Below are 110253 nucleotides of genomic sequence, written 5' to 3' on the forward strand. Positions count from 1 at the left end.
TCACGGTCCCGTCCGGGTGCGTCCCGGCCGAGACGCTGGCGCAGATCACCGCGCTCGGCGCCCGCCAGGTCACCCTCCTGGGTGGCACGGGCTCCCTCAGCGAGGCCGTGGAGAACCTCACCCCCTGCACCGCAGGCTGAGACCCGTCCGGCCTAGGCAGGACGGCATGACGAAGGCCCGCTTTCCGGTACCCCACACCGGAGGGCGGGCCTTCCCCGTTCGCGGGGAGGCGCGCCTGGCGGTACTCCTCCTCCGCAGACTCCCAGACGCCGAGAGGCCCCGGCGCTACGCTGACGCCATGTCCACGCGCCAGCAGCAGAAGGCGGAGACCCGCTCCGCCATCCTCCACGCCGCCGCGACCGAGTTCGCGACGCAGGGCTTCGCCGCCGCCACCTTCTCCAGCATCGCGGCGCGGATGGGCCGGCCGAAGTCGGCGCTCAGCTACTACCAGTTCCGGTCGAAGGACGAGATGGCCGCGACGATCGTCGAGGAGCAGTTCACCGTCTGGGAGGGGTTCCACGCCGCCGCCCGGGAGCGCACCCCGGCCGGACTCCCCCGCCTGCTGAGCCTCGTGCTGACCGCCGCCCTCGACACCCGCTCCGGCCCGTACGGCGGCGCGACCGTGCGACTGCTGCTGGAGCGGACACGCCGGGGCATCGACCTGCCGGCCGCGCCCGTCGACTGGGCCGCATTCATCCGTCTCGAGGTCGAGGAGTCGATCGGCTCGGGCCAGCTGCCCGCCTCCTCGTCGGCCGAGGAGGTCGCCGACCTGATCGTCAGCACGAGTTTCGGCGTCTACGAGGCCGACCGCCAGGGCCTCCGCCCCGTCGACCTGGGGATCGAGCTGCCCCGGATGTGGCGGAAGCTGCTGACCGGGCTCGGCGCCCGCGACGCCGACGGACTGATCGACCGCGTCGTCGACCTCCGGACGGAGCCGTCCTGATCGCCCCGGCCCGCCTCCGCCTCCTGGCCACGGTGCTGCTCGGGATCTACGCCGCCGCCGTGCTCGTGATCGTCGCCTGGCCGACGCCCGTGGACGCCGGCAGCCAGGGCGAGTGGCTCAAGCACGTGCTGAAGGCCCTGCACGACCGGCGGCTGCTCGTCTTCCTCGGCTACCCCCAGGTGGAGTTCCTCGCCAACGTCGTGATGTTCGCGCCGCTGGGCCTGCTCGGCGGCATCCTGCTCGGGCGCGGCCGGTGGGGCTGGATCATCCTGGCCGGCTTCGCCGCGTCGAGCCTGATCGAGACCCTGCAGTTCTTCTTCATCGCCGGGCGGTACGGCACGATCGACGACGTCATCGCGAACACGCTCGGCACCCTGGTGGGCGCACTTCTGGCCCGCCGAGTCGTTAACATCTCGAAATCATCACGGAACGGCCTTTCAGCGAGTTCTTAGCCGAGTCGGGCTACGGTGGTGAAGTGCGTTCAGTATTCCGAGTGGTGACAGCGAACCCTTCGCTGATCAGATTCCTGATCATCGGCGGGGCCTCCTTCGTCATCACGATGGCGATCAACTACGGGTTGAAGATCTTCGTGATCCCCGACCAGCCCGTCACGGCTCTCGCCATCGGCACGATCGTCGCGACGATCTTCTCGTACTGGATGAACAAGAAGTGGTCCTTCGACGACCGGGGCGAGCTGCGCACCTGGCACGAGATGCTGCTGTTCGCCGCGGTGAGCCTGATCGGCATCGGCCTCAACTCCGCGCCGCTGTACGTCTCGCGCTACTTCTTCGGCCTCGCGACGCCCCACGTCTCGCTCCTGACCCAGGAGATCGCCGACTTCGCCAGCGGCGCCATCCTCGGCACCCTGATCGCCATGGCCTTCCGCTACTGGGCGATGAACCGCTTCGTCTTCCCCAAGGCCCGGGTCACCACCCCCGCCGCCGCTGCGGCCGTGGCCGCCGCGAAGGGCCTCGCGGCCGTATCGACCGCGACCGCCAGCACGGCCGTCCAGGCCTCCCGCCCCGCCGCGGACTGAGCTCGAACGAGCGGTTGAGACATGGGAGTTGGAGTCTCAACGCTTTTTGGCTAGCCTCACTTCATGCCGTGCACGGCCCCGCCTGTTTCGGGTTCAGGCCGGGCCGTGCACCGCTTCCGGTCAGTTCCTTGTTAAGAGCATGTGAATTGTGAATCAATTCGCTATGAATGCCTGTAGATGAACCGATAGGCATAGGGCATGCCTTCATCGAAGAACAGCACCCAGTCCGATTCCCATCCACGGAGGAGGCGATTCGGTCGCCTCGGCGGAGCGGTCCTCGCGGCCGCCGCACTCTCCCTTTCCCCCGTCTTCGCTCCCGCCGCCTTCGCGGCCCCGGGCGTCGACGAGATCAGCATCGTCGACGGCGAGACCGCCCCGGTCTTCGGCTACGACGACGCGGTGCGCGAGCACGTCTTCATCCCCGTCGCCGGGGTCGACCAGGACGGTGACGGCGTCGACGACGTCACCTCCATCGAGATCATCCGTCCGGCCGCCTCGGAGGCCGGGCTCAAGGTGCCGGCCATCATCGACGCCAGCCCCTATTACACGACCGTGGGGCGCGGCAACGAGTCGCAGCTGATCGAGGACACCGACGGCGACGGCATCAACGACGTCTGGCCGCTGTTCTACGACAACTACTTCGTGCCCCGCGGCTACGCCGTGATCCTCGCCGAGATGGACGGCACGGGCTACTCCACCGGCTGCCCGCTGCAGGGCGGCCCCGGCGACATCGCCAGCATGAAGGTCGTCGTCGACTGGCTGCAGGGCCGGGTCGCCGGCTACGACGGCGCCGGCGCCGCGGTCACCGCGGACTGGCACAACGGCAAGGCCGGCATGATCGGCAAGTCGTACGACGGCACCCTGGCGAACGGCGTCGCCGCGACGGGGGTCGAGGGTCTGACGACCATCGTCCCGATCTCGGCCATCTCGAACTGGTACGGCTACTCGCGCACCGGCGGCATCCGCCACAACACCCACTACCCGGCGAGCCTGTCGAACACCGTCACGAACCCCGACCGGCGGGCGCTGTGCGCCCCGACCCGGGATGCGATGAGCCTGGTCGACGGCGACGCGACCGGTGACATCAACGACTTCTGGGCCGCCCGCGACTACCGCACCGACATCGGCGACGTGAAGGCCTCGGTCTTCGCGGTGCACGGTCTGAACGACGACAACGTGCGGATGAGCCAGCTGGGCGACTACTGGACCGAGCTCGGCGAGCAGAACGTGCCGCGCAAGATCTGGCTGGCCCGTCTCGGCCACGTCGACCCGTTCGACTACAACCGCGCCGAGTGGGTGCAGACGCTGCACCACTGGTTCGACTACTGGCTGCAGGGCGTGCCCAACGGCATCATGGACGAGCCGATGGCCACCGTGGAGACCATGGAGCCGGGCGTCTACGAGGACTACGCCAGCTGGCCCCTCCCCGGAACGGAGGACGTCGAGCTGAAGCTCGCCGCGACCACCGCGGGCGCGGCCGGCACCCTGCAGCTGCAGGACAGCACGGGACTCCCGAGCGTCAGCTTCACCGGTCCGGCGAACTCGCCGAACGAGACCTCGCTGATGACGGCTCCCGAGGGGCAGCAGGCCTCCCGCCTCTCCTTCCTCTCGCAGCCGCTCACGGCTCCGCTGCACCTCTCCGGCAAGGCGATCGTCGACCTCACCGCCTCGCTCAGCCAGGAGCAGTCGAACCTCGGCGCGCTGCTGGTCGACTACGGCACCGCAACGCGTATCCCGCGCAGCCCCGGTGACGGCGTCGTGAACACCGCGGTGCGGTCGTGCTGGGGTGAGCAGAGCGCGAGCGACAACGCCTGCTACCTCGAGGTCGAACGCCGCTCCTCCAGCGTCGAGCAGTGGCGCGTCGCCCGCGGCGCCCTCGACTCGTCGAACCGCGACTCGCTGATCGAGGGCCAGGCCACCCCCGTGGTGCCCGGCCAGCCGTACGCCTTCAGCTGGCCGCTCGAGCCGTACGACCACGTCTTCGAGGCGGGTCACCGGATCGGTCTGGTGCTGACCACGAACCTGTCGGGCTTCGTGGCCGGGTCGCCGAGCGCGACCGTGTCGCTGGACACCACCGTCAGCTCGATCACCCTCCCGGTGGTCGGCGGTACGGCGGCAGCCGTCGCCGCGGGCGGCCTCGGCGTGCCCGACCCCTCGACGGTCGCCTTCGACCTCGGCGGCCACGGCACGGCGATCGCCCCCCAGACGGTGGCCTACGACGCGACCGCGACGGAGCCGACCGAACCGGCCGAGGCCGGCTGGGTGTTCCAGGGCTGGTTCGCCGACGAAGCCCGCACGGTCCCGTTCGACTTCGCCACCCCGATCACCGCGGACACCACGGTGTACGCGCTCTGGTCGACGGTGCCGGATGCGGTGCGGAGCCTTCAGCTGACGGCCAGCGCGCCGAGCGTCGACCAGGGCGGCTCGATCACCCTGACCGCCATCGGCTTCGACGCCGACGGCGAGTCGCTGGGTGACGTGACCCCCGCGGTGACGTTCTCGAGCTCGGTCGCGACCGACGTGATCGAGGGCGCCACCGTGCGCTTCCCGCACGCCAGCCCGCACGTCATCACCGGCACGCTCCGCGACGTGACCGCGAGCGTGACGATCGAGGTCGTGCCGGCCGCCGTGCCGACGCCCACCGCCACCCCGTCGCCGACGGGAACGCCGAGCCCGAGCGCGACCTCCGCGCCGGCCGGCACCGGAACGGGATCAAGCACCGGGGACCTTGCGTCGACCGGTGCCACGGTGATGATCCCGCTGGCGATCGTGGTCGCGTTGCTCGTGCTGGGCGGCGGAGCGGTGCTGATCACGCGTCGTCGTCGCCAGGCGACCGACGCGGGAGCGAGCGGCTCCGAGGAGTGACCCTCCCGGGGCTCTCCGCCTGACGGTCCGGTGGCCGGGTGTCGCGTCGTCCGACGCGGTACCCGGCCATCGGCCGTTCCCGGCTCCGGATGCGCGGGGTGCTAGCCGCGCACGCCCAGCTGGCCGAGGTGCTCGGCGAGCTCGTCCAGGGCGCTGTCCCAGCCGTCGAAGACGTTCCCGTCGCCGCTGACCCCGTCGACCCCGACGATCTCGAAGGTGAGCCGGGTGAGTTCGCCCAGGTCGGCGATCGTGAGGGTGACGAGGGCGGCGTCGTCCGGCGCATCCTCCGGGTCGCCCCAGGTGAAGGCCAATCGGGTGACAGGCTCGACCTCGGTGTAGACCCCGCCGGTCGGGTAGGAGTTGCCGCTGGTCTCGTCGACCATCGTGTAGCGGTAGACCCCGCCAACCCGCTCGTCGATGGTGACGCTGTCCCTCGGGGTGACGAGGCCGCGCGGGTGCAGCCAGGCGGCCGCCTCGTCGGGGTCGGTCCAGGCCGACCAGATCGCCTCGGGGGTGGCGTCGAGTTCACGGGTCAGGGTGAAGCCCTGGGATTCGTCTCGCATCGTGGTGCTCCTTCGGTTCGGGGACGGGGGTCGGTTGTCTGTGGTCGGCGGTCTGCGGCCGGCGGTCTGTGGCCGCCGGTCGGGCCCGGTCGCCAGGGCGTGGAGCGCTCAGGGCGCCGGGTAGACTGGTGTGCATGGGGAAACGGCCGTCGCGCGTGGAGCGCGACCGTCGGATCGCGATCCTCCGCACGGTGGCCAAGGCATTGATGTGCCTGGCCGGAGCCTGTGCCTTCGCGGGGATCGCCGTCGCCCGGATCCCGGGTGTCCCGGCCTGGATCTTCGGTGTCGGGATGCTGTGGGCCGCCGTGATCGCCGGCATACTCTGGGCGATCAGCCACGCCCGCGAGCGGCACCGCTAGCGCCGGCGCGGGTCAGCCGGAGGGGTTCTCGACCGGGGAGCCGTCGGGCTCGGTGCCCGTCTCGGGGTCGACCGTTTCCGGATCGGGGGTCTGGGGGTCGGTCTGGGGCTCTGGCTTGGGGTCGCTCATGGCGGTCTCCGTTTCTGCTGACAGGGGTGTTTTCGTCAGTCAACGCCGATCACCGGCATCCCGCACCCATTGCCGAGAATCCCGGAAAGGAGAACGGTTTTGGTCATGGAACGCATTCATTACGCGAACGACTCACTGCTCACCGGCAGCGCCATCGCGAAGGCCGTCGTCGATTACGCCGAGGCGCTCGCGAAGAACAACACGTCCGGATCGATGGAGATCCCGGTGCGGTACGCCGACGGGTCCCTGGGCCGGGCGAACCTGCTGCTCGGTCCCGCGAGCCAGGTGGTCACCGAGACGGAGGAGTCCGACCTCGAAGACGTCGTCGATGACCAGCTGGTGGCCCGCTTGCGCGCCCGGATCGGCGACCTCGCGCCGGCACGGCCCCAGGTCGAGACCGAAGCCGAACAGGTCGACACGCGGGACTACGACGACCTCTGAGCCAGCGGCGGCCTGACGACGGCGGATGCGGTGGGCGAACGGTGAGGGCGGACGCACCTCCGGATGACGACAGCCCCCGCGACCTCGTCACGGGACGGGGACCACGGGGGCTGCCTGGATTCATCTGAACCATCTCGTCACTGATGATTACTTCTACGACTGTAGGCGCGGTTCCGACCCTTCCCCAGGGGCTTTCCGACCGGCGGATGTGCGAGTAGGGTCCGGGGCGGGACGCGGCAGGCCGAGCAATGTCGCGACGACGTCGGTGAGCGGAGCCGCGAGCCGATCGGTTGTCGCGGAGCTGAGCGGCTCGAGCCCGGATGAGCGCCGGAACAGGGCGACGCCGATCCCGGCCGCCAGCACGAGCTGGGCGCGGAGCTGGGCGTCGTCGCCCGTACCCCCGGCCCTCGCGGCCGCTCCCGCCAGCATCCCGGCGAAATCGTGCAGGGCCTGCCGTCGGATGACGTCGGCGCGCTCGTCGCCCGAGGAGCGGAGCAGCAGGAGCAGCTGGAGCGACTGCTCACCCTCCGCCGCTTCGCTGAGAGTGCGAACGATGGCGTCGATCAGGCCCTGGGGCGTGCCGTCGGACGCGGGCGTGCGCCCGGCGTCCTCCGCGACCCGGGCGAGGCACGCTTCGAACAACCCCTCCTTCGAGGTGAAGTACCGGTTGATCAGGGCCACGTTGACCCCGGCGTCGGCCGCGATGTCGCGCACGGTCGTCTGCACGTAGCCGTCCCGGGCGAACCGCTCGCGTGCGGCGTGCAGCAGGCGGCGCCGGGTGTCCTCGGCGTCGCGGGCGCGAGGCGGGGTCGTCGTCATCGGGGTTCCTCTCTCGCAGACTCCGTGAGCCGGTCGCGACGCGGGGTCCTTCCGAGAGTAGGACACCGCACCGGCGTTGTAAACAACAGTTGACATCACCACGGACGCGAGGGACACTGGTGTAAACCCGCGTTTACACGCCCACTCGACCTCAGGAGAACGATGTCCCTCACGAGCGAGGAGTCCTCGACCGGCTCCATCCCCCTCGCCTCCGGCGAGCGTCGGCCCAATACCGTGCTCGTGGTGCTCTACCTCTCACTCGGCGGCCTCTCGTTCGCCGTGCTGCAGTCGTTGGTGGCGCCCGCACTCGCGACCATCGGGCAGGATCTCGGGGTGGCCACGAGCGATGCCTCCTGGGTGCTGACCGCCTACCTGCTGTCGGCCGCGGTGCTCACCCCCGTGCTCGGCCGGCTCGGCGACATGGTCGGCAAGCGCCGGGTGCTCATCGTCGTGCTCTCGCTTCTCCTCGTCGGAACCGTCCTCGCGGCGATCGCGCCGAACCTCGGAGTGCTGATCGTGGCCAGGGCCCTCCAGGGCGCCGCCGGCGCGATCATGCCCCTGTCGATCGGCGTGGTGCGCGACGAACTCCCCAAGGAGCGCGTCAGCGTCACGATCGGCCTGCTCTCGGCGATCTTCGGCATCGGCGCCGGGGTCGGCATCGTGGCTGCGGGCCCGATCGTCGAGAACCTCTCGTGGCACTGGCTGTTCTGGTTGCCCGCCGTGCTCATCGTGGTCGCCCTGCTGGGCGTGATCTTCGGGATGCCCGAGTCGCCGGTGCGCGCGCCGGGCCGTCTCGACCTCCTCGGCGCCGGGATCCTCGGCGTCTCCGTGGTGTCGATCCTCCTCGCGATCAGCGAGGGCGAGCGCTGGGGCTGGGGATCCTTCGCCACGATCGGTCTCCTCGTCCTCGGCGCCGTGACGGCGGTGGTCTTCGTGCTCGTCGAGCTGCGGGTCGCGGAGCCGCTGATCGACATGCGGTTGATCCGCATCCGGGGCGTCTGGACCGCCCACCTGGTGGCCCTCGTCTTCGGCTTCGCCATGTTCGGCACCTTCGTGCTCGTGCCGACGCTGCTGCAGCTGCCCAGCGCGACCGGTTACGGCTTCGGCGAGACCGTCTCGCAGGCCGGGTTGTTCCTCCTGCCGACCGTCGTGATGATGGTGATCTTCGGGCCGCTCGCCGGCATCCTGGTGCGGAAGGTCGGACCAAAGCCGCCGCTCGTGCTCGGCGGGGTGTTCGCGACCGCGGCCTTCGTGCTCCCGGCGATCGCCCATGGCGAGCTGTGGCAGGTCGTCGTCTCGGGGCTGCTCACGGGAGCCGGGATCGGGCTCGCACTGGCCGCGACCTCCAACGCCATCATCGAGAGCGTGCCGGCCACGCACACCGGCGAGGCGATCAGCGTCAACACGATCGCCCGCACCATCGGCAGCAGTGTCGGCACCGCGGTCATCGCCGCGATCATCTCGTCGCACAGCACGCCGCAGGGGCTGCCGACCGACGAGGCGTTCACGATCGGCTTCTGGGCCTGCGCGGCCGTCGCGGTGCTCGCGGTCATCGCGGCCGCCCTGGCTCCCTCTCTCGCCCGCCGACGTGCGCAGGCCGCTCTGATCGGCCTCGAGGACGCCGGGCGCTGAGCCGGAGCTCCGCCCCGTTCGGGGGCCTATCCCGGCCACCGCGCACGCCATAGCCTGGCGGTGCAGCCGCCGCACGTCCCACCCGCTCGCGTCGGCTCCGCACGCTGGGCCGGAGACATCGCTCGTCTTCCCCCTCCGGTCCGGCGGACCGAGGAGGAGGCTTCCGTGCCCGACAGCGTCACCCGGTACGGCGCGCAGAAGTTCGGCTCCGCGTCGGCCCGCCCGAAGATCGTGAGCGTCTACCGCGGGGCCGGGGGCTGGACCCCGCCGCCGGCGGGCATCCGGCTCACCCGCGGCACGGCCGAGGAGCTGCGCGAGCTCGGGTACACGATGGTGCGGGTGCGCCATCGCTTCCGCACCCACGAGGTGTTCATCCGGCGCTACCTCGACGCCTGAAGCCCCTGCTCTTCGGCCGAGGGCGACGTCTCGACGCCTGTCGCAGGACAGGAGCGGTCGACCGGAGTAGAAAAGACCGCACGAGCAAAGGAGCGACCATGGAACAGGATGACGTGGACACCTACCACCAGGACGGATCCTGGTACAACCGGAACGCGGGCGAATCCCGCGACGTGAGCGGCCCCTTCCGCACCAAGGAGGAGGCGATCGAGGCCGGGCGCCGTTACGGCGGCCGCCGCCGCCCCGAGCACCACGAGCACCACGGGCACAAGCCGGACGAGGAGTAGCCCGCGGACCGGCCGGCGCGCTCCGCCCTGCTGCGCCCGGCCGGGCGCGGTCGGTGCGCCGTCCGTCCCGCCGCGGTCAGTCGGCCGCCCGGGCCGCCGCGGTCAGTCCTGGGCTGCCCGGCTGGCCGCCCAGGCCGACGCCACCATCTCGCGGAGGTCGTGGCGCATCCGCCAGTCGAGGTCGCGGGCCGCGAGCTCGCCCGAGGCCACGATGCGGGCGGGGTCGCCCGGGCGGCGCGGAGCGACCTCCGGCACGAAGGCGATGCCGGTGACCTCGGCCACCGTGTCCATGATCTGCCGCACCGAGACGCCGTCGCCGCTGCCGAGGTTGTAGGCCGGGAGCAGCTCCTCCCCCGCCGCGAGACGCTCGGCCGCCGTGACGTGGGCGAGCGCCAGGTCGGCGACGTGGATGTAGTCGCGCACGCAGGTGCCGTCCGGCGTCGGGTAGTCGTCGCCGTTGATCCGCGGCACCCGGCCGGCGGCCAGCGCGTCGAAGACGAGCGGGAACAGGTTGTGCGGGCTCGAGTCGTACAACCGGGGCGACCCCGAGCCGACGACGTTGAAGTACCGCAGGGCCGTCGCGCGGAGGCCGGCGGCGGTCGCCTGATCACGCAGCAGCCACTCGCCGATCAGCTTGGACTCGCCGTACGGCGACTCCGGCGCTTTGGGGGTCTCCTCGGTCACGAGCGGGGTGTCGGGGGTGCCGTAGACGGCGGCGCTCGAGGAGAAGACCAGGCGGTCGACGCCCGCCGCCTGCATCCGCTCGAGCAGTACCGCGGTGCCCGTGACGTTCTGCTCGTAGGTGTGCAGCGGGCGGGTCACCGAGACCCCGGCGTACTTGTAGCCGGCGACGTGGATGACCCCGGTCACCTCGTGCTCGTCGAGCGTGCGGGCGACCAGCTCGCCGTCGAGGATGCTGCCGCGCACGAAGGGCACCGAGTCCGGCACGAAGCCCGCGTGGCCGCTCGACAGGTCGTCGAGCACGACGGAGTCGAGCCCCGCCTCGCCGAGGGCCTGCACCACGTGGGCCCCGATGTAGCCGGCTCCGCCGGTCACCAACCAGGTCATCGTGCCCCCTCCATCCCCGGCAGGTCGATCCCGGGCGACGCGATCCGCTCGGCCCCCTGCGACGGTGTCACCTCGAACACTACCGGCGCGCGGTAGCCGGCCCGCTCGAAGGCCTCGAGCTGGGCGGCGCGGAGGGCCGGGACGGCGCTGCGGCGGATCAGGGCGATCGAGGAGCCGCCGAAGCCGCCCCCGGTCATCCGAGACCCGACCGCACCGGCGGCCCGCGCGGTCTCGACCGCGAGGTCGAGCTCGGGCACCGAGATCTCGAAGTCGTCGCGCATCGAGGTGTGCGAGGCGTCGAGGATGCCGCCGACGTCACCGGGCCCCTCGTCGCGCAGCCGGGCCACGAGCTCGAGCACCCGGGCGTTCTCGGTCACGATGTGCCGCACCCGGCGGAAGGTCTCGTCGTCCAGCAGCTCCTCGGCGCGGCCGAGGTCGCCGACCTCGACGTCGCGGAGCGACGAGACACCGAGGAGTCGCGCCCCGAGTTCGCAGGAGGCACGGCGGGCCGCGTAGCCCCCCGTGGCGTGGGCGTGCGAGACGCGGGTGTCGGTGACCACGATCGTGAGGTCTTGGTCGTCGAGCCCGAGGGGCACCGCCTCGGTCGCGAGCGAGCGGCAGTCGAGGAGGACCGCGGAGCCGAGCTCGCCGAGCAGCACGGCCGACTGGTCCATGATGCCGGTGGGGGCGCCGACCGCCTCGTTCTCGGCCTGCCGCCCGATGGTGGCCAGCGTGCCGCGGTCGAAGCCGAGGCCCCAGAGCTCGTCGATCGCGAGCGCGACCACCGACTCGATGGCCGCCGAGGAGGACAGGCCGGCGCCGATCGGGATGTCCGACACCAGGTAGAGGTCGAGACCGTGCACGGCCGCGAGGTCGGCGCCGTGCCGGCCGGCCGCCCAGACGACGCCGAGCGGGTAGGCCGACCAGCCGTCGAGGGTGTCGGGCGCGAGGTCGTCGAAGGCGAGCTCGACGACGTCGAGGGATGCCGGGGGCGCGGTCGCGGCGTCGCCGGTGGCGGCGTCGGTGGCGGCGTCGCCGGTGGCGGCGTCGGTGGCGGCGGTGGTGCTGGCGTCCCCGGTCGCGGCGGCACGGGGCGACGCGGCACTGGCGATGCGGATGCGGCGGTCGGTGCGCGGGGCCGCCGCCATCACCGTGTGCCGGTCGATCGCGAAGGGGAGCACGAAGCCGTCGTTGTAGTCGGTGTGCTCGCCGATCAGGTTGACGCGGCCGGGCGCGGCCCACAGCGATTCGGGCGCGCGGCCGTAGAGGGCGGCGAAGCCCTCGGCCGCCTCGCGGGCGAGGGCGCTCACGGCGTCGGTCGCGGTCATGCTCGGGTCTCCTGGGTGGTCGTGGTGGTGGTGCCGATGACGGGGGTGGCGGTCGTGCCGGTTTCGGTCGTGCCGGTTTCGGTCGGGGTGGTGGCGGCCGTGGCTAAGCCGGGGTCTGCATCCGTCGCCGCATCCGCCCGCGCGAGCGCCTCGCGCAGCAGCCCCGCCGAGACCTCCGGCGGCACGTCGCCGATGAAGGCGCCCATGGCCGACTCGGAGCCGGCGAGGAACTTCATCCGATCGGCAGCCCGGCGCGGCGAGGTGATCTGGAGCATGAGCCGGATGTCGTCGCGGTGCACGTGCACGGGGGCCTGGTGCCAGGCGGCGATGTAGGGCGTGGGGGTGTCGTAGAGCGCGTCGAGGCCGCGCAGGAGCCGGCGGTAGATCACCGCGAGCTCGTCGCGCTCCTCGGGGGTGGTGCCCGCGAAGTCGGCGACCTGGCGGTGCGGCAGCAGGTGCACCTCGATCGGCCAGCGCGCCGCGAACGGCACGAAGGCCGTGAAGTGGCGACCGGCGATCAGCACGCGGTCCGACGAGCGCTCGGCGTCGAGGATGTCGGCGAACAGCGTCGGCCCGTAGCGCTCGATCGACGAGATCAGCTTCTCGGTGCGCGGGGTGACGTAGGGGTAGGCGTAGATCTGGCCGTGCGGATGGTGCAGGGTCACGCCGATCGCCTCGCCGCGGTTCTCGAACGGGAAGACCTGCTCGACCCCGGGCAGCGCCGAGAGGGCGGCCGTGCGGTCGGCCCAGGCCTCGATCACGGTGCGCACCCGCCCGACCGGGAGCCCGGCGAGCGATCCCTCGGTGGCCGGGCTGAAGCAGACGACCTCGCAGCGGCCGACCGAGGGAGTGACCCGGCCGAGCCCCACGCGGCGCAGCTCGCCCAGCCGGGCGAGCGGGTCCTGGTCCGGGGCAGCCAGGTCAGGACCGAACGAGGGCGACTTGTTCTCGAACACCGCGACGTCGTAGTCGCTCGGCACCTCGGTGAGGTTGCCCGGGGTCGAGGGCGCCAGCGGGTCGAGGTGCTTCGGCGGCAGCATGACACGGTTCTGACGCGCGGCGGCGATCGAGATCCACTCGCCGGTCAGCGCATCCTGGCGCATCTCGGCGACGGGCGGGCGCGGAGCGGGGGGCCGGGCGTCGGCGGCCCGCTCGGGCGGCAGGAGCGTGTCGGCGTCGTCGTAGTAGAAGAGCTCGCGGCCGTCGGACAGGATGCTCTCCCGACGGACGATCGAGGAGGTGAGAAGGGTCACCCCTCGATTAGTCCACTTTCGGTTTCGAAAGTCAAGTGCGCCAATCGCTTACGGTTCTGTAAGCTGAGGGCATGCCGGAGGAGAACGATCTCGTCACTCGGCGCCGGAAGGCGGTCGAGCTGATCGATGCGGCCGGGTTCGTGCGCGTGGCCGACCTCAGCCGCGACCTCGGTGTCTCGGAGGTGACCGTGCGGTCGGACCTGGCGGCGCTCGAGCGCGAGGGGGCGATCGACCGGGTGCACGGCGGAGCCGTGGTGCGCGGCCCCTCGCCCCGCCGCGAGACGCCGTTCGAGCTGGCCCGCAGCACCTCGGCCGAGGAGAAGCGGCGCATCGGCCGTGCCGGTGCCGCGCTGGTGGGCAGCGGCACCAGCGTGCTGATCGACGTGGGCACGACGACCGCGGCCATCGCCGACGCCCTGCTCGAGCGCGACGACCTGCACGACGTGGTGGTCATCACCAACGGGCTCTCGATCGCGCTGGCCCTCGAACCCGCCATCCCCCGGTTCACCGTCGTGGTCACCGGCGGCACGCTTCGGCCGCTGCAGCACTCGCTCGTCGCGCCGTACGCGGGGATGCTGCTCGCCGGCATCCGCGCCGACCTCGCCTTCATCGGCTGCACGGGGGTCGACGCCGACGCCGGGGTGACCAACCTGAACCTCCCCGAGACCGAGCTGAAGCAGGCCATGCTGGCCGCGAGCGATCGGGCGATCGTGGTCGCCGACCACTCGAAGCTCGGCCGCACCAGCCTCGGCGTGATCGGGCCGCTCGACCGGTTCGACGCCCTGCTGACGGCCGCGCCGGAGGGCGACGAGGAGGGTCACCGGATCGCGCTCGAGCGGCTGCGCGCCGCGGGGCTCGACTGCACCTCGGTGCCGCTGGACGGCCCCACCGTCGGCCCGGGCGCCGCCCCCGCCTCCGCCTCCGGCCTCCGCGGCGCCCCCGCCGCACCCGCTGCGCCCAGGGCCTGAACCGAGAGTGTGAGCCGATGACGATCCCGTTCCTGCCCGACCCCGACCGGTACGAGCGGATGCCCTACCGGCGCGCGGGGCGGAGCGGCCTGCTGCTCGCGGCGCTCTCGCTCGGCCTCTGGCACAACTTCGGCGACGACCGGCCGATCGACGGGCAGCGCGCGATCGTGCGGCGCGCCTTCGACCTGGGCATCACCCACTTCGACCTGGCGAACAACTACGGCCCGCCCGCCGGCGCGGCCGAGGCCAACTTCGGGCGCATCCTCGCCGAGGATCTCGCGGCGCATCGCGACGAGCTCGTCATCTCGTCGAAGGCCGGGTACCTGATGTGGCCGGGGCCGTACGGCGAGTGGGGGTCGCGCAAGCACCTGCTCGCCTCGCTGGATCTGAGCCTCGGCCGGCTCGGGATCGACCACGTGGACGTCTTCTACTCGCACCGCTTCGATCCCGAGACCCCGCTGGAGGAGACGATGGGGGCGCTGGCGACCGCGGTCACCTCGGGGAAGGCGCTCTCGGTCGGCGTCTCGAACTACGGACCGGACGAGACCCGGGCCGCCGCCCGCATCCTGGCCGGTCACGGCATCCCGCTCACGCTGCACCAGCCGCGGTACTCGATGTTCTCCCGCCAGGTCGAGGAGGGGCTCCTGCCGGTGCTCGACGAGGTGGGCGCCGGGAGCGTCGTGTTCTCGCCGCTGGCGCAGGGCCTGCTGACCGACCGCTACCTCGACGGCTCGGTGCCCGAGGACTCCCGGGCCGCGCGCTCGCGGTTCCTCTCGGCCTCGGGGATCGACGACGTCTACCTCGAGCGGGCGCGGGCGCTGGACGCCATCGCGCGCGGTCGCGGCCAGACCCTCGCGCAGCTCGCGTTGACCTGGGTGCTGCGGCATCCGCAGGTCACGAGCGCGCTCGTGGGCGCGTCGAGCGTGGCGCAGCTGGAGCAGAACGTCGAGGCGCTGCGGGCGCCGTCGCTGAGCCCCGATGAGCTCGCGGCGATCGAGCCCTACGCCGTGCACGGCACCGGTCGCCCCTGAGAGCTCGGGGCGTCGCCACGGCGGCGCGGGCGGACCTCGCCCGGGTCATCGTGGGCGGGCCTCGCCCGGGTCCTCGCGGCGGACTTTCCCCAGGTCGGCGCGGTCGGGCATGATGGGGGCCATGGGGATTCGACACGCGGGGGCGTTCTCGGCCTCCGTCGCTCTGCTGTCCGTGCTCGTGCTGGGCTCCGCCGCCGGAACGGCCGCGGCCGGTCCGCTCCCGGCCTCCGCAGTGGGCGCGTCCGCGCCCACCGTGCGCCCGGACGACCGCGTGATCGTCTACTACCAGAAGCAGTTCGCCGACGGCACCGGCGCCTACATCTCCCCGCTGCCCCTCGTCACCGAGAACACCCGGGTCGACGTGGTGAACCTCGCCGCCGTGCACATGAACTCCGACGTGCTGAACCTCAACGACCTGCCGCCGGACAGCCCCGAGTACACCCGGATGTGGAGCGACCTCGCGGCCGTCCAGGCGAGCGGCGTCGCCGTGATAGGGATGATCGGGGGCGCGCAGAACGAGACCTGGACCAACCTCGAGTCCGACTACGACACCCAGTACCCGCGGCTGCGCGCCTTCGTGCAGCAGTACGGCCTGGACGGCATCGACCTCGACGTCGAGACGCCGACCGACCTCGACGTGGCGATCGCCGTCATCCGTGACCTGACGACGGATTTCGGCGACGACTTCCTGATCACCCTGTCTCCGGTGACCGCCGGCATCCTCGGCGAACCCAACCTCTCGGGCTTCGACTACGACGAGCTCTACGCCGCGGAGGGCGACCGGATCGACTGGTTCAACACGCAGTTCTACTGCGGCTGGGGCGACCCGACGGCCGAGAACTACGACGCGCTCGCCTCGTACCAGGCCACGACGGGCGCGGGCATCCCGGCGTCGAAGATCGTGATGGCGGTGCTCACCAACCCCGCGAACTGCGACGACGGCTGGGTGCCGTTGGACGAGCTGACCGCGACGCTGCAGGAGGTGCGCGCAGCGCATCCCGACTTCGGCGGCGTGGCCGGGTGGGAGTACTTCAACTCGCTGCCCGGCGGCCCGGAGGCGCCCTGGCGCTGGGCCTCGGTAATGAGGGCGACGCTCGACGCGCCGCTCCCGACGCCCACCCCCACCGTCTCCCCCGACCCCGGGCCCACGGGCACGCCCGCACCGGCGACCCCGGCCGCCTCGGGTGGCGCGGGCGCCGACCCCGCCCTGGCGGCGACGGGCGCCGAGCCGCTCCCGATGCTGCCGGTCGTCGCGGTGATGCTGCTCGGGGGATCCGCACTCGTCCTGACCCGCATCCGACGGCGGCGAGCGCGCGGAACGGCGCAGTGCGCTGAGCGGCACACGCGCTGAATGGCGGCGCGGCAGCCGATCCCTACCAGGCGTAGGCCTCGGGAGCCTGACCTCCGGGGCCCGGCCAGATCGCGTCGAGCGCGCTGAGCTGAGCCTCGTCGAGCGAGATCTCGAGCGCGGCGAGCGCTCCGGTCAGCTGCGCGGTCGTGCGCGGCCCGACGATCGGCGCCGTCACCACCGGCTGGTGCAGCAACCAGGCCAGGCCGAGCTCGGCGGGGTCGAGCCCGCTGCGGTCGGCGTAGGCCTCGTACTCCTCGATGCGGGAGCGGCGGGCGCCCAGGCCGTCGAGGTCCTTCGACCGCGACCGGTCGGTCTTGCGGAGCACCCCGGCCAGCTGTCCGCCGGCCAGCGGCGACCACGGCAGAAGCCCGAGACCGTAGTGCTCGGCGGCCGGGATCACCTCGAGCTCCACCGTGCGCTCGGCGAGGCTGTAGACCGACTGCTCGGTCACCAGCCCGAGCTGCCGGTGGGCGCGAGCGTGCTCGGAGTACTGCGCGAGGTTCCAGCCCGCGAAGTTCGACGAGCCGAGGTAGATGATCTTGCCCTGGTCGCGCAGCACGGTGAACGCGTCGAGGATCTCGTCCAGCGGCACCGACCGTTCGATGTGGTGCATCTGGAACAGGTCGATCCGGTCGGTGCCGAGGCGACGGAGCGAGGCGTCGACGGCCGACCGGATGTGCACGGCCGAGAGCCCCCGGTCGTTGCGCCCGTCGCCCATCGGCCCCTGGGCCTTCGTGGCGAGCACCAGCGAATCGCGGAGCCCGCGCAGCCGCAGCCAGTCGCCGAGCAGCTCCTCCGACTGCCCGGGCCGGTCGCCCCAGGGCGCTCCGCCGTAGACGTCGGCCGTGTCGACGAAGGTGATGCCGTTCTCCACCGCCAGGTCGAGGATCTCGAACGATGCGTCGCGGCCGATCACCGGACCGAAGTTCATGGTGCCGAGGGCGATGCGGCTGACCTCCGCACCGGAGGCCCCGAGTCGGGTGTACTTCATGGTCGTGTTCCTCCGGTCGTGATGATCTCTGCGGTGAGCTCCTGCTGCCAGGCGACGCTCCCCCAGAGCGGATGATGGGGTGCCGCGTTCGAGCAGAGCACGACCCCCCAGACCCCGTGGGCCAGGGCGGTGCGGATGCCGTGGACGGCGAGCGCCCGGCCGACCGGGCCCTCCTCGAAGTCGCCCTCGAGCGGGGTGTAGCCGATCCAGCCCTCGCCGATCACCGCGGGAACGCCCTTCCACGCGGCCCACTCGGCGATCGCGACGACCCGCGACTCGATCTCGCGCATCATCACCTCGTGATACCGCCCGTAGTGCTGCAGCAGCCAGGTGTCCCACGCGTCCGTGTCGATCCAGTCGTAGCCGTAGATCATCTGCTGCGTCACGACCGTGGCCCGCGACTTCCACCCGACCGGTCGGCCGTACTCCTCGACACCCGGGGCGTCCGGCCTCAGCAGCCCCGTCAGCATCGGGTTCGGAAAGCCCTCGCTGCCCTCGGACCGGATGTCGATCAGCGCCTGCAGCGCGTCGAGCACGCCGTAGCTGTAGACGTGGAACTGCGCCGCCCCGAGCCCGTCGGCGACCCGGTGCATCGCGAGGTGGGGCGGCTTGCCGTAGCTCGCGGTCACGAGCAGATCGGGATGCTCCTCCCGCAACCACGCGACGGCCTCGGTTCCGCCCTGCTCGAGCGGTGGGAGGAGCGAGAAGTCGACCTCGTTGTGCAGTTCGACGAGGGCGATCGTCCGGCGGTGACCCAGGTCGGTGAGACGACGGATGAGGCGATCCCAGGCCGCGCCGAGCGCCGAGTACCGGTGCTCGGGCGCCACGGCGTCGATGGACTCGAACCACGCCGACGACCTCGCGAAGGCGGTCGACTGCTGGTACTCCCAGCTGGAGAGGATGAGCACGAGCCCGTGCCGCTCGGCCGCTTCGAACAGCTCGACGAGTCGGGTCTCCACGTCGATCCGGTAGCCGCCGGGCACGTCGTACCACCGGGTGCGTCGCCCGAAGGTGCCGCCGTCGGGCGCGCGGCCGAGCCCCTCGATCTCGAGGTCGCGGCCGAGCGGGCCGTCGAGCAGCAGCGGTGCGGCGCAGATCCGGATGGCGTTGTAGCCGCGCTCGGCGGCCTCGGCGCACGCGCGATCGAGGTCGTCGAAGGGCCCGCCCGGCTCGGCCCGGGTGTACCAGGAGAAGTCCCAGAGCGTGATCGCCAGCCGCGCCGGCAGGTGGCCCGGCACCGGACCGGTCGGCGCGGGCCCGGTCAGAGCAACCCCGGCCGGAGCAGCCCCGGCCGGAGCGGACCGATCCCCCTCGGTCACGCCCGCGCCACGGAGCCCGCGAGCACCCGCCCCTGCAGGGCGCACTCCCGGAGCCTCCGCGCGAGGTCGAGGCGGGCCCCCTCGGTCTCGGTGTCGAACAGCAGCAGCTCGGGGAGGGAGGTGGCGAAGTAGTCGACGGCGTCCTTCTGCCGCTCCACCGCATCCGCCCGCTCGTCGAGCGCCACCCAGACGCGCTCGGCCTCGGCACTCTCACCCAGGCGCAGGTGCGCGACGCCGACCCAGTAGTCGGCGAGCTCGGCGGGTCGGGGCGCCACCGCGAGGGCACCCGCGCCCGAACGAGCCCGCTGCCAGGCCTCGACCGCGCGATCGACGGCTCCGGCCCGGTCGTGGGCATCGCCCAGCACCACGAACCGCTCGGCCATGCTCCCGGCGGGATGCCGCCCCTCACCGAGGTTGGCCGGCACCGCGATGCCGGCCTCGAGGAGGGCCGCCGCCTCGGCCGCGGCCCCGGAGTCGATCAGGCGGCGGGCGACCTCGATCGATGCCGAGTCGAACACGGCGATCACCTGGCCCTCGCCCCCTTCGAAGGGTTGGAACGCGCGGCTCCGGAGGATTCGCAGCGCCTCCTCGGCCCGCCCGGCGGCCACGAGGAGTTCGAGGTAGTGCACGGTCAGGTCGTCCCGCGCGAGCACGACCGGCCCGCACGCTTCCAGGGCCTCGAGCCGCTCGCGGTCGCCGACCCCGCGCACCCGCGCGAGCACGTCGCGCTCGAACGCCAGCCGGGCATCCCCCGGGCTCAGCTCGAGCGCCCGGGCGAGGTACTCGTCGGCGGTGTCGGCGTCGCCCCCGGTGTTCACCGTGGCGATGGCCGCGTTGCGCCAGGCCACCGGATCGGAGCTGCCGTTCGCCAGCGCCTGACGCAGCCGTGCGAGCGCGTCGGCGGTGCGCCCGGCGTCCAGCAGCCAGGCGCCGAGGAGCGCGGGCGCGACGGCGTCGCCCGCATCCGCCTCGATCGCCGCCACGAGGGCGTCGTGCTCGTCGAGGCCGAAGGGGAAGGCGTAGCGCGGATCGGCGGCACGGGCGGCCGAGCGCTCCTCGGCCGCGGCCACCGGGTCGCCGAGCTGCTCCCACCACGTCGCCCGCAGATAGTGCGCGATCGGCACGGGGTTGCCGAAGGCCTTGTTCTGCGACGAGACCGTGCCGCGCGCTGCGACGACGGATGCCGAGACGGCGAGCGCGTCGCGCCACTGACCGCGGCGGGCCAGATCGACCGCGACCGTGAGCAGGGTCTTCGGATCGGCGAAGTCCACCGCTCCACCGGACCGCAGGGCCGCGAGGGAGGCCGAGATGGCGTCGAGCGGATCGGTCGCGAGCCGCCCGGTCAGCTCCGCGTCCGCGTCGGCGGTGCGGCCGAGCGCGCGGAGGGCGAGAACCCGGAGGTGCGAGGCGTCCGGGTTCCGTTCGTCGTGGAGTGCCGCGGCCTCCGCGTGGGCGAGGGCGTCGGCGGCGCGCCCGTCGCGGAGCGCGAGCCGCGCCTGGGCCAGCTCGGCGGGCAGCGCCCACGCCGCATCCCAGGCCGCCTTGCCGAAGTGGGCGGCGGCCTCGTCGCGCTCGCCCAGGCGCTCGAGCACCAGTCCGAGCCGATAGCTCGCCTCGCCGCTGGCCGGGTTGAGGTTGCGGCGGTGCAGCCGCTGCAGCGCCCGTTCGAAGTGCGCCCGCGCCGAGGCGTAGTCGGCGCGGAGGTAGTCGATCGCGCCGAGCGCGACCGAGGCCCGCGAGTCGGAGGGGTCGCGCCGCAGCACCTCGTCGAAGTAGGGCAGCGGCGACCGGGTGGGGTGACGGTACTGCTGCAGGTGCACGCCGGTGAGGTAGAGCTCGTCGATGCTCGTGATCTCGTCGGGCCGGGGCGGCTCGGTCGCCACCCAGGGCTCAGGCGCATCGAAGGTTTCGGGGGTCCGGGTGACGGAGATGAGCTCTGCCCCGTGCCGCAGCACGCGCAGGGTCAGCGATCCGTCGACCCCGGCCACCGGCACGGTCGCCACGAACGGGTCACCGGGCTCGAGGGCAGCCGGCCACTCGGCGAGGGCCTGTTCCGACCCGTCGGCGCGGGCGAGCCCCAGCACGACGAGCGCGTCGTCGATGCGCGCCGCGCTCGAGACGCCGATCCGCACGGCCGCGGGCTCGCCGTCGGAGGCCCCCGTCTCGGAGACGTCGAGGCGCACCGCGAGCTCTCTGCTCGCCTGATGGGCCGGGCCGATCCCCTGGATGGGGTACCAGTACTGGCTGAAGGAGCGCGTCTCACCGGGGGCGAGGTAGCTGAAGTCCGGCTGGTTGTCGGTGTAGACCCCCGCCATCAGCTCGACGTAGGGCCCGTCGGTGTCGGTGAGCTGGGCATCCCAGGCCCGGCCGATCGGGCCGTCGCCCCAGGTCCACTGCTTCTTGCCGGGCGAGATCGAGTGGTCGGCCCAGTGCACGAAGCCCGCACCCCGCTGATGGTCGTAGCCGCCGAAGAAGCTGTCCCGGGTGTCGGTGATCATGTACGAGGTGGGCACCGGGATGTTGCCGTAGAAGTCGAGCCGGTCGGCATCCGGATGCTCCGCATCCGCCAGCGCCGGATAGTCGACCCCGTAGTACGGCCGGTCGGCACGGGGGAAGGCGGTGATCGCGCGGCGGGCGTGGTCGGCGACGTACCGCACGTCGGTCGGGAAGAACGACTGGTAGTCGTCGTGCGACCGGGCGGCGACGTTGGCCCACCAGAGGAAGGTCTGCGGCAGGTCGGTGCGGTTGTGCAGTCGGGCGGCGACCTCGATCACCGAGCTGTCGCCGCGCAACCGCACGCCGTGGTCGCCCCGCATCCGCTGCAGCGGGTCGAGGTCGCTGTGCCAGACGGTGACGTCGCCGTCGTCGGCGCGCTCGATGCTCGTCTCGACCGGCAGGAAGGTGGCGGGGCGGTGGTGCTGCGGCCAGTTGAACTCGACGCCGCCGGAGATCCACGGGCCGGCGAGGCCGACCAGCGCGGGCTTGATCACGTTGTTGCGGTAGAAGAAGTCGTAGTCGCGGGTCTTGTCGTAGCCGATGTGGATGCGGCCGCCGATCTCGGGCAGCAGCATCAGCCGCACCCAGCGGTTCTCGAGATGGATCGCCTGCCACGAGCGGGCGACCTTCTCCTGCGCGATGCGGTCGACGAACGGGATCGGGTACACCTTGCCGCTCGAGCCCTGGTAGACCCGGCGGTCCAGGAAAAGCGGGTAGCGGTCGGGCTCACCCGGTTCGTAGCTGTCGATCTCGACGGGCTGGCTCCAGCAGGCGACCCCTCCGGCATCGAGGATGGCCTGCTGGTCGGGCGGTGCATCGGGCAAGCTGATGCGACTCTGGGCGTCGTCGTCGTTCGTCACAGCGTCGAGGTTAGGGACGACCTGCCACCCCGGGCCATAGCGGGTCTGCCGGTATGCCTGGACAAATCGCTGATCACCTCGACCTAGACTGGCATGGTGCTGATTCGCGACGGCTTCCCCGGACAACGACTGCGGGTCCTCCCGCGGCCCCGAGTCGCCGAGGCGCTCTCGTCACCGATCACCGAGCGGTTGCTGGTCACCGACGCCGGGCACTTCCCCCACGCCGCCGCGCACGGGCGCGTCCGGCCCCGGGGCGCCGACGAGGTGGTCGTGATCCTGTGCACCGGCGGCATCGGCTACGTCGAGGTGCGCGGCGACGAGCACACGATGGCGCCGGGCGAGGTGGCCGTCATCCCGAGCGGCGAGCCGCACCGCTACCGGGCCGATCCGCTCGACCCATGGACGATCTGGTGGATGCATGTCACCGGCGCCGACGCCGACGAGCTCGCGCGGGCGATCACCCAGCCCTTCGGCGAGTTCTCCGCCGTGATCCAGGCGCACGACCCCTATGCGGCCCGGGCCGCCCTCGAGCACACCCTGGTCTCGCTGGAACGCGACGAGACCGTCGCCAGCCTGATGGCGGCCTCCGGCGCCGCGTGGGGGCTGCTGGCCCAGCTGGCGGCCGACCGGGCCCGCGGCACGACCGAGGCCGGCGACCCCATCCTCGCCGCGCAAGACTATCTGCGCGAACACCTCGAGGCGTCGACCAGCGTCGCCGAGCTGGCCAAGATCGCGGGGCTCAGCATCTCGCACTTCTCGGCCCGGTTCCGGCTCGCCTCGGGGATGGGCGTGGTGGAGTACCACAAGCGTCTCCGGAGCGCCCGGGCGAGGGAGCTGCTGATCACGACGGAGGCGTCGGTGGCCGACATCGCCCGCACCGTCGGCTACGACGACCCCTTCTACTTCTCGCGCCAGTTCCGCGCGATCAACGGCACCAGTCCCACCGATTACCGGTTGTCGTTCCACGATCGTTCCGAGCCGGGCGATTGAGGTGATCCGTCCAGGCTATTCCGGGGATCGGGCTGGGGGCTGTCGCCAATACCGCACGCCGGCCTGACCCCGGGTCGGTGATTTGTCCAGGCGGATCATCCGTTCTGTCTATCGTGACGCGCCGTCGCGCATCCGTAGTATCGCTCGTTGTAGCCCTCGGGCTATCCGACCCAAGGGAGTGTTCATCTCATGGCTGCCATTGTCGCCAGCGGATCACAGCACCCGGTGCGTCCGCGCCGGAAGGGCCCGCTGATCTCCAGCGGGTGGGGCTTCGTGATCCCGTTCCTGGTGTTCTTCGTCGTCGCGATCCTCGCTCCGGTCGTCTACGCCATCTACCTCAGCCTGTTCCGCGACCAGCTCGTGGGAGGGTCGAGCTTCGTCGGCCTCGCCAACTACGGCCAGGCGCTCACCGACCCCGATTTCTGGGGCGGGGTGCTGCGGGTCATCGCCTTCATGATCATCCAGGTGCCGATCATGCTGATCTTCTCGCTGGTCGCAGCTCTCGCGATCGACAGCGGCCGGCTGCGCGCACCCGGGTTCTACCGCATCCTCCTCTTCCTCCCCTACGCGGTGCCCGGCGTCGTCGCGGTGCTGATCTGGGGCTTCATCTACGGCCCGCGGTTCGGGCTGGTCGGCTCGATCAACACCTTCCTCGGCGCGCAGATCTTCACGCCGCTGACGCCGGACTGGGTGCTCAGCTCGATCGCGAACATCGCGGTCTGGGAGTTCGCGGGCTACAACATGGTGATCTTCTACGCGGCGCTGCGGACGGTGCCCACCGAGCTCTACGAGGCGGCCTCGCTCGACGGCGCCGGGGCGTTCCGCACCATCCTGTCGATCAAGCTTCCCGCCCTCCGCGGGGCCCTGGTGATCACGACGATCTTCTCGATCATCGGCAGCTTCCAGCTGTTCAACGAACCGAACCTGCTGAAACCGATCGCCCCGAATGCCATCACCAGCACCTTCACCCCCAACCTCTACGCCTACAACCTCGCGTTCACCGGCCAGCAGTACAACTACTCGGCGACGATCGCGATCGTGATGGGGCTGATCACCGCGGTGATCGCCTACGTGGTGCAGCTGCGGGGAACCCGAAAGGAACTCCGATGACCGCCGCCCCCATCGAGCGCCGGCGCTCCCGGCTCGCTCCCCGCTCGTCGATCAGCCTCACCATCGTCATGGTGGTGCTGGTGCTCTACACGCTGGTGCCGCTGGCCTACCTGGTGATCAACGCCACGAAGTCGCAGGACGACTTCTTCACCTCGTTCGGGCTCTCGTTCGGCTCGAGCTTCAACCTCTTCCAGAACATCGGCGACGTCTTCACCTACAACGGCGGCATCTACTCCCGCTGGTTCCTCAACACGATCCTCTATGTGGTCGTCTCGGCCGGCGGTGCGACGATCCTGTCGGCCCTCGCCGGCTACGGCATCGCCAAATTCCGCTTCCGGGGCCGCAACGCGGTGTTCGCGGTGGTGCTCGGCGCCGTCGCCATCCCGGGGACCGCCCTGGCCCTGCCGACCTTCCTTCTCTTCAGCTCGGTCGGTCTGGTGAACACGCCCTGGGCGATCATCATCCCGTCGCTGGTCAGCCCGTTCGGGCTGTACCTGATGTGGACCTACGCGACCGACGCCGTCCCGAGCGAGATCCTCGAGGCCGCGCGGATCGACGGGGCGGGCGAGTTCCGCACCTTCTTCACCGTCTCGCTGCGCCTGCTCGCGCCGGGACTCGTGACCGTGCTGCTGTTCTCGATCGTGACGACCTGGAACAACTACTTCCTGCCCCTGATCATGCTGAGCGACCCGCAGTGGTACCCGCTGACCCTGGGCCTGGCCCAGTGGAACGCGCAGTCGACGGGCACGAACGCCGACCCGATCCAGAACCTGATCATCACGGGATCGCTGATCGCGATCATCCCGCTGGTGGCCGTGTTCCTCCTGCTCCAGCGCTACTGGCAGTCCGGCCTCGCCGCCGGAAGCGTCAAGTCGTAGCCCCTTCCGCTCTCCCGACCCGAACCCGCAACCACACCAGACACAAGGAAGTGATACCTGTGAAACGCAGCACCAAGATCGCAGCGGTCGCACTGACCACCGCACTCATCGGCGCCGGCCTCGCGGCCTGCTCGCCCGGAGGTGCTGGCACGGGCGCCGCCGCCGGCTCGGCCGCCGACATCGACTCCGCACTCGAGAAGGGCGGCGAGATCACCTACTGGGCCTGGGCCCCCGCCTCCGAGGCGAAGGCGAAGGCCTTCGAGGCCAAGTACCCGAACGTGACGGTCAACTACGTCAACGCCGGCAGCGGCGTCGACGAGTACACCAAGATCACGAACGCGATCAAGGCCGGCACCGGGGCTCCGGACGTCGCTCAGATCGAGTACACGGCGATGCCGCAGTTCTACCTGGCCGACAACCTGGTCGACCTCTCGGGCTACGGCTTCGGCGACCTGAAGGACGACTACATCCCGGGTTCGTGGAGCGCCGTCGCGAGCGGGGACAAGGTCTACGGGCTCCCCGAGGACTCGGGCCCCATGGCCATGTTCTACAACAAGCGCGTCTTCGACCAGTACGGCATCAGCGTGCCGACGACCTGGGACGAGTTCGCCACGGCCGCCGCCACCCTGCACGCGGCCGACCCGAACCAGTACCTCACCTCCGACGGCGGCGACGGCTACTTCACCAGCAGCATGATCTGGCAGGCCGGCGGCCACCCCTACCAGGTCGACGGCACGAACGTGACGATCGACCTGCAGGACGAGGGCACCCTCAAGTGGACCAAGGTCTGGAACGACCTGGTCGAGAAGAAGCTGCTCTCCCCCACGCCCTCGTACACCGACGACTGGTACAAGCAGCTCGGCAACGGGCAGATCGCGGCGCTGATCAGCGGCGCCTGGATGCCGAGCCTGCTCGAGTCGGCCGCCCCGGAGGGTTCGGGCGACTGGCAGGCCGCACCGATGCCGACCTATGACGGCACCGCCGCCTCGGCGAACTTCGGCGGCAGCGCCCAGGGCGTCATCAAGCAGTCGAAGAACCCGGCCCTCGCCGCAGCCTTCGTGAAGTGGATGAACGACACCCCCGAGGGCGTCACGATCCTCCAGGACTCCGGCAGCTTCCCGTCGACCGTCGCCGCGCTGAGCGCCCCCGAGTTCGCCGATGCGACCTCGGACTACTTCGGCGGCCAGAAGGTCAACAAGGTGCTCCTGGATGCGGCGGCCACGGTTCCGGACGGCTGGCAGTACCTGCCCTTCCAGACCTACGCGCAGACCATCTTCGCCGACTCGGTCGGTCAGGCCTACGCGAGCGGCTCCGACCTGAATCCGGGCCTGCAGCAGTGGCAGAAGTCGCTGGTCGACTACGGCAACGAGCAGGGGTTCACCGTCACCGGCAAGTAGGGGCGGCACCGTCGAAGGGCCCGGCTCCGTGGAGCCGGGCCCTTCGTCGTGCGGTTCGTGGTGGGCGTCGTCGGATGCGCGGTGCGCTCAGCCGGTCACGCGGACGAGGCGGCTGCGGTGCACCCGGGCCCCGTGCACGGCCAGTCGCTCGCGGTCGGCGCGGGGCCGCACCTGGGCGTCGAGATGCACGGCGCTCTCCGGGCTCCACGGGAGCAGCGCGAGCTCGAGCTCGCCGGTCAGCCCGGTCACGTCCAGCTCCCAGGTGCGGCCGGTCCAGAACTGGTCGGACACGAGCATCCCGTCATGGAAGGCCCGCCCCACGTCGCCGACCCAGTCGAGCTCCAGCACCACCCGATCGCCCGGCTGCGCGCCGGCGGCCGGGCGGGGAAGGCGGATGCGATAGCGGGCGGCGAGGTCGAAGTCGCCGTCGAGCGGGGCCGAGAGCCGGTCGGCGCTGCCGCCGTGGCGGATGGGGGCGGTGCCGCGGGCGGCGCGCTCCTCGACGATCTCGACCGCGGTGCCGCCGGCTCCGTCGGTCGCGTCGGACACCGGATCGAGCAGGTAGGTCGTGAAGAGCCCGTCGGCGGAGCCCGTCGACCGCACCCCGGCGCCGACCCGGGGCAGTGCCGGCAGCGTCGAGAACTGCACCCGGTCATCGCCGGCGCGCACGGTCAGCCCGTCGTAGAAGGCGACGTCGGCCGAGCTGAGCACGAGGTACTCCTCCCCGTCGATCCGCCCCTGCCAGAGGATCTCGGCCGTGTCCGCGTCCACGACCAGGAGCCGGGCACCGCCGAGATCGACGACGTCGTCGACGGAGGGGGCCACGATCCGGCGCTCGGTCCCCCCGGCGATGGTCTCGTGGAGGATCTCCACCGGCAGCCCCGCGGTCGGGAACAGCACCACGGTCGGCACGCCGTCGAGCTCGACCTCGGTCACCAGCTGGGCCGTCGCCGAGAAGCGGCTCCCGTCGGGCAGGGCCCGCCGCACCGGCCAGACGAAGGAGGCGCCGGACGGCACCGACACCGGTTCCGTGGGCAGCACGACCTCGTGATCGCCCATCGTCAGTTCGAGCTGCAGCACCGCCCCGGGCAACGGGGCGACGGCGGGCTGGTAGGTCGACACGAACGCGAACCCCTGCTCGCCGTCGGCGCGGAAGGCCACCCGCAGCTCGCCGTCGGCGAAGGTCGGAGCCAGGGGGGCGAGCTCGCGCGCGGTCGTCTGCAGGAACAGGTGCTGCAGTCGCAGCAGATCCGCGTGCCGGCGGCGCTGACCGAACGAGCCGAACGGCGCCGCGAAGTCGTAGTCGCGCACGGGCAGGTCGTTGGGGTAGCCGGTGGCCTGGGACTCCTGGGTCGTCGACCGCTCGCCGAGAACCTGCACTCCCCCGTGGTACATGTAGTAGCCCTGGAAGACCGAGCCTCCGGCGATCTTGGCCAGTGCGACGGCGGCGACGTCGTCGGGTTCGACGAGCGGCCTGCGGTGGTACGCGGCCGGCATGCCGCCGCCGAGCTCGCAGGTGGCGTAGGGCACGAGCCCGGCATCCGCCGTCTTGCTGCCGTCGGTACCGGCGCCGTCGATGTCGGTGCCGTCGATGTCGACGCCGGCGGTGACTGAGCCGGCGGCACCGGAACCGGCGGCGCGCACGTCGGCGCCCACGCCCAGGTCGTCGCGCTCGGCGGTGAAGCGGAAGTGCATCGCGTAGTTCGCCGGCCAGCCGGCGTCGGCGTCCTCCCAGAAGCCGTCGACGTAGCCGGCGTAGACGGGGAGGAACTCGTCCGCGGGCAGCTCGGCTCCGCCCCAGCCCGTCGCCGTCCACAGCGGGGCGCTCATGCCGGCGTCCTCCGCCATCCGGCGCAGGGTGGTCAGGTGCCCGGGCTGGTCGTAGAGCTCGTTCTCCACCTGGATGGCCACGATCGGGGCGGCCGGATCGCGGTCGCTGCGGAACAGCCCGTGGAGTTCGTCGGCGATCGCGCCGATCCACGGTCGCACCAGGTCGAGGTAGCCGGGGTCGTCGGTGCGGTGCATGACGTCGGCCTGCTGCACCCAGTCCGGGAAGCCGCCGTTGCGGGCCTCGGCGTGCACCCAGGGTCCGATCCGCAGCACGACCTCGAGACCGACGTCCCTGGCCTCCTCGACGAAGCGCCGGAGGTCGAGCGCGCCCTGCCAGCTCACCTCGCCGGGCAGCTCCTGGTGCAGGATCCAGATCACGTAGGTGGAGACCAGGGTGATGCCGTTGCTGCGGAGCGCGGCGAGATCGTCGTGCCAGCGGTCCGGATCGGTGCGGGCGAAGTGGTACTCGCCGGCCACGGGGAACCAGGGGCGGCCACCTCGTTCGAGATGGCTCTCGCGCACGCGGATCGCGTCGCCGGGGGCGTCGTCGCCCATCCGGAGGGAGGAGATCCGGGAGCGGGCAGGGGTGTCGGAGAGCCGGAGGCGCTGCGGTGCGCCGGGCGTGCTGAAGTGGTCCACCACACAATCGTGGCCCTCGCGGGCGGCCACCGGAATGTCGTGCAGCCCGAAGCCCCTGGACGAATCGACGCCCGGACCCGCCTGGCCCACCCGCCCGGGCCGACCTGCGAGGCCATCAGCGGATCGTCCAGGCGTTCCGCCGGATCCGCTATGGAGGCACCCGCCCTCGGCCCGAGACCCTGGAGTACCCCCGTTCGGGGACCGGCTACGACGAGGTAGAGGAGAAGCGACGATGACCGCACGAACACCCTGGAGGACGAGCCGACTCGCCTCCACTCTCACGGCGCTGGCCGTCACCGGCGCGCTGCTGGTCGCGATGCCGGCCCTGTCCGCATCCGCCGCACCGGCTGAGGCAGCGACACCCGCACCGGCGGACGCAGCGGCACCGGCATCGGCACCCGCAGAGGCCGCGGCACCGGCGGCCGACGACGCCGGGGGCCTCGGCGCCCTGGTCGACGACTACCTCACCCGGGTTCCCGGCGACTATACCCCCGCATCCTGGGCCCCGTTCGCCGCTGCCGTGAGCAGCGCCCAGAGCGTGCGCGGCGACACCGGCGCCACCGGGCAGCAGATCGTCGCGGCGAAGAACGCGCTGCTCGAGGCGGCGGGCGCCCTCGAGACACTCTCGGCGGGCAGCTTCGAGTCGATCACCAACGACAGCTTCTGGACCGACACCGACGGAAACCCCATCTCGTCGCAGGGCGGCGGCATCTTCCGCTTCGGCGACACCTACTACTGGTACGGCGTGCACTACCAGGAGGCCGATCCGTACCGGCAGAGCCCGTCGCAGCTCTACAAGAACGCGACCTTCAGCTCGATCCCGGTCTACTCCTCCAAGGACCTCGTGAACTGGACCTTCGAGAACGACGTCGCCACCCGCGACACGGCCCTGTCCATCCCGGAATCGGCCGGCACCTACTTCTCGCGCCTGAAGACCCTCGGCGACGCCGCCTGGGTGGGCCGGCTCGGCGTCTCGTACAACGAGAACACCGGCAAGTTCGTGATCGTCTCCCAGATGAACGACAGCGACCCGAACGCCGCCAACGTCTACAGCGTGCTGTTCCTGCAGGCCGACACCCCGACCGGCGACTTCGCCTACGCCAACCTGCAGACCCAGATCGCCGGGTCGCCCACCCGGGGCACCGGCGATCAGACCGTGTTCACCGACGACGACGGCTCCGACTACCTGGTCTTCTCGAACTCGCGCGGCCGCGCCGGCGGCTACGTCAGCCGCATCGCACCCTCGGACTCGCTCTCGATCGAGCCGGCCACCCGCATCAGCAGCAACCCCGCCGGCCGCGAGGGCAACGCGATGTTCCGGCTCGGCGACACCTACTACATGGCCGCGTCGGACCTGCACGGCTGGAACACCTCGGTGAACTACGTCGTCGAATCGACCGGTAGCGACATCCAGGGCTCCTACGGAGCCGAGTACGTGCTGCCCGGCACCGAGAAGGACTACAGCCACGTCACCCAGACCGGCTTCTTCGTCACCGTGCACGGCACGAAGCAGGACACCGTGCTCTACGCCGGCGACCGCTGGGCCGAGTTCGCCTGGAACGGCACGGGCTACAACCAGTGGCTGCCGATCACGGCCTCCGCCGACGGAGACCTGCAGTTCCACTCCCTGAGCAACTGGGAGCTGAACGCGGTGACCGGCGAATGGCGCCCTGGGCCTCAGAACAACGCCGTGCTCAACCCCGACTTCGCCGCCGACCGGGTGACCACGAGCACGATCACCGGTTGGACGACCGTTCCGGATGCCGGCAACCAGGCCGCGACCTTCGTGAGCAACGTCTCGCCCGGTGCCGACCAGTCGCGCTTCGCCCTGCGCCTGGGCGCGGCCGGCGCGTTCTCCGGCTCGGTGCAGCAGCAGAACGAGGTCGCGGCAGGCACCTACCGCTTCGCGGCGAAGGTCACCTCGACCGCCGGGCTCGACCACGCCCGGGTGGTGATCACCGGCGCGGCCGGCGAGCACTACAGCCTCGACCTGCCCGCGGCCACCACCGGGTGGACCGACGTCTCGCTCGGCGACATCGCCCTCTCCGCCGGCACCGCCACGATCTCGATCGAGGCGGGAAGCACGGCAGCCGGCCAGTCCCTGACGATCGACTCCCTCTCCCTCGTCGCGCAGCCCGCGCCGACCGACCCGCCGGCGCCCGCCTGGAACCCGGACACCGTGTACGACCAGGCCACCGCCGTCTCCTACGACGGGTCGGAGTGGCTCTCGGCCTGGTGGACGCAGGGCCAGACGCCCGGAGACCCGAACGGGCCGTGGCAGCAGGTCGAGGAGGCCGACGGGCTGACGGTCTGGACCCCGTCGCGGATCTTCGTCGCCGGCGACGTGGTCGTCCACGACGGCACGGAGTACACCGCCGCCTGGTGGACGCGCAACCAGCAGCCGGGTGATCCGAACGGGCCGTGGCAGGTCGTGACCGGATGACGGGAGCCGCTCTCGAACGGCTGAGCGCGCGGCACGCCGGGAGACGCATCGACGCGGTCGTCTCCCGGCGGGCCGCGGCCCTCCGGCTGCTCAGGGTCGACGACGTCGACCTCGTGGAGCCGACTGCGTCGACCCACCCGGCCCCCGGCGCGGCCGGCGCCATCCTGGCCCCCTGGCCGAACCGGGTCGAGGGGGCGCGCTGGACCCACGACGGCGTCGAGCGGATGCTGCCGCTCACCGACCCCGCGAACGGCCACTCGAACCACGGGCTGCTGCTCGAGCGGGACTGGGACGTGACGGCTCGGAGCGACGACTCGGTCACGCTGCAGACGGAGCTCAGGCCGGGTGACGAATACCCGTTCCACCTGGAGCTGACCACGCGGTACGTGCTCGACGCGGGAGGGGTGACCGTGACGCACGAGGTACGGAACCGCTCGGCGGGCCCGGCGCCGTTCGCGCTCGGTGCGCATCCGTATCTCTGCGTGGGCGAGAACCCGGTGGAGTCGCTGGTGCTGACGATCGAGGCCGACCGCGCGCTCGTGCTCGACGCGGGCTGGATCCCGCGGGGCGAGCGCCCGGTCGACGGCACCCGCTGGGACCTGCGGAGCGGTCGGGTCGTGGCCGAGATCGATCCGCACTCGGGCTACACGGCGCTCCAGGAGCGGAACGGCCGGGTCGTGCACCGCCTCACGGCTCCGGACGGTTCCGGGGTGCGGATGTGGGCGGATCGGCGGTTCGGCTGGGTGCAGGTGTATCTGGCGACGGACTTCGTCGGCGACCGGGGCGCCCGGCCCGCCCTGGCGATCGAGCCGATGTCGGCACCGCCGAACGCCCTCCGCACCGGGGAGGGCCTCGCCTGGATCGAGCCGGGCGGCCGCTGGACGGCGGAGTGGGGTGTCGGCGTCTAGCGCTGGCCGCGGAACAGCCGCAGCACCACGATCACCGACACCCAGACGATGCCGATGGAGGCCAGGCCGAGCAGCCCCAGGTAGAGCAGCTCGAGGCCGAAGTACGGGTGATCGGTCATGGGGTGTCTCCTCGTCGAGGCGGTGGGTGTTCGGGGGCGGTGGTCGGTGCGGGGCTGTGGTCGGTGCAGGGCTGTCGGCGAGGCCGTTGGGCCGTGGGGCTCCTGATGCACCTGATGGATGCGCCCGATGCTAGTCCGGCTCGCGCCGCGCGGCACGGGGTTGCGCCGGGGATGTGCCGTGCGGAAACGAGGATGAGGCCGCCCGGGCGGACGGCCTCATCGAGGGGGCGGCGCGCGACGGTCGGCCGGCGCGCGCCGCAGGTGATCAGATCAGACCGTGGCGCGACGGCGGATGAGGGCCACGGCGAGACCGCCCAGGACCAGACCGCCGGCCAGCATCCCGAGGGGTGCGGCCTCGACACCCGTGGCCGCCAGACGCGCGCCGCCGGCGCCCGTCGTGGTGGTGCCGGTGCCCGGGTTCACCGGAGCCACCGGGGTGACCGGCGTCGCCGGATCGGCGACGACCGTGAACACGGCGGTCACGGTGCGGCCGCTGCGGTCGCCCGAGACGGTGAGCGAGTAGTCGCCGACGAGGATGTCGCCTGACAGGGTCAGGGGGCCGGCGAAGCTGCCGTCCTCGTCGTCGGCGAACAGGCCGCTCGCGTCGAGTTCGACCGCCTGGCCGTCGGGGCCGGTGAGCGCGAAGGTCAGGCCCTCGTTGGGGCTGAAGCCGGTCGCGGAGACGGTGACGCCCTCCTCGGGGTTCGTGACATCGGACAGCGTCAGCGAGGAGGGGTCGATCGTGAGCGTGACCGGGATGAGCGCGACGGGAGCCTCGGCGAAGTAGAACAGAACCGAGAGGGGTCCGAAACCGGGAACCGGCTCGCCGTTCAGCGTCTGGGTGAAGGTGGCTCCGACTCCGCCGGTGGCCTCCGTGCCCGCACCGGGCTCGAGGCGGCTGAAGTCGGTGTCGATCGAGAACGTGCCGTCAGCGCCGACGATGCCCCGGCCCGCCTCAGCGGTGGTCAGGCTGCGGGCGCCGTAGGTGATGACGATCTCGGCCCCGGGCTCACCGGTGCCGGTGAAGGTCGGGGTGGTCGAGTCGACCGTCTCGGTGACTCCGGGGTAGGTGACCTCGAACGGGTTCGCCGGGTTCGGGGCGACCTGAAGGGAGAAGGTCAGGGGACGCGACTGCAGGACGGTGCCGTCGGCAGCGACCTCCTGCACGGTGCTCACGACCTGTGTCTGGCCGACGCCGAGGAGGTCGAAGTTCGCGGTCGCGGTCCAGCTGCCGTCGGCGTTGCGCAGGTTGCCGCCGTAGATGGCGGTGTGCTGCGTGCCGGCGCCGGTGAGGTACTGCACGTCGACGTGGTTGCCGTCGGAGAGTCCGACGCCCGCGAACTGCGCGGTGTTCGGCAGGTACTCGGGGACGTTGAGCTGCCCCTGCGACGGCGTGGTCACGTCGAAACCCGCGTCGGCGCTGGCGGCGGTAGTGGTGATCAGGACGGGGGCGACGACGATGACGGCGGCGGTGCCGATCATCGCAAGGCGGGACGCGACAGAGCGTCTCGCGGAGGGCAGGAGTTTCACAGAGGTTCCTTCACCGGTGTAGGGATGGGCGTGCGTGCGCGAACGCGCGCTCTCACCGTATGCGGAGAAACCTCCCACCCCAATGGGGTTCCACGGGGGCCGCACAGGTGTAGATTCCGCGACCCCCGATCCGGAACCCCGTCAGTCGCGCCCGTCCGCCGCGCCCGTCGCGACTCGTCGGCGGCGCAGGAGGAGGCCGCCCAGGAGGGTGGCCGCTGCCAGCGCCCCGAGCACGAGCTCGCCGGCGAACGGCGCCCCCGTGTCGGCCAGGCGCGTCGAGTTGCCCGCCGGAACCACGGGCGTCGGGGCGGCGGGCAGCGCCGCGAGCACGGCGTAGGCGTCGATCATGCCGGCGCCCTGCCAGTTCTCGGTGCTGCGACCGTAGTCCCAGGCCTGGGCCGGGACCGGCGTGGCCGTGCGCACGAACGCCGAGCGGACCTCGTCGCCCGAGCTCTGCGGCGAGCGCTGCAGAGCGACGGCCGCGACACCGGCCGCGTTGGGGGCCGCGGCGGAGGTGCCTCCGAAGTAGTAGGCCCCGGTGGTCGTCTCCTGGTTGAAGAACGTCGTCTGCGGGTTGTCGACCGAGGTGATGTCGGGCTTGGGGTGCGGACGGGGATCGACGAGGGGCTCGGCGCGGACGCCGTCGGCACGCACGGGACCGAAACGGTACTGCACCGGACCGATTCCCGAGTACGGTTCCATCACTGTGGGCGCGAGCGCCGATGTGGCAGCCACGGTGAAGACCGACGGGTCAGACGGGTGACCGAAGATCGTCGCCCCGATGCTCACGCCAGTGGGCGCAGTCGGCCGATCGAGCTCGAGCACTCCGTCGTCGTCGAACTGGTAGATCATCGTGAAGCGCGGAGTCTCCGTCTGAGACGGACCCCCGTCGGAGAGCACCCGGGCGAGCACGATCCGCGCTGCACCCTGCACGGGCTGATCGAACGTGAGCACCGCATCCATGGCCGGCAAGGACGCGTCGACCTCTTCGAGCGAGGAGATGACCTTCCACGTTCCTGGACCGGTCGGCTGGCCATCCGGCCCCACCGGCGCAGGCACCTCGGCCAGGACGAATGGCAGGTACCTGGTCTGCACACCGTCGACCGGTTCGGCCCACTGCACCGAAACGGGGAAGGACCCCTTATCGACGAAGATCGACAGGCCGAGTTCGGCGCGACTCGCCCCCGAGGTGCTCCCGCCTCCGAAGTCGTTGCAGTCGACGGCGAAACCCGCCTGCGCATTCTGAAGCCAGGTGGTGACGGCAGCTGGGCAGGTCGTGGGCGAGTAGGCATCCGCCTCCCAGGAGCCGATGGGCCGATTCTCCCAGGCGCCGGCGCGGCCGATGCTGGTCTCGTTCTGAGCCGCCGAGAAGTACAGCACTCCCTGCGCCCGGAGCGCCTCGATCTTCTGCGCGACCACGCCCTGCTGGAACCACGGCTCGGAACCCAGCACGTCGTCGTCGACGATCACGCGGGCGCCGTTGTCGGCGAGCAGCTGGATGCGGTCGGCGTACTCGGCCTCGGTGTAGCCGGCCGCCGCGAAGAGCAGTTGGGCGCCCGGCGCGATGCCGTGCACGGTCTGAGCCATCGCCCGGCCTTCGTCGTCGGCGGGGGTGTCGTCGGCCAGCACCGTCACGGGGGTGGTGTAGCCGCAGGGGTTGCCGGGGCCCGGAAGGGATCCGAGGGCGATGTCCTGGGCTTCATCGGTGACCGCGCTGTTCTGCGGACCGAGTGCGTTGAACGAGTTCGAGAGGATGCCGACGGTCACGCCGGTGCCGTCGACCCCGAAGGCGGCGCGCGCGATGTCGGCGCGGAGCGGGGCAGCCGAGTTGACCGGGATGGTGCGGCAGGTTGCGGGTGCGGCGGCTGTCGTGGCGGCACTGCCGACGGCGGGCGCAGACGCGGTGGCGGCGAGTGCGGCGGACTCGGCGGAGGCGGACTCGGCGGAGGCGGAGTGACGCGGCCGGGTGACCGCGGCGACCGAGACGACGCCGTCGAGCGCGGCGGCGGCGTCGAAGGATGCGGTCGGCAGGTACGCGACCACGGTCGGGATGCTGGTGGTCACCGAGCGGATCGAGCCGAGCGCCTGCAGCGTGGGCACCGCGGCCTGCTGCGCGGCGGCCGAGGAGAACCGCACCGACACGGCGACGCGGCCCTGGTCGTCGGTCGGCACCGAGCCCGGGCCCGAGGCGGTGAAGCCCGCCGCTTGTTCGGCAGCCTCGGTCGACGTGGCTCCGGAAGCCTCGGCGAGCGCGAGGAGCGACGGGGCGATGACGCCGCCCCGGCCCAGCAGATCGGCGATCCCGGCGCTGTCGGTGCCGTTCGAGGCGTCGACGGCGGCGGAGAGAGCGGTGGCTTCCGTGTCTCCAGGGGCGCCCGGGGCGTCGGGGCCGACGGCGGCGGCGGCCGCAGCGGCAGCAGCCGGTGCATCACTCACGACGACGGCTCCGGCCGGCGCCACCGCCCCGATCGGAAGCGCGATGGCCCCGACGATCGCCCCGGCTACGAGAGCCAGCCGGCCCATGGTCGTTCTCGGCATCTGTGCGTTCCCCCCGCATCCGGACGACCGCCGGCGTGAACGCTGCAGCGGGTCGTCGAGTCCTGATTCCCCCCAAGCGTATAGTCCGAGCGAACACTCCGTCCGCCCACAAACACCCCCAGAACGCGTCACGCGCCCACTCCACCCGCCGCCCCCGCTGTGCCCCGCCGCCCGGATACGCTCGGAGGATGACCGACCCCCAGCAGCCGGCACCCACCCCGCCCTCGCCGTCCGCGTCCGCGCATCTCGAGAGCCTGCTCGTCGCGGCCGCGAACGATCCGGCAGCGGCACCGGCCTTCCTCGACGCCCTCCTCGACGCCACCGTGCTGGTGCCGGGCACCGCGACCGACGACGGTCGGGCGAATCTGGCGAACCTGCTCGGGCAGGACGGCGCATCCGTGCTGCCCTTCTACACGTCCGAAGACCGGCTGCGCGAGACGCTCACGGCGGTGCCGACGTTCGAGCGAGCCTTCCTCGGGATGCCGTGCCGCGTCTTCTGGGACATGACCCGCGGCGCCACCCTCGTGCTCAACCCGCACTCCCCCTACGGCAAGACCTTCCTGCCCGGGGAGATCGGGCAGCTGCTCGACGGTGCCGCGACACTGACTCCCCGGGTCGTGACGGAGTCGACGCGGATCCTGGTCGGCCGGCCCGCGCACGTCCCCCCGGGGATGCTCGACGCGCTCTCGGACCTCTTCGGGCGGCATCCCGAGGTCGACGAGGCCGTGCTGGGCTGGAAGGTCACCCCCGAGGCCGACGGGTCGGCCGAGGGGAAGCCGGACGCGAGCTACTACCTCGTCGTCGTCGGCGACGTGGGCGCCCGGGACGCCCTGAACCCGGAGCTCGCCCGGGCCCTGGTGACCTATTCGATGAGCGCCCCCGTCGACGTGCAGTTCGTCGAGGCCCGCGCCGGGCACGCGCTGAAGGACATCCCGCCGTTCTATCGGCGGAAGCGCGGGTGGTTCAGGCGCTGATCCTCGCGGCTCCCGCACGACACGAGAGCTGGGCCCGCTCGGGCTCTAGCCCCGCTCGGCTCGCGCGCGGGCGAGGATGCCCGTGACCACCGCCGTCTTGGCGTCGGCGTACTCGTTCATGTCGGCCCAGTCGCGCGCGATGAGCGATCGCTTGGTCGACTCGTAGAGGGCGCGATCCTCCGCATCCGACCGCAGCCGGTCGCGGAAGAGGAGGTAGTCCTCCACCGCCGCGTCGCCCGCGGGCCGGACGTGGAGGTGCACGTCCCGCTCGGGCGTGCGGAGCATCCGATGACCGGGCTCGCGCACCCGCAGCTCGTAGCCGGCGGCGATCAGCGCATCCAGATAGCCGCCCTCGGCGGCTGTGTCGTCGACCGTGACGAGCAGGTCGATGATGGGCTTCGCGGCGAGCCCGGGCACCGAGGTCGAGCCGATGTGCTCGACGAGGCGGGCGGTGTCGCCGACGGCACGGCGGATGCGGCGACGATGCTCGTCGGCGGCGGTCGCCCAGGCCGGGTCGTACTCCTCGAGCACGAGCTCGCGCTTCTCGCGGCCGCCGACGAGCTGCAGCTCGCCGATGCGCGCGCTGAGCGAGGCCTGCGGTCGCTCGCCGGTCGTGCGGCGCACCTGCGACTCGACGACCTCGAACCCGGCGCGGGTGAGCCGCTCGGCGAGCTCGTCGACCGGCCACCGGTAGGCGGGGAGCACGGCGTGCGGGAACTCCTCGAGCACCGGCCACTCGAAGAAGCCGACGAGCAGATGGCCGCCGGGCCCGAGCGCGCGGCCGAACTCGCGCAGGGCCGCGTCGATCGTGTCGGGGTGATGGTGGATGAGCGAGTACCAGGCGAGCACCCCGTCGAGCGAGCCGGCGGCGACCGGGAGCGCCTCGAGGGGGCCGAGGTCGAAGCGCAGGCCGGGGTACTCGGCGCGGGCGCGGTCGACGAACTCGGGCACGCGGTCGATGCCGCGGGCGTCGAGCCCTCGTGAGGCGAGGAAGGAGGTCCACTGGCCCGGGCCGCTGCCGGCGTCCACGACTGCGGGGCGGCGGGAGCCCGCGGCGGTGGTCGCCGCGATCGCGTCGGCCCAGCCGCCGACGATCGCCCGGTCGTGCGGATGCACCGCATCCATCGACCCGAATCGGGCCGTGTACTCGGCCGCGCGCGCGGAATAGGCCAAGGTCACGTCATCGCTCATCCGGTCGAGTCTAGACACGGTGCGCTCGCATGATCGGGGAGTAGTTTCGCAGTATGAAGTTTCGACACCTCGGCAACAGCGGACTCAAGATCTCCGAGATCATCTACGGCAACTGGCTCACCCACGGCTCCCAGGTCGAGAACGACATCGCCACGCAGTGCGTGCGCGCGGCGCTCGACGCGGGCATCTCGACCTTCGACACGGCCGACGCCTACGCGAACACCGTCGCCGAGCAGGTGCTGGGCGACGCGCTGAAGGGCGAGCGGCGCGAGTCGCTCGAGATCTTCACGAAGGTCTACTGGCCCACCGGGCCCAAAGGCCACAACGACACCGGACTCTCGCGCAAGCACATCCTCGAGTCGATCGACGGATCGCTCGGCCGGCTCGGCACCGACTACGTCGACCTGTACCAGGCCCACCGCTACGACTACGAGACGCCGCTCGAGGAGACGATGCAGGCCTTCGCCGATGTCGTGCGCCAGGGCAAGGCGCTGTACATCGGCGTCAGCGAGTGGAACGCCGAGCAGCTGCGGGCCGGGCACGATCTCGCCCGCTCGCTCGGGTTCCAGCTGGTGTCGAACCAGCCGCAGTACTCGATGCTCTGGCGTGTGATCGAGGAGCAGGTCGTGCCCACCTCGAAGGAGCTCGGCATCTCGCAGATCGTCTGGTCGCCGGTGGCGCAGGGCGTGCTGACCGGCAAGTACAAGCCGGGCCAGCCGCTGCCCGAGGGCTCGCGGGCCACCGACGAGAAGGGCGGGGCCGACACGGTCAAGGCGTTCCTGACCGACGACATCCTGCAGCGGGTGCAGCAGTTCGAGCCGATCGCGTCGTCGCTCGACCTGACGCTCGCGCAGCTCGCCGTGGCCTGGGTGCTCTCGAACGAGAACGTCGCCGGCGCCATCATCGGCGCCTCGCGGCCCGAGCAGGTCGCGTCGAACGCGCAGGCCTCGGGCGTGACGCTCGACGCCGACGTGCTCGCGCGGATCGACGAGATCATCGGCTCGGTCGCCGAGCGCGACCCCGCGAAGACGGTCTCGCCGGCGCAGCGCGTGGTCTGAGGCGGCCGGTCGCGTCCGCTCCCGTCCGTTCGGAATGAGAGAAGGGGGGTGCGAGTGCACTGTGCACTCGACACCCCCCTTTTTCATTCCGTTCGGAAGCGCCTCCCCCTAGAGGGCCGGCAGCACGATCACCTTCCCGCGCAGAGTGCCGGCCGCCGAGCGCTCGTGCACGGCCCGGAGCCCCTCGAGCGAGACCCGCTCGGCCACCTCGACCCGCAGCACCCCGTTGTCGACAAGCGACACCAGGTGCGCGAGCTGGGCAGCGTCGCTGCGCACGAAGACGACGGTGCTGCGGATGTCGCGCGAGGCGTCGTCCGGTGCCGCCATCCACGCCGTCGTGCTCACCACGACACCGCCGTCGCGCACGTGGCCGACGAGGGCCTCGAACTCGGCCGGGTCGATCGGCGCGAGGTTGAGAAGCACGTCGACCGGCTCGGTCAGGGCGTCGCCGAGCGCCGTCGTCGTGTGGTCGATGACCTGGTCGGCTCCCGCCGCGGCGACGGCCGCGCGGCTGCGCGGGCTCGCCGTGGCGATCACCACGGCGCCGGCGTCGTGGGCGAGCTGCACCGCGTGGAGTCCGACGGTGCCACCGGCCCCGACGATCAGCACGCGCTGGCCGGCCCGGAGCCCCCCGTCGTCGAAGAGCGCCTGCCAGGCGGTCAGCGCGACCGAGGGCAGCGCCGCCGCGTCTTCGAGCGGGATGCTCGTGGGTGCGGCGACGAGCACGTCGACCGGGGCGATGACGTACTCGGCGGCACCGCCGTCGCCCGTCATCGGGAGGAAGCCGATCACCGCGTCGCCGACCGCGAGGGGCGATTCGGCACCGTCGCCGACGGGCGCGCCGACCGGGCCGCCGACCGACGGGCCGACCGGGCCGCCGACCGAGGGGCCGACGAGGTCGACCGTGCCCGAGACGTCGTAGCCGGGGGTGTGCGGGAGGGAGATCGGGATGGGCAGGGTGCCCGCCCGCATCCCGTTGTCGGCCGGGTTGAACGCCGAGGCCGCGACGCGCAGTCGCACCTCGCCCGCTCCGGGGACGGGTAGTTCGACCTCTTCGACCGTGAGGACCTCGGGTGCGCCGACTTCGTGGAACCGTACTGCCTTCATGGCGTTCGCCTTCTTCTGAGCTGGTGGTGCCGGTTCGGGTCGCCCCTTCGACGATCCGAATGCTTCGATGTCGAAGCAATAATGAGACCATATCAGTGCTTCGATGTCGAAGCAAGTAGGATGGGGAAATGCCAGACGACACGACACCGCCCTCCCTCGACCCGGCCCAGCTCAGCGCGTACTTCTCGCTGATCGAGGTGAGCAGCCTGATCCGGCACGCCGTCGAGGGGCAATTGCGCGAGGCCGGCGGGCTGAGCTACGTGCAGTTCCAGTTGCTGGCGACCCTCGGCGACTCCCCCGCGGGCAGTCGGCGGATGACCGACCTCGCCGACGGGGTCGTCTACAGCCGCAGCGGGCTCACCCACCAGGCCGGTCTGCTCGAGACCGCCGGACTCGTGACCCGCGCCCCCTCGGTCGACGACGAGCGCAGCGTCACCGTGACGATCACCGAGGCCGGGCGGGCCGTGCTGGCCAGGGTCTTCCCGGGGCACATCGAACTGCTGCAGCAGATGTTCTTCGCGCCGCTGGGAGCGGCCGACGTGGATGCGCTGGGCGAGTCGCTGGGGCGGGTGCGCGACCACCTGCGGGCGACCCCGCCCCGGTCGGCGGCCCCCCGTCGCCGGCCGCCCAAGCCCGTCGACCGCTGACCGGCGGGGCTGGCGGGCGCGCCCTCGCCTGCGCCGGCGCGTGGGCGCAAGGCAGGCATCCCCGCCGCCGCATCCGACGCACCGCCGGGGACGACCGGGCGAGCGGGTGAATTGACGGGTGAAGGGGGCGGCGCCCGAGCCGATCCCCGCCGGCGGTCTGCCTACGATGACTGTCGGCCGCCGTTCTGATCCCCATCCTGACGGCGGCCGACCCGATGCTCGGCAACGGGGCGGCCTCGGGCGGTCACCGCTCGGGGCCGCGCATCCCTCCCGACGATCGCCCTCCTAGCGGCGCTCGTAGAGCGGATGCGGCACCGCCCGGTTAGCGGCGCTCGTAGAGCGGATGCGGCACCGCCCGGTAGGCCGAGATGCAGGTGGCCGCGAGCCACCCCCAGCCCACCAGCACGGCGAGCCACAGCAGCGCGACGCCCGCCGGCCCGGCCGAGAGCGCGCCTCCGGCGACGAACGCCACGAGGGTCACGATCCCGGCGACGAGCGACCACGGCGCACCCGCCGAACCCCGTCGGCGGAACCACGCGGAGGCCATGATGGCGGCGACCGACAGGGCCACGAAGCCGAGGCCGCCGAAGGCGAGATGCAGGATGCCGGCCACGGTGCCCGCCCCGCTCCCCGGCCGGTCGGGCGCGGCGAAGGCGCTGAGCACGAGCCCCAGGCCGTAGACGCCGACGAGCACCGCGGCGACGGTCGACCAGCCGGGCGTGCGCGCCAACCCGATCGCCGCGACGATCGTCATCAGGCCGGCCAGCACGAGGTTGAGCCCCTGCAGCCACCCGGCATCACCGAGCAAAAGGATGCTCAGCGCATCCCGGGAGAGATCGAAATCCGGTCGGGCGGCGGCGAGGATGCCCCCGAACACCAGGTAGAACGGCCCGGCGACCACTCCCCAGCCGAGCATCGACCGGGTCACCGCCGCGCCGCGGTCGAGCCCGCTCGCCGCCTCGACACGTTCCGTCACGACGGTCTCCTTCCGATTCGGAGCACCCTGAGGGTCGGCAGAGTTTCTGCACTGGTGAGTGCATAATGTCAGGATGAACGCGTCCAGGGCAAGGGCTTCCGCGCCGGTAGATCGACTCCCGAAGCGCGTCGACCCCCGGCCCGCGCGGTCTCGCGACCTCGTGCTCGACGCGGCGCTCGAGCACTTCCTGGCCGGCGGCTTCCTCGCGTCGACCGTGGACGGGATCGCGACCGAGGCCGGGGTGGCCAAGCGCACGGTCTACAACCTCTTCGCGTCGAAGGAGGAGCTGTTCCGCGCGGTGGTGCGGCGCGCGACCGAGACCTCGGAGCGGTTCGTCGCGGAGCACGTCGGAGCGGTGGTCGGCGAGAGGGCCCTCCGGGACGAGATCGTGGCCTTCGCCCTGGCCCACGCCCGAACCGTCGTCGCCCCGCGGGTGATCGCGACGCGGCGCTTGCTGATCGGGGAGGCCGGTCGCTTCCCCGAGCTGGCGGCCGAGTACTTCGAGCGCGTTCCCGCGGCGGTCATGGAGGCGATCGCCGGTCGGCTCGAGCGCTACGGCGACCTGGGGCTGCTCCGTGTGCCGGATGCACGGACGGCGGCCGAGCATTTCGCCTACCTCGTTCTCGGGTCGACCCTCGACCGGGCCCTGTTCGATCCGGCCGGGCCCGACCCGCGGCTGATCGACCGGGCGGCGGTCTCGGGTGCCGAGGCGTTCCTGCGGGCGTACTCGGTGGCGTCCGAGTCCGGGCCGGGGTCCCACTCCGGCGCCCGCCGCGTCGCCGCCCGCTGACTGCACCCGCTGACGCCACCCGCTGACTGCACCCGGCAGGGCATGTCAGGGCGGCGCATCCGCTCGTAGCCTTCTCGTGAGGCCGCGCCCCGCGGCATCCCGAACCGAAGGAGGGCCCGGTGGCCGCTGAGCCGACGAAGACCCCTGACGTGCAGTACGGCCTGGCCGGCGAGGTGCCGCTGCTGCTCGACGTGTACGACTGCTCGGGCACCGCCGCCGATGACGCGGAGCGTGCGGCGATCATCCTCATCCACGGCGGCGGGTGGTTCCGCGGCGACAAGAGCAAGGAGCTCTCCCTCGCGTCGATGCTCACCTGCGCCGGCTACCTCGTCTTCGCGGTGAACTACCGCGAGGCTCCGGATGCGACGTTCCCGGCCAGCCGGGACGACGTGCTGACCGCCGCGACGTGGGCCCTGGCCTCGGACTGGGCGTTCGACCGCACCAAGCTCGCCTTCTTCGGCGGCTCGGCCGGAGGCAACCTCTCGGTCGAGGCGAGCATCGCCACGGGCCGCCCGGCCGTCAGCTGGTCGGGGATCTTCGACCTGCTCGGCCTGGTCGAGGCGACCGACTCGCTGCCCGCCACCCCGACCGGTCAGGACCTCGACGCGATGAAGAGCGCCGACATCAACCAGACCGGGCGGGACGACGCGTTCCTGCGCTGGACCATCCTCGGCGAGGTCGGCCAGGATCGCTCGCTGCTCGCCCAGGCCTCCACCAGCCGGCACGCCTCGGCGACGGGCGGGCCGGTGTTCCTCGCGAACTCGCTCGCCGAGTTCGTGCCGGTCACCGACGCGGCCGGGATGCAGGCGGCACTCGCGGCGGTCGGGGTGGCGAGCACGCTGCAGCTGATCCCGGGCACCCGTCACGCCGAGGGCTACACGGAGGCGGCGATCGGGCCGACCCTCGCGTTCCTCCGCTCGGTGTTCGAGGCGGACGAGCCGGAAGCGGCGGATGCGGCGGATGCGGATGCGGCGAATTCGTCGACTGAGGCGGGCACGCCGGCCCGAGCCGGCGCGGCCGGCACGGCGAGCACGGCGGTCGCGTCATGAGCGGCGTCTTCGGCGGGGTCGGCAACGTCTTCTACTTCGTCGACGACCTCGAGGCGGCGGTCGAGTGGTACTCGGACCGGCTCGAGCGGGAGCCGGTCCTGCGCGGCGGCGCCCTCGTGGCGTTCGACCTCGACGGCACCCGTCTGACGCTGCACCAGAGCGACGAGTTCAACTCCCCCGGCCCAGCCGGCACGAGCCCGTACTGGACGGTCGCCGACGTCGACGACGTGGTCGCCGACTGGACGGCCCACGGCGCCGTCACCCATCGCGGCCCGAAATCGGTCTTCACCGGAGAGCGGCTCTGCCAGCTCCTCGACCCGTTCGGCAACCTCTTCGCGATCCGCGAGGCCCCGAAGGATGTCTGATCTCGACCCGCGCGACGACGCTCTCGACGACGTGCGCCCGAGCGCGTCGCCGACGGGCCTCCCCGCCTCCGTCGCGGCGGCGCCGACCGGCGCCCCGGGCGACCCGCACCCCGCCACCCCGGCCGACACCGGTGCGGACACCCGCGCCGGCACGCCCGCCCTCCCCACCGCCGACGAGGCGATCGACGCCCTCTCCGACCGGGCTGGGGCCTTCTACAGCGCCCTGATGAACGAGCACTTCGTGCTCGAATCGGCCCGCGGCATCACCGTGAGCGAGTCGAGCAGCCGCGCCTCGCTCTACCTCACGACGCTCTCCAGCGCCCTGGTGGCGTTCGGCTTCCTGGCGCAGACCGCCTACGCGCTGGGGTTCCTGACGGTCGTCATCCCCGTGATCGTGCTGCTCGGCATCTTCACCTACGAGCGCTTGGTCGAGACCTCGCTCGAGGATGTGGCCGCGCTCGACTCGATCCAGCGCATCCGTGCCGTCTATTCCACGACGCTGCCCGGGGCCGCGAAGTACTTCCCCCGCCCGGTCGGGCCGCACGCACCGAACGAGATGCTGCCGATAGGTCGCCGCGCCTCGTGGATCGGTGTCTTCTTCACGACCTCGACGGCGATCGCGGTGGTCAACTCGATCGTGGCCGGGGCGGGGGTGGCGATCGTGCTGATGCAGGTCACCGCGCTCGGGAACACGTCCATCCTGATCGGCCTGGCGACCGCGGTGGTCATGGCGGTGCTGCACGGCATCTACCAGGAGCACCGCTACGCGGCCCTCCGCCGAGCCTTGCACGCCGCCCGCTGACCGAGCCCTAGAGCAGCCCTCTGCCTGTCGTGGCGATCGAGCCTTGGACCGGTACCGACTCGTCGCGCTGGCCGAGGGTCACGGCATGAACCGGACGACGTCGCCGGGCTGGAGGGTGGGGCCCCAGTTGAGGATGTTGCGGCCCTCGAAGTCGCCGGCGTCGTGGTAGATGTGGCGTGCATCCGTGCCGAAGCGCAAGCCGATCTCGTCGCCCCGGTCGCCGTCGGCGATGACCCGCGACCGCCCCGACCCCGCTTCTGCAAGTCCATTCGCATGCCGTTCCTCGACCATAGCCAGAGCGGCATGGGATTCGTCCTCCCATGCACGGCGTTCACCTCTGCCGTCTAGAATCGGGAGACCCCGACGCCAGGAGGAATCGCGTGAGCGACGACCGCACCACCCTCAAGCCCGCCGTGCTGTTCGTGTGTGTGCACAACGCGGGGCGGTCGCAGATGGCGGCCGGGTACCTGCGCGACCTCGCCGGCGACCGGATCGACGTGTTCTCGGCCGGAAGCGAACCCGGTGACGCCGTGAACCCGGCCGCGGTCGCCGTGATGGCCGAGGAGGGGATCGATCTGGCCTGCGCGACCCCGCGCATCCTCACCACCGATGCCGTGCGCCAGGCCGACGTCGTGATCACCATGGGGTGCGGCGACGCGTGCCCGATCTTTCCGGGCAAGCGGTACGAGGACTGGGAGCTCACCGACCCCGCCGGCCAGCCGATCGAGGTGGTGCGCACGGTGCGCGACGACATCAAGCGCCGGGTGCAGGCGCTCGTGGCTGAGCTGGTCTGAGTCGATCACACAGGATGGGCCGGCCGCGCTTGGTTCAGGGGCCGGCTCCGTCGGGCAAGCGCTGGGTCGCGGCGGTGAGGCGGGGCCGATGCGAACTCGGTTGGGAACAGTTCCCAGGGTTACAGGGGCGGCCCGCGCCGCTAGGCTGAGGGCCACGACGAGCAGGTCGGGACGCCGTGGGGGCGGAATGGGGGAAGACTCGTGCCGATGCTGAGCGCGGTGATGGCGAACGGGGCGACCGCGGGGGCGGAGACGAGCGCGGTGGCAGCGGCGAGCGACGCCACCACGAACAGCGCCACCGCCGGCGCGGCCGGCTGGGTCGTGCTCATCGCGATCGGGATCACCCTGCTCGGCCTGATCGTGGTGCACCTCGCGCCGACCGGGCTCGACCCGGTGCGTGACCCGGTCAGCCAGTACCACCTCACCCGCTTCCGCCCGTGGATCGCCGTCTCGACGATCTCGGCCGGTGTCGCGGGGATCGCCGCGATCGTCGAGCTGTCGGCGATGCTCGGCGGGGCGGCGCTCGTCACCGGCATCCTGCTCGGGGTGTTCGCGGCCGCGCGCATCCTCATCCCGTTCCTCAGAATGGATGCGCCGGGCACCGGCCCGACCCCGATCGGCCGCCTCCACAATGTGCTCGCGTTCGCCGCCTTCGGGCCCGTGACCGCCGCGGCCTTCGTCGCGGGTGGGGCGCTGCACGACGGCGGCTTTCCGGGGATCGCGACCTGGTCGAGCGTGTTTGGCGTGGTGGCCGCGGTGGGGTCGGTCGGGATCCTCGTCCTCGGCGTCCAGCGGCGGCGGGGCCCGTTCGGCCTGTTCGAGCGGATCATCTACCTCGGCTTCATCGCCTGGTTCGTACTCATCGGCGTCGCCGGAGTCGCCGGCCTCCACTGACCCCGTGGGCGGTCTGGGAACCCCTCCCTCCCCTCATCGAGAAGTCACGAACACGTCTTCCCGCGCTGGTTTAGACGTCAAGGTGACTTCTCGGCGCGGGCGGGCGGGCGGTCGGGCGCGACAGGGGCGCCGCGGTCAGAGGCGGATGACCAGTTTGCGGGCCGAGACTCCGGCGCGCAGGCGGTCGAGGGCGGGCTGGATCGCCTCGAGGCCCGTGCCCACGACCTCGGCCTCGGGCGCGCAGACGTAGCGGCCCGCCGCGAGCGCGCCCGGCAGGAAGTCGCGCCATAGCATCGGGCCGACCTCGTTGGTCATCAGCGAGCTTCCCCAGACGTACTTCGCGCGGATGCTGTGACGGCGCGCTCTCACCTGCAGCGCCACGTTCGCCGCGACGAGCTTCGCGATGGTGCGCACCGCCGCGAGACTTGGACCACCCCGCCGAGGCATGCCACTGAACGAGACAGACGGGCTGGCCAGCGCGACCCGCTTCGCCCCTGTGGCCGCGGCGATCGCGACCGAGGGCTCGGCGGATCCGGTGCCGATCGCCAGCACCCCCGCCACTTCGTGCCCGGAGAGCCCGGCCACCAGGTCGGCGACCGCCGTCGGACTGCGGTAGTCGACGACCAGGTCGGCGCCGAGCGCCCGCATCCGCTCGTGGTTGCGCGGCGAGGCGGTGGTCACGACGCGGTACCCCGAGGCGACCGCGAGCTGCACGGCGTTGCTGCCCACGCTCGTCGAACCGCCCCAGATCACCACGGTGCCGCCGGTCGTCGGCGGCACGGCACCCGGATGCGGTGACGCGGCGCCGTCGACCGCGGACGCGCCGGTGGTCGTCCCCGATACCTGGGCCGGGAACGAGGCCGATACGGAAGTGGGCACGGAGGCGGCGACGGGGTGCGCGAGACCGAGGTTGTCGGACTGGAAGAGCGCGGTGGCCGCCGTCGAGATGCCGAGCGGGAGCACGGCCGCATCCTCGAACGAGAGCGTGTCCGGAAGGGGCGCCGCCAGATCCTCCCGCACGACCGTGAAGAGCTGGAACCCGCCCTCGGCCCGGTGCCGGGTTCCGCGCTCCATGCCCACGGCGAGCGCCACGACTCGGTCACCGACCGCGAAGCGCGACACCCCGGCGCCGACCGCGACGACCTCGCCCGCGACATCCTCCCCCAGCACCGCCGGAGTGGGCAGCCAGCGGTACATCATCGGCCCGACCCACTGCTTGATCTCGTCGAGCGGATTCACCGCGACGGCCCGGTTGCGCACGAGCAGCTCGCCGCGGCCGGGCTCGTGCAGCTCGATCGGGCCCACGACCAGGTCGGAGCGCTCGGCGGGGAGCAACGCGGCGGAGTTGGTGCGTTCTGACAGCGGCATGCGGGTCTCCTCGACGACTAGGACTACGGCTACGCCACGATCACGATCACGATCACGATCACGATCACGATCACGATGACGGTCGATGACATGGCGTGTCATCACACTAGCACTCGATGTCACGACGTGTCATCGGCTATCCTGGCCCCATGGCACGATGGGCCCCCGACGCCGCACTCCGCCTCGAGCGCGCCGCGATGGAGCTCTTCGCCGAGAACGGCTTCGGCGCGACCACGGTCCCGGCGATCGCCGAGCGCGCCGGGCTCACGACCCGCACCTTCTTCCGGCACTTCGCCGACAAGCGGGACGTGCTCTTCCTGCGCGAGCGCGAGTTCCCCACGGTCGTCGCCGAGCTGCTGACGGATGCGCCGCCCGGCCTCGGCGCGATGGACCTCCTCCTGCACGGCCTCGACGCGGTCGCGGCCGGCGACCTCGAACGGTGGCGCGACGACATCGCGGCCCGCCGCGCGATCATCCGCGCCGAACCGCAGCTGCGCGAACGGGAGCTGCTGAAGTCGGCGGTGCTCGCCGACGCGATGCGCGATGCCCTGGTGACGAACGGCGTCGCCGCTCAGGATGCGGCGCTCGCGGCTTCGACCGCCGCCGCGCTCTTCGACCTCGCCCTCGAGACCTGGCTCGCGACGACGGACGGCACCCCCCTCACGACCGTGCTCCACGACCAGCGGCGACGCCTGACGCGACTCATCACCGAGCCCGCTCGCGCATCCACGCCGGAGCACGCACACGCATCCGCATCGCCGGCTCGGCCCGAGCCCGCCTAGACCCGAGCCCGTCTAGACCCGCGCCCGCCTGAGGGCTGCGCGACAGGAGCGCGTCAGCCTTCCGAGCCCTGCCCCCGCAGCGTGACCGCCACACGATCGAGCAGGTCGTCGACCTCGCTCTGGTCGTAACCGGTGCGGAACTTCGTCGGCCCGAACCGGGCCTTCGCCACGTCGTCGTAGGTCAGGGGATCCACCGGCGCCGGCCCGCCCTCGAGATGCTCGAGGTTCGCGACGCAGCGCGCCAGGAAGGCATCGACGTCGTCGGTGTCGTACCCCTGGCGGAAGGCCGTCGTGGTCAAGGTCGCGCCCGCCACCGCCGCAGCCGTGATCGTGGGCGTCTGCCGCCGGGCCCCACCGAATCCGAACAGTCCCATGCGTCGACCCTATCGGTCGCCCGCGACGGCCGAGCCCGGGCCGGCCGCAGCGCAGCCGAGTCGACGCGGGCCGGGCTCACGCGTCGACGCGGCCGGGCTCACGAGTCGAGGCGAGCCGGGCTCACACGTCATCGCCAGCCGGGCTCAGCCGAGCCGCTCGGGGTGGTACGCCCGGCGCCGGAGGTCGTGCAGCGCGACCGGATGCGCGACGACGAACGCGATCAGGTCGCCCCCGCGCACATCCGCCGGCAGGATGCAGCGCACGTCGCCGTACCGCCGACACGGACGCGCGACGAACTCCGCGTCCTCGGCCCGCGACTCCCGCCCGATCAGCCGGAACGTGCTCTCCAGCGGCACGCACCCGTCGAGCTCGGCGTCGAGCCAGAGGTCGAGGCTGGGGCCCCCGGGCACCCCGGTGACCACCTCGACCGTGCTCACGACCACCGCCTGGTACCGGTCGACGGAGGAGGACCGCCCATCTCGACCCTCCCCCGCGCCGGCCCCGCCCGCGCCCCCACCGGCGAGCGCCCCCGCGCCCAACCCGCCCGCACCCCCTGCGGCAGCGAGCGCCCCGGCGCCCACCCGGCCCGCGCCCCCACCGCCAGCGAGCGCCCCCGCGCCCGCAGGGCCCGCACCCCCACCGCCGGCGAGCGCCCCCGCGCCCACCTCCACGACCCGGGTGCAGGGCGTGCCGGCCGCCCGCGCCAGCGAGGTCATCGACTCGCCCGTGATCACCACGTCGTCACGGGTGACCGCGGTCGAGCGGGGCCAGAGCGCGAGATCCGGATGCCGCGCGTGGTGCCGCCGGTACCACCCGAGGGTGCGCACGAGACTCACGCGCTCACCGCCCCGGCGCGCAGCTGCCGGCAGCCCACCGCGCCGACGCAGGGCACGGCGATCAGGTCGCCGACCCGCGTGTCGGCCGGCAGCGACAGGATGCACGTCCCGACCACGAACGACCGCGACCGCCGGGTCGAGCTCCGCCCGATCAGTCGCGCTTCCTCCAGGTGCGCGGGCAGCGCGCTCAGATCGGCGTCGACCGTCAACACCGAGGCCCCCGAGCCGGCCGAGCCCGCGGCCGAACCCACCGCATCCGCCCCCGCCGCCCCCGCCGCGACCGAAGCCCCCGAAGCCACCGCCACCACCCGCACCACCACGACCGAGGCCTGCTCCCGGTCCGAGGGCCGCCCGTGCGTGCCCGGCACCACGGCCGCGGCGACGTGCACACACGGCGTCTCGCAGATGTCGACGAGCCGCAGCAGCGACACCCCCGAGACGATCACGTCGGTGGTGGTGGGATGCGTCCACTCCGGCCAGCGGTCGATGGCGAGCGGATCGGGGATGGTCGAGCGGAGCGAGGGAAGGATGCTGGTGAGAGTCACGAAGGAAGGTCTACGCCGCCCGCGCAGCGCCGTGGGGGTTCCTAACGGGATACGAGCGCGAAGCCCCCGAATCCTGACGCCGATCACCATCCCGGGCCCGGCCGAAGCGCCCCCGCGACAGGATCGCGTAAGGGTTTCGCCCCACCCGCGCCCCCGGGCGTCAGGAAACCGTTAGAACCGCCGGATGCGCCCGATCCGGCGAGCATGATCGTCATCCGTACCCGTGCGCCCACCCAGGGCGCCTTGTCGGATGGAGAAAACACCGTGCTCGACGTCGTTTACATCGTCGCGATCATCGCCGTCTTCGGCGTGGTCGCTCTGGTCGCCTGGGGGGTCGGGAAGCTGTGATCGTCCTCGAACTCGTCGCCGCGGCGCTGGGCGTGGCCGGAGTGGCCTACCTCGTCGTCGCCCTCGTGAAGCCGGAGAAGTTCTGACATGGAAGCATGGCTTCTCGTCGCCCAGCTGGCGACCCTCGCGATCATCCTCGCGGTGCTCTACCGCCCCCTGGGCGACTACATCGCCTGGACCTTCACCTCGGCCAAGGACCTCAAGGTCGAACGCGGCCTCTACCGGCTAGTCGGCGTCGACTCCGCGGGCGAGCAGACCTGGGGCGCCTACCTCCGCGGAGTGCTGGCCTTCTCGCTGATCGGCGTGCTCTTCGTCTACGCCCTGCAGCGCCTCCAGGCGGTCCTGCCCTACTCCCTCGGCCTGCCGGCCGTGCCTGAGGGGCTGTCGTTCAACACGGCCGCCTCCTTCGTGACCAACACGAACTGGCAGTCGTACTCGCCCGAGGTCACGATGGGCTACACCGTGCAGATCGCGGGCCTGGCGGTGCAGAACTTCGTCTCCGCCGGCGTCGGCCTCGCGGTCGCCGTCGCGCTGATCCGCGGGTTCTCACGCCGCAGCACCGGCACGATCGGCAACTTCTGGGTCGACCTGACCCGCGGCACCCTCCGCATCCTGCTGCCGCTCGCGGTGCTCGCCTCGATCGTGCTGATCGCCGGAGGCGTCATCCAGAACTTCAACGGCTTCACCGACGTGACCACCCTCACCGGGGGCAGCGCGACGATCCCGGGCGGCCCGGTGGCCTCGCAGGAGGCCATCAAGCTGCTGGGCAACAACGGCGGCGGGTTCTTCAACACGAACTCCGCGCATCCGTTCGAGAACCCCACGCCCTGGACGAGCATGTTCTCGGTCGTGCTGATGCTCGCCATCCCGTTCTCGCTGCCCCGCGCCTTCGGCACGATGGTCGGCGACAACCGCCAGGGCTACGCGATCCTCGCGGCGATGGGCGTGCTGTTCCTGGTCTCGGTCTCCGCACTGACGACCTTCGAGATCGCGGGCTCCGGCACCGGGCCCCAGCTCGCCGGCGGCGCGATGGAGGGCAAGGAGCAGAGGTTCGGCATCGCCGCCTCCACGCTGTTCGCCACCACCTCGACGATCACCTCGACCGGTGCCGTGAACTCGATGCACGACAGCTACACGTCGCTCGGCGGCATGATGACCCTGTTCAACATGATGCTCGGCGAGATCGCGCCGGGTGGCATCGGGGCCGGCCTCTACGGCATCCTGATCATCGCCATCATCACCGTGTTCATCGCGGGTCTGCTGGTCGGCCGCACCCCGGAGTACCTGGGCAAGAAGCTCGGCCCGCGCGAGATCAAGCTGGCGAGCCTGTACATCCTCGCCACGCCCACCCTCGTGCTGGTCGGCACCGCGCTCAGCTTCGCCATCCCGGCGATCCGCGACGACGTCACGACGACGTCGATCTGGAACCCCGGGCTGCACGGCTTCACCGAGGTGCTCTATGCCTTCACCAGCGCGGCCAACAACAACGGCTCCGCGTTCGCCGGCCTCACCGCCAACACCCCGTGGTTCAACACCGCGCTCGGCGTCGTGATGCTGCTCGGCCGGTTCATCCCGATCGTGCTCGTGCTCGCGTTGGCCGGTTCGCTGGCCTCGCAGGGCAAGGTGCCCGTGACGGCCGGAACCCTGCCCACCCACCGCCCGCAGTTCGTGGGCCTCCTCGTCGGCGTGATCCTGATCGTCGTCGCTCTCACCTACTTCCCCGTGCTCGCACTCGGACCTCTCGCCGAAGGGCTCCAGTAATGTCCACCATCACCCCGACCAGTTCACCCGAGCCGTCCACCCGGCCCGGGGGCGGCGCCTCCCCGACGCCCGCCGCGCGCACCTTCAGCCTCGCCCAGCTGGGCAAGGGTCTGCCGGGCGCGCTCCGTAAGCTCGACCCGCGCGAGATGTGGCACAACCCGGTCATGTTCCTCGTCGAGGTCGGCGCCGCGCTCACCACCGTGATCGCGATCGCGCAGCCCTTCCTCCCGGCCGAGACCGGGGCGCAGACCACCTCGCTCGCCTTCACCTGGGCGATCGCGGTCTGGCTCTGGCTGACCGTGCTCTTCGCAAACCTCGCGGAGTCGGTCGCCGAGGGCCGCGGCAAGGCGCAGGCGGCCACCCTCCGCGCCACCCGCACCAGCACGATGGCCGCGAAGGTGCTCGACTACGACCCGGCGGGGGACCCCGCCGCGCTCGCGGCCCGCACCACCCCGGTGGCGTCGGCCGACCTCACCCTCGGCGACGTGGTCGTCGTGGTCGCCGGGGAGCTCGTGCCCGGTGACGGCGACATCATCGAGGGCATCGCCTCGATCGACGAGTCGGCCATCACCGGCGAGTCGGCCCCGGTCGTGCGCGAGTCCGGCGGCGACCGAAGCGCGGTCACCGGCGGCACCCGGGTGCTCTCGGACCGGGTCGTGGTGAAGATCACCTCCAAGCCCGGCGAGACCTTCGTCGACCGCATGATCCGCCTCGTCGAGGGCGCGTCGCGCCAGAAGACCCCGAACGAGATCGCCCTCAACATCCTGCTGGCGAGCCTGTCGGTCATCTTCCTCGTCGTCGTGCTGACCCTCGGCCCGATCGCCGGGTACTCGGATGCGGCGCCCTCGATCGCGGTCATGGTCGCCCTCCTGGTGTGTCTGATCCCGACCACCATCGGCGCCCTGCTCTCGGCCATCGGCATCGCCGGCATGGACCGGCTGGTGCAGCGCAACGTGCTCGCCATGTCCGGCCGCGCGGTCGAGGCCGCCGGCGACGTGACCACGCTGCTGATGGACAAGACCGGAACGATCACCTACGGCAACCGCCGCGCCTCCGAGTTCCGCACCCTCGCGGGTGTCGACGCGGCCGCGCTGCGGAACGCCGCCGCGCTCTCGTCGCTGAGCGACCCCACCCCGGAAGGCAAGTCGATCGTCGATCTGGCTGCCGAGCAGGGCTTCCGTCGCCCGTCGACGGTGGACGGCGAGATCGTGCCCTTCACCGCCCAGACCCGGATGAGCGGCATCGACTTCGCGGACGGCCGCCAGATCCGCAAGGGCGCCGGCTCCGCCGTGACCGCCTGGGCCCGGGAGACCGGCACCACCGGCAGCTCGCTCTTCGACGAGCTGCAGCAGCAGACCGACGCGATCGCCGCGGTCGGCGGAACCCCGCTGGTCGTCGCCGTGCGCGAGCCCGGCGCGCCGGCCCGGCTCCTCGGTGTCGTCTACCTCAAGGACATCGTCAAGGAGGGCATGGCGTCCCGCTTCGCCGAGCTGCGCTCGATGGGCATCCGCACGGTGATGATCACCGGCGACAACCCGTTGACCGCGAAGGCGATCGCCGAGGAGGCGGGCGTGGACGACTACCTCGCCGAGGCCACCCCGGAGGACAAGCTCGCCCTGATCAAGAAGGAGCAGGAGGGCGGCCGCCTGGTCGCCATGACCGGCGACGGCACGAACGACGCCCCGGCACTCGCCCAGGCGGATGTCGGCGTCGCGATGAACACCGGCACGAGCGCCGCGAAGGAGGCCGGCAACATGGTCGACCTCGACTCGGACCCGACCAAGCTCATCGACATCGTCGCCATCGGCAAGCAGCTGCTGATCACCCGCGGGGCGCTCACCACGTTCTCGATTGCCAACGACGTCGCGAAGTACTTCGCGATCATCCCGGCGATGTTCGCGGCCGTCTTCCCCGGCCTGGGGCTGCTGAACATCATGCAGCTGCACTCGCCGTCCTCGGCGATCCTCTCGGCGGTGATCTTCAACGCCCTGGTGATCATCGTGCTCATCCCGCTGGCGCTGAAGGGCGTGAAGTACCGGCCGATGTCGGCCTCGCGCATCCTGAGCCGCAACATCCTCATCTACGGCCTGGGCGGAGTGATCGCGCCGTTCATCGGCATCAAGATCATCGACCTCGTCGTCAGCCTCCTGCCCGGCTTCTGAGCCCGGCACCGCGAAGACACCCCGAAAGAACGCAAAGGACATCATCATGGCCACCACACGCGGGTCCGCCCGCCCCTACTGGGTCGCACTGCGCTACATGATCGTCGCGACGATCGTGCTGGGCATCGCCTACCCCGTCGCCATCCTCGGCATCGGCCAGCTCGCGCTGCCGGCCCAGGCAAACGGCTCCGTCGTCTCGGTCGACGGGCAGCCGGTCGGCTCGTCCCTGATCGGCCAGTCGTTCGCCGACGACGACGGCGACGCCCGGCCCGAGTGGTTCCAGTCGCGGCCCTCCGCGGCCGGCTACGACGGCGGCGCCTCGGTCGCGTCGAACTACGGCCCCGAGAACCCGGACTTCATCGCCGAGATCGAGGCCCGCAAGGCCGCGATCTCCGAGAGCGACGGGGTCTCCCCCGACGCCATCCCGGTCGACGCCCTGACCAGCTCCGGCTCGGGCCTGGACCCGCACATCAGCCCCGACTACGCCTACGAGCAGGTCGACCGCGTCGCCCTGGCGCGCGGGCTGTCGACGGACGACGTGAGGGGCCTGGTCGACGCGTTCGTGCAGGGCCGCGACCTCGGCTACCTCGGTGAGCCCACGGTCAACGTGCTGCAGCTGAACGTCGCGCTCTCGCAGCTGGCCGGCTGAGGCGGGCCGACGCCGATGGTGGGCACGACCCGGATGGACGGGCGATGAAGCAGGGACGGCTCCGAGTGCTCCTCGGGGCCGCTCCCGGCGTGGGGAAGACCTACGCGATGCTGGAGGAGGGGCGCCGCCTGCGCTCCCAGGGCAAGGACGTGGTCGTGGCCGTCGTCGAGACGCACGGCCGCGCCGCCACCCAGTCGATGACGCTCGGCTTCGAGATCATCCCCCGCACCCGCATCTCGTACCGCGGCGTCGAGCTCGACGAGATGGACCTGGATGCGGTGCTCGCCCGGGCGCCGCAGATCGCGCTGGTCGACGAGCTGGCCCACACCAACGCCCCCGGTCTCGCCCACGAGAAGCGCTGGCGCGACGTCGAGACCCTGCTGGATGCGGGCATCGACGTGATCTCGACCGTCAACATCCAGCACATCGAGTCGCTCAACGACGTCGTGCAGCAGATCACCGGGGTGCCGCAGCGCGAGACGATCCCGGATGCGGTGCTCCGCGAGGCCGACCAGATCGAGGTCGTCGACCTGGCCCCGCAGGCGCTCCGCGACCGCCTCTCGGAGGGTGTCGTCTACCCTGCGGCCCGGATCGACGCGGCCCTGTCGAACTACTTCCGGCTCGGCAACCTCACGGCGCTCCGCGAACTGGCACTGCTCTGGCTGGCCGACGAGGTCGACTCCTCGCTGCAGAAGTACCGGGCCGAGCACGGGATCGGCCAGAAGTGGGAGGCCCGCGAACGGGTGGTCGTCGCCCTGACCGGTGGGCCGGAGGGCGAGACCCTGCTCCGCCGCGGATCGCGGATCGCCGCGCGCTCGGCGGGCGGCCAGCTGCTCGCCGTGCACGTCACCAGCCAGGACGGCCTGCGCCAGGCCGACCCCGGCGCCCTCGCCGCGCAGCGGTCGTTGGTCGAGAGCCTGGGCGGCAGCTTCCACCAGGTCGTCGGCAGCGACATCCCGGAGGCCCTGGTGCAGTTCGCCAAGGCCTCCAACGCCACGCAGCTCGTGATCGGGGTGAGCCGCCGCAGCCGGCTCGCGGCCGTGGTCACCGGGCCCGGCATCGGCGCCACCGTCATCCGCGAGTCCGGCGACATCGACGTGCACATCGTCAACCACGCCGCGGCCGGCGGCACCCGCTTCTCGCTGCCGCACCCGCACGGGTCGCTGACCGTGCGTCGGCGGGTCTACGGCTTCATCCTCGCCCTGGCCGGCGGGCCCCTGCTGACCTGGCTGCTCACCCAGTTCCGGAGCGACGACTCGATCACCTCGGACGTGCTGGGCTACCAGCTCCTGGTCGTCGTGGTCGCCCTGGTGGGCGGCATCTGGCCGGCGCTGTTCGCGGCCGTGCTTTCCGGCGTCACGCTGGACTTCTTCTTCGTCGACCCGCTCTACACCGTGACGGTCGACGAGCCCCTGCACCTGCTGGCGCTGCTGCTCTACATCGTGATCGCGGTGCTGGTGTCGATCGTCGTCGACCAGGCCGCGCGGCGGTCGCGCGCCGCCCGGCGCTCGGCGGCCGAGTCGGAGCTGATCGCCGGGGTGGCCGGCGAGGTGCTGCGCGGGCAGGACGCCTTCCAGGCCTTCGTCACCCGCACCCGGGAGGCCTTCGGGCTGACCGGGGTGCGGCTGCTGGTCGGCGACCGGGTGCTGGCGAGCGACGGGGAGCCGGTCGGTTCCGCGCCCGGGTCGGATGCCGGCGCCTCGCGCGCACCGGCCGTCGTCCGGGTTCCGGTCGACGACGAGGCCGTGCTCGAGCTGAGCGGCCCGGCCCTGCAGTCCGCCGACCGCCGGCTGCTCGCGGTCATCGTCACCCAGCTGGCCTCGGCCCTCGAGCACGCCGACCTCGAGGAGACCGCCCGGGTGATGGCCCCGCTCGCGGCGGCCGACCGGGTGCGGAGCGCCCTGCTCGCCGCGGTGGGGCACGACCTGCGCCGGCCGCTCGCCGGCGCGACCGCCGCCGTGACCGGGCTCCGCGCATCCGGTTCTCAGCTGTCGCCGGGCGACCGCCACGAGCTGCTCGACACCGCCGAGACCTCGCTCAAGCAGCTGACCGACCTGCTGACCAACCTGCTCGACGTCAGCCGCGTGCAGGCCGGCGCCCTCGCGGTGACCCTCGAGCCGGTGGAGCTCGTCGACCTCGTACCCACTGCGCTCGAGGAGCTCGGCGTCGGACCGGACGAGGTCGACCTCGACCTGCCGCCGGATCTGCCGGCCCTCGAGGCCGACCCGGGCCTGCTCGAGCGGGTGATCGTGAACCTGCTCTCGAACGCGCTGAAGTACTCCCCCGAGGGCGAGAAGGTCGTGGTCGCCGCCTCGGCGTTCCAGGACACGGTGCAGATCCGGGTCGTCGACCGCGGCCCCGGCGTGCCCGCCGACCGCCGGGAGGAGATGTTCGTGCCCTTCCAGCGCCTCGGCGACACCGACAACACGACCGGGCTGGGGCTCGGCCTCGCCCTGTCGAAGGGGTTCGTCGAGGGGATGGACGGAACGCTCGAGTTCGAGGAGACGCCGGGCGGCGGCTCGACGATGGTGGTCCAGCTGCAGGCGGTGCGCCAGTGAGGATCCTGATCGCCGACGACGACCCGCAGATGCTGCGCGCCCTGCGGGTGACGCTCGGCGCGCAGGGGCACGAGATCCTCACCGCCGCCGACGGGAGGCAGACCATCGCGGCGGCGTCGACGCATCCGCCCGACCTGCTGATCCTCGACCTCGGCATGCCGCAGCTTGACGGCATGGAGGTGATCCGCACGGTGCGCGGCTACTCGCAGCTGCCCATCCTGGTCGTGTCGGGGCGAACGGATGCGGCCGACAAGGTCGACGCGCTCGACGCCGGCGCCGACGACTACGTCACCAAGCCCTTCGCGATCGACGAGCTGCTCGCCCGGGTGCGCGCGCTGACCCGGCGGTCGCCGGTCGCGGTGAGCCGGCCGGTCGTGACGCTGAGCGGGGTGACCGTCGACCTGATCGCGCACGCCGTGACCCGGGAGGGGCAGCGGAACGCGATCCGGTTGACGCCGACGGAGTGGAAGATCCTCGAGCTGCTGGTGCGCAACCCGCACCGCCTGCTCACCCACGCCGACCTGTTCACCGAGATCTGGGGCACCGCGAACGTGCACGAGACCGGGTACCTGCGGCTGTACATCGGGCAGCTGCGGAAGAAGCTGGAGCCGGATCCCTCGCGGCCCCGGCACATCCTCACCGAGACCGGGCTGGGCTACCGCTTCGAGCCGGACGCCTGAGCCCGGATAAGGCTGTGCGCGTGCGCGAGGGGGCGGGTGGGGTGTTGAGTGGAAGGGAGTGAGAAAGGGAGCGTGCGTGACCGCCGAATCCGCAGACACCACCCCGGGCCAGGCCGTCTGGGCCGCCCTCAACGCCCTCCGCGACGCCGAGACGCAGCAGCGCAAGCAGGTCAACGCGATGACGGGCCTGAGCGACAACGATCAGGAGGCGCTGCGCCTCGTCGTCGATGCCGAACTCGGCGGGCGGCCGCTGTCTCCGAAGGATCTGGCCCGTGAGCTCGAGATCAGCAGCGCCTCGGTGACCGTGCTGATGGACCGGCTCGAGAAGCGCGGGCTCGCGAGGCGGTCGTCGAACGCGGCCGATCGGCGGACGCTGCTGGTCGTGCCGACCGACACCGGCATCGCGCTCTCGAAAGCCGTGAACGCGACCAGCGCAGGGCACACGGAGGTGCTCGGCACGGTGAGCGCCGACGAGGCCGCGGTGATCACCGGCTTCCTCGGTCGCCTGAGCGACGCGATCTACGACGCGCGCATATCGGAGGAGTGAGCCGGGGCTGCGGATCGCGGGACTGCGGGCCGCGGGGCTAGGACTGGACCGCGTCGGCGGACGGTATCGGGGCCTCGACGGCGCCCGTCGTCGCGCGCGCCTCGATCGGGCCACGCGAGCGGCCCTCGAGATAGGCCAGCAGCGCCGCCGCGAGCATCAGCTCTTCGGCGAGCCCGACGACCTGGGTCACGGAGGCGCGGTCGGGTGACTGGCGCGGCTCGAAGATGAGCTCCCAGCGCGGGTCGTACGGGCCGATCGGCTGGAGGTAGATCTCGGTCGAGGCGTACTTGAAGCGCATCACGATCAGCCCGGTGTCCTCGCCGGCACCGCCGTCGTGGCGGAGGACGTCGAGCTCGCCGAGCACCGTGTGGCCCTGCGCGAGGAACTCCTGCACCCAGAGCTCGAGTGTCTCTTTACTGCGGAACGGCACGGCGGCCCCCTCTTCTCCTCGACCCGGGTCTCGTCTTCCCGTACCCCAAGCATCCCACGAGATCAGGGCTCCCGGAGCGCACCGATCATGCTCTGCAGCAGACCGAAGCCCGCCCGCCGCTCCTGGGCGGTGAGCCCCGCGAGCATCCGGTCCTCGACCGACCGCACCGCGGCGCTCGCGGCGTCGCGCATCCGGAGCCCCCGCGCGGTCAGCCGGGTCGGGAGCACCTTGCCGACCCGGTCCTCCTCGGGGCGCACGACGAGCCCGTCGCGCTCGAAGCCCTGCAGCAGCACGTTCATCGACTGCCGCGTCACGAACGCGCCGCGGGCGAGCTCGGAGTTCGACAGCCCGGGGCGCTGCGCCAGGAGTTCGAGGCAGGAGTACTGGGTCACCGTCAGCCCGAGCGGCTTGAGCGACTCCTCCATCGCCAGCCGGAGCGCGGTCGAGGCCTCCTTCAGCAGGTAGCCGAGCGAGGTCTCGAGGTCGATTCCATCGTCGTCTTGACTCATGTCAGTATTCTGACATAGATTGAACTATGTCAGACAACTGACACGAAACTGAGGAGCACCCATGCCCGTCACCGGCCCCGACTTCATCTCCCTGCAGGTCCGCGACCTCGACGCCTCCCAGGCGTTCTACGAGACCTACCTCGGTCTCGTGCGTTCGCCCGCCGGCCCGCCCCACGCCGTCGTCTTCAGCACCACCCCGATCGCCTTCGCCCTGCGCGACATCGTGCCCGGCACCGATCTCGACTCCGTTCCGCAACCGGGCATCGGCGCGGCGATCTGGCTGCACGCGACCGACGTGCAGCAGATCCACGACGCGCTGGTCAGCGACGGCCGCACCATCACCTCCGCGCCGATCGACGGCCCGTTCGGGCGCACCTTCACCTTCGCCGACCCGGACGGGTACTTGATCACCCTGCACGACCGGGCCTGACGGGCGGCCGGGTCTGGGCCGGGGCGGGCGGGTGGCCCGGGCGGGCGGTCGCACCTGTCGGGCGGCCAGGCCGGGCCGGGGCGGGCGGCGGCACTCGCGGTAGACTGGTTCATGGTGCGCCGGGAAGTCTGGTCGGCGGGCGATCCACGGGGATCGTCCTTCCGCTTCGCCGACCCGCCGCCCACCGCGGCAGCTAGGACACCGCATGAGCTTCATCCGATCCGAGCGCGTCGCCGCGTTCCTCCTGCTCGCGGCCGCCGCACTGGGCCTCGTGCTCGCCAACACCGCGCTCGGGCCCGGGCTGATGGCGGTGCAAGATGCACACCTCGCCATCCCGGGAACCCCGCTCGACCTGTCGGTCGGCCACTGGATCAGCGACGGCCTGCTCGCGATCTTCTTCTTCATCGTGGCGGTAGAGCTGAAGAACGAGTTCGCGGTGGGTCAGCTCGACACGATCGGGAAGGCCGTGCGGCCCGCGATCGCGGCCCTCGGCGGCGTGATCGTGCCGGCGCTGATCTATCTCGCGATCACCGCCGGATCCGGGTACGAGGGCGGCTGGCCCATCCCTACGGCCACCGACATCGCGTTCGCGCTCGGGGTGCTCGCGGTGTTCGGCAAGGGCATCCCGTCGCGGCTGCGCATCTTCATCCTGGCGCTCGCGATCCTCGACGACATCGTCGCGATCCTGATCATCGCCGTGTTCTTCACCGCCGACCCGAACCTGCTGTTCATCGCGCTGGCCGCGGTCGGCGTGGTGGCGTTCGCGCTGTTGAGCAAGCTCCTCGGCAGCCGCTACCGGGTGCTGGTCGCGGTGCTGATGGTCGCCGTGGCCCTCGTGACCTGGTCGCTCACCTACCTCTCGGGCGTGCACGCCACGATCGCGGGGGTCGCGCTCGGTCTCGTCATGGTGCGGAAGCCGGCCATGCACCTGCGGCACCGGCTCGAGCCGGTGAGCAACGGGGTGATCCTGCCGCTGTTCGCGTTCTCGGCGGCGCTCGTGGCCATCCCCCAGGTGTCGCCGACGGAGCTCGCGGCGCCGTTCTGGGGCATCCTCATCGCGCTGCCCGTGGGCAAGCTGATCGGCATCTCGCTGGGTGGGTGGCTCTCGAGCTTCATCGGGCCGCGCGACCGGAGGCCCCACCTGACCCTGCACGGGCTGGTCGCCGCGGGGTCGCTCGGTGGCGTCGGCTTCACGGTCTCGCTGCTGATGAACGAACTGGCGTTCGCCTCGCAGCCCGAGGTCGCCGACGAGGGGACTCTCGCCGTGCTGCTCGGCTCGTGCATCTCGATCGTGGTCGCGGCGATCGTCGTGTCGCGGCTCGCGGCGTCGTACAAGCGGCTGCGCCTCCTCCGAGCCGAGGCCGAGCGGAGGGTCGGCCTCGCCTGACCCGCTGCTGTCCCTCCCTCTCTCCCCCCTTCTCCCTGGCTCGCCCCCACTTCGCCGAGAAGTCACCTTCACGTCCAAAACCCGACATTTGGACGTAAAGGTGACTTCTCGGCGAGGGAGGTGTGGGTGAGGGAGCGGGGGTGCGTCCGGCACCCTCCGCGTACGGGAGAATGGGGTGTGGACCTGCGCTGGCTGACCGCCCCCGAGACCGAGGTGGCCGCGGCCCTCGCCACCGCCCGCCGCGGCGCACGGCCGGGGTGGGTGCCCAACCGGCGGCGCATCCTGGTGCACGTGAACCAGTGCCTGCTGCTCTGGTACGTGAGCCTCACCCTGTTCACCTTCGGCGTGCAGGTCGACGAATACCAGGATGGCCGCGTCGAGGCTCAGAACGTGCTGCCGATGCTCGTGACGGGGGCGATCCTCGTGCTGTGGATCGCGGGCAGCCTGCTGCTGCGACGCTGGGCCGCCCGCCCGCCGAGCTCGCGGGCGCGGATCCGGCAGGGCCGCCAGGAGCTGACCGCCCTCGCGAACGGCTTCGAACCCGAGCCGAAGAGCTACGCGACCTTCCCGTCGCTGCTGTCGGCATCCGGTCGCGTCCGTGAGTACCCGCGGTTCGCGGCGCAGGGCGTCGAGTTCGGCACGATCCTCGCCGGCACCCGGCGGTCGCGCGAGTGGCGGTACCTCGCGGTGCGGCTCCCGGCGCCGCTGCCGCACCTGATCCTGGATGCGGCACCCCACGACGGCCTCGACGGCGACCTCCCCGAGGGCGTCGACCCGGGCCAGCGCTTCGATCTCGAGGGCGGGTTCGACCGGTGGTTCCGCGTCTACGCGCCGGCCGGCTACGGCAAGGACGCGCTCTACGTGCTGACCCCGGACGTGATGTCCGACCTCCTCGACCACGCGCGCGGGATGAACGTCGAGATCCTCGACGACACCCTCGTCTTCTTCACCCAGCCCGGCGCCGACTGGGCCCGGGCGGAGTCGTGGCAGCGCATCGAGGCGCTGCTGGCGACCGTCGTGCCGCGGATCGTGACCAGCGCCGCCCGCTACCTCGACGCCCGGGTGCCCGGCCAGGACAGCTCCCGGCTGCTCGACCGCCTCACCGCCGAGCGCGAGCGCCCCGGCGTGCCGTACGTCGCGCCGCCGCCGCGCATCGGCCCCGACGGCCGTCGGCTCGGGATGCGCGAGGGCCGCCGCGCGACCCGCTGGCTGATCGGGGCGGTCGGCTGGTTCCTGTTCTTGTTCCTGCTCTACTTCGTGCCCACGGTCTTCGCGTTCGCCGCCTTCATGTCCATCGTCGACGGCCGCTGAGCCGGCGCGTTCGCGCGCTAGCGCTCCGCTACTTGAACAGCGAGAACACGTCGAGCAGATCGAAGACCATGCCCACCTTCTCCCAGAAGGTGATCTTGCGACGGCCCCAGTCCAGACCCTTCATCGACCTGCGGCGGGCCCTCGCCTCCGCCCACCGTCCTCGCGCGCGCTCCGCGGCCCCGTCAGCCCGTTCCCCCGCACCGCTCATGGCTCCACTGTGGCCGACCCTGTCTGACCGCCTGCCGCGAACCCGCTGAACGCGGGCTGCGAACTGCCGGGGCACGGCCGGTGGAGCGGCCGATCAGGCCGGCCGCGCGGCACCCGTCACTCGGGGCGGAGCGCCGCCGCCAGGAAGGGCGCCGTCACGCTCGACGCGGCCGCAGCCACCTCGCGCGGCGTGCCCTCGGCCATCACCCGACCACCCGCATCCCCCGCGCCCGGCCCGAGATCGATCACCCAGTCGGCCTGCGCCACCACCCGCATGTCGTGCTCGACCATGATCACCGTGTTACCGCCGTCGACCAGCCGCTGCAGGTGCTCGAGCAGGCGATCGGTGTCGGCGGGATGCAGCCCCGACGTCGGCTCGTCGAGCAGGTAGAGCGTGTCGCCGCGCTGCACCCGGCGCAGCTCCGAGGCGAGCTTCACCCGCTGTGCCTCGCCGCCCGACAGCTCGGTCGCGGGCTGGCCGAGGGCGACGTAGCCGAGGCCGACGTCCAGCAGCGCATCCAGGTGCCGCACCGCCTCGGCGTCACCCTCGAACAGCTCGCGCGCCCGGGTGACGCTGAGGCCCAGCACCTCGGCGATGCTCAGGCCCTCGTACCGGATCTCGAGCGTCTCGTCGTTGTACCGCGCCCCGTGGCAGGTGCTGCACGGCGCGTGCACCGTCGGCAGGAACAGCAGCTCGACCTCCATCGTGCCCTCGCCCTTGCAGGTGGGGCAGCGGCCGCTCGGCAGGTTGAACGAGAAGCGGCTCGCGGCGTAGCGCCGCCGCTTCGCCTCGGGGGTCGCGGCGAACAGCGAGCGGATGCGGTCGAACAGCCCCGTGTAGGTCGCCACGTTCGACCGCGGCGTGCGCCCGATCGGCTTCTGGCTCACCTGCACGACCCGCTTGAGCCGCTCGGCCGGCCCCGAGGCGCGCCCCTGGGTGGCCTCGGTGAGGGGCGTGAGCAGGAGGGCGTCGGCAGGCGCATCCGTCGCTCGGGCACCGCCGGGCTCGGCTCCCGCATCCTCGTCCCGCCCGTCGACCTCGCTGGCCAGGCTGGCGCGAAGCAGCTCGGGGACCGCCTGGTTGACCAGCGTCGACTTCCCCGATCCCGAGACGCCGGTGACCGCGGTCAGGCAGCCAAGCGGGAACGACACCGACAGGCCGTCGAGGTTGTTGCGGGTGACGTCGTGCAGCTCGAGCCGCGCCTCGGCGACGCGGGGCGCGCCGGTGCGGGGTTCGGATGCCGCGGCCGCGGCCTCGGATGCCCGCGACCCGGATGGACGCGGCTGCGTCGTCCCCGTCGCTGCCGTCTCCCCCGGCTCCGCCCCCGCGAACAAGTACCGCCGCGTCACCGACTCCTCGACCCCGCGCAGCCCCTCGAGCTCGCCCGAGTACACCACCCTGCCCCCGGTCGCGCCGGGCCCCGGGCCGATGTCGACGATCCAGTCGGCCTCGCGGATGACGTCGAGCGAGTGCTCCACGAAGAACACCGTGTTGCCGCTGTCGCGCAGCCGGCGCAGGATGCCGAGCAACGCCGTCGTGTCGGCCGGATGCAGCCCCGCCGACGGCTCGTCGAGCACGAACACCACGCCGAACAGCTGCGACAGCACCTGGGTGGCCAGCCGCATCCGCTGCAGCTCGCCGGAGGAGAGCGTGATCGTCGTGCGGTCCAGCGACAGGTACCCGAGGCCGAGGTCGGTGATCGGCGAGAGCCGGGCCAGCAGCTCGGCCACGAGCCGTTGGGCGGCCAGCCGCTTCTCCGGCGCGAGGGTGCCCGCATCCCGCGGCTGCCAGTCCGGCGCGAGGGCCACGGTCATCAGCTCGGCCACCTCGTCGAGCGGCATCGAGGCCACGTCGGTGATGCTGCGCCCCTCGAAGGTCACGGCGAGCGCCTCGGGCTTGAGACGCCGGCCGTCGCAGGTCGGGCAGAGCACGCTGCGCATGAAGGAGGAGGCGCGATCGCGCATCCGGGCGCTCTTGGAGTTGGCGAAAGTGTCGAGCACGTAGCGCCGCACCCCGAGGAAGGTGCTCATGTACCGCGGCTCGCGGCCGGCGGCGACCGCCTTGCGCACCTCGGCCGGCGACCGGTCGGTGAAGATCGGCACCTGCGGCGACTCGTCGGTGAACAGGGCCCAGGTGCGCTGCTCCTCCGAGAGCTCGCGCCAGGGCACGTCGATGTCGTAGCCGAGCGAGATCAGGCTGTCGCGCAGCTGCTTGCCGTGCCAGGCGGTGGGCCAGGCGGCGAGCGCGCCGTCGCGGATGCTCAGCGAGTCGTCGGGCACCATCAGCTCGAGCGGCACGTCGAACACCCGGCCGATGCCGTGGCAGGTGGGGCAGGCGCCCTGCACGGTGTTGGCCGAGAAGTCTTCGGCGTAGAGCATCGGGGCGCCGGGCGGGTAGGTTCCGACCCGCGAGAAGAGCATGCGCACGACGCTGGAGATCGTGGTGGCGCTGCCCACGGTCGAGCGCGCGCTGCCGCCGGTGCGCTGCTGCGGCAGGGCCACCGCCGGGGGCAGCCCCTCGATCGAGTCGACGTCGGCCACCCCGACCTGGTCGATCAGCCGGCGCGCATAGGGGGCGACCGACTCGAAGTACCGGCGCTGCGCCTCGGCGTAGAGCGTGCCGAACGCGAGCGAGCTCTTGCCCGAGCCCGATACCCCCGTGAAGGCGACCAGGGCGTCGCGGGGCAGGTCGACGTCGACGTTCTGCAGGTTGTGCTCGCGGGCGCCCCGAACCCGCACGAGGTCGAGGGGGGTTCGGGATGCAGGGGGTGCGTCAGGAGAGATCATTCCTTCCAGTCTGGCCCCGGCGCGTCGGGCACCGCCCTCGATGACCCATTTCGACCATTGTCGAGAAAATCGCACGGATGTCCCTCATCCGAGGGACACGGCGGCCCCGCAGGACTACCGTGTGGCTCACGACGACGAGATGGGGATCCGTGATGACGAACAGACGTGCCTTCTGGGGCCGAGGAATGACCGCCGCGATCGTGGCGGCCGTGGTGGCCGTGACGCCGCTCGCGGGGGTGAGCGCGTCGGCGACACCGGCATCCGCATCGCCCGCATCGCCCGCATCGGCGACCAGCGCATCCACGCAGGCCGCACCCGCCGCCTCGGGCCCCGCGACGATCGTCGGCACCGCCTCGAACCGGTGCCTCGACGTGATCGGCAACGTCGACACCGCCGGCACCGGTGTCAACATCTACGACTGCGTCGGGCAGCCGAACCAGTCGTGGAGCTTCACGACCGCCGGTGAGCTCACCGTCTTCGGCGGCACCCGCTGCCTCGACGTCGACAAGCAGTCCACCGTGTCGCCGGCCCGCCTGCAGATCTACGCCTGCAACGGCGGCGCGAACCAGAAGTTCACGATCAACGCCGACGGAACGATCCGCGGGGTGCAGTCGAAGCTCTGCCTCGACGTCAAGGGCGCGAGCACCGCGAACAGCGCCCTGGTGCAGCTCTACACCTGCAACGGCGGCGCCAACCAGAAGTGGACGACCACACTCGGCGCTCCTGCCGACACGCAGGCTCCCAGCATCCCGGGCGACCCGCGGGTCAGCGACCTCACCTGCGACAGCGTGACCTTCGCCTGGAACGCCTCGACCGACAACGCGGGCGTCGCCTTCTACGACGTCTACCACGACGGCCAGCTGATGAAGTCGGTCGGCGGAAGCACGCTCAGCACCCAGCTCGCCGTCGTGGGCGGGGTCAAGTGGGGGCTGTACGTGAACGCGCGGGATGCCGCCGGCAACGTCTCGCAGGCGAGCACGACCGTGCCGATCGCCCCGCCGAACTGCACGCCCGACACCGTGGCGCCCACCGCGCCGAGCGGGCTGAAGGCCGCCGTCTCGGGCACCACCGTCACCCTGACCTGGACCGCGTCGACCGACGACGTGGGCGTGCGCGCCTACGACGTCTACCGCGACGGCACGAAGGTCGGCTCGATCACGGGCACCGCGACGGTTGCGCCCGCCACGACCTTCGTCGACAGCGCGCTGGCCTCCACCACGACCTACTCGTACTACGTCGTCGCCCGCGACGGCCAGTCGAACACCTCCCCACGCAGCAGCACGGTCACGGCGACGACGGGGTCGGGATGCGCGCAGTCGGTCTGCGCGGTGACCCAGGTCGGCACCGACACCGACATCCCCTGGGGTCTGGTGACGCTCCCCGACGGCACCCTGCTCTACACGCGCCGCGACGCGCACGACATCGTGCACCTGAACCCCGCCACCGGGGCCAAGACCACGGTCGGCACCGTGCCGAACGTCGAGAGCACCGACGGCGAGGGCGGCCTGACCGGGCTCGCGATCGCCTCCGACTTCGCCAGCACCCACTGGCTGTACATCATGCACACCTCGCCGATCGACAACCGGATCGTGCGGATCACGCTCGAGAACGACGCGCTCGTGCTGAGCAGCGAGCAGGTGCTGCTTAGCGGCATCCTGCGCAACAAGTTCCACGACGGAGGGCGGCTGCGCTTCGGCCCCGACGGCAAGCTCTACGCGAGCACCGGGGATGCGCAGTTCGGCGACAACGCCCAGAACCTCTCGTCGCTGAACGGCAAGATCCTGCGCCTGAACCCCGACGGCTCGGTGCCGGCCGACAACCCCTTCGGCAACTACGTCTGGAGCTACGGCCACCGCAACCCGCAGGGCCTCGCCTTCGACTCGAAGGGTCAGCTCTGGGAGCAGGAGTTCGGCAACAGCGTGATGGACGAGACCAACCTCATCCAGAAGGGTGGCAACTACGGCTGGCCCGCCTGCGAGGGCACGACCGGCACCTGTGGCACCGCGGGCTACATCGCGCCGAAGCAGACCTACCTCACCTCGGACGGCTCGTGCTCGGGCATCGCCGTCGTGCGCGATGTACTCTACGTGGCGTGCGAGCGCGGGCAGCGCCTGTACCGCGAGGTGATCTCGGGCACGTCGCTGACCAACGTGCAGATCTTCTTCAACGGCACCTACGGGCGTCTGCGCACGGTCGAGCCGGCGCCGGATGGCGGGCTCTGGCTCACCACCAGCAACGAGGGCGACAAGGACAGCATCCCGAACAACAGCAACGAGAAGCTGCTGCACGTGACCCTGGGTCGCTAGCGGGCGGCTGGCCGGCTGCCTGCCCGCCCCGCGCGTCACTCGGCAGGCGGCTCGGCGGCCCTCACCGCGGCGGCCGCGACCGCGAGCGCGTCGCGGGGCGGGCGGCCGAGCAGGGTCGACAGCTCCGGGGCGGTGCCGGCGAGGAATCCGTAGGCGACCGCGCTGTGGATCGACATGAGCATCGCGGGCTGGAACGGTTTCAGGCCGGCGGCGTCCAGGTCGCGTCGGCGCTCCGCGAGGGAGACCTCGACCAGCGGGGCGCCGACCCGGGCCGCCACCGCCCGAGCGGTGATCGGGGTGCCGACGAGTTCGTGGACCCGCCGGGCGTGGCTGTCGGGCGACTCGGCGACCACCGCAGCGGCCTCTGCGAGATCGTCGCGGTCGACGGCGGCGAGCGCCCCGTCGCCGAACGCCGACGTCACGTGGGCCCCCGACCACGGCAGCAGCGAGCCGAACAGGTCGGCGTAGAGCCCGTTGCGCAGGATCGTCCACGGGGTCGGGCCCCGCCGGAGCCGGCGCTCCGTCCACCGGTGGGCGAGGGCGAACGCGAGGTGGTCGCCCTCGCCCACGACACTCGTGTAGACGATGTGCCCGACCCCGGCGTCCTCGGCAGCGGTGATCGCCGCCTCGTGCCGGGCGATCACGACGTCGTCCTCCGCCTCCCCGGCCGAGACGAGCACGAGGGTGTCCACTCCGTCGAGCAGGATGGTCTCGGGGTGGTCGAAGTCGATGGCGCGGGTTCCTTCCGCGCCGCTCCGGCTGCTGCCGACGACGCTCGCTCCCCGCTGGGTGAGATGGGTCAGGATGGCGCGGCCGAGGCGCCCGGTGGTGCCGGTGACGAGGATCAACAGGAGGCCTTTCGGGGGGGGTGTCAGCGGTCGTCCGCTGTGGTTCGCGGTAGCTAGGCTGATTCTGTTCCGGCACCGCGAACGGTCACAAGAAGGCACTTCCATGACACTCACGCACACCGCAGTAACCGCCGATCTGGAGCCCTGCGGTCGCGACGATCACCCCGACTGCGGCATCCGCGACGTGCTCGACCGCATCGGCGATACCTGGTCGGTGCTGGTCGTCGTCGAGCTCGCCTCCGGCACCCGACGGTTCGGCGAGCTCCAGCGCGCCATCGACGGCATCTCGCAGCGGATGCTCACGCTCACGCTGCGCAGGCTCGAGCGCGACGGCCTCGTCAGCCGCGCGGTCAACCCGACCATCCCACCCCAGGTCTCGTACACGCTGACCGAGGACGGCGCGAGCCTGACGCACCTGATCAAGGCACTCGCGGACTGGTCGCTCGACCACCGCGCCCGTATCGCCACCGCCCGCACGGCCTACGATGCCGCGCACCCGGGCACCGACATCCGCTGACCCCGCTCACGTCGACGCCTGTCGATCGCTGGGGTACGGTGTGGGGACGACCGGGGCCCGAGCGACAGGGGCGGGCGCAGGATGACCCGAGCCACGACGACGAGAGTGGGCACGCAATGACCGAGACCGGCACTCGGGTCCCGGCCGAGCCGACCCGCGGCGGAGGTGCCGGCGCGCGGCATCTCGCCTGGATCCTGCCGATCGTGGCCGTCCCGTTCCTGTTCTTCGGCTTCCTCTTCGTCACCGGCACGATGATCAACACCGGTGACCCGATCCTGACGGCGGTCTCGATCGTGCCCTACGTCGCCGCTCTCGTCTCGCCGGTCGCCGCCCTCGTCGTCGCGGTCGTCGTGATCGTGCGCATCCGGAGGCAGGCGGCCCGGCGCGGCCCCGGTCCGATCGAGCGGCGACGGCTCGAGGATGCACGGAGGAGCGGCCTCACCCCCGAGGAGTACGGCGTCTACAAGGGTAGCGACGGCAGCCTCGTGGAGCCGGTGAACTCGGCGAGCGGGCTGCTCGTGATCTCGATCATCCTCACCGCGCTGGCCGTCTTCGAGCTCGCGATGATCGGGCTGGGCATCTTGCAGAGCGCAGGTGTGGTGCCGACGCCCGCCGGCGCCACCGAGCTCAGCCCGGTGCAGTGGTTCTTCCTCCTGTTCGCTCTCGCGTTCCCGATCGTCTCGTGGCGCTCCTACCTCCGCGAGCGTCGCGCCCAAACCCTCCGCCTCCGCCGAGGCCTCCCCCGCACCCTCCCCCGCGACCCCCGCTGACCCCGCACACGCGCCGACCCGGCGGTCCGCGGCTCAGCACCCAGACGCCGGCCCAGCGGTCCGGCGCGTCCCGTCAGCGGCGGCCCAGCGCCAGGGCGACGAGCGCGATCACCAGGTACGCGATCGCGAGCCCGAGCACGACCAGCAGCGCGGTCACCCACGCCCCGGTCAGCAGCGCGAACACCAGGCCTCCCACCACCGCCAGCGCACCGAACACCACGCCCATCGGTAGCATCCACCCCGCGCGGCCCCGACGCACAGGCGACGCCACGGAATTCCCTCGTTCACTCATCACAGACTCCTTCCGCGTGCCCGACGACTAGTTCTCCTGCGAAGCGCACTGATGCGATCCGAGAGCCAGCGACGTGATCGCAACCTTGAGCGTGGTCGCGTCTCCGTCCGGGCCCCAGGTGAAGTTGCCCCAGCGATCAGCGGTGTGCGCGCCCTGCGGGTTCTCGTAGGCGGTCGCGAACGCGTCATGCGTGTAGGGAAGGCCCTGGAACGCCCAGCCCCACCCGACCTCGGTCTGGATGGTCGTGTCCACCGCGGTGATCGCGGCACCATCCGCAGACCAGTTCGAGTCGACTTGAAGGCGCGCGAGGGTCTGTCCGAAAGCGTTCACCTTCGTGTACGAACACCACGCCGAGTAGCTCGACGCAGATGCCGACACCAGAGCCGGGGCCGACGAGTCGAGTTCCGAACGGACCGGGATCCGACGGATCACGGTCGGGTCCGACCAGGCCCGCACCGCGATCTCGGCCGGGACACCTTCTGCAACGGCTGCCGCAACGAATCCGCTCTCGGTCCAGCCCGGCGGTGTCGCACCGGGAGACGCATGCGCGGCACCGGCCGATCCGACGATTGCGACCACGAGACCGCACGCGATCCCGACGACTGTGAACTTCCTCGATCTCATCGTCGTCACCTCATTCGAACAGGACCCACCGCATCCTCATTCTTGACCCCCGAACGGGGTACGCGACAGCTGTTATCTCGACCGAAAGAGGAGTAGAGTGTTTCTCATTTTCAGGGCATGGTCGGCGAGGGTCAGGCGACGAACTGGGCGAGCTGGAGGAGGTTGCCGCAGGTGTCGTCGAGCACCGCGATGATCACGGGCCCGACGTCGGTGGGCGGCTGCGTGAAGGTCACGCCGAGCGCGAGCAGGCGGTCGTACTCGGCCCGCACGTCGTCGACCCCGAGCATCAGGAACGGGATGCCGTCGGCCGCGAGCGCCTCGGTGAACGGCTCGACCGCGGGGTGCGCCTTCGGCTCGAGCGACAGCTGCGTGCCGTCGGGCCGGTCGGGGTCGACGACGGTCAGCCAGCGGTGGTCGCCCATCGGCACGTCCGCCGCCACGGCGAAGCCCAGCCGGGACGTGTAGAAGTCGACGGCGCGCTGCTGGTCGTCGACGAAGATGCTGACGGTCTGGAGTCTCATGGTCTCGCCTCTCTCAGGTCCTCGCCCGGGGGCGGGGTTCTCGGTGGCCATCGCTCGGAGATCTGCGACAGCGGTGTCGTGTCGATGGTGTGCAACTTGTAGCGGCCCCGGCGCTCGGTGCGCACCAGGCCCGCCTGCTCGAGCACGTCGAGGTGCTGCGAGACGGCCTGCCGTGTGGGCGTGAGGTCGTGCCTCATCGCGAGCGTCGAGCACAGCTCGAACAGCGTCTGCCCGTCGCGTTCGAGCAGCACGTCCAGCAGCGCGCGTCGCGTCTGGTCGGCCAGGGCCTTGTAGACGTCACCCACGCGCCCACCATAGGCAAGCATCCACTTGCCTGTCAAGACCGGCCAGACACGAGCATCGGATGCGACGCCGCAGATATGCGCACACACGAACGGTTGCGAGCCGCTGCCGATCTCCCGCAACGGGCGTAGCGTTGCGCACACGCGCCACTTGGCGCCCGTCGAGGTTCTTCCGGGGACAGCTGGGATCGTGCCATGTCGAAGAAGTCCGCGCGGTCCGGATCCGTGAAGCGCATCCCGAAAGACCTGTACGAGGCCGAGCTCGAACGCCTGCAGATCGAGCTCGTGGCGATGCAGCGCTGGGTGATCGAGACCGGCGCACGGGTCGTGGTGATCTTCGAGGGTCGCGACGCGGCGGGCAAGGGCGGTGCGATCAAGCGGGTCGTGCAGTACTTGAACCCCCGCTCGGCCCGGGTCGTCGCGCTGCCGACGCCGAGCGAGCAGGAGAAGGGGCAGTGGTACTTCCAGCGCTACATCCAGCACCTGCCCACCACAGGCGAGATCGTGCTGATGGACCGCTCCTGGTACAACCGCGCCGGTGTCGAACGAGTGATGGGGTACTGCACGCCCGAGCAGTACCGCCGCTTCCTCCGGCAGGTGCCGGTGTTCGAACGGATGCTCGTCGAAGACGGCATCACCGTCATCAAGTACTGGTACTCGGTCTCCGACGACGTGCAGGAGGCCCGGTTCCGCTCGCGGTTGCACGACCCGATGCGGCGCTGGAAGCTCTCGGACACCGATCTGCAGTCGATCACCCGCTGGGAGGACTACTCCCGCGCCAAGGACGAGATGTTCGAGGCCACCGACCACGCGGATGCGCCGTGGTGGACGATCGAGAGCGACGACAAGCGCTCCGCCCGCCTCAACACGATCAACCACCTGCTCTCGCAGATCCCGTACGAGCATCGCGAACCCGAGCCGATCGAGATCCCCGAGCGGCCGAAGGCGGATGCGTACGAGCGGCCCGCGCGCGACCGCTTCCGCTACGTGCCCGACCACGCCCACACCCTGGGCAAGGCAGCCACCCTGGAGAACGCATGACCGACCCCGGCAGCACCCCCGACGAGAGCGCACCCGAGAAGCACCTCGACCGCAACGTCACCTTCACCCAGGCCTCGGGCCGGGAGTGGCACGTCATCGACTCGGATGACGGCACCGTCGTCGGGCGGGTCGAGAACACCGGCGATTCCTGGACCGCCTACGACCAGGACGACAGCCCCACTGGCGAGCACGCGACGGCCGAGGCGGGCATGTTCAGCATCGTGAGCACGTCGGAAGCCGGCGACCGGCTGTCAGGCGAGGACGTGCTCGACGACCTCCACCCCGACGACGAGGAGATCCGATGACCGACACCGGCGGCCGCTTCATCGACGAGACCGGGCGCAAGTCCATCACGGTCGACGTCGACGGCACGGAGTACGAGGTGAAGACCAGCGAGCACGACTACGACCTCGAGGTGGTCCGCACCACCGACGAGGTCGTCGTGGGCTACATCGCCCGCCTCGACTCCACGGCCTCGGGTTTCGTCGCGCCCTCCGAGGCGAACCTCGTGCTCCCGGCTCCCTTCGCGAGCCTCGAGGACGGCATCCGCCACCTCCTCACCCGCCCCGCCGCCCCCGGCCCGGGCTCGGCCCCCGCCTGACCCGCCGGCCCCGCATCCGGCTGGGTGGTGGCACTCGTCACCCTCGAAGTCACCCGCTGGGCGTACCCTGTCCGCGGGGGGACCACGGATGACTGACGACCGACCGCGCGGGAGCGCCCGATCACGACCACTGACGGATGCACGGCCAGGGGTGATCGTGGCGTGCATCGTGTTCTTCGGCCTCGCCGCGCTCGGCATCGTCGGATGGGCGACCTCGCCCGTTCTGCGAGGCGTCACCGGAGCCACTCTGTTCGCGGGCTTCATGGCGCTGCTCGCCGGCGCCCTGCTGCTCGGCGCGCTCGTGAACGATCCGTTTCGAGGGAGCGCCCCGCGGGTCCGGCCCGAATCCGACGCAACTCTCGCGTTCACCGTCGGCACGAACGAACCGCACCGCATCGTGTACCGCTGGGACCAGTTCTGGGGCTGGCTGACGGTGACGGTCGACGGCGAGCTGGTCTCGAGGCAGTTCGTCACCTTCAGTCTCTCGACGCTCCGCGTGGTCGAGTTCGAGGTCGGCGCGAGCGAGCGGCACCGGGTGCGGATCGAGAAGACGCGGCCCGTCGTCGCCTCCTTCGCCCGCGCTCAGCCCGCCACCGCCTTCATCGACGGCATCCCCATCGCGACCACCGCGCCTCCGCGGCCGCCCGTTCCGCCCGCTCTGCCGTTCCCGCCCGACCTTCAGGAGCCGGGCGCTCCGCGAGGCTGATCACGCTCGCTGATGTAACAGATGATACATTCAGTGTTGTGACTCAAGAGATCTCGTGGGTGTTGGTGCTGGTGCAGCTGCCGAAGGAGCCGTCGCGGCACCGGGTGGCCGTGTGGCGTGAGTTGCGGAAGGGCGGCGCCGTGCCGGTCTCCCCCGGCACCTGGGCACTGCCCGCCGGCGCGGCCTTCCAGCCCACGCTCGACCGCGCAGCCGAGCTGTGCGCGGCCGGGGGCGGCACCTTCGCCGTGATCGACGCGAGTCCGCGCGACGAGGCCTCGCTCGGCCTCATCCGCGATGCCTTCGTCGCCGCCCGAACGGATGAATGGGCCGAGTTCGAGGCCGACTGCGGCAAGTTCGAGGCCGAGATCGCCCGCGAGCACGCCAAGCAGAAGTACACCTTCGGCGAGCTCGAGGAGGAGGAGCAGAGCCTCGACCGCCTGCGCCGCTGGTACCGCGACCTCAAGAAGCGCGACGTGCTGCAGCTGCCGGCCGCCGCATCCGCCGAGGCCCGGCTGCAGCACTGCGCCGAGGTTCTGGATGACTACGCCGAGAAGGTCTACGCCGTGATGCACGCGAGCACCCCGGCCCTCGACTCGCCCGGCTCCCCCGCCTCCCCCGGCTCGCCCGCCGAGGCGGTCGGCGAGGCTCTCGGCGACGGCCCCGGCACGGCTCGCGGCGACGCCGCCCGCGGCTCCGCCGGCCGCGGCCCCATCGGCGACACCCCCGGGCCCGACGGCCCGTGAACCTCTGGCAGGGCCTGGCGGCCGTCGCCGGCGGGCTGGTCATCGGCTGGGTCGCGCTGCTGATCGCGATGGCCGTCGCCGCCCGCGGCCGCACCGAGAAGCTGTCGCTGGTGGCGGCCCTGCGACTCGGCCCGGACGTGCTGCGCCTGGTCGGCCGCCTGGTCGCCGACCGCACGGTGCCGGTCGGGATGCGGATCCTGCTCGCCCTGCTGGGCCTGTACCTCCTCAGCCCGATCGACCTCGTGCCCGACTTCATCCCGGTCATCGGTTACCTCGACGACGCCCTCGTCGTCGCGCTCGTCCTGCGCCTGGCGCTCCGGAGCGCGGGCCCGTCCGCGCTCGAGCGGCACTGGCCCGGCACGCCGGAGGGTCTCCGCGCCCTCCACGCCGTCGCGGGCCTCCGGTCGCCGCGTGTCGGAGGCTGAGGGCAGACTGGGGTCATGACCGAGCCCCGCGCCGCCGGCGATCGCACCGATGCCACCATCACGGCGACCACCCCTGCCGCCACCACCACCACCACCACCGCTACCACCGCCGCCGCCACCCCCACCGACATCGCCGCCGAGCTGCAGCGGGTGACCGAGCACTGGAGCCCGCGGGTCGTGGGCCGGGTCAACGACCAGTACGTCAAGGTGGCGAAGCTGCTGGGCGAGCTGGTCTGGCACGCGCACGAGAACGAAGACGAGCTGTTCCTCGTGGTCTCGGGCCGGCTCCGCATCCAACTCGAGGGCGCCGACGACGTCGAGCTCGGTCCCGGGCAGTTCTACGTCGTGCCGAAGGGGGTGCGCCACAACCCCGTCGCCGAGGAGGAGGTGCAGATCGTGCTCGTCGAGACGGTGACCACCGCGCACACCGGCGACGTCATGGTCGATCGCACCGCGCCGCTCGACCGCCAGCTCGGCGACTTCGCCTGACGCCTACCGGCGAGGCTCAGCGCAACCCGCGGGTCTAACGCTGACCAACCCTCCCCAGGGCGACCCGCGGGCCTGACGCCGGCCGGCCCATCTCAGCGCAACCCGCGGGCCTGACGCAGGCCAGCCCGTCTCAGCGCGAGCCACGGGTCCGACGCCGACCGCCCCATCTCAGCGCGACCCGCGAGTCTGAAGCAGGCCAGCCGGGCTCAGCGCGGGCCGCCAGGGTGGCGCACCTCGGCCAGAACCGCCCGCCCGGCGCGGGCCGCGGCCGCGACCACCTGCTCGTCCGTGCATCCCGAACCCACCGACGCCTGCACCGCCGCGTTGATCGAGAGCAGCGCCATGCGCACCAGCACGGCATCCTCGGGCGACGGATCGGGCAGCAGCCCCACGAGCTCGTCAGCGACGGCGGCCAGGCCCGAGCCGATCCGCTCCCCGCCGGCCGACGCCGCCGAGCTCTGGCCCAGCCGCGGGTTCGCCGCCAGGAACCGAATGCCCTGCAGCTTCTCGACCGAGAACGTGCCGACCCAGCGCATCACGGCGGCGTCGAGCAGCTCGGGGCTCCGGGGCTGCTCGCCGAGCCACGCCAGCAGCTGCTCGGCCTCGTCACCGCGAGCGTCGAACACCGCATCGAGGATCGCCTGCTTGCTCGCGAAGTAGTAGTAGAGCGAGGCCTTATTGATGCCCAGCTCGTCGGCGATCTGCCGCAGTGACGTGGCGTCGTAGCCCTGCTCGGTGAACAGCCGCAGGGCGGTGGTCTGGATGAGCGACCGCGTCTCGGCGCCCGACCGACGCGACGAGACCGGATGCGCGGGTGAGATCATCCGCCCACCTTACCTACCGCACGGTTGACAGTCTACCTACCGGTCGGTAGATTGCTCATATCGGAACCCGTCCGACCCGAGGAGCCCCCCCATGAGCCAGTACACCGTCGTCCGCGACTACCCCTTCCCGATCGCCGACGTCTGGCACGTGCTGACCGACCCCGAACAGGTGGCGCAGTGGACCACCACCGGCCAGGGCGGCCGGCCCGAGGGGTTCGCGGCGGTCGCGGGCACGCGGTTCACCTTCGTCGGGAAGCCGACGATGGGCTGGGCCGGGATCGTCTACTGCGAGGTCGTCTCGGTCGACGCGCCGCACGCCCTGCACTACACCTGGAAGGGCGACGCCGACAGCGACGCCGTGACCGACGTGACCTACCTGCTCGAGGAGATCCCGGGCGGCACCCGGTTCACCTGGCGGCACACCGGCTTCACCGGCCCCGGCGGCTTCGCGATGTCCCGCCTGCTCGGCTCGGTGCGCCGCAAGATGCTCACCGAGGGTGTGCCGCGGGTGCTCGACGAGTACCGCGCCGCCCACCCCGCCTGAGCCGGCCGCGGCAGCCCGCCCGGACGCCGTAGCCCGCCGCCGCGGACGGCCTGCTGGCTCACCCCGTCCGTCGCCGGCCGGCCTCCCTCACCTCGGCCCGCATCCCGAGCCAGCGCGTCATGGGCCAGAATCGAGAGGTGATCCCTGACGAGAAGATCCCCCACGTCGTCTCCGTGAGCCGGGATGCCGCGCACCGCTTCAGCAAGCACGTCGCCCCCGAGATCACTCTCGTCGAGGGCTGGGGCGTCGAGGGCGATGCCCATGCCGGGGTCACGGTTCAGCACCGCTCGCGGGTCGCCCGCGATCCGTCGCAGCCGAATCTGCGGCAGGTGCACCTCATCCACGAGGAGCTCTTCTCCGACCTCGCAGCCGCGGGTCACAGTGTCACGCCCGGTGACCTGGGCGAGAACATCACCACGCACGGGCTCGACCTCCTGGCCCTGCCGACGGATGCGCTGCTCCGGTTCGGCGACGAGGCCGCCGTGCGGATCACGGGCCTGCGGAACCCCTGCCTCCAGATCGACGCCTTCGAGCCCGGACTCCTCCGCGAGGTCGTGGGCCGCGACGAGACCGGGGCCGTCGAGCGTCGGGGCGGTGTCATGGCCGTCGTCGTCTCGGGCGGTGTCATCCGCCCGGGAGACCCGATAGTGGTGACGCTCCCCGCAGGCCCGACGACACCCCTCGCGCCCGTCTAGCCAAACCTGGTTGCGAACCCGAACCCGAATCCGAACCAGATCAGGCGGGCGGGGCGCCCGGCGTCAACTCGGGGGACGTGCCCGGGGCCGACAAGAAGTAGCCCAAGAACGTGACGCCCTCCTCGGTCGCGTCGAAGCGGTCGATCAGCACGTGCGCCGGCTCGTAGAAGACGTCGCCCGGGTGGAGGATCACCTCGACCCCTCCCTCGACCTGGAAGTGCACCGACCCGGCCTCGATCGACCCGAAGACGGGACCGTTGTGGTGGTGCGGGCCGCCTGCGACGCCGGGCTGCAGCGTGATGCGCCGCACCTGCACGGACGAGGTCGTCAGATCGGGCAGCGTCTGGTCCATCAGGGTGATCCGGGTCACGGGTTCGTCCATGCCCCGATTATCCACGTCTCACTCCGCCGCCACTCGCGCGACCGCCCGCGCCGGGCAACGATGTCGAGGGCGCATCGGCATCCCCTCTGGAAGCGAGCCGAGAAGCCACCGTCGGTAGTTCACCTGCTGACCCGAGATCCAGCGGCCCTCGTCCGCGCAGCAGCGAGGCCCGGGCGTTCACGGCGACGTGGGTGTCGAAGCTCTGCGCCGTCGTGTCGAGGATGCCCGACTCGACGTCGTGGGCATGGCTCAGCACCAGCCCGGACGCCTTCGCCCCGGCACGGGCCTCGAAGGTCCCGGAACCGGCCGCCCCCACGACGACCGATCCCGAGCGCGTAGCGGCACCGGCCCCGGCCCCGCCCGCATTCACGCCGTCGCTCGCACCGACACCGGCATCCGCGCCTTCCATCGCGCCGGCATTGGTGTCAAGAGCGCCCGTGCCGGCAGCACCCGTGCCGGCAGCGCCGGCACCAGCGACGCCCGCACCCGCAGTGCCCGCGGTCGCGGACGCCGCCGCCGTCGTCGTGCCCGCCGCATCCGAGTCCCCCGACCCGGATGCGCACGCCCCGAGCACCAGCACGACGACGACGGCGACCCCCGCCGCCGCACTGCGGCTTCCCCATCCCATACCGACACTCTAAGCGACACCTGTCGCAGAATGCCAACCCCCGGGGACAGAGCGGGCAGCGAGGGCTTCGGGCGGCCGAAAAGCTGGGGGCGGGCGGATGAGGGGCGCGCCGATCCGGGTGAGGGATGCCGAAAAGCTCCGAGTGTGCGGCGGCGGGCCGGGGCGGGCTCGAGGCCTGCGGCAGGCTGGAAGCATCGAAGGGGAGTAGTTCCCCGCGTCCGGCAGCGGACGCCTGCGGCACCGTCGACATACTGGCCGATCATGACGATCGGCCCGGCGGCCCACCTCGACCCACGAGGCGAACGAGACCTTCGGCCAGTCCTTGGCCGGAGTGCATCCTGTTCGCTGCACCCCGGTCACGCCCCGACCGAGGAGCTCTCGTCATGCCCCCTGCCCTCATCCGCAAGATCGCCCTCTGCCTCGCGATCGCCGCCCCCGCGGTGGTCCTCCGCCTCACGGGGCTCGCGCCCAGCCCCCTGCTCGACCTGCTCGTCTTCGGAGCCGCGGTCGTCGCCGCATCCTTCCTGCTCGCCTGGGCCGCCGAGGCCGCCCAGAAGGACATCTCCGGCGGCCTCGCGATCGCGCTGCTCGCGCTGATCGCGGTGCTGCCCGAGTACGCGGTCGACCTCTACTACGCCTTCCGCTCGGGATCCGACCCCTCGTACGCCCAGTACGCCGCCGCGAACATGACCGGATCGAACCGGCTGCTGCTCGGCTTCGGCTGGCCGCTCGTGGTCGTCATCGGCCTGCTCGTCGCCAACCGCGGCCTGCGGAACTCGCGCCGTGAGCGCGCGGGCGACCCGGTCGACCGGATGAACGCGACCGACCCGCAGAATGCGACCGGCCCTCGGCTCCCGACCGCCCCGAAGAAGCGCAGCTTCCTCCAGCTCCCCGACAGCTCACGGCTCGACGTCGGCTTCCTCGCGATCCTCGCGGTGCTCGCCTTCCTCATCCCGGTCGTCGGCGCCATCCCGATCTGGTTCGGCCTCCTCCTCATCGTCGCCTTCGCGCTCTACCTCTGGCGCTCGAGCCGCGTGCACTCCGACGGCGAGGAGGTCTTCGTGGGCACCCCGAAGCTGATCGCCGAGCTGCCGACCGCGCGGCGGCGCACCGTCGTCATCGGTCTCTTCGTGGTCGCGGCCACGATCATCCTGATGGCGGCCGAGCCCTTCGCCACGGCCCTGGTCGACACCGGGACCTCACTCGGACTCGACCCGTACTTCCTCGTGCAGTGGCTCGCGCCCCTGGCCAGCGAGGCCCCCGAGTTCATCATCGCCGTGCTCTTCGCCCTGCGCGGGATGGGGGCGGCCGCGATCGGCACGCTGATCGCGTCGAAGATCAACCAGTGGAGCCTGCTGGTCGGCTCCCTGCCGATCGCCCACTATTTCGGCGGTGGCGGAACCGACCTCGCCCTCGACGCCCGCCAGATCGAGGAGTTCGTGCTGACCGGCACCCAGACCGTGATGGGCGTCGCGATCATCATCGCCCTGCGCTTCCACCGCTGGTCGGCGATCGCCTTGGCCGGCATCTTCGCGGTGCAGTTCTTCGTCACCGATACGACCGGCCGGTACGTGCTCTCGGCGATCCAGCTCGCGATCGCGTTGGTGGCGCTGTTCCTCCTCCGCCGCGACATCCTGCCCACCCTGGCGGCGCCGTTCCGGCGCGCGCCTCGCCGAGAAGTCACCTTCACGTCCAAAAACTCTCGGGAAGACGTAGAAGCGACTTCTCGGTGAGGTGGGGTGGGTCAAGGGGTGACGCGGGCGCTGCGGCCCTCGAACCGCACGATGTCGCCGAGCTGCAGCTGACGGCCGCGGCGCAGCTCGACCGCACCGTTCACGAACACGTCGCCGTCGGCGATGGCCTCCTTGACGGCGCCGCCCGAGTCGAGCATCCCCGCGAACTTGAGGAACTGCCCCAGCCGGATGCCCTCCCCACCGATCGACACGTCCTCGACACCACTCGTTTCAGCCATGCCGAAAGGCTAACCGAACCGTCCGCGCCTCCCACGCGCAGCCGACTCAGGATGCGGCGACCCGCACCCGATCGCCGCCGGGACTAGACCCGATACCCCCGAAGCCCCGAGTCGATCTGCGCCTGCACCTGCCGCAACTCCGCGGCGAGCGCCGGATCCTCTGCCGCGACGTCGTCCGCCCGGCGACCGACCCCACTCTTCCTCCGCAGCAGCGCGAACACCGCCGTCAGCACGGCGGCCAGCCCCACGGCTCCCGCCGCCACCGCTCCGATCACGATTCCCATACGCTCTCTCCTTTCTCCTCAGACCACACGGTTACCCGAAGACATCGGGCTCCCGCCGCACGAACTCCAGCCTCACCTGCTCGAGGTCGTCGCGCGGGATGACCGCGGTCACCATCACGCCGGAGCCGAGTTCGAACCCCACCGCGTACACGAACGGGTCGGTGTCGATCTCGATCGCCGGCACCTCGATCCCGTCGAGCAGCACCGGCCGGCGCTCGTTCACCGTGCGCACGCTCAGCCGCTCCTGGAACCGGTCGCTCGTGATGTCACCCAGCCCGAGCTCCTTCCGGAACCGGTTCGCCAGCACGTGGTTGGCATGCTCGACCAGAAGCCGGCGGGGCTCCGACAGCTCGGAGGGCTCGCGGTGCCAGGCGGTGCGCACCGCCTCCCAAAGCGTCGGAAACCGCATCCGCTCGATCTGCTCCAGCATCCACACAGGCCGAGGGTGCGGCGACGGCGCGCCGAGCGCCTCCCGCCTCGCATCGTCGAGCGTCCGCCGCAGAGCTTCGTCGATCTCGGCGAGGTTGGCGGGGTCGGAGCGATCGGCCGGGTTCCGCCACACCGTGTAGTTGACGCTCACGGACATCTGAGAGGTCCCGTCGCTGCCGGACGACGACTGCGTGTTGAGCAGTGGCGCCTCCTCGAGCGTCGCCTGCGGCACCAGCCCGACCACCGGCACGGGCATCGCGGCCAGACGCTCGGCCTGGGCCACGCGCGGGTCGGGTGCATCCTCCGGCACGAACCCGCCGAACCTCATCGGAGCGGTTCCCATCCCCGAGTCACCGGTCTACGGCCGCGCCAGGTCGGGCGCAGGGGCGAGCAGTTCGGACCGCAGACCGTTGCGGATCGCCAGCTCCAGATCGTCCGAGGCCTGATCCCAGCGGCGTCGGGTCAGCTGGTTGCCCACGACACCGATGATGACGAGGATCGGCGCGATCACGGTCGGAATCGGCTCTCCCTGGCCCGTCGCGAGGGCGATCAGCCCGATCACGACGAGGCAGGCCGCGGCCCCGATCACCATGGCGAATATCGCACGAACCTCGCCCAGCATCCGAAGGCGGCGTCGTGCCCGAGTGGTCTCCGTTGTTTCACTCATCCCTCAACGCTACGCGTGTCGCTCACCCACCGACACCCTTCGGAGCCCCTGCTCAGGCTCCGCACCGACCCGGCCGGCCCACCCACCCGGCCTCTACCGCAGGATCCCCTGCCGCCGCGCAGCCGAGATCGCGGCCGTGCGCGAGTTCACGTCGAGCTTCGAGAAGATATGCGACAGGTGCGACTTCACGGTCGTCTCGCTGATGAAGAGCTCGTCGGCGACCTCGGTGTTCGAGCGGCCCGTGGCCACGAGCTCGAGCACCTGGATCTCGCGGCTGCTGAGGCTGATCTGCGGCGCCCGCATCCGGTTCAGGAGCCGGGAGGCGATCACCGGGGCCAGCGCGCTCTCGCCCGCGGCGGCGGCGCGCACGGCGGCGATCAACTCGTGGGGCGGGGCGTCTTTGAGCAGGTATCCGCTCGCGCCGGCCTCGACGGCGTTCAGGATGTCCGAGTCCGAGTCGTAGTTCGTCAGCACGAGAACGTAGGGCGGGGCGTCGAGCGCGCGGATGCGTCGGGTCGCGTCGGCCCCCGAGCCGCTGTGCCCCGCGCCGAACTGGAGGTCCATCAGGACGATGTCCGGATCGGTCCGTTCTGCGAGCGAGACCGCGTCGTCGGGGGTGCCGGCCTCGGCGACGACCTCGAGATCGACCTCGGGGCCGAACAGGGCGACGAGACCGGCGCGCACGATGGGGTGGTCGTCGGCGATCAGCAGCCGGATCATGCGACCCCCGCCAGCTCGAGGTCGACCGAGAGGGTGGTGCCGCGCCCCGGAGCGGCGTCGACGGTGAGCACCCCGCCGAGCTGCTGCACCCGCTCCGAGGTCGCCCGCAGCCCGAACGAGTCCGACTTGTCGGCGCCACCCGCCCCGGCGCCGCCCGCCCCCGCGGCACCGCCGAGCAGCTGCCGCGGGTCGAACCCGGCTCCGTCGTCGGTGACGGCGAAGTGGAGCCGCTCGTCGTCGACGGCGATCGTGATGGTCGCGGTGCTGGCGTGCGCGTGCTGCAGCACGTTCGCGATCGCCCCCTGCGCGATGCGCAGCAGCGCGGTCTGCAGGTGCATCGGCAGCGCGATCGTGTCGGAGACCCGCACCTGCACGTCGAGCCCCTGGCTCGCCCACTGGGTGCGGGCGAGCCGGCGCAGCGCCCCTCCGAGGGCCTGGTCGTCGAGCTGCGGCGGGGTGAGCTCCCGGATGTACCGGCGTGCGTCCGCGAGGTTCGCTGCGGCGGTCTCCCGCGCGAGCCGGAGGTGCTCGATGCCCGGCCGATCGGGGTCGGCGCGCTCGGCGGCGTGGAGCAGCATCTGGATGCTCGAGAGCCCCTGCGCGAGGGTGTCGTGGATCTCCCGGGCGAGCCGGGCTCTCTCGGCGAGCACCCCCTGCTCGTGCTCGGTCGCCGCCAGCCGCCCGCGCGTGGCGATCAGCTCGTCGACCAGGGCCTCGCGCTGGGCGGCCTCGCGGGCGAGGGCCTGGTAGCCCAGCCCGATGAGCAGCGCGACACCGGCCCCGACGAGAGGGCCGACGACACCGCCGACCGTCCAGCCGCCGTGGATGCCGAGGGCGCAGATCGCGACGACGGTCGAGGCCAGGATCGCGGCCGACCCCCACCAGCGGCCGAGCAGATGCAGGTAGAGGAAGAACAGCGGGAAGACCAGATAGGCCGCATCCGGGATCAGCCACAGCAACGCGACCCACTCCGCGCTCAGGGCGGCCAGCCAGCCCAGCCGCAACATCCGGTGCGCTCGGGCCGGCCGGGTGAGGAGCGCGCCGCATCCGTAGGTCAGCCCCAGCACCACGGCCAGGACGATCACGCCCGCGCTCGCCTCCGTCGGGGACAGGACGGCCCGGACCACGACCAGCACAGTGAGCGCGGCGAACAGCACGTGCAACCCGGCGCGCAACCCCACGAAGACCGGGGTCAATGCGGTGTGCGCCATGGGCTGAACTCTACGCGGCGGCCCGCCGGCGGTCATCGTCCGAAAGGACGACGGAGCGGTCCTCCGTCCGGGCGCGAAACGGTGTCCGGGCAGCCGATGACCCGAGGCTGCGGGATCGCGAGAGTGGAGTGGTCGCCGCATCCGGCGGCGGGAAAGGCACACACCATGTTCGTCGCACTCCGCGACCTCCGCTTCGCCAGGGGCCGGTTCGCCCTCATCGGTTCGGTCGTCGCGCTCATCACCGTTCTCGTCGGGTTCCTCAGCGGGCTCACTGGCGGTCTCGCCACCCAGAACGTCTCCGCCGTGCTGGCGCTCCCGGGCGACCGGGTCGTGTTCTCGTCGCCGACCGGCGAGAACGGCGCCGCCGCGGCGACCGGCTCGGCCGGCCCGAGCTTCTCCGACTCCGCCGTCACCCGGCAGCAGGCCGCCGCCTGGTCGGCCACCCCCGGTGTCACCGGCGCCCAGCCCGTGGGCATCAGTCAGACCCGGGGCGAATCCGGTGACGCCCGCGCCGCGATGGCGGTCTTCGGTGTCGAACCCGGCTTCGACGCCACCGCCCCCACGACCGACGGCCGCCTCGGCCTCTCCACCCCCGCCGCCCAGGCGCTCGACGCCGTCGCCGGCGACGAGGTCACCATCGCGGGGACTAGCTACACGGTCGAGACCGTGGGCGGCGACGGCTGGTACAGCCACACGCCCGTCGTCGAGATGACCCTCCACGACTGGCAGGCCTACTCGGCCGCCACCGGCGCCCCCGACGTCTACGCCACCGTGCTCGCCGTCACCGGCACCCCCGACTGGGCCGAGGCCGACGCCGCGAACGGCACCATCTCCGAGACGACGATCGGCACCCTGCTGGCGCTCGGCGCGTTCAAGTCCGAGATCGGCTCCCTCCTGCTGATGGTCGCCCTGCTCTTCGGCATCTCGGGGCTCGTGATCGGCGCCTTCTTCACGGTCTGGGCCATGCAGCGAAAGGGCGACATCGCCGTGCTCAAGGCGCTCGGCGCCAGCACCCGCTCGCTGATCCGCGACGCCCTCGGCCAGGCCCTGATCGTGCTGATCGCCGGGATCGGCGTCGGATCGGGGCTCGTCACCCTGTTCGGCACCCTCGCCGGCAGCGCACTGCCCTTCCTGCTCAGCCCGCTCACCACCCTCCTGCCCGGGGCGATCATGGTCGTCCTCGGTCTCGCCGGGGCCGCGTTCGCGCTCCGTTCCGTCACCTCCGCCGACCCCCTCACCGCCCTCGGGAGCAACCGATGATCCGCCTCGACCACATCACCCTGACCTTCCCCGACGGCGACGCCCGCGTGACCGCAGTCGACGACGTCTCCCTGACCGCGCATCCGGGAACCGTCACCGGCATCACCGGCCCCAGCGGCTCGGGCAAGTCGAGCCTCCTCGCCGTCGCCGCCACCCTGATCCGTCCGGACTCCGGACAGGTGCTGATCGACGACGTCGACGCGACCCGGCTCACCCCGGCCGGGGCGACCGCGCTGCGGCGCGAGACGATCGGCATCGTCTTCCAGCAGTCCAACCTCATCCCCTCACTCACCGCCCGCGAGCAGTTGACGGTCATGAACGAGCTCGGCGCCCGGCACAGCCGTCGGCTCCGCGCCCCGTCCGCCGCTCGGGCGGACCTGCTCCTGGATGCGGTCGGCCTCGCCGCCCACGGCGACCGCAGACCGCATCAGCTCTCCGGCGGTCAGCGCCAGCGCATCAACATCGCCCGCGCGCTGATGAACGACCCGCGCGTGCTGCTGATCGACGAGCCCACGAGCGCACTCGATCAGGAACGCGGTGCCGCGATCATCGAGCTGATCCTGCGGCTGACCGACGAGCTCGACACCGCGACCCTGCTCGTCACGCACGACCTGGTGCACCTGCCCCGGATGCACGGGGTCGTGCACCTGGTCGACGGCCGCCTGGTCGAGACACCAGCTCTGGTGGGCGCGGCGTCGTAGCGCGACGGGCGCGCAGCAAGCGGGCGGGCGAATGGATGGGTGGGTGGAGGGGGCGGACGCTCGGGCGCTCAGCGCGCCAGCGCCGCCATCCACTCCTCGACGCCCTCCGGCGTGCGCGGCATCGCCGACGAGAGGTTGATCGACGAGGTCTCGGTCACCACGAGGTCGTCCTCGATGCGGATGCCGAGGCCCCGCAGCTCCTTCGGCACGGTCAGGTCGTTCACCTGGAAGTAGAGCCCCGGCTCGACCGTCAGCGTGTGCCCGGCGGCGAGCGTGCCGCCGAGATAGGTCTCGTGCGGCGCGTGGTTGCAGTCGTGGATGTCCATGCCGAGCATGTGACCCGCCCGCGAGATGCTCCACCGTCGGTGGTGCAGCGCATCCGGTGCCATCGCCTCGTCGAGCGACGACCGGATCAGCCCCAGCTCGATCAGGCCCTCGGTGAGCGAGCGGCCGCAGGCATCCTGGTAGTCCTGGAAGCGCACCCCCGCCCGCAGGATGTCGATGCCGGCCTGCTGGGCCCGCAGCACGATCGAGTAGACCTCGCGCTGCAACGGCGTGAAGGTGCCGCTCACCGGCACGGTGCGGCTGATGTCGGCCGAGTAGAGCGAGGGCAGCTCGACCCCCATGTCCATCAGCACCAGCGCGCCGTCGGGCAGGTCGCCGGTGTTCCGGGTCCAGTGCAGGGTCGTGGCGTGGCTGCCCGCCGCGACGATCGAACCGTAGGCCGGACCCTCGCCCTCGATGCGCGACCGCCGGGCGAAGGTGCCCTCGATGTACCGTTCGCCGCGCACGCTCGCCCGGGCCGCGTTCCACTCGGCGAGGCAGTCGTCGAAGCCGCGGGCGGTCGCGTCGACCGCGAGCTGCAGCTGGTCGATCTCCCAGTCGTTCTTGATCAGGCGCAACTCGTCGAGCGCGGTCTTCAGCGCCAGGTGCGGTGCGAACGCGGGGCCGCAGACCTGCCGCACCAGCTCGTCGACGGTCTCGTCGAGGGTGGGGAGCACACGGATGCGCCGGGCCCGCCGCGCGGCGCGCTCGAAGTCGCGGCGGAAGTCATCGAGCGGCCGGGTCTCGATGCCGAGCGCGTCCTGGGTCTCCTGCAGGGTGGGACGGGCGCCCACCCAGAGGTCGCCGAGGGCGTCGTTCTGCCAGAACTCGTCGCCGCTCCGGCCCGACGGGCCCCTGAGGTAGAGGATCGAGCCGGCCTCGCCGCCCGTGGTGTCGACCACGAGCACGCTCTCGGCGACCTGGTTGCCGGTGAGCCAGACGTGGTCGGTGCCGGGGCGGAAGGTGTGGTCGGTGTCGTTCGAGCGCACCCGGGGCAGCCCGGCCGGGATGACGAGCAGCTCGGCGGGCAGTGCCTGGGCGAGTCGCGCGCGGCGCTCGGCGGTGTAGGCCAGCACCGGGTTGTCGGGGTCGAGCACCGGGGCGGGGTCGGCCCAGCCCGAGGTCATGAAGGTGCCGTCGCCCGGCAGCGCCGAGCGGTTGACGGCGCGGGGCATGGCCCAGGGGATGCCCTCGTCGATGCCGTGCCCGCTCATGCCGAGACCCGGTCCAGCGCGGCCGGCACCTCGTCGAGCCAGGCGAGCCGATCGGCCTCGGCCGGGGCGAGCGGCAGCCGGCCGGCACCGTCCGGCAGCGGGATCGCCGCGAGCAGGGCCTGGGTGTACGGATGCAGCGGGTTCTGCCAGACGGTCTCGGTGACCCCCGACTCCACCACGCGACCCTGGTACATCACGAGCACGCGGTCGGCGATCCGCCGCACCACCGAGAGGTCGTGCGAGATGAACAGCATCCCCGCCCCCGCCTCGACGCTCAGCGACCGCATCAGGGCCGCGACGCTGGTCTGGGTCGAGGCGTCGAGCGCCGAGATCGGCTCGTCGGCCACGAGCATCCCTGGCCGGGCCGCGAGCGCGCGGGCGATCGCGATGCGCTGCTTCTGGCCGCCCGAGAACTCGTGCGGGAACCGGCTCACCATCGCCGGGTCGAGCCCCACCCGGCGCAGCCAGTCGGCGGGGTCGGATCCGCGGTCGCCCCGGGCGAGAGCCGCCCGCACGCCGTCGCCGATCTGCTCGCCGATCCGTCGGCGGGGGTTGAGCGACGAGTTCGGATCCTGGAACACCATCTGCATCCCCGTCATGGCGGCCGAGCGGCGGCGCAGCCCGAGGGTCGGCACGTCGTCGCCCTTCAGCCGCACGGTGCCGGCCTTGCGCTTCTCGATGCCGACGATCGCGCGGGCGAGGCTCGACTTGCCGCATCCGCTCTCGCCCACCAGGGCCACGACCTCGCCGGCCGCGACCGTGAAGCTCACGCCGTCGACGGCGCGCAGGGCGGGTCGCCGCCCGTACTCCACCACGATGCCCTCGGCCTCGAGCACGCCGCCCGGCGTCTGCTCGCTCATCGGGTCTCCTCCCCGGTCTGCTCGAAACTCGACCCCGGAAGGGCCGCGAGCAACGACCGCGTGTACTCGTCCCGGGGCGCCGTGAACAGCTGCTGCCGGGGCGCCGACTCGACGACGAGCCCCTGCCGCATCACGGTGACCACGTCGGCCACCGCGCTCATCACGCCCAGGTCGTGCGTGACCAGCAGGATGCTCAGGTCGCCCCCGTCGGCCAGCTCGCGTAGCAGCTGCAGCACACCCGCCTGCACGGTGACGTCGAGGGCGGTGGTCGGTTCGTCGGCGAGCAGCACGGTGGGGTCGCAGGCGAGCGCCACCGCGATCGCGATGCGCTGTCGCTGCCCGCCCGAGAACTGGTGCGGGTACTTCGAGAGCGCACCCCGTGCATCCGGAACCCGCACCCGGTCGAGCAGTGCTTCGGCCTTCTGCCGGGCCTCGGCCTTCCCGAGCCCGAGGTGGTGCCGCATGTGGTCGGTGAGCTGGCGGCCGACGGGCAGCTGCGGATGCAGGCTGGTCGACGGATCCTGGAACACCATCGCCACCCGCCGCCCGCGCACCTGCTGCAGCACGCCGCGCGAGGCGCCCACGAGCTCGGTAAAGCCGGTGCCGGTGCCGGTGCGGGTGGCAGCAGCCGCGCCCGCACCGGTACCCGCCCCGCTCCTCGCGTCGGCGAGCCGGATGCTGCCGCTCGCGGTCATCCCGCCCGGCAGCAGTCCCAGCACGGCCAGCGCCGTCATCGTCTTGCCCGAGCCAGATTCGCCCGCGAGACCGTGGATGCCGCCCCGCTCGAGTGTGAGGTCGATTCCGCCCACGATGGTGTGGCTGCGCGTGGCGATCCGCAGCCCCTCGATGGTCAACGCCGCGGTCACAGCGTGGTCCCCCCGCCCTTGATGGTGGCCGACTTGGGGTCGAGCGCGTCGCGCAGCGCATCCCCGACGAAGTTGAACGCGATCACGACCGTGAGGATGGCCAGGCCCGGGAAGACCCCGATCCACCAGGCGTCGAAGTTCTTGATCGCATCCGACACCATCGAGCCCCACTCCGCGGTGGGGGGCTTCGCCCCGAGCCCGAGGAACGACAGGCCCGACAGCAGCAGGATGGCGGTGCCGATGTCCAGGCTCGCCAGCACCAGCACCGGCCCGACGATGTTCGGCGCGATGTCGCGCCCGAGCGAGCGGAAGGCCGAGAAGCCGAGCAGCTGCCCCGACACCACGTAGTTCGACGAGCGCAGCCCGAGCACGAGGCCGCGGGTGAGCCGGGCGTACGAGGGCCACGACACGATCAGCGCCGCGAGCACCGCGTTCAGCAACGAGGCCCCGAGCGCCGCCGCGATCACCATGGCGAGGATGACCGTGGGGAAGGCCATCACCAGGTCGGTCACGCGCATGGCCACCTCGTCGACCGCGCGGCCGAAGAATCCGGCGACCGAGCCGACGATCGCGCCGATCAGCACCGAGAGCACCACGAGCAGCAGGGCGAGCGGGATGGTGACCTGGGCGCCCCAGAGCACGCGGGAGAACACGTCGCGACCGAGCGCATCCGTACCCATCAGCGTGCCCTCGCCGGGCGGCTGCAGGATCGGCAGGTCTTGCGCGAGCGGGTCGTGGGGCGCGATCACCGGGGCCAGCAGGGCGACCAGGATCCAGAGCACCGCCACCGCGGCGCCGAGGATGCCGAGCGGCGCCGACCACCGGCCGAGTCGCAGGCGGGGTCGCCGCCAGCGCGGGGCCGCGGCCTCGATCGGGTCGAGCACGCCCGGCTGCACGCCGTCGCGCGGCCCGGCCGGGGCGCCGTCGCGCGGGTCGAGCGGGGCGGAGGCCCGCCGTGAGGCGTCGGAGGACGCCCGACGGCCGTCGCCGGAGGAACGGGGGTCGCTCACGAGGCCAGCCTCACTCTCGGGTCGAGCACGCCATACAGCAGGTCGACGATCAGGTTCACCAGCAGGTACATCACGCCGATCAGCAGACCGACGCCCATGATGCCGGGCAGGTCGAGGTGCGACGCGGCCTGGTAGGCGTACGAGCCGATGCCGGGCCAGGCGAAGATCGCCTCGACCAGCACCGTTCCGCTCAGCAGGCTGCCGAAGGCGAGCCCGACCACGGTGAGGATCGGGATGCTCGCCCCGCGCAGCACGTACGACCAGATGACGGTGCGGGTGGGCAGGCCCTTGGCCCGGGCCGCGCGCACGTAGTCCTGGTCGAGGATCTCGAGCACGGCGGTGCGCACGAACCGGGTGAGCAGGCCCACCGTGTAGAGCGTGAGCACGAGCACCGGGAGGAAGAGGTGGGAGGCCGCGTCGAGGAAGGTGTCGAGCTGTCCGGCCAGCAGCGCATCCACCGTGTAGAGGCCCGTCACGGTCGGCGGCGTGGTGAAGTCGCTGCTCAACCGGCCCGAGCCCGGGGCGATGTGCAGTTGGAAGTAGAAGACGTAGTAGAGCACCAGCGCGAGCCAGAAGGTCGGCACGCTGAGGCCGGCGAGCGAGACGACGCGCAGCACGTGGTCCGAGGCCTTGCCGCGGCGGTAGGCGGCGACGGTGCCGAGCACCACGCCGATGATGACGCTGAGCACGATGGCCCCGAGCGCGATCTCGAGCGTCGCCGGCAGCGCCTTGGCCAGGTCGTCGACCACCGGGTTGTGGGTGGTCGTCGAGATGCCGAGGTCACCGTGCAGCAAATTGCCGAGGTAGGTGAAGTACTGCACGACCAGTGGCTGGTCGAGCCCGTAGGTCGCCCGGAACTGGGCGACGATCGCCGGATCCTCGGCCGCGCGCTGGCCGAGGGCCGCGGCCACCGGGTCGCCGGGCACGAGGTTCGTCAGCACGAAGGTGACGAGGGTCACCCCCACCACGAGCAGCAGCGAGGTGAGCACGCGGCGCAGGGCGTAGCGGAGGAAGGGATGGGCCGTCCGGCCCCCGCGCTTGTGCGGGGGCCGGACGGCCGTGGTGCTCGAGGTCACGAGAGAGGCTCGCTACTTGGCGGAGAGGGCCGCGATGTCGATGGTCCACACCGCGTTGTACACGACGCCGGACACGCCCTTCGCCGCCGCGATGTTGTTGCCGGGCTGCAGCAGCGGGATGAACGGACCATCGGTGTTCAGCGCCTTCTGCAGGTCTTCGAACCGCGTCTGGCGCTCCTCGTCGCTGCCGCCGGCCGCCGCCGCGTCGGCGAGGGTCGAGATGGCGGGGTTCGCACCCGCGGCCCAGCCGGAGCGGAGGCCGACCACGTTGCCCGGGGTGAAGACGAGGTAGTCGCTCGGGTCCGGGTAGTCCGGGCCCCAGTACCACAGGCCCATGGTCTCGGTGCCGTTGCGGTAGGCGTCGAGCTCGGTGGCGACCGGCGCCGGAGCGAGCTCGACGGTGACGCCGACCTCCTTGAGCTGCGACTGGATTCGCTGCGCGATGGTCGGGAAGTCGATGCCGTTGAGGCTGATGTCGCTCGGGAAGTTGAGCGTCACCGACTCGCCGGCGTAGCCACTCGCGGCGAGGTCGGCCTTGGCGGCGTCGAGATCCTGGGTCAGCTTGTCGCTCTCCGGCAGCGCGCCGAGCAGCATGCTCGGAACGACGCCCGCGGCCTGCGCGGTGCCGGTGCCTGCGATCGACACGAGGTCGTCGTAGTCGAGCGCCTCCTTGACGCCCTTCACGAAGGCGGGGTTGCTCGTCACGGTCGAGACGCTCGGGTTCTGGTTGAGCAGCAGGAAGATGACGTTGGCCGAGGGGTCGCTGGTGACGGCGACCGAGTCGCCGAGCGCGGCGGCCTGGGTGCCCGAGAGGTCGAGCGCCACGTCGGCGCTGCCGCCCTCGACGTTGATCTTCTGGGTCGCGCCCTCGACGTTCTGGATGACCACGCGACCGTAGCCGGGAGCGGCTCCGTCGTAGTTCGGGTTGGCCTTGAGCACGACCTGCGAGGCGAGGTCGAGGGTGTCGAGCACGTACGGGCCCGATCCGGCCGAGGTGGTGTTGAGGAACTTCTCGGCGGTGTCGGACTCGTCGGTCGCGCCGCCGTTCTCCTTCACGACCTTCGAGTTCAGGATGCCGAGGGCCGGGTTGGCGAGGATCGCCGGCAGTGCGGGCGTCGGCGTCGCGGTGGTGAGCACGACCGTCTTGTCGTCCTTCTTCGTCACGGTCACGCCGTCGAGGAGGAACGAGGGGTTGCCCTTCAGGCCGATCACGCGCTGCAGCGAGAAGACCACGTCGTCGGCGGTCATCGGCGTGCCGTCGGAGAACGTGTGGTCGCCCTGGAGGGTGAGCGTGAAGGTCATCGCGTCGTCGGACTGCTCGAGGCTCGCGAGCCCGTCGACGACCTTGGAGACGTCGCCGCCCTCGAAGGTGAGGAGGGTCTCGTAGAGTGCCTTGTCGACCAGCTGGCCGGTGGGCTCGTACATGCGGCCCGGGTCGGCCGTCTTGAGGTCGAAGGCCTTGTCGATCGTGAGCGTCTTCGTGCCGCCGTCGGCGGTGTCGGTGCGTCCCGAGGAGCAGCCGGCGACGAGGAGCGTGAGCGAGACCGCGGCAGCGGCGATCGCGATGCGGGTCGATCGGGAGCGCACGGTGCGGGCGGTGGGTGTGGAGCGGAAAACCATGGCGGCCTCCTGGGAAGGGTTCTTCTGGACGGTGTGGAGGTACTTTGGCACAATTCCGCGCAAGACTTTTTTTCGAAGGCGCTATCGTGGACGAATTGCAGCCCGACACTCAGAAGGAGCCGGAAATGTCGATCATCGATCAGGCGGCGACCCCGCCCGCTGGACAAAGCGCAGCGGGTCTGGACGAGGTGAATCTGCGCATCCTGAGCATTCTGCGTGAGAACGGCCGCATCTCGATGTCGGCCCTCGCCGAGCGGGTGAACGTCTCGCGGGCGAGCGTGTACAACCGGGTGGAGCAGCTCACCGCGGCCGGGGTGATCACCGGGTTCTCGGCCCAGGTCGACCCCGGGAAGGTGGGGCTGGACGTCTGCGCGCTGGTGTTCGTGACCGTGCATCCGCAGTCGTGGCACCGCTTCCGCGAGGGCATCCTGCAGATGCCCGACGTCGAGTACTGCTGCATCACGACCGGCGAGCACGACGCCATGCTGCTCGTGCGCTCGCTCGACATCGGCGGTGTGCACGACTTCGTCACCGGCGTCGTGGCCGCGCGGCCCGAGGTGAAGTCGGTGGTGTCGGTCGTGGTGCTCGACGAGGTCGTGCGGAAGGCCTATCTGCTGCCCTCGGACATCCCGGACCGCTCGGGATCGACGAACCGCCTGGGCATGACCCGGTTCACCACCGCGGGCAACGGGCGCGACGCGGTGCGCTGAGGCCGGGCGCGCGCGCCTCGCGCAGGGCGCCGGGCATCGGCGCCCTGAGTGGGGTCAGACCTCGACGCAGATGCTCACGTGGTCGACGCCGTCGATCTCGAAGTCCTCGACCAGGCGCACGCGGCCCTCGTCGTCGACCTCGACCCGGCTCGCACCGGTGCCGCCCACGACCGCGCCGTCGGCGAGCATGACGTGCACGAAGGTGACCGACAGCCGGTCGCCCTCGCGGGTGCCGACGAAGTGGCCGAAGGTGACCGTGTCGCCCTCGTAGTCGCCCCAGATCACCCCGTCGCGCTCGGAGTAGCGGAAGCGCGACGGCGACTCCGGATCGACCGCGCTGTTCGTCGAGGAGGTCATCACGAACTCGCGGCCGTCGAGGGTGGGGGCGGTGCGCAGCGTTTCAGTCACAGTCGACGAGTATGCAGTACGTCGTCACCTGTCTGGTAGACGCCGACGATACGTCGAGGAATTCGTGGCCGAACGCGCGAGATTTGGACGATTCGCCGAGATCGCCCCCGGTTCGTGGAAACTCTGCTCGCGTCAGAGCTCCACGACCGGCCTCGTCACAGCGCGCGCACGAGCTCCGCGAGCGCCCGGTCGGGGGTGCCGAAACGGTGCGCGGTGATGGAGATCGCCTGCTCGCGGAGGAACGGCAGCAGTTCGAGCCGCCCGGCCTCCGTGACCGGTCCGCCCCACACGGCGACGTCGGGTCGGCCGCCGGTCGCGGCGACGATCTCGGCCTGCTCGGCCGGCCCTCCGACGAGACGGATGCGGGCGGGCGCCCCGTGCGCGAGCGCGGTGCGCCACTCCCCCGGCGTCTGCACGCGCACCGGCAGCGGCACGCCGGCGAGCAGCTCGGCGAGCTCCGCGGTCGCGACGCTGACCTCGGCGGCCGCTCCGCTCCGGAGGGCGGCGGCGACGACCCGCACGAGGTCGGCCGGGGCGGCCGAGACGCCCGCGCGCACGACGACCCCGGCGCCGGTGCCGACGACACCGTCAGCACCACCGGCGGCGCCGGCCGCGGCGAACGGCCGGTACCGGAACACGTTGTGCTCGGCCGCGACCTGCGTCACGTCCTCCGCGATGCCGAAGCGCTCCGCCCAGGCCCGGGCATCGCTCTGCACCGCCCGAGCGAGGGCCCGGTGCTCGTCGTCGCCGACCAACGGCGAACCGGCGGCCGCTCGAAGCAGCGCGTCGACCGCGGGCAGCAGCGCATCCGTCGTCACCTGCTGCGAGATGGCCGGCTGCCACGAACCGAGGTTCACCAGGTAGTTCGGGCCGCCCGCCTTCGCGCCCGCGCCCACCGACGACTTCTTCCAGCCCCCGAACGGCTGGCGCTCGACGATCGCGCCGGTGATGCCGCGATTGACGTAGAGGTTGCCGGCCTCGATCGTGTCGAGCCAGGTCGAGATCTCGCCCCGGTCGAGGGCGTGCAGGCCCGAGGTGAGGCCGTAGTCGACCTCGTTCACGATCGAGATCGCCTCCTCGAGCGAGTCGGCCGTGATGATGCCGAGCACCGGGCCGAAGTACTCGGTGCGGTGGAAGGCCGAGCCGCGGGCCACCTGGTCGCGGAGTCCCGGGCTCCAGAGCCGGTCGCTCGCGTCGAGCTGTCGGGGCTCGATCAGCCAGCGCTCACCGGCGCCGAGGGTCGTGAGCCCCTCGCGGAGCTTGGGCCCGGGGGCCTCGATCAGCGGCCCCATGCGGGTCGAAGCCTGGTCGGGGTAGCCGACCGTGAGCGACGCGATCGCATCCATCAGCTGCGAGCGGAACCGCGGCGACGACGCCACCGAGCCCACGAGCACCACGAGCGACGCGGCCGAGCACTTCTGGCCCGCGTGCCCGAAGGCCGAGGCCACGACGTCCTTCACCGCGAGGTCGAGGTCGGCCGAGGGGGTGACGATGACGGCGTTCTTGCCGCTGGTCTCGGCGAGCAGCGGCAGCTCGGGGCGGAAGGCGCGGAACAGCTCGGCCGTCTCGAACGCGCCGGTGAGGATGACGCGCTCGACGGCGGGGTGCGACACGAGCTGGCGGCCGAGCGCCTCCTCGTCGACGTCGACCAGGCGCAGCACATCGGTGGGCACGCCGGCCTGCCAGAGCGCCTCGGCGACGAGGGCGCCGCTGCGGGCGGTGAGCCCGGCGGGCTTGAACACGACGGCCGAGCCGGCGGCGAGCGCTGCGAGGGCGGATCCGGCCGGGATGGCGACCGGGAAGTTCCACGGCGGGGTCACGAGGGTCAGGCCCGCGGGCACGAACCGCGCCCCGTCGACCGCCTCGAGCTCGAGCCCGCGTTCGGCGTAGTAGTGCGCGAAGTCGATCGCCTCCGACACCTCGGGGTCGGCCTGGTCGATGGTCTTGCCCGCCTCGGCGGCCATCACCTCGATCAGCTCGGCCCGTCGCGCCTCGAGCGCATCGCCGGCGCGGTGCAGGATGGCGCCGCGTTCGGCGGCTCCCCGCGCGGCCCAGGCGCGCCCGGCCTCGATGGTGTCGGCCATCAGCGCCTCGAGCTCGGCCTCGTCGCGCACGGCGGCCGCGCGAACCGTGGCCTCGCCGAGGGTCGAGGTCGGCACGCGGTCGAGGATGCCGGCGGCCCAGGTGCGGTTCGACGCGACCGACGGGTCGGTGTCGGGCGTGCTCTCGAAGCGCCCGGGCTCGGATCGCGGCACCGCGGCGTAGCGGTCGGCCACCCGGTGCGCCGGGGGCACCGCGCGGTCCAGGGCCGCCAGCGAGGCCAGGAAGCGGTTCTTCTCGCGCTCGAAGAGCTCGGGCCGGTCGTTCAGCTCGAAGACGGCCGACATGAAGTTGTCCTGCGACGCGCCCTCCTCGAGCCGGCGGATCAGGTACGCGATCGCCACGTCGAACTCCTTCGGCGAGACCACGGGCGTGTAGAGCAGCAGCGAACCCACCTCGCGCTTGACCGCCTCGGCCTGGCCCTGCGCCATGCCGAGCAGCATCTCGAACTCGAGCCCGGAGCGCACGCCCCGGCGGCCGGCGACGATCCAGGCGTAGGCGAGGTCGAACAGGTTGTGGCCGGCGACGCCGAGCCGCACGTTGCCGATGCGATCCGGGTGCAGGGCGTAGTCGAGCACCCGCTTGTAGTTCGTGTCCGAATCCTGCTTCGTGCCCCAGGTGGCGAGCGGCCAGCCGTGCAGCGAGGCCTCGACCTGCTCCATCGGCAGGTTGGCGCCCTTCACCAGGCGCACCTTCACCCCGGCGCCGCCGGAGGCCCGGCGTTCGGCCGCCCAGGTCTGCAGGCGCATCATCGCGCCGAGGGCGTCGGGCAGGTAGGCCTGCAGCACGATGCCGGCCTCGAGCCGGTGGAACTCCGGCCGATCGAGGATGCGCATGAAGACCGCGAGCGTCAGGTCGAGGTCTTTGTACTCCTCCATGTCGAGGTTGATGAACTTGGCGGGCTTGCCGTCGGCGGTCGGCTTGACCGCCTCGGCGAAGAGCGGAATGAGCTTGGCCACGACGTCGGCCACCGAGTCGTCGAAGGCCCAGGGCGCGTGCGGGGCGACGGTCGAGGAGACCTTGATCGAGACGTAGTCGACGTCGTCGCGGCCGAGCAGGCGCACGGTGCCGCCGAGCCGGCGCCCCGCCTCCTGGTCGCCGAGCACGGCCTCGCCGAGCAGGTTGACGTTGAGGCGGGTGCCCGGGCGACGGATCTTCGCAATCGCCGGCCCGAGCTTGCGGTCGGTGGCGTCGATGACCAGGTGCCCCACCATCCCCCGCAGCACGCGGCGGGCGATCGGCACGACCACGCCGGGGAGCACCGGGGCCATCACGCCGCCCAGCCGCACGGCGGCCCGGAGAGGCAGCGGCAGGAAGGCCGGCACGTCGGGGGCGATGCGGGCCAGGGTCGCGGCGGCGACCCGCAGGTCTTCGGGCCGCACGACGCCGTCGACGAAGCCGACCGTGAAGTCCAGGCCCTTGGGGTCGGCGAGCACACCGGCCAGGCGCGTGGCGGAGGCGTCGGCCTCGTGGGTCGCCGCCTCGGCGAGCCACCGGCGCACCAGGGTCACGACCTCGTCGGCCAGCCCGGCGTCGTCGGGGGTGCCGGAGTCGAGCGGGGCGAGGTGGGTCAGATCGGTCATACGCCCATCGTCGGTCCGAGCGACACCTCAGCAAAAGCAACGCTTTGTGACGCATACTGCTAAGACGAACTGACGAGATGGAGACCGGCGGATGCTCGATGTGCGAAAACTCGTGCTGTTGCGCGAGCTGGCCATCCGCGGCACGATCGCCGCCGTCGCCGAGGCGCTCAGCTTCAGCCCCTCGGCGGTGTCGCAGCAGCTGAGTGCGCTCGAGCGCGAGACCGGGGTGGAGCTTCTCCGCAAGGTCGGCCGCCGGGTGCAGCTCACCCCGCAGGCGGAGGTGCTCGTGGCCTCGGCCGCCGAGCTGCTCGACACCCTCGAGCGTGCCGACGTGGCGCTGCAGGCCTCGCTCAGCACGGTGAGCGGCACGGTGCGGGTGGCGGTCTTCCAGTCGGCGGCGTTGACGCTGATGCCGGCGGCGCTGCGCTCGATGACCGACGAGCATCCGGCCGTGCGCGTCGAGATGGCGCAGCAGGAGCCGGGCCAGGCGCTGCACGACACCTGGGCGCGGGAGTTCGACCTGGTCGTGGGCGAGGAGTACCCGGCGCACTCGGCGCCCTGGCTCGACGGCCTCGAGCGGCACGACCTGACCAGCGACGCGATCGAGCTGGCGTTGCCGGGCGAACGCGAGAGCCCGCATCCGCTCGCCGACTTCGCCGACGCCCGCAGCATGCCCTGGGTGATGGAGCCGCGCGGCACGGCGAGTAGGCACTTCGCCGAGCAGCTCTGCCGCACCGCCGGCTTCGAGCCCGACGTGCGCTACGAGACGGCCGACCTGCAGACCCAGATCAGGCTGATCGAGACGGGCAACGCGGTGGCGTTCATGCCCGAGCTGGTCTGGGCGGGTCGCCCGACCACCTGCCGCCTGGTCGTGCCGCCCGGTGCCCCCCACCGCACGATCTTCACCGCCCACCGCACCTCGGCGTCGGGCTCGGCGGCGATCGCTGCACTCCGCGCCGCCCTCGAGGCGTCCGCCGCCGCCTGGCGCGCCGGTTCCCCCCGTCGCGTCGGCTGAGAATGGATTCGTGCATCGCGACGACGGAGCGGTGACCGCGCGCGGTTCACCAGGGCGCGCGGGTGCCGTCCCACGACCAGAGTGCGCCCGTCGGGCCGTCGTCCGGAAGGAAGGCCAGGCGGACCACCCCGGCCGCAGCCTCGGCCGGAGCATCTCCGACCGACATCCCGGCGATCAGATTCGTGCGCCGGAGGCCGGGCGCCAGCGCGTTCACCTTCGCGCGTTCGCCGAGCGCCTGGGCCGTGAGGAGGGTGACGGCATTGACCGCGGTCTTCGAACTGCGGTAGGCCAGCCCGCTACCCATCGCCCGCTCCCAGTCGAACTGCGGATTGGGGCCGCTGCTCCAGGCGAGCGACCCGGTTCCGCTGGACACAGTGACGATCCGCGGATGCGACGACCTCAGCAGAGCCGGCAGGAACGCCTGGGTGACCAGAACGACCCCGAAGACGTTCGTCTCGTAGGCGATACGCAGCTGATCCAGCGAGGTCTCGGCGATGCCCTCCGCCCCCGGGTTGACCCCGGCGTTGTTGACGAGGATGTCCACCTCGCCGATCGCCTCGGCCGCAGCGGCCACCGACGACGCATCCGTGACATCGAGCTGCACGGCCCGAGCCCCCGGGCCCAGCTGCTCGGCGGCGCGCCGGCCCTTCGCGAGATCGCGGGCGCCGACCCAGACGGTGAGCCCGTGGGCGACGAGCTGCCGCGCCGTCTCGAACCCGATGCCGCTGTTCGCCCCGGTCACCACGGCGACCGAGCCCGCTTCGGGGGCGCGCACCTCGTCGGGAAGCCGATCGATTCCAGTCATCTCTGTCTCCACTTCAATTCCGCCACCATCTCCAACTCCAACGGTAGAGTTGGAATATTACGCGCCTGGAGGCCGATCTCCAACCCCGGCGTTGGTAACCTGATCGGATGGCGTGGGACACCGAGGGCACGCGGCGGCGGCTGCGCGAGGCGGCGCTGGCCGAGTTCGCCGCGCGCGGCTTCGACGGCACGACCGTCGCATCGATCGCATCCCGGGCCGGGGTGAACAAGGAGAGGCTCTACAGCTACTTCGGCGACAAGAAGGCGCTCTGGGATCTGGTGCTGACCACCGAGCTCGAGCGCCTCGCCACGGCGGTCGAGCTCACCGGGGCCGGGCTGGATGACATCGGCGAGTTCGCCGGAGCGACCTACGACTACCACGCGGCGCATCCCGAACTGGGCCGCCTGCTCCAATGGGAAGGTCTGCAGGACGGCCCCCCGGCCCGAGCCGAGCTGCGCACGGGGCACTACCGCGAGAAGGTAGCCCGCATCGCCGCCGCCCAGAGCGACGGACTCCTCGACCCCGACATCGACCCGGCACACCTCGTCTTCACCCTGATCGCCCTGGCCGCCTGGTGGCAGACCGTGCCGCAGCTGGCCGAGATGATCACGGGAGCCGGCCCCGACGACGCGAAGGAGCGGGCTTCGCGCCGCCGCTTCGTGGTCGATGCAGCCCGCCGGCTCGCCTCCCCTCCCCGCTAGCCGCCCGCCGGCCGACCGAGATGGCGGGCGAAGAAGCGCATCGCCTCCTCCCCCGCGAACGCCGGCACGCCCGTGTGGCCGCCCAGGTTGGCCGAGAGGGTCTTCTCCGTCGAGCCGAAGGCGTCGAAGAGCTCGAGAGCCATGGCCCGGTCGTTGCCCTCGTCGTCCCACTGGAGGAGGACGTGGAGGGGAATGGTGATGCGGCGGGCCTCGTCCACGGTCTGGCGCGGCACGTAACTTCCGGCGAAGAGTCCGGCCGCCGCGATGCGCGAGTCGACGGCGGCGAGGCGCGTGCCGACCGCGATCACTCCGCCGGAGAAGCCCACGGTCTCGCCGATCTCGGGGCGGTCGAGCACCTCGTCGAGAGTGACCTGCCATTCGGGCACCGCCGCATCGACAAGCGGAAGGATCAGTCGATCGATGACGTCACCCGCGGGCTGCTCGCCGGCGGCGAGCCCACGGCGGAGGTCTGCTCGAGCCTCCTCGGCAACGGGCAGCGGGGTCCGGTCGCCGGCCCCGGGCGGCTCGATGCAGACCGTGGCGAAGCCGAACGCTGCGGCGCGCTGGGCCCGGGCGAGCAGGCGCGGGTACATCCGCCGCATCCCGAAACCGCCGGGCTGGCCCAGCAGGAGGAGCGGAACAGGTGCCGACGAGGAGGCCGTGGCCGGCGCCCACAGGATGCCGGAGAAGTCTCCGAGGGTGAACTCGCGCTCGGTCACGCCCCCGTGGAGAGATCGTTCAGAAGTGAGATGCATGGTCGTGCCTTTCGGAAGTGCTGCAACAAAGCGGCGCTCCCGGACGACGTCGACCTATCGCCCGACCGTGACTCCCGAGGGGAGCACCATCGTCATTTCGTTCACGGGTGCCACCTCCTCGGATTCCTGCACGGACGCCCCAGAGTACCAATACGCCGAGGCCCCCGCGAGAGCCGCCCGAGTCATTCCGGTCGTTTCGTGAACCCGAGGGCGAGCAGCGCCGCGGCTCCCCCACCGATCAGGCCGTACGCCACACCGGTCGTCGCCCACGAGCCGGACTGCACCGTGACGACATCTCCGGCCTCGCTGACGACCCATGAACACACCCGGCCGATGGGTGCGAAGCTCAGCGCTTCCGATACCCCCGCCGAGCTCTCGGGTGCGACCGCGTCGGCGACGAACGGCCCTTCCTGGTGGCAGGTCGGCTTCGTCGCCGCGAACATGAGCTGCGCCACGAGGAGCGTCCCGAGAACCAGACCGACGACCCCCACGACCACGATGGCCACCCGAAGACGCTTCACCCTGTTCGAGCGCGCCCTCACCTCCGCGCTCATGACCCGAGCCTAGGCGGGCCGAGCGATCAGCGGAAGGATGTGGGCCCCGGCGAGGCGTTCGACGAGAGACCGGCCGCGACCGCCGCGACCTCCGACCGCCGTGCGCGTGCCTCTAGGCGCGACTTCAACCGCTGGAACGGCCTCTCGACGAGCACGAGACTGACCGACGCCGCGACGAGCGTCAGCACGATGGTCCCGATCGCGTGCACCCAGTACCCGGAGCCCAACAGCCACAACGAGATCGGGAAGTTCCAGAGGTAGGCCGCGTACGAGATCACCCCGAGCCACAGCAGAGGCCGAAGCGCCGCGCTCGGCAGCACCCGCCAGTGCCGCACGTAATTGATCAGCACGACCGTGACCACCGCGATCACCGGCCCCGCCACGACGTACGCGAGCGCGAAGTTCTTGAGCTCGGGCACGAACGACAGGATGAGCAGCACCGCCACCGCGAGAACACCCACCCCCAGCGCCCCCGGCGAAGAAGCACCCGAACCCGAACCCGAATCCGACCCCGGCCCAGAACCCGACCCGATCCCCGGCAGCACCCGCGCAACCCTCTCGTGCCCCAAGAACCCCGCAGCCCCGATCACCATCGCCACCGCCCACGACGCCGGGTACGTGTACACGAGCCAGAACGACGGCGCTGCCGACGCCAACGTCACGACGCACACCGCCATGATCGCCAGCCCCGCCAACGCGACGACGACCCGGAGCCTCCGCCACCGCACCCCCAGCGTGAGCAGCAGCGGCCACAGCAGGTAGAACTGCTCCTCGGTCGCGAGCGTCCAGAGGTGACCGATCGCCGCTCCCCCGTGGTCGAACGGCAGGTTGCCCGTGTAGCTCAGCGCGACGAGAACCGTGCGACCCAGCACCGCCCGATCCCCCAGCGGATCGAACACCAGCGTCGCCACCACGATCCCAGCCACTACGAACGCGAGCGCCGGGAACAGCCGCAGCGCCCGGTTGCGATAGAACCGCCCGTAGGCCGCCTGCCCGCGCTCCACGACGTCCCGGTGGAGGATCGCCGTGATCAGGTACCCGCTCAGCGCGAAGAACATCACCACGCCCACGATCCCCGCCCCGCCGAACACCTCCGGAAACGAGTGCCGCAGCATCACGAGCAGAATGGCCACGCCCCGCAGCATGTCCAGCCCCTGGATGCGCGCCCCGGCCGCCCGCTCACCCCACATCACCCCCGAAGTCTAGAGTCCGCCTCGCCGCCGACCTCGGCCCGGGGGCATCGCCCAGACCTACGACCGACTCAGGTCCAGTCGCCGTCCTCCGTGCCGAGGTGCGCGCGCCCGAGCGGCGTGATCGGCACGGTGGCGAGGCTCGTGAACCCGATCTGCAGCAAGGTCGCCCGCGGCACCCCCGCGCGCCCGAGCGTCGACATCCCCTCGATGACCGCGCAGAAGTAGGTGCCGAGCGCCTCGGCATCCGCTGACGCCTCGATCTCGCCGGCATTCTGCGCATCCACGATGCACGCCGCGTAGTCGGCCCGGATCGAGTCGAACGCGCTCGCGACCGTGGCGGCGACCTCGGGAGTGAGGGTCGAGAGTTCGACGGCGGCCCGCAGGAACAGCGACGGCGGGGCCTGCGCCGAGCCGTGCTCGACCGCCGAGCTCACCAATTGCGTCCGGATGCGCACGATCGGGTCCTCCGCACTCTGCAGCACGGTCTTCACCGCATCCACGGCGCTGGCCGTGTCGCTGAGGAAGGCGCGCATGAAGAGCTCCTTCTTGCCGCCGAAGCGAAGCGCGCGCGGCCGCGCGGGACAGCACCGCCGCCGACAGCGAAGTCGCCACAGCCCGCCGTCACGACTACCCAGCGGCCTCCCCTGCCGAGGTCGAAAAGAAGAGATAGGCCGCGAGCGCGGAGGGCAGCAACAAACAGATGCTGGCGGCGACCATCGCGACGCCGAAGGCGGATGTGTGCCCCACGCCGAGCGACCTCGCCCGCGCCAAGACGCAGACGACCGCAACCGACAGCAGCTGCGCCCCGATCGCCAGGCAGGCGAAGACGGCGCCCTCCGTCTTCTGTCCCGCGAATATCCCTGCGAGGTACGCGAACGCGGCGAGCACCGCAGGAACGATCACCACACCCACGAGCAGCCAGAGCCAGAGAACCCCCGTATTCCAGGCGCGATCCTCGTCGCTGTAGGGCAACCGCTTCGTGACAAGTCCGGCCAAGACGAGCTCCCCTCCGCCACCCCACCGGCATCTCGACTCGAAACTACCGGCCCGCAATGAGACTTGCATCCCCATCTCGCCGACCGGCCACCGTCGCCCACCCACCGGCCCCCGAAAGGGGAGATTGCCCAATTCGTCACCTGTATGACAGTCTCGACATCATGCCTTTTCTCGCCGGCACGGCCGTCACGATCACCACCACCGGAGAGGTCGGCGTCATCGTCACCCCGCTCGACTCCGCCTTCTCCGCCGGCTTCCTCGGCGGCATCGGCAAGTCGATCGCCGTCTACGCGGTCCGCCACCTGACCGGCGAGATCCGCTACTACGACGGCCAGGTCCTGGTCTGAGAGCGATCGACTCTCACGAGCCCCGACCCGACAGGCCAAGTCGCGCCGCCGACGAGAACCTGAACACTCCGACGCCGCGGTCGAACTAGGGTCGAGACGTGACCCGCACCGACCGCCTCTACGCCCTCGTGGAGGAGCTCCGAGCCGTCTCCCCACGACCGCGGAGCGCCCGCTGGCTGGCCGACCGCTTCGGCGTCAGCTCCCGAACCGTCGAGCGCGACCTCTCGGCGCTGCAGCAGAGCGGCGTGCCGATCTGGGCCGAGCCGGGCCGCACCGGCGGCTACTGCCTCGACGCTTCGCACACGCTCGCTCCCTTGGGCTTCACCGTCGATGAAGCCCTGGCCATCATGGTCGCCCTGGGTTCGCTGACGACGAGCCCGTTCCAGGATGCGGCGACCTCGGCCCTACGCAAAGTCGTCGCCGTCACCGAGGCCGGCAGCTTGAGGGAGACGTCGGAGCTCGCGAACCGCATCCACCTCCTCGGCGACGAGAAGCCGGCCACGGCCCCCGATGGACTCGCGACGGCCCTGCGCACGGGCCATGTACTCCGCATCTCCTACGTCGACCGCACCGGCGCCACGACTGAGCGGGATGTCGAACCGATGGGCTTCGTCGGCAAGGGCGACCACTGGTTCCTGATCGCCTGGTGCCGGCTCCGCGACGGGCTCCGAGCGTTCCGAGGAGATCGCATCACCCGAGCAGAGCCCCTCCCCGAACGAGCACCGCGCCGCCCTCTCCGCGCCGACGACCTCGGCATCATCGAGGGCCGACTGCGCACCATCGGGCCGGGCGGAAATCCGCTCTAAACACCGACACGACGTTGTCGCTCGAGGGGGCGAGGATGATCTCGTCAGGCCGAACGGCCCGACGGAAGGAAAGACCATGAACCTCGCCTCGATCCGCATCATCACGAACGACCTCGACCGCCTCACCCACTTCTACGAGGTGGTGACAGGCCTCCCGGCCACGCGCCCCGCCCCCGTCTTCGCCGAGCTCCACACCCCCTCGGGCACCCTGGCGATCGCGACCCCCGCGACTGTGGCCATGCTCGGCGACCAGGTTCCCCAGCCCGCCGCCAACAACTCTCTCATCGTCGAGTTCGAGGTCGCAAACGTCGACGCCGCCTACGCCCGCCTCCAGTCCGAGCCCGGCATCCTCGCCGACGTCGTCCTCCCGCCGACCACCATGCCCTGGGGCAACCGCTCAACCCTCTTCCGAGACCCCGACGGCACCCTCGTGAACCTCTTCACCCGCCCGACCGCGTGAGCTAATCGTTCTGCACGCACCGTTTCCGGGCAGCTCGGCAGCCGCCTATACAACCGAGCACACCACGAGGAACTTCGACGCTCAAATCTGTGCACCATTCCGATGTTTATTGGACCCATCCCGTAGGCACTTCAGTCGTGCTATAAACGAACGCTTGCGTGAACGTGGGGCCTAGCGGCTCGCGCCCTGACAGGTCAAACAGCCGGGTGTGGTCAGATGACCTCATTCCGTGAGCCCACATGAACAGTCCGGCGCCAGCGACTTCGGTGTTCATAATGATTGCTTTGCCGACGTCTTGACCGAAACTTCGATTCAGGCCTTCAGACCCGCCGATTGCTCGGACGCGAGCTAGGCCTAGGCGCCCTAATCCAACAGCCGCTGCGGTAACCGCAGTCTCCAGGGTGTCGTTTCCCTCAGGGGCAATCACGCCGACTGCCTGGCTCAGTTCAGCCCACACAGCATTATTGACGCGCTCCTCTGAATCCCCGATATCGAACTGGGTGCCCGAACGAAGAACCGCCTCGTAGATCGCGTGATGCAGACGTATCTGGTTCGCTGTCATGCCGGTCGCCAGCCGCGCGTAGTACGCGCCTTCGTCGCCGACGCCCAAAGGTGACCTCGACGCGATCAAGAGGCCGGCGAGTTATTCCTGTTGCACGTCGTCGGAGATCCACGAGCCCTCATTCAGGACTTCGTAGAAGACGCGAGGCGGAACCGATTGGCTGTCGTCAGGCGGGACAGTACCAACGCGCGCCTGTACTTTCTCGCCGATGCCGAGCACGTTCTCCATCCGCGTTTGGGTCCACTGGCCGAAGGCCACCCCGACCGCCTTGAATGATGGTCCGGCTGCCCCAGTAGAGGCCGAGCGCTCCAGCACCTGTGAGCGCGTTGTCTCCAACCATGCCAAGGAGTTCAAGGCCGTCGCTCAACGGTTGTCCAGGTGGCTGCGGGCGCGCAGCATGGCGCTTCGGAGCCGATCGAGGTGTCGCTGGCGCAGTTTGCTAAGGCGTTCAGCGCGCCACGCGTGCCAGCGGGTCGAGAACTCCGCGTCAATCCAGGAAGTGAGCATGCTCATGAGTGAAGTATTCACCTCCTTCGCGCTACGGTCGAGAACCGGTCAGTTGCTCAACCAAACATCGACCTGGAAACATGCCGATATGCATACGCCTATCCCCGTCGATGTCGTCGACAGCTGGGTTGACTACGCCGCGCTCGCAATCGGCTTCGCGGGGACACTAGCAACCCTTATCGCCGTCCTATTGTCCTACCTCACCGCCAGACAGGCTCGCGCCGACCTGAAGATCGAGACCGGAAGACGCGAGGCGGCGGAAGCGCGAACTGTGGCAGCGCAGTTGGAGGTGGCCGAGGCGCAAGCGCGTGTATCTCGTGAGCTCGCCGACGAACAAGCTCAACGCGAACGTGATCGCTTTAATCGGGAACACTCGACCACGCCCGCGGAGCGGGCTCTGCGGCAGGCCGACCGCATTTCCGTCCATGGTCGCATCACGAAGCTTGCTAGCGATCTCCTCGGCAGCGTTGAGGGGGCGGTCTCGAACGCGAGCGACGCACCAATATTTGATGTGTCGCTCACGTTCGATCGGCAGTTCGGTGTGCCGATCGGCACCCCCGCCGGTCGAGGCGACGGAACACAGGAGTCTCCGCACGCGTCGTCGTTCTACGACCGCGTCGAACCGTCCCAAGTCCTCACTTTCAGCTGGTACGAGGTCCACATGTGGGGGCAGGAGATACGCGACAAAGAAGACGTTCCCACCGGGCCGAAATCGGAAAACGCCCCCGTCGTTCTGACGTTCACTGACGAGTTTGGTGACGAGTGGCGGCTAACCCCTGGTCCAACGCTCACATTGCTGAACCCGAAGAGGATCACAGGCTGACCGCGACGCTGCGACGGCTAGGCCACGTGAGCTCGCTCCACGAGGTCGTCTCGGACGGCGTTCGGGCAAAGAATCGCGAGCGACGCGCTGGCGTCGGGCATGGGGTGCACGGAGTCTGACGCGAGGTAGGTGTCGCGGGTTTCATCTCCCACAGTTGCACCGACACGTACCGTTCCAGTGAACGCGTACGTGACGGCCTTCCAGCGCGATGAAGCACCCGGGGTGCCCGGTGATGCAGACGGTGCCCCTTGAGTGTTCAGCTGCCAGATCGACCCCTTATAGCTGACGAGGTCCCCGTCGTTGTAGGTGCCGCCGGTTGGGTAGGCCGGGATTGTGCCGCCTCCCGCCGCCGTCGGCATGAACTCGCGAAGGGCTTCGAGCTTCTTCTTCTTGCTGGCGAGCAACTCTCCGATGAGGTACTTCATCAGGTCTCCGTTGTCGCGAGCGACCGCGAGCATCGGCCAGAGGTTGTGCAGCCGAATGGATGCGGGCAGGTCGAGCCACGAACCGGTCTTGAGGAACTTCGGGCTGAAGCCGGCGTAGGGGCCGAACAACAGCGACGACTGCCCATCGGCGACACGCGTATGGACGTGCGGCACCGACATCGGAGGTGCCCCGACGGCGGCCTTGCCGTAGACCTTCGCCTGGTGCCCCGCGGGAGCACTGCTCTAGTCCGATCAATGGTTCCCGCCTCCCTAAACAGGGCGGCGACAGGCGGTATTCGAATCGGATAGTGTCGACCGACTGAATGGTCAGGGTGCGGTGGCGCTCTCTTGGTAGCTAAGGGGAATTATCTTGAGTGACTTCGGTGTTCCGGCGCGTTCTCGACCGGACAATCGCGTCCTGAACATCTTTCGATCGGTAGCCGCACTGGCCGTAGTGTTCGGTCATGTCCGCCTGCTGTTATTCGAGGACTACTCGACCGCGGCCCATAACCCGGTGACGGCTGTCCTGTACTCACTCACAAGCCTCGGCTCAGAGGCAGTGATCGTGTTCTTCGTCATGAGCGGCTACTGGGTGGGCGGGTCAGCGATCGCAGCACTGCGGGCGGAGTCATTCAGTTGGGGGAACTACGCCAGCGCCCGCCTCACACGACTATGGCTTGTGCTCATCCCGGCTTTGCTCCTGACACTCCTGCTGGACAAATCCGGCGAGACGTTGTTCGCGTCGGCTGATGTCTATCGCCAGCCAGAACTGTACGTCAGTATCCCCGCGGACCCGTCTCACTCACCCCTTACTTTCATTGGCAACGTAGGGTTTCTCCAAGACCTCTACGTACCCATCTTTGGCACAAACAAACCGCTTTGGTCCTTGGCGTACGAGTTCTGGTACTACCTCCTGTTCCCGGCGCTCTTGGTGTGCTTCTGGCCTGGCCAAGGCGTCGCAAGGAAAGTGGTTGGGGCGGGGCTTGCCGTTCTCGCGATTATCATCAGTGGCCCCCTGGTCCTTGGGCTTTTCCCGGCGTGGGCGCTCGGTGCAGTCGTCGCGGGGTTTATGGGACCTATCAGCGGTTTCATTCTTTCTTTACCTACGCGGTTGCTCATGGTGGCTCGGATAGCAGCGATCCTATTGATCATCGGCGCGGCGGTTGCGGCGCACGAGGTGGAATTGCCATACCGA

General features: G+C 71.4%; 116 protein-coding genes and 1 pseudogene (1 of these 117 only partly in view). 62 read left to right on the forward strand and 55 right to left on the reverse strand.

Annotated elements, in window-relative coordinates; translation table 11 throughout:
• The first annotated feature begins 298 nt into the window (after nt 1–298).
• From AC59HU_RS04100 to AC59HU_RS04115, 4 genes are all read left to right on the forward strand, one after another.
• Nucleotides 299–943, forward strand: coding sequence for a TetR family transcriptional regulator (locus AC59HU_RS04100; protein ID WP_497222078.1), 645 nt, complete (start codon nt 299–301; stop codon nt 941–943).
• A gap of 32 nt (nt 944–975) precedes the next feature.
• Nucleotides 976–1395 carry a VanZ family protein gene (locus AC59HU_RS04105; protein ID WP_497222079.1) on the forward strand — a complete coding sequence of 140 codons (420 nt, stop codon included), beginning with the start codon at nt 976–978 and terminating at the stop codon, nt 1393–1395.
• 44 nt (nt 1396–1439) lie between these two features.
• The gene (locus AC59HU_RS04110; protein WP_497222080.1) at nt 1440–1979 is read left to right on the forward strand and encodes a GtrA family protein; all 540 of its coding nucleotides are present in this window, start codon (nt 1440–1442) and stop codon (nt 1977–1979) included.
• A gap of 198 nt (nt 1980–2177) precedes the next feature.
• Entirely contained in the window at nt 2178–4844 is a 2667-nt protein-coding gene (locus tag AC59HU_RS04115; RefSeq protein ID WP_497222081.1) for a CocE/NonD family hydrolase, read from the forward strand.
• A 101-nt stretch (nt 4845–4945) separates the two neighbouring features.
• Here the strand turns inward: AC59HU_RS04115 and AC59HU_RS04120 are convergent, their stop codons facing one another.
• Entirely contained in the window at nt 4946–5407 is a 462-nt protein-coding gene (locus AC59HU_RS04120; protein ID WP_497222082.1) for an SRPBCC family protein, read from the reverse strand.
• Nucleotides 5408–5541: 134 nt separating this feature from the next.
• Here AC59HU_RS04120 and AC59HU_RS04125 point away from each other — a divergent pair, with 134 nt between their 5' ends.
• The gene (locus AC59HU_RS04125) at nt 5542–5766 is read left to right on the forward strand and encodes a hypothetical protein (RefSeq protein ID WP_497222083.1); all 225 of its coding nucleotides are present in this window, start codon (nt 5542–5544) and stop codon (nt 5764–5766) included.
• Nucleotides 5767–6000: 234 nt separating this feature from the next.
• The gene (locus AC59HU_RS04130) at nt 6001–6336 is read left to right on the forward strand and encodes a hypothetical protein (protein WP_497222084.1); all 336 of its coding nucleotides are present in this window, start codon (nt 6001–6003) and stop codon (nt 6334–6336) included.
• A 153-nt stretch (nt 6337–6489) separates the two neighbouring features.
• Here AC59HU_RS04130 and AC59HU_RS04135 read toward each other — a convergent pair whose 3' ends face one another.
• A complete protein-coding gene (locus AC59HU_RS04135; RefSeq protein WP_497222085.1) occupies nt 6490–7155 on the reverse strand; it encodes a TetR/AcrR family transcriptional regulator in 666 nt (221 codons plus the stop codon).
• A gap of 162 nt (nt 7156–7317) precedes the next feature.
• Here AC59HU_RS04135 and AC59HU_RS04140 point away from each other — a divergent pair, with 162 nt between their 5' ends.
• The 3 genes from AC59HU_RS04140 (at nt 7318) to AC59HU_RS04150 (ending at nt 9470) form a co-directional block, all read left to right on the forward strand.
• Nucleotides 7318–8787 (forward strand): MFS transporter, encoded by a 1470-nt coding sequence (locus tag AC59HU_RS04140; protein ID WP_497222086.1) that lies wholly within the window; start codon nt 7318–7320, stop codon nt 8785–8787.
• A gap of 165 nt (nt 8788–8952) precedes the next feature.
• Nucleotides 8953–9183, forward strand: a complete 231-nt coding sequence (locus AC59HU_RS04145; protein ID WP_497222087.1) for a hypothetical protein — start codon at nt 8953–8955, stop codon at nt 9181–9183.
• A gap of 98 nt (nt 9184–9281) precedes the next feature.
• Nucleotides 9282–9470: a DUF2188 domain-containing protein gene (locus AC59HU_RS04150; RefSeq protein ID WP_497222088.1), complete on the forward strand. Its 189-nt coding sequence runs from the start codon at nt 9282–9284 to the stop codon at nt 9468–9470.
• Nucleotides 9471–9572: 102 nt separating this feature from the next.
• Here AC59HU_RS04150 and galE read toward each other — a convergent pair whose 3' ends face one another.
• The 3 genes from galE to galT are packed head-to-tail and all read right to left on the reverse strand — an operon-like array spanning nt 9573 to nt 13119.
• The gene (gene galE / locus AC59HU_RS04155; protein ID WP_497222089.1) at nt 9573–10538 is read right to left on the reverse strand and encodes a UDP-glucose 4-epimerase GalE; all 966 of its coding nucleotides are present in this window, start codon (nt 10536–10538) and stop codon (nt 9573–9575) included.
• On the reverse strand, nt 10535–11866 hold the full coding sequence (galK, locus tag AC59HU_RS04160) for a galactokinase (protein WP_497222090.1): 1332 nt from the start codon (nt 11864–11866) through the stop codon (nt 10535–10537). Before galK ends, galE begins: the two co-directional genes overlap by 4 nt.
• A complete protein-coding gene (galT, locus tag AC59HU_RS04165; protein WP_497222091.1) occupies nt 11863–13119 on the reverse strand; it encodes a galactose-1-phosphate uridylyltransferase in 1257 nt (418 codons plus the stop codon). The genes galK and galT overlap by 4 nt, the downstream gene beginning before the upstream one ends.
• 71 nt (nt 13120–13190) lie before the next feature.
• On the opposite strand from galT, the gene AC59HU_RS04170 reads away from it, so the two are divergent.
• From AC59HU_RS04170 to AC59HU_RS04180, 3 genes are all read left to right on the forward strand, one after another.
• On the forward strand, nt 13191–14087 hold the full coding sequence (locus AC59HU_RS04170) for a DeoR/GlpR family DNA-binding transcription regulator (protein ID WP_497222092.1): 897 nt from the start codon (nt 13191–13193) through the stop codon (nt 14085–14087).
• Nucleotides 14088–14104: 17 nt separating this feature from the next.
• The gene (locus AC59HU_RS04175; RefSeq protein WP_497222093.1) at nt 14105–15118 is read left to right on the forward strand and encodes an aldo/keto reductase; all 1014 of its coding nucleotides are present in this window, start codon (nt 14105–14107) and stop codon (nt 15116–15118) included.
• 121 nt (nt 15119–15239) lie between these two features.
• Entirely contained in the window at nt 15240–16469 is a 1230-nt protein-coding gene (locus AC59HU_RS04180; protein WP_497222094.1) for a glycosyl hydrolase family 18 protein, read from the forward strand.
• Nucleotides 16470–16491: 22 nt separating this feature from the next.
• On the opposite strand, the gene AC59HU_RS04185 is transcribed toward AC59HU_RS04180, so the two are convergent.
• From AC59HU_RS04185 to AC59HU_RS04195, 3 genes are read right to left on the reverse strand one after another with little or no spacing between them, the layout of a single operon-like run.
• On the reverse strand, nt 16492–17460 hold the full coding sequence (locus AC59HU_RS04185; RefSeq protein WP_497222095.1) for an aldo/keto reductase: 969 nt from the start codon (nt 17458–17460) through the stop codon (nt 16492–16494).
• Nucleotides 17457–18779 carry a cellulase-like family protein gene (locus tag AC59HU_RS04190; RefSeq protein ID WP_497222096.1) on the reverse strand — a complete coding sequence of 441 codons (1323 nt, stop codon included), beginning with the start codon at nt 18777–18779 and terminating at the stop codon, nt 17457–17459. The genes AC59HU_RS04185 and AC59HU_RS04190 overlap by 4 nt, the downstream gene beginning before the upstream one ends.
• Nucleotides 18776–22135 carry a DUF5107 domain-containing protein gene (locus AC59HU_RS04195; protein WP_497222097.1) on the reverse strand — a complete coding sequence of 1120 codons (3360 nt, stop codon included), beginning with the start codon at nt 22133–22135 and terminating at the stop codon, nt 18776–18778. The genes AC59HU_RS04190 and AC59HU_RS04195 overlap by 4 nt, the downstream gene beginning before the upstream one ends.
• A gap of 96 nt (nt 22136–22231) precedes the next feature.
• Between AC59HU_RS04195 and AC59HU_RS04200 the strand changes: the two genes are divergently transcribed.
• The 4 genes from AC59HU_RS04200 (at nt 22232) to AC59HU_RS04215 (ending at nt 26510) form a co-directional block, all read left to right on the forward strand.
• Nucleotides 22232–23125 carry a helix-turn-helix domain-containing protein gene (locus tag AC59HU_RS04200; protein WP_497222098.1) on the forward strand — a complete coding sequence of 298 codons (894 nt, stop codon included), beginning with the start codon at nt 22232–22234 and terminating at the stop codon, nt 23123–23125.
• A gap of 189 nt (nt 23126–23314) precedes the next feature.
• Nucleotides 23315–24235 carry a carbohydrate ABC transporter permease gene (locus AC59HU_RS04205; RefSeq protein WP_497222099.1) on the forward strand — a complete coding sequence of 307 codons (921 nt, stop codon included), beginning with the start codon at nt 23315–23317 and terminating at the stop codon, nt 24233–24235.
• Nucleotides 24232–25113, forward strand: a complete 882-nt coding sequence (locus AC59HU_RS04210; RefSeq protein ID WP_497222100.1) for a carbohydrate ABC transporter permease — start codon at nt 24232–24234, stop codon at nt 25111–25113. Before AC59HU_RS04205 ends, AC59HU_RS04210 begins: the two co-directional genes overlap by 4 nt.
• A 59-nt stretch (nt 25114–25172) precedes the next feature.
• Nucleotides 25173–26510, forward strand: a complete 1338-nt coding sequence (locus AC59HU_RS04215) for an ABC transporter substrate-binding protein (protein WP_497222101.1) — start codon at nt 25173–25175, stop codon at nt 26508–26510.
• 87 nt (nt 26511–26597) lie between these two features.
• On the opposite strand, the gene AC59HU_RS04220 is transcribed toward AC59HU_RS04215, so the two are convergent.
• On the reverse strand, nt 26598–28979 hold the full coding sequence (locus tag AC59HU_RS04220) for a beta-galactosidase (RefSeq protein WP_497222102.1): 2382 nt from the start codon (nt 28977–28979) through the stop codon (nt 26598–26600).
• 232 nt (nt 28980–29211) lie between these two features.
• Here AC59HU_RS04220 and AC59HU_RS04225 point away from each other — a divergent pair, with 232 nt between their 5' ends.
• Both AC59HU_RS04225 and AC59HU_RS04230 read left to right on the forward strand, forming a co-directional pair.
• Nucleotides 29212–31422, forward strand: coding sequence for a family 43 glycosylhydrolase (locus AC59HU_RS04225; protein WP_497222103.1), 2211 nt, complete (start codon nt 29212–29214; stop codon nt 31420–31422).
• Entirely contained in the window at nt 31401–32330 is a 930-nt protein-coding gene (locus AC59HU_RS04230; RefSeq protein ID WP_497222104.1) for an aldose epimerase family protein, read from the forward strand. The genes AC59HU_RS04225 and AC59HU_RS04230 overlap by 22 nt, the downstream gene beginning before the upstream one ends.
• Here AC59HU_RS04230 and AC59HU_RS04235 read toward each other — a convergent pair.
• The 3 genes from AC59HU_RS04235 to AC59HU_RS04245 form a co-directional block, all read right to left on the reverse strand.
• Nucleotides 32327–32449, reverse strand: a complete 123-nt coding sequence (locus tag AC59HU_RS04235; protein ID WP_497222105.1) for a hypothetical protein — start codon at nt 32447–32449, stop codon at nt 32327–32329. The two genes, AC59HU_RS04230 and AC59HU_RS04235, sit on opposite strands and share 4 nt — an antisense overlap.
• Before the next feature lie 270 nt (nt 32450–32719).
• Nucleotides 32720–33931, reverse strand: a complete 1212-nt coding sequence (locus AC59HU_RS04240; RefSeq protein ID WP_497222106.1) for a hypothetical protein — start codon at nt 33929–33931, stop codon at nt 32720–32722.
• 189 nt (nt 33932–34120) lie between these two features.
• The gene (locus AC59HU_RS04245; RefSeq protein ID WP_497222107.1) at nt 34121–36517 is read right to left on the reverse strand and encodes a S8 family serine peptidase; all 2397 of its coding nucleotides are present in this window, start codon (nt 36515–36517) and stop codon (nt 34121–34123) included.
• 188 nt (nt 36518–36705) lie between these two features.
• On the opposite strand from AC59HU_RS04245, the gene AC59HU_RS04250 reads away from it, so the two are divergent.
• Nucleotides 36706–37491: an enhanced serine sensitivity protein SseB C-terminal domain-containing protein gene (locus AC59HU_RS04250; RefSeq protein ID WP_497222108.1), complete on the forward strand. Its 786-nt coding sequence runs from the start codon at nt 36706–36708 to the stop codon at nt 37489–37491.
• Between the two features lie 45 nt (nt 37492–37536).
• On the opposite strand, the gene AC59HU_RS04255 is transcribed toward AC59HU_RS04250, so the two are convergent.
• Nucleotides 37537–38682, reverse strand: a complete 1146-nt coding sequence (locus tag AC59HU_RS04255; protein ID WP_497222109.1) for a GrpB family protein — start codon at nt 38680–38682, stop codon at nt 37537–37539.
• Between the two features lie 53 nt (nt 38683–38735).
• On the opposite strand from AC59HU_RS04255, the gene AC59HU_RS04260 reads away from it, so the two are divergent.
• The gene (locus AC59HU_RS04260; RefSeq protein WP_497222110.1) at nt 38736–39740 is read left to right on the forward strand and encodes an aldo/keto reductase family protein; all 1005 of its coding nucleotides are present in this window, start codon (nt 38736–38738) and stop codon (nt 39738–39740) included.
• Nucleotides 39741–39848: 108 nt separating this feature from the next.
• On the opposite strand, the gene AC59HU_RS04265 is transcribed toward AC59HU_RS04260, so the two are convergent.
• Entirely contained in the window at nt 39849–40847 is a 999-nt protein-coding gene (locus AC59HU_RS04265; RefSeq protein WP_497222111.1) for an NADP-dependent oxidoreductase, read from the reverse strand.
• 128 nt (nt 40848–40975) lie between these two features.
• On the opposite strand from AC59HU_RS04265, the gene AC59HU_RS04270 reads away from it, so the two are divergent.
• On the forward strand, nt 40976–41494 hold the full coding sequence (locus AC59HU_RS04270; protein WP_497222112.1) for a MarR family winged helix-turn-helix transcriptional regulator: 519 nt from the start codon (nt 40976–40978) through the stop codon (nt 41492–41494).
• A 322-nt stretch (nt 41495–41816) separates the two neighbouring features.
• Here the strand turns inward: AC59HU_RS04270 and AC59HU_RS04275 are convergent, their stop codons facing one another.
• Nucleotides 41817–42470, reverse strand: a complete 654-nt coding sequence (locus AC59HU_RS04275; RefSeq protein WP_497222113.1) for a DUF998 domain-containing protein — start codon at nt 42468–42470, stop codon at nt 41817–41819.
• Nucleotides 42471–42543: 73 nt separating this feature from the next.
• Between AC59HU_RS04275 and AC59HU_RS04280 the strand changes: the two genes are divergently transcribed.
• The 4 genes from AC59HU_RS04280 (at nt 42544) to AC59HU_RS04295 (ending at nt 45476) form a co-directional block, all read left to right on the forward strand.
• Entirely contained in the window at nt 42544–43260 is a 717-nt protein-coding gene (locus tag AC59HU_RS04280; protein ID WP_497222114.1) for a TetR/AcrR family transcriptional regulator, read from the forward strand.
• Between the two features lie 119 nt (nt 43261–43379).
• On the forward strand, nt 43380–44309 hold the full coding sequence (locus AC59HU_RS04285; RefSeq protein ID WP_497222115.1) for an alpha/beta hydrolase fold domain-containing protein: 930 nt from the start codon (nt 43380–43382) through the stop codon (nt 44307–44309).
• Entirely contained in the window at nt 44306–44674 is a 369-nt protein-coding gene (locus AC59HU_RS04290) for a VOC family protein (RefSeq protein WP_497222116.1), read from the forward strand. Before AC59HU_RS04285 ends, AC59HU_RS04290 begins: the two co-directional genes overlap by 4 nt.
• Entirely contained in the window at nt 44667–45476 is an 810-nt protein-coding gene (locus AC59HU_RS04295) for a hypothetical protein (RefSeq protein ID WP_497222117.1), read from the forward strand. The genes AC59HU_RS04290 and AC59HU_RS04295 overlap by 8 nt, the downstream gene beginning before the upstream one ends.
• 78 nt (nt 45477–45554) lie before the next feature.
• On the opposite strand, the gene AC59HU_RS04300 is transcribed toward AC59HU_RS04295, so the two are convergent.
• Nucleotides 45555–45767, reverse strand: coding sequence for a hypothetical protein (locus AC59HU_RS04300; RefSeq protein ID WP_497222118.1), 213 nt, complete (start codon nt 45765–45767; stop codon nt 45555–45557).
• A gap of 89 nt (nt 45768–45856) precedes the next feature.
• Here AC59HU_RS04300 and AC59HU_RS04305 point away from each other — a divergent pair, with 89 nt between their 5' ends.
• Nucleotides 45857–46270, forward strand: a complete 414-nt coding sequence (locus AC59HU_RS04305) for an arsenate reductase ArsC (RefSeq protein WP_497222119.1) — start codon at nt 45857–45859, stop codon at nt 46268–46270.
• 207 nt (nt 46271–46477) lie between these two features.
• On the forward strand, nt 46478–47164 hold the full coding sequence (locus AC59HU_RS04310) for a DUF998 domain-containing protein (protein ID WP_497222120.1): 687 nt from the start codon (nt 46478–46480) through the stop codon (nt 47162–47164).
• Nucleotides 47165–47299: 135 nt separating this feature from the next.
• Here the strand turns inward: AC59HU_RS04310 and AC59HU_RS04315 are convergent, their stop codons facing one another.
• Nucleotides 47300–48532, reverse strand: a complete 1233-nt coding sequence (locus tag AC59HU_RS04315) for a zinc-binding alcohol dehydrogenase family protein (protein ID WP_497222121.1) — start codon at nt 48530–48532, stop codon at nt 47300–47302.
• Between the two features lie 149 nt (nt 48533–48681).
• Here AC59HU_RS04315 and AC59HU_RS04320 point away from each other — a divergent pair, with 149 nt between their 5' ends.
• Complete coding sequence (locus AC59HU_RS04320; protein ID WP_497222122.1) at nt 48682–49314, forward strand: TetR/AcrR family transcriptional regulator; 633 nt, start codon at nt 48682–48684, stop codon at nt 49312–49314.
• A 53-nt stretch (nt 49315–49367) separates the two neighbouring features.
• Here AC59HU_RS04320 and AC59HU_RS04325 read toward each other — a convergent pair whose 3' ends face one another.
• The 3 genes from AC59HU_RS04325 to AC59HU_RS04335 form a co-directional block, all read right to left on the reverse strand.
• Entirely contained in the window at nt 49368–49688 is a 321-nt protein-coding gene (locus tag AC59HU_RS04325) for a DivIVA domain-containing protein (protein WP_497222123.1), read from the reverse strand.
• Nucleotides 49689–49832: 144 nt separating this feature from the next.
• A complete protein-coding gene (locus AC59HU_RS04330; RefSeq protein WP_497222124.1) occupies nt 49833–50525 on the reverse strand; it encodes a hypothetical protein in 693 nt (230 codons plus the stop codon).
• Complete coding sequence (locus AC59HU_RS04335; RefSeq protein WP_497222125.1) at nt 50522–51070, reverse strand: hypothetical protein; 549 nt, start codon at nt 51068–51070, stop codon at nt 50522–50524. The genes AC59HU_RS04330 and AC59HU_RS04335 overlap by 4 nt, the downstream gene beginning before the upstream one ends.
• 204 nt (nt 51071–51274) lie before the next feature.
• On the opposite strand from AC59HU_RS04335, the gene AC59HU_RS04340 reads away from it, so the two are divergent.
• From AC59HU_RS04340 to AC59HU_RS04375, 8 genes are all read left to right on the forward strand, one after another.
• Nucleotides 51275–51418 (forward strand): hypothetical protein, encoded by a 144-nt coding sequence (locus AC59HU_RS04340; RefSeq protein ID WP_497222126.1) that lies wholly within the window; start codon nt 51275–51277, stop codon nt 51416–51418.
• Nucleotides 51415–51504: a potassium-transporting ATPase subunit F gene (locus AC59HU_RS04345; protein WP_497222127.1), complete on the forward strand. Its 90-nt coding sequence runs from the start codon at nt 51415–51417 to the stop codon at nt 51502–51504. The genes AC59HU_RS04340 and AC59HU_RS04345 overlap by 4 nt, the downstream gene beginning before the upstream one ends.
• Nucleotide 51505: 1 nt before the next feature.
• Nucleotides 51506–53179 carry a potassium-transporting ATPase subunit KdpA gene (gene kdpA / locus AC59HU_RS04350; protein ID WP_497222128.1) on the forward strand — a complete coding sequence of 558 codons (1674 nt, stop codon included), beginning with the start codon at nt 51506–51508 and terminating at the stop codon, nt 53177–53179.
• Complete coding sequence (kdpB, locus tag AC59HU_RS04355) at nt 53179–55341, forward strand: potassium-transporting ATPase subunit KdpB (protein WP_497222129.1); 2163 nt, start codon at nt 53179–53181, stop codon at nt 55339–55341. The genes kdpA and kdpB overlap by 1 nt, the downstream gene beginning before the upstream one ends.
• A 46-nt stretch (nt 55342–55387) precedes the next feature.
• Complete coding sequence (gene kdpC / locus AC59HU_RS04360) at nt 55388–55990, forward strand: potassium-transporting ATPase subunit KdpC (RefSeq protein WP_497222130.1); 603 nt, start codon at nt 55388–55390, stop codon at nt 55988–55990.
• A gap of 44 nt (nt 55991–56034) precedes the next feature.
• Complete coding sequence (locus AC59HU_RS04365) at nt 56035–58548, forward strand: DUF4118 domain-containing protein (protein ID WP_497222131.1); 2514 nt, start codon at nt 56035–56037, stop codon at nt 58546–58548.
• Nucleotides 58545–59228, forward strand: coding sequence for a response regulator (locus tag AC59HU_RS04370; RefSeq protein ID WP_497222132.1), 684 nt, complete (start codon nt 58545–58547; stop codon nt 59226–59228). The genes AC59HU_RS04365 and AC59HU_RS04370 overlap by 4 nt, the downstream gene beginning before the upstream one ends.
• A gap of 76 nt (nt 59229–59304) precedes the next feature.
• Nucleotides 59305–59775 carry a MarR family winged helix-turn-helix transcriptional regulator gene (locus tag AC59HU_RS04375; RefSeq protein ID WP_497222133.1) on the forward strand — a complete coding sequence of 157 codons (471 nt, stop codon included), beginning with the start codon at nt 59305–59307 and terminating at the stop codon, nt 59773–59775.
• 37 nt (nt 59776–59812) lie between these two features.
• Here AC59HU_RS04375 and AC59HU_RS04380 read toward each other — a convergent pair whose 3' ends face one another.
• Both AC59HU_RS04380 and AC59HU_RS04385 read right to left on the reverse strand, forming a co-directional pair.
• On the reverse strand, nt 59813–60205 hold the full coding sequence (locus tag AC59HU_RS04380) for a hypothetical protein (protein ID WP_497222134.1): 393 nt from the start codon (nt 60203–60205) through the stop codon (nt 59813–59815).
• 62 nt (nt 60206–60267) lie between these two features.
• Nucleotides 60268–60714: a MarR family winged helix-turn-helix transcriptional regulator gene (locus AC59HU_RS04385; protein ID WP_497222135.1), complete on the reverse strand. Its 447-nt coding sequence runs from the start codon at nt 60712–60714 to the stop codon at nt 60268–60270.
• Nucleotides 60715–60775: 61 nt separating this feature from the next.
• Here AC59HU_RS04385 and AC59HU_RS04390 point away from each other — a divergent pair, with 61 nt between their 5' ends.
• The 3 genes from AC59HU_RS04390 to AC59HU_RS04400 all read left to right on the forward strand — a co-directional run bounded on the left by AC59HU_RS04390 (nt 60776) and on the right by AC59HU_RS04400 (nt 63842).
• A complete protein-coding gene (locus AC59HU_RS04390; RefSeq protein WP_497222136.1) occupies nt 60776–61144 on the forward strand; it encodes a VOC family protein in 369 nt (122 codons plus the stop codon).
• 205 nt (nt 61145–61349) lie between these two features.
• Nucleotides 61350–62531: a Na+/H+ antiporter NhaA gene (locus tag AC59HU_RS04395; protein WP_497222137.1), complete on the forward strand. Its 1182-nt coding sequence runs from the start codon at nt 61350–61352 to the stop codon at nt 62529–62531.
• Nucleotides 62532–62708: 177 nt separating this feature from the next.
• A complete protein-coding gene (locus AC59HU_RS04400; protein WP_497222138.1) occupies nt 62709–63842 on the forward strand; it encodes a hypothetical protein in 1134 nt (377 codons plus the stop codon).
• Between the two features lie 28 nt (nt 63843–63870).
• On the opposite strand, the gene AC59HU_RS04405 is transcribed toward AC59HU_RS04400, so the two are convergent.
• Nucleotides 63871–64050 carry a hypothetical protein gene (locus AC59HU_RS04405; protein WP_497222139.1) on the reverse strand — a complete coding sequence of 60 codons (180 nt, stop codon included), beginning with the start codon at nt 64048–64050 and terminating at the stop codon, nt 63871–63873.
• A gap of 116 nt (nt 64051–64166) precedes the next feature.
• The gene (locus AC59HU_RS04410; protein WP_497222140.1) at nt 64167–66836 is read right to left on the reverse strand and encodes an excinuclease ABC subunit UvrA; all 2670 of its coding nucleotides are present in this window, start codon (nt 66834–66836) and stop codon (nt 64167–64169) included.
• Between the two features lie 152 nt (nt 66837–66988).
• Here AC59HU_RS04410 and AC59HU_RS04415 point away from each other — a divergent pair, with 152 nt between their 5' ends.
• A complete protein-coding gene (locus AC59HU_RS04415; protein WP_497222141.1) occupies nt 66989–69142 on the forward strand; it encodes a PQQ-dependent sugar dehydrogenase in 2154 nt (717 codons plus the stop codon).
• A gap of 35 nt (nt 69143–69177) precedes the next feature.
• On the opposite strand, the gene AC59HU_RS04420 is transcribed toward AC59HU_RS04415, so the two are convergent.
• Nucleotides 69178–69990 carry a Rossmann-fold NAD(P)-binding domain-containing protein gene (locus AC59HU_RS04420; protein WP_497222142.1) on the reverse strand — a complete coding sequence of 271 codons (813 nt, stop codon included), beginning with the start codon at nt 69988–69990 and terminating at the stop codon, nt 69178–69180.
• Between the two features lie 103 nt (nt 69991–70093).
• Between AC59HU_RS04420 and AC59HU_RS04425 the strand changes: the two genes are divergently transcribed.
• The gene (locus AC59HU_RS04425; protein WP_497222143.1) at nt 70094–70507 is read left to right on the forward strand and encodes a winged helix-turn-helix transcriptional regulator; all 414 of its coding nucleotides are present in this window, start codon (nt 70094–70096) and stop codon (nt 70505–70507) included.
• 116 nt (nt 70508–70623) lie between these two features.
• Nucleotides 70624–71277 (forward strand): hypothetical protein, encoded by a 654-nt coding sequence (locus tag AC59HU_RS04430; protein ID WP_497222144.1) that lies wholly within the window; start codon nt 70624–70626, stop codon nt 71275–71277.
• A gap of 73 nt (nt 71278–71350) precedes the next feature.
• Here AC59HU_RS04430 and AC59HU_RS04435 read toward each other — a convergent pair whose 3' ends face one another.
• From AC59HU_RS04435 to AC59HU_RS04450, 4 genes are all read right to left on the reverse strand, one after another.
• A complete protein-coding gene (locus AC59HU_RS04435) occupies nt 71351–71503 on the reverse strand; it encodes a hypothetical protein (RefSeq protein ID WP_497222145.1) in 153 nt (50 codons plus the stop codon).
• Nucleotides 71504–71596: 93 nt separating this feature from the next.
• Complete coding sequence (locus AC59HU_RS04440) at nt 71597–72148, reverse strand: hypothetical protein (RefSeq protein WP_497222146.1); 552 nt, start codon at nt 72146–72148, stop codon at nt 71597–71599.
• 176 nt (nt 72149–72324) lie between these two features.
• Nucleotides 72325–72714 carry a VOC family protein gene (locus AC59HU_RS04445; protein WP_497222147.1) on the reverse strand — a complete coding sequence of 130 codons (390 nt, stop codon included), beginning with the start codon at nt 72712–72714 and terminating at the stop codon, nt 72325–72327.
• Nucleotides 72711–73019 carry an ArsR/SmtB family transcription factor gene (locus tag AC59HU_RS04450; protein WP_497222148.1) on the reverse strand — a complete coding sequence of 103 codons (309 nt, stop codon included), beginning with the start codon at nt 73017–73019 and terminating at the stop codon, nt 72711–72713. Before AC59HU_RS04450 ends, AC59HU_RS04445 begins: the two co-directional genes overlap by 4 nt.
• Nucleotides 73020–73211: 192 nt before the next feature.
• On the opposite strand from AC59HU_RS04450, the gene ppk2 reads away from it, so the two are divergent.
• The 7 genes from ppk2 to AC59HU_RS04485 all read left to right on the forward strand — a co-directional run bounded on the left by ppk2 (nt 73212) and on the right by AC59HU_RS04485 (nt 77021).
• A complete protein-coding gene (gene ppk2, locus AC59HU_RS04455) occupies nt 73212–74057 on the forward strand; it encodes a polyphosphate kinase 2 (protein WP_497222149.1) in 846 nt (281 codons plus the stop codon).
• Nucleotides 74054–74362 carry a hypothetical protein gene (locus AC59HU_RS04460; protein WP_497222150.1) on the forward strand — a complete coding sequence of 103 codons (309 nt, stop codon included), beginning with the start codon at nt 74054–74056 and terminating at the stop codon, nt 74360–74362. Before ppk2 ends, AC59HU_RS04460 begins: the two co-directional genes overlap by 4 nt.
• Nucleotides 74359–74658 (forward strand): hypothetical protein, encoded by a 300-nt coding sequence (locus AC59HU_RS04465; protein ID WP_497222151.1) that lies wholly within the window; start codon nt 74359–74361, stop codon nt 74656–74658. Before AC59HU_RS04460 ends, AC59HU_RS04465 begins: the two co-directional genes overlap by 4 nt.
• Before the next feature lie 88 nt (nt 74659–74746).
• Complete coding sequence (locus AC59HU_RS04470; protein ID WP_497222152.1) at nt 74747–75364, forward strand: hypothetical protein; 618 nt, start codon at nt 74747–74749, stop codon at nt 75362–75364.
• A gap of 38 nt (nt 75365–75402) precedes the next feature.
• On the forward strand, nt 75403–76107 hold the full coding sequence (locus AC59HU_RS04475) for a Chromate resistance protein ChrB (protein WP_497222153.1): 705 nt from the start codon (nt 75403–75405) through the stop codon (nt 76105–76107).
• A complete protein-coding gene (locus AC59HU_RS04480; RefSeq protein WP_497222154.1) occupies nt 76104–76532 on the forward strand; it encodes a YkvA family protein in 429 nt (142 codons plus the stop codon). The genes AC59HU_RS04475 and AC59HU_RS04480 overlap by 4 nt, the downstream gene beginning before the upstream one ends.
• Before the next feature lie 15 nt (nt 76533–76547).
• Complete coding sequence (locus AC59HU_RS04485; protein ID WP_497222155.1) at nt 76548–77021, forward strand: cupin domain-containing protein; 474 nt, start codon at nt 76548–76550, stop codon at nt 77019–77021.
• 206 nt (nt 77022–77227) lie between these two features.
• Here AC59HU_RS04485 and AC59HU_RS04490 read toward each other — a convergent pair whose 3' ends face one another.
• Nucleotides 77228–77845: a TetR/AcrR family transcriptional regulator gene (locus tag AC59HU_RS04490; RefSeq protein WP_497222156.1), complete on the reverse strand. Its 618-nt coding sequence runs from the start codon at nt 77843–77845 to the stop codon at nt 77228–77230.
• A gap of 91 nt (nt 77846–77936) precedes the next feature.
• Between AC59HU_RS04490 and AC59HU_RS04495 the strand changes: the two genes are divergently transcribed.
• Nucleotides 77937–78389: an SRPBCC family protein gene (locus AC59HU_RS04495; RefSeq protein ID WP_497222157.1), complete on the forward strand. Its 453-nt coding sequence runs from the start codon at nt 77937–77939 to the stop codon at nt 78387–78389.
• A 119-nt stretch (nt 78390–78508) separates the two neighbouring features.
• Complete coding sequence (locus AC59HU_RS04500) at nt 78509–79084, forward strand: MOSC domain-containing protein (protein ID WP_497222158.1); 576 nt, start codon at nt 78509–78511, stop codon at nt 79082–79084.
• Nucleotides 79085–79124: 40 nt separating this feature from the next.
• Here the strand turns inward: AC59HU_RS04500 and AC59HU_RS04505 are convergent, their stop codons facing one another.
• Entirely contained in the window at nt 79125–79466 is a 342-nt protein-coding gene (locus AC59HU_RS04505; protein WP_497222159.1) for a cupin domain-containing protein, read from the reverse strand.
• Between the two features lie 7 nt (nt 79467–79473).
• Nucleotides 79474–80094 (reverse strand): hypothetical protein, encoded by a 621-nt coding sequence (locus AC59HU_RS04510; RefSeq protein ID WP_497222160.1) that lies wholly within the window; start codon nt 80092–80094, stop codon nt 79474–79476.
• Between the two features lie 383 nt (nt 80095–80477).
• Here AC59HU_RS04510 and AC59HU_RS04515 point away from each other — a divergent pair, with 383 nt between their 5' ends.
• The gene (locus AC59HU_RS04515) at nt 80478–81827 is read left to right on the forward strand and encodes a calcium:cation antiporter family protein (protein ID WP_497222161.1); all 1350 of its coding nucleotides are present in this window, start codon (nt 80478–80480) and stop codon (nt 81825–81827) included.
• 11 nt (nt 81828–81838) lie between these two features.
• On the opposite strand, the gene AC59HU_RS04520 is transcribed toward AC59HU_RS04515, so the two are convergent.
• From AC59HU_RS04520 to AC59HU_RS04545, 6 genes are all read right to left on the reverse strand, one after another.
• Nucleotides 81839–82066 (reverse strand): RNA-binding S4 domain-containing protein, encoded by a 228-nt coding sequence (locus AC59HU_RS04520; RefSeq protein WP_497222162.1) that lies wholly within the window; start codon nt 82064–82066, stop codon nt 81839–81841.
• An 83-nt stretch (nt 82067–82149) separates the two neighbouring features.
• On the reverse strand, nt 82150–82350 hold the full coding sequence (locus AC59HU_RS04525; RefSeq protein WP_497222163.1) for a hypothetical protein: 201 nt from the start codon (nt 82348–82350) through the stop codon (nt 82150–82152).
• A gap of 31 nt (nt 82351–82381) precedes the next feature.
• Nucleotides 82382–83107 carry a hypothetical protein gene (locus AC59HU_RS04530; protein ID WP_497222164.1) on the reverse strand — a complete coding sequence of 242 codons (726 nt, stop codon included), beginning with the start codon at nt 83105–83107 and terminating at the stop codon, nt 82382–82384.
• Between the two features lie 30 nt (nt 83108–83137).
• On the reverse strand, nt 83138–83446 hold the full coding sequence (locus AC59HU_RS04535; protein WP_497222165.1) for a hypothetical protein: 309 nt from the start codon (nt 83444–83446) through the stop codon (nt 83138–83140).
• 93 nt (nt 83447–83539) lie between these two features.
• A complete protein-coding gene (locus AC59HU_RS04540; protein WP_497222166.1) occupies nt 83540–84166 on the reverse strand; it encodes a response regulator transcription factor in 627 nt (208 codons plus the stop codon).
• Nucleotides 84163–85377, reverse strand: coding sequence for a sensor histidine kinase (locus tag AC59HU_RS04545; protein ID WP_497222167.1), 1215 nt, complete (start codon nt 85375–85377; stop codon nt 84163–84165). The genes AC59HU_RS04540 and AC59HU_RS04545 overlap by 4 nt, the downstream gene beginning before the upstream one ends.
• A gap of 165 nt (nt 85378–85542) precedes the next feature.
• On the opposite strand from AC59HU_RS04545, the gene AC59HU_RS04550 reads away from it, so the two are divergent.
• Together AC59HU_RS04550 and AC59HU_RS04555 are read left to right on the forward strand one after the other, a co-directional pair.
• Complete coding sequence (locus AC59HU_RS04550; protein ID WP_497222168.1) at nt 85543–86637, forward strand: ABC transporter permease; 1095 nt, start codon at nt 85543–85545, stop codon at nt 86635–86637.
• A complete protein-coding gene (locus AC59HU_RS04555; protein ID WP_497222169.1) occupies nt 86634–87338 on the forward strand; it encodes an ABC transporter ATP-binding protein in 705 nt (234 codons plus the stop codon). The genes AC59HU_RS04550 and AC59HU_RS04555 overlap by 4 nt, the downstream gene beginning before the upstream one ends.
• Nucleotides 87339–87406: 68 nt before the next feature.
• Here AC59HU_RS04555 and AC59HU_RS04560 read toward each other — a convergent pair whose 3' ends face one another.
• Genes AC59HU_RS04560 through AC59HU_RS04585 form a run of 6 tightly spaced genes read right to left on the reverse strand, consistent with a single transcriptional unit; the run spans nt 87407 to nt 94308 of the window.
• The gene (locus AC59HU_RS04560; protein WP_497222170.1) at nt 87407–88876 is read right to left on the reverse strand and encodes an aminopeptidase P family protein; all 1470 of its coding nucleotides are present in this window, start codon (nt 88874–88876) and stop codon (nt 87407–87409) included.
• Nucleotides 88873–89736 carry an ATP-binding cassette domain-containing protein gene (locus AC59HU_RS04565; RefSeq protein WP_497222171.1) on the reverse strand — a complete coding sequence of 288 codons (864 nt, stop codon included), beginning with the start codon at nt 89734–89736 and terminating at the stop codon, nt 88873–88875. The genes AC59HU_RS04560 and AC59HU_RS04565 overlap by 4 nt, the downstream gene beginning before the upstream one ends.
• Entirely contained in the window at nt 89733–90602 is an 870-nt protein-coding gene (locus AC59HU_RS04570) for an ABC transporter ATP-binding protein (RefSeq protein ID WP_497222172.1), read from the reverse strand. Before AC59HU_RS04570 ends, AC59HU_RS04565 begins: the two co-directional genes overlap by 4 nt.
• Nucleotides 90599–91612, reverse strand: a complete 1014-nt coding sequence (locus AC59HU_RS04575) for an ABC transporter permease (protein ID WP_497222173.1) — start codon at nt 91610–91612, stop codon at nt 90599–90601. Before AC59HU_RS04575 ends, AC59HU_RS04570 begins: the two co-directional genes overlap by 4 nt.
• On the reverse strand, nt 91609–92688 hold the full coding sequence (locus tag AC59HU_RS04580) for an ABC transporter permease (RefSeq protein ID WP_497222174.1): 1080 nt from the start codon (nt 92686–92688) through the stop codon (nt 91609–91611). Before AC59HU_RS04580 ends, AC59HU_RS04575 begins: the two co-directional genes overlap by 4 nt.
• Before the next feature lie 12 nt (nt 92689–92700).
• On the reverse strand, nt 92701–94308 hold the full coding sequence (locus AC59HU_RS04585; protein WP_497222175.1) for an ABC transporter substrate-binding protein: 1608 nt from the start codon (nt 94306–94308) through the stop codon (nt 92701–92703).
• A 125-nt stretch (nt 94309–94433) separates the two neighbouring features.
• Here AC59HU_RS04585 and AC59HU_RS04590 point away from each other — a divergent pair, with 125 nt between their 5' ends.
• Nucleotides 94434–95018 carry an Lrp/AsnC family transcriptional regulator gene (locus tag AC59HU_RS04590; protein ID WP_497222176.1) on the forward strand — a complete coding sequence of 195 codons (585 nt, stop codon included), beginning with the start codon at nt 94434–94436 and terminating at the stop codon, nt 95016–95018.
• Between the two features lie 54 nt (nt 95019–95072).
• Here AC59HU_RS04590 and AC59HU_RS04595 read toward each other — a convergent pair whose 3' ends face one another.
• Together AC59HU_RS04595 and AC59HU_RS04600 are read right to left on the reverse strand one after the other, a co-directional pair.
• The gene (locus AC59HU_RS04595; RefSeq protein ID WP_497222177.1) at nt 95073–95426 is read right to left on the reverse strand and encodes an avidin-fold protein; all 354 of its coding nucleotides are present in this window, start codon (nt 95424–95426) and stop codon (nt 95073–95075) included.
• Between the two features lie 155 nt (nt 95427–95581).
• Complete coding sequence (locus AC59HU_RS04600) at nt 95582–99109, reverse strand: bifunctional proline dehydrogenase/L-glutamate gamma-semialdehyde dehydrogenase (RefSeq protein ID WP_497222178.1); 3528 nt, start codon at nt 99107–99109, stop codon at nt 95582–95584.
• A gap of 91 nt (nt 99110–99200) precedes the next feature.
• Here AC59HU_RS04600 and AC59HU_RS04605 point away from each other — a divergent pair, with 91 nt between their 5' ends.
• Nucleotides 99201–100124, forward strand: coding sequence for a LysR family transcriptional regulator (locus tag AC59HU_RS04605; RefSeq protein WP_497222179.1), 924 nt, complete (start codon nt 99201–99203; stop codon nt 100122–100124).
• Nucleotides 100125–100170: 46 nt separating this feature from the next.
• Here AC59HU_RS04605 and AC59HU_RS04610 read toward each other — a convergent pair whose 3' ends face one another.
• Nucleotides 100171–100929, reverse strand: coding sequence for an SDR family NAD(P)-dependent oxidoreductase (locus tag AC59HU_RS04610; protein WP_497222180.1), 759 nt, complete (start codon nt 100927–100929; stop codon nt 100171–100173).
• A 107-nt stretch (nt 100930–101036) separates the two neighbouring features.
• On the opposite strand from AC59HU_RS04610, the gene AC59HU_RS04615 reads away from it, so the two are divergent.
• Nucleotides 101037–101630, forward strand: coding sequence for a TetR/AcrR family transcriptional regulator (locus tag AC59HU_RS04615; RefSeq protein WP_497222181.1), 594 nt, complete (start codon nt 101037–101039; stop codon nt 101628–101630).
• Here the strand turns inward: AC59HU_RS04615 and AC59HU_RS04620 are convergent.
• From AC59HU_RS04620 to AC59HU_RS04640, 5 genes are all read right to left on the reverse strand, one after another.
• Nucleotides 101627–102349, reverse strand: coding sequence for a dienelactone hydrolase family protein (locus AC59HU_RS04620; protein ID WP_497222182.1), 723 nt, complete (start codon nt 102347–102349; stop codon nt 101627–101629). The genes AC59HU_RS04615 and AC59HU_RS04620 overlap by 4 nt on opposite strands.
• Before the next feature lie 218 nt (nt 102350–102567).
• Entirely contained in the window at nt 102568–102939 is a 372-nt protein-coding gene (locus AC59HU_RS04625; RefSeq protein WP_497222183.1) for a hypothetical protein, read from the reverse strand.
• A 26-nt stretch (nt 102940–102965) separates the two neighbouring features.
• Nucleotides 102966–104129, reverse strand: a complete 1164-nt coding sequence (locus AC59HU_RS04630) for an acyltransferase family protein (RefSeq protein WP_497222849.1) — start codon at nt 104127–104129, stop codon at nt 102966–102968.
• A gap of 71 nt (nt 104130–104200) precedes the next feature.
• Nucleotides 104201–104665 carry a TetR family transcriptional regulator C-terminal domain-containing protein gene (locus AC59HU_RS04635; protein WP_497222184.1) on the reverse strand — a complete coding sequence of 155 codons (465 nt, stop codon included), beginning with the start codon at nt 104663–104665 and terminating at the stop codon, nt 104201–104203.
• A 94-nt stretch (nt 104666–104759) separates the two neighbouring features.
• Complete coding sequence (locus AC59HU_RS04640) at nt 104760–105128, reverse strand: hypothetical protein (protein WP_497222185.1); 369 nt, start codon at nt 105126–105128, stop codon at nt 104760–104762.
• 161 nt (nt 105129–105289) lie between these two features.
• Here AC59HU_RS04640 and AC59HU_RS04645 point away from each other — a divergent pair, with 161 nt between their 5' ends.
• The 3 genes from AC59HU_RS04645 (at nt 105290) to AC59HU_RS04655 (ending at nt 106741) form a co-directional block, all read left to right on the forward strand.
• On the forward strand, nt 105290–105475 hold the full coding sequence (locus tag AC59HU_RS04645; protein WP_497222186.1) for a hypothetical protein: 186 nt from the start codon (nt 105290–105292) through the stop codon (nt 105473–105475).
• A 98-nt stretch (nt 105476–105573) separates the two neighbouring features.
• Nucleotides 105574–106281, forward strand: a complete 708-nt coding sequence (locus AC59HU_RS04650) for a helix-turn-helix transcriptional regulator (protein ID WP_497222187.1) — start codon at nt 105574–105576, stop codon at nt 106279–106281.
• Nucleotides 106282–106357: 76 nt separating this feature from the next.
• Nucleotides 106358–106741, forward strand: a complete 384-nt coding sequence (locus AC59HU_RS04655; protein WP_497222188.1) for a VOC family protein — start codon at nt 106358–106360, stop codon at nt 106739–106741.
• Nucleotides 106742–107384: 643 nt separating this feature from the next.
• Here AC59HU_RS04655 and AC59HU_RS04660 read toward each other — a convergent pair.
• Both AC59HU_RS04660 and AC59HU_RS04665 read right to left on the reverse strand, forming a co-directional pair.
• Nucleotides 107385–107561 (reverse strand): hypothetical protein, encoded by a 177-nt coding sequence (locus AC59HU_RS04660; protein WP_497222189.1) that lies wholly within the window; start codon nt 107559–107561, stop codon nt 107385–107387.
• A gap of 105 nt (nt 107562–107666) precedes the next feature.
• Nucleotides 107667–107816, reverse strand: coding sequence for a hypothetical protein (locus AC59HU_RS04665; protein ID WP_497222190.1), 150 nt, complete (start codon nt 107814–107816; stop codon nt 107667–107669).
• Between AC59HU_RS04665 and AC59HU_RS04670 the strand changes: the two genes are divergently transcribed.
• Entirely contained in the window at nt 107815–108633 is an 819-nt protein-coding gene (locus tag AC59HU_RS04670) for a hypothetical protein (RefSeq protein WP_497222191.1), read from the forward strand. The genes AC59HU_RS04665 and AC59HU_RS04670 overlap by 2 nt on opposite strands.
• 347 nt (nt 108634–108980) lie before the next feature.
• Here the strand turns inward: AC59HU_RS04670 and AC59HU_RS04675 are convergent.
• A pseudogene (locus AC59HU_RS04675) lies at nt 108981–109289 on the reverse strand (malate:quinone oxidoreductase); the annotation flags it as partial.
• Nucleotides 109290–109428: 139 nt separating this feature from the next.
• Between AC59HU_RS04675 and AC59HU_RS04680 the strand changes: the two are divergent.
• Nucleotides 109429–110253: the 5' portion of an acyltransferase family protein gene (locus tag AC59HU_RS04680; protein WP_497222192.1), read on the forward strand. 357 nt of this gene lie beyond the right edge of the window; 825 of the gene's 1182 nt are visible here — the first part of the coding sequence; its start codon is at nt 109429–109431; the stop codon falls past the right edge of the window.

This window comes from Herbiconiux sp. 320_LB, assembly GCF_059691755.1.

What these genes read in the sequence shown, in the direction of transcription:
- kdpC (WP_497222130.1), top strand. Translation starts at nt 55,388, where the DNA reads ATGGCCACCACACGCGGGTCCGCCCGCCCCTACTGGGTCGCACTGCGC.
- AC59HU_RS04175 (WP_497222093.1), top strand. Translation starts at nt 14,105, where the DNA reads ATGACGATCCCGTTCCTGCCCGACCCCGACCGGTACGAGCGGATGCCC.
- AC59HU_RS04535 (WP_497222165.1), bottom strand. Translation starts at nt 83,446, where the DNA reads ATGAGTGAAACAACGGAGACCACTCGGGCACGACGCCGCCTTCGGATG.
- AC59HU_RS04240 (WP_497222106.1), bottom strand. Translation starts at nt 33,931, where the DNA reads ATGATCGGCACCGCCGCCGTCATCGTCGTCGCCCCCGTCCTGATCACC.
- AC59HU_RS04600 (WP_497222178.1), bottom strand. Translation starts at nt 99,109, where the DNA reads ATGACCGATCTGACCCACCTCGCCCCGCTCGACTCCGGCACCCCCGAC.
- AC59HU_RS04510 (WP_497222160.1), bottom strand. Translation starts at nt 80,094, where the DNA reads ATGGGATGGGGAAGCCGCAGTGCGGCGGCGGGGGTCGCCGTCGTCGTC.
- AC59HU_RS04255 (WP_497222109.1), bottom strand. Translation starts at nt 38,682, where the DNA reads ATGAGCGATGACGTGACCTTGGCCTATTCCGCGCGCGCGGCCGAGTAC.
- AC59HU_RS04625 (WP_497222183.1), bottom strand. Translation starts at nt 102,939, where the DNA reads ATGAGCGCGGAGGTGAGGGCGCGCTCGAACAGGGTGAAGCGTCTTCGG.
- AC59HU_RS04465 (WP_497222151.1), top strand. Translation starts at nt 74,359, where the DNA reads ATGACCGACACCGGCGGCCGCTTCATCGACGAGACCGGGCGCAAGTCC.
- AC59HU_RS04555 (WP_497222169.1), top strand. Translation starts at nt 86,634, where the DNA reads ATGATCCGCCTCGACCACATCACCCTGACCTTCCCCGACGGCGACGCC.
- AC59HU_RS04545 (WP_497222167.1), bottom strand. Translation starts at nt 85,377, where the DNA reads ATGGCGCACACCGCATTGACCCCGGTCTTCGTGGGGTTGCGCGCCGGG.
- kdpB (WP_497222129.1), top strand. Translation starts at nt 53,179, where the DNA reads ATGTCCACCATCACCCCGACCAGTTCACCCGAGCCGTCCACCCGGCCC.
- AC59HU_RS04550 (WP_497222168.1), top strand. Translation starts at nt 85,543, where the DNA reads ATGTTCGTCGCACTCCGCGACCTCCGCTTCGCCAGGGGCCGGTTCGCC.
- AC59HU_RS04635 (WP_497222184.1), bottom strand. Translation starts at nt 104,665, where the DNA reads ATGCGCGCCTTCCTCAGCGACACGGCCAGCGCCGTGGATGCGGTGAAG.
- AC59HU_RS04425 (WP_497222143.1), top strand. Translation starts at nt 70,094, where the DNA reads ATGACACTCACGCACACCGCAGTAACCGCCGATCTGGAGCCCTGCGGT.
- AC59HU_RS04665 (WP_497222190.1), bottom strand. Translation starts at nt 107,816, where the DNA reads ATGAGCATGCTCACTTCCTGGATTGACGCGGAGTTCTCGACCCGCTGG.
- AC59HU_RS04205 (WP_497222099.1), top strand. Translation starts at nt 23,315, where the DNA reads ATGGCTGCCATTGTCGCCAGCGGATCACAGCACCCGGTGCGTCCGCGC.
- AC59HU_RS04670 (WP_497222191.1), top strand. Translation starts at nt 107,815, where the DNA reads ATGAGTGAAGTATTCACCTCCTTCGCGCTACGGTCGAGAACCGGTCAG.
- AC59HU_RS04295 (WP_497222117.1), top strand. Translation starts at nt 44,667, where the DNA reads ATGTCTGATCTCGACCCGCGCGACGACGCTCTCGACGACGTGCGCCCG.
- AC59HU_RS04100 (WP_497222078.1), top strand. Translation starts at nt 299, where the DNA reads ATGTCCACGCGCCAGCAGCAGAAGGCGGAGACCCGCTCCGCCATCCTC.
- AC59HU_RS04610 (WP_497222180.1), bottom strand. Translation starts at nt 100,929, where the DNA reads ATGACTGGAATCGATCGGCTTCCCGACGAGGTGCGCGCCCCCGAAGCG.
- AC59HU_RS04290 (WP_497222116.1), top strand. Translation starts at nt 44,306, where the DNA reads ATGAGCGGCGTCTTCGGCGGGGTCGGCAACGTCTTCTACTTCGTCGAC.
- AC59HU_RS04390 (WP_497222136.1), top strand. Translation starts at nt 60,776, where the DNA reads ATGCCCGTCACCGGCCCCGACTTCATCTCCCTGCAGGTCCGCGACCTC.
- AC59HU_RS04120 (WP_497222082.1), bottom strand. Translation starts at nt 5,407, where the DNA reads ATGCGAGACGAATCCCAGGGCTTCACCCTGACCCGTGAACTCGACGCC.
- AC59HU_RS04590 (WP_497222176.1), top strand. Translation starts at nt 94,434, where the DNA reads ATGTCGATCATCGATCAGGCGGCGACCCCGCCCGCTGGACAAAGCGCA.
- AC59HU_RS04500 (WP_497222158.1), top strand. Translation starts at nt 78,509, where the DNA reads ATGGGCCAGAATCGAGAGGTGATCCCTGACGAGAAGATCCCCCACGTC.
- AC59HU_RS04235 (WP_497222105.1), bottom strand. Translation starts at nt 32,449, where the DNA reads ATGACCGATCACCCGTACTTCGGCCTCGAGCTGCTCTACCTGGGGCTG.
- AC59HU_RS04460 (WP_497222150.1), top strand. Translation starts at nt 74,054, where the DNA reads ATGACCGACCCCGGCAGCACCCCCGACGAGAGCGCACCCGAGAAGCAC.
- AC59HU_RS04485 (WP_497222155.1), top strand. Translation starts at nt 76,548, where the DNA reads ATGACCGAGCCCCGCGCCGCCGGCGATCGCACCGATGCCACCATCACG.
- AC59HU_RS04170 (WP_497222092.1), top strand. Translation starts at nt 13,191, where the DNA reads ATGCCGGAGGAGAACGATCTCGTCACTCGGCGCCGGAAGGCGGTCGAG.
- AC59HU_RS04470 (WP_497222152.1), top strand. Translation starts at nt 74,747, where the DNA reads ATGACTGACGACCGACCGCGCGGGAGCGCCCGATCACGACCACTGACG.
- AC59HU_RS04520 (WP_497222162.1), bottom strand. Translation starts at nt 82,066, where the DNA reads ATGGCTGAAACGAGTGGTGTCGAGGACGTGTCGATCGGTGGGGAGGGC.
- AC59HU_RS04495 (WP_497222157.1), top strand. Translation starts at nt 77,937, where the DNA reads ATGAGCCAGTACACCGTCGTCCGCGACTACCCCTTCCCGATCGCCGAC.
- AC59HU_RS04210 (WP_497222100.1), top strand. Translation starts at nt 24,232, where the DNA reads ATGACCGCCGCCCCCATCGAGCGCCGGCGCTCCCGGCTCGCTCCCCGC.
- AC59HU_RS04540 (WP_497222166.1), bottom strand. Translation starts at nt 84,166, where the DNA reads ATGATCCGGCTGCTGATCGCCGACGACCACCCCATCGTGCGCGCCGGT.
- AC59HU_RS04585 (WP_497222175.1), bottom strand. Translation starts at nt 94,308, where the DNA reads ATGGTTTTCCGCTCCACACCCACCGCCCGCACCGTGCGCTCCCGATCG.
- AC59HU_RS04430 (WP_497222144.1), top strand. Translation starts at nt 70,624, where the DNA reads ATGACCGAGACCGGCACTCGGGTCCCGGCCGAGCCGACCCGCGGCGGA.
- AC59HU_RS04615 (WP_497222181.1), top strand. Translation starts at nt 101,037, where the DNA reads ATGGCGTGGGACACCGAGGGCACGCGGCGGCGGCTGCGCGAGGCGGCG.
- ppk2 (WP_497222149.1), top strand. Translation starts at nt 73,212, where the DNA reads ATGTCGAAGAAGTCCGCGCGGTCCGGATCCGTGAAGCGCATCCCGAAA.
- galK (WP_497222090.1), bottom strand. Translation starts at nt 11,866, where the DNA reads ATGACCGCGACCGACGCCGTGAGCGCCCTCGCCCGCGAGGCGGCCGAG.
- AC59HU_RS04565 (WP_497222171.1), bottom strand. Translation starts at nt 89,736, where the DNA reads ATGAGCGAGCAGACGCCGGGCGGCGTGCTCGAGGCCGAGGGCATCGTG.
- AC59HU_RS04250 (WP_497222108.1), top strand. Translation starts at nt 36,706, where the DNA reads ATGACCGACCCCCAGCAGCCGGCACCCACCCCGCCCTCGCCGTCCGCG.
- AC59HU_RS04630 (WP_497222849.1), bottom strand. Translation starts at nt 104,129, where the DNA reads ATGTGGGGTGAGCGGGCGGCCGGGGCGCGCATCCAGGGGCTGGACATG.
- AC59HU_RS04135 (WP_497222085.1), bottom strand. Translation starts at nt 7,155, where the DNA reads ATGACGACGACCCCGCCTCGCGCCCGCGACGCCGAGGACACCCGGCGC.
- AC59HU_RS04325 (WP_497222123.1), bottom strand. Translation starts at nt 49,688, where the DNA reads ATGGGACTGTTCGGATTCGGTGGGGCCCGGCGGCAGACGCCCACGATC.
- AC59HU_RS04130 (WP_497222084.1), top strand. Translation starts at nt 6,001, where the DNA reads ATGGAACGCATTCATTACGCGAACGACTCACTGCTCACCGGCAGCGCC.
- AC59HU_RS04530 (WP_497222164.1), bottom strand. Translation starts at nt 83,107, where the DNA reads ATGAGGTTCGGCGGGTTCGTGCCGGAGGATGCACCCGACCCGCGCGTG.
- AC59HU_RS04270 (WP_497222112.1), top strand. Translation starts at nt 40,976, where the DNA reads ATGCCAGACGACACGACACCGCCCTCCCTCGACCCGGCCCAGCTCAGC.
- AC59HU_RS04115 (WP_497222081.1), top strand. Translation starts at nt 2,178, where the DNA reads ATGCCTTCATCGAAGAACAGCACCCAGTCCGATTCCCATCCACGGAGG.
- AC59HU_RS04410 (WP_497222140.1), bottom strand. Translation starts at nt 66,836, where the DNA reads ATGATCTCTCCTGACGCACCCCCTGCATCCCGAACCCCCCTCGACCTC.
- AC59HU_RS04180 (WP_497222094.1), top strand. Translation starts at nt 15,240, where the DNA reads ATGGGGATTCGACACGCGGGGGCGTTCTCGGCCTCCGTCGCTCTGCTG.
- AC59HU_RS04435 (WP_497222145.1), bottom strand. Translation starts at nt 71,503, where the DNA reads ATGGGCGTGGTGTTCGGTGCGCTGGCGGTGGTGGGAGGCCTGGTGTTC.
- AC59HU_RS04645 (WP_497222186.1), top strand. Translation starts at nt 105,290, where the DNA reads ATGCCTTTTCTCGCCGGCACGGCCGTCACGATCACCACCACCGGAGAG.
- AC59HU_RS04150 (WP_497222088.1), top strand. Translation starts at nt 9,282, where the DNA reads ATGGAACAGGATGACGTGGACACCTACCACCAGGACGGATCCTGGTAC.
- AC59HU_RS04385 (WP_497222135.1), bottom strand. Translation starts at nt 60,714, where the DNA reads ATGAGTCAAGACGACGATGGAATCGACCTCGAGACCTCGCTCGGCTAC.
- AC59HU_RS04365 (WP_497222131.1), top strand. Translation starts at nt 56,035, where the DNA reads ATGAAGCAGGGACGGCTCCGAGTGCTCCTCGGGGCCGCTCCCGGCGTG.
- kdpA (WP_497222128.1), top strand. Translation starts at nt 51,506, where the DNA reads ATGGAAGCATGGCTTCTCGTCGCCCAGCTGGCGACCCTCGCGATCATC.
- AC59HU_RS04560 (WP_497222170.1), bottom strand. Translation starts at nt 88,876, where the DNA reads ATGAGCGGGCACGGCATCGACGAGGGCATCCCCTGGGCCATGCCCCGC.
- AC59HU_RS04655 (WP_497222188.1), top strand. Translation starts at nt 106,358, where the DNA reads ATGAACCTCGCCTCGATCCGCATCATCACGAACGACCTCGACCGCCTC.
- AC59HU_RS04320 (WP_497222122.1), top strand. Translation starts at nt 48,682, where the DNA reads ATGGCACGATGGGCCCCCGACGCCGCACTCCGCCTCGAGCGCGCCGCG.
- AC59HU_RS04310 (WP_497222120.1), top strand. Translation starts at nt 46,478, where the DNA reads ATGCTGAGCGCGGTGATGGCGAACGGGGCGACCGCGGGGGCGGAGACG.
- AC59HU_RS04395 (WP_497222137.1), top strand. Translation starts at nt 61,350, where the DNA reads ATGAGCTTCATCCGATCCGAGCGCGTCGCCGCGTTCCTCCTGCTCGCG.
- AC59HU_RS04605 (WP_497222179.1), top strand. Translation starts at nt 99,201, where the DNA reads ATGCTCGATGTGCGAAAACTCGTGCTGTTGCGCGAGCTGGCCATCCGC.
- AC59HU_RS04315 (WP_497222121.1), bottom strand. Translation starts at nt 48,532, where the DNA reads ATGCCGCTGTCAGAACGCACCAACTCCGCCGCGTTGCTCCCCGCCGAG.
- AC59HU_RS04490 (WP_497222156.1), bottom strand. Translation starts at nt 77,845, where the DNA reads ATGATCTCACCCGCGCATCCGGTCTCGTCGCGTCGGTCGGGCGCCGAG.
- AC59HU_RS04140 (WP_497222086.1), top strand. Translation starts at nt 7,318, where the DNA reads ATGTCCCTCACGAGCGAGGAGTCCTCGACCGGCTCCATCCCCCTCGCC.
- AC59HU_RS04405 (WP_497222139.1), bottom strand. Translation starts at nt 64,050, where the DNA reads ATGAGCGGTGCGGGGGAACGGGCTGACGGGGCCGCGGAGCGCGCGCGA.
- AC59HU_RS04280 (WP_497222114.1), top strand. Translation starts at nt 42,544, where the DNA reads ATGAACGCGTCCAGGGCAAGGGCTTCCGCGCCGGTAGATCGACTCCCG.
- galE (WP_497222089.1), bottom strand. Translation starts at nt 10,538, where the DNA reads ATGACCTGGTTGGTGACCGGCGGAGCCGGCTACATCGGGGCCCACGTG.
- AC59HU_RS04260 (WP_497222110.1), top strand. Translation starts at nt 38,736, where the DNA reads ATGAAGTTTCGACACCTCGGCAACAGCGGACTCAAGATCTCCGAGATC.
- AC59HU_RS04445 (WP_497222147.1), bottom strand. Translation starts at nt 72,714, where the DNA reads ATGAGACTCCAGACCGTCAGCATCTTCGTCGACGACCAGCAGCGCGCC.
- AC59HU_RS04225 (WP_497222103.1), top strand. Translation starts at nt 29,212, where the DNA reads ATGACCGCACGAACACCCTGGAGGACGAGCCGACTCGCCTCCACTCTC.
- AC59HU_RS04185 (WP_497222095.1), bottom strand. Translation starts at nt 17,460, where the DNA reads ATGAAGTACACCCGACTCGGGGCCTCCGGTGCGGAGGTCAGCCGCATC.
- AC59HU_RS04245 (WP_497222107.1), bottom strand. Translation starts at nt 36,517, where the DNA reads ATGCCGAGAACGACCATGGGCCGGCTGGCTCTCGTAGCCGGGGCGATC.
- AC59HU_RS04125 (WP_497222083.1), top strand. Translation starts at nt 5,542, where the DNA reads ATGGGGAAACGGCCGTCGCGCGTGGAGCGCGACCGTCGGATCGCGATC.
- AC59HU_RS04505 (WP_497222159.1), bottom strand. Translation starts at nt 79,466, where the DNA reads ATGGACGAACCCGTGACCCGGATCACCCTGATGGACCAGACGCTGCCC.
- AC59HU_RS04525 (WP_497222163.1), bottom strand. Translation starts at nt 82,350, where the DNA reads ATGGGAATCGTGATCGGAGCGGTGGCGGCGGGAGCCGTGGGGCTGGCC.
- AC59HU_RS04300 (WP_497222118.1), bottom strand. Translation starts at nt 45,767, where the DNA reads ATGGTCGAGGAACGGCATGCGAATGGACTTGCAGAAGCGGGGTCGGGG.
- AC59HU_RS04415 (WP_497222141.1), top strand. Translation starts at nt 66,989, where the DNA reads ATGACGAACAGACGTGCCTTCTGGGGCCGAGGAATGACCGCCGCGATC.
- AC59HU_RS04515 (WP_497222161.1), top strand. Translation starts at nt 80,478, where the DNA reads ATGCCCCCTGCCCTCATCCGCAAGATCGCCCTCTGCCTCGCGATCGCC.
- AC59HU_RS04340 (WP_497222126.1), top strand. Translation starts at nt 51,275, where the DNA reads ATGATCGTCATCCGTACCCGTGCGCCCACCCAGGGCGCCTTGTCGGAT.
- AC59HU_RS04265 (WP_497222111.1), bottom strand. Translation starts at nt 40,847, where the DNA reads ATGAAGGCAGTACGGTTCCACGAAGTCGGCGCACCCGAGGTCCTCACG.